General features: G+C 53.5%; 120 protein-coding genes, 7 tRNA genes, 3 rRNA genes and 1 pseudogene (2 of these 131 cut by a window edge). 41 read left to right on the top strand and 90 right to left on the bottom strand.

All coding sequences use genetic code 11. The features are described from left to right. The 4 genes from QWT68_RS14685 to QWT68_RS14670 form a co-directional block, all read left to right on the top strand. On the top strand, positions 1-63 hold the 3' portion of the coding sequence (locus tag QWT68_RS14685; protein ID WP_290148744.1) for an MOSC domain-containing protein. 585 nt of this gene lie to the left of the window's left edge; 63 of the gene's 648 nt are visible here — the last part of the coding sequence; its start codon lies beyond the left edge, outside the window; the stop codon is at positions 61-63. Between the two features lie 264 nt (positions 64-327). Next, positions 328-897, top strand: a complete 570-nt coding sequence (locus QWT68_RS14680; RefSeq protein ID WP_290148743.1) for an ECF transporter S component — start codon at positions 328-330, stop codon at positions 895-897. Further along, positions 894-2,375: an ABC transporter ATP-binding protein gene (locus tag QWT68_RS14675; RefSeq protein WP_290148742.1), complete on the top strand. Its 1,482-nt coding sequence runs from the start codon at positions 894-896 to the stop codon at positions 2,373-2,375. Before QWT68_RS14680 ends, QWT68_RS14675 begins: the two co-directional genes overlap by 4 nt. Then, a complete protein-coding gene (locus QWT68_RS14670; RefSeq protein WP_290148741.1) occupies positions 2,353-3,129 on the top strand; it encodes an energy-coupling factor transporter transmembrane component T family protein in 777 nt (258 codons plus the stop codon). The genes QWT68_RS14675 and QWT68_RS14670 overlap by 23 nt, the downstream gene beginning before the upstream one ends. A gap of 478 nt (positions 3,130-3,607) precedes the next feature. On the opposite strand, the gene QWT68_RS14665 is transcribed toward QWT68_RS14670, so the two are convergent. The 3 genes from QWT68_RS14665 to QWT68_RS14655 are packed head-to-tail and all read right to left on the bottom strand — an operon-like array spanning position 3,608 to position 7,546. Then, the gene (locus QWT68_RS14665; RefSeq protein WP_290148740.1) at positions 3,608-6,220 is read right to left on the bottom strand and encodes a YfhO family protein; all 2,613 of its coding nucleotides are present in this window, start codon (positions 6,218-6,220) and stop codon (positions 3,608-3,610) included. Next, positions 6,217-6,597 (bottom strand): GtrA family protein, encoded by a 381-nt coding sequence (locus QWT68_RS14660; protein WP_290148739.1) that lies wholly within the window; start codon positions 6,595-6,597, stop codon positions 6,217-6,219. The genes QWT68_RS14665 and QWT68_RS14660 overlap by 4 nt, the downstream gene beginning before the upstream one ends. Further along, positions 6,575-7,546 (bottom strand): glycosyltransferase family 2 protein, encoded by a 972-nt coding sequence (locus QWT68_RS14655; RefSeq protein ID WP_290148738.1) that lies wholly within the window; start codon positions 7,544-7,546, stop codon positions 6,575-6,577. Before QWT68_RS14655 ends, QWT68_RS14660 begins: the two co-directional genes overlap by 23 nt. 241 nt (positions 7,547-7,787) lie before the next feature. Here QWT68_RS14655 and yfkAB point away from each other — a divergent pair, with 241 nt between their 5' ends. From yfkAB to QWT68_RS14635, 4 genes are all read left to right on the top strand, one after another. Further along, positions 7,788-8,900, top strand: a complete 1,113-nt coding sequence (gene yfkAB, locus QWT68_RS14650) for a radical SAM/CxCxxxxC motif protein YfkAB (RefSeq protein WP_290148737.1) — start codon at positions 7,788-7,790, stop codon at positions 8,898-8,900. Positions 8,901-8,934: 34 nt separating this feature from the next. Then, positions 8,935-10,305 carry a guanine deaminase gene (guaD, locus tag QWT68_RS14645; protein ID WP_290148736.1) on the top strand — a complete coding sequence of 457 codons (1,371 nt, stop codon included), beginning with the start codon at positions 8,935-8,937 and terminating at the stop codon, positions 10,303-10,305. A 192-nt stretch (positions 10,306-10,497) separates the two neighbouring features. Next, positions 10,498-11,349: a gluconate 2-dehydrogenase subunit 3 family protein gene (locus QWT68_RS14640; RefSeq protein ID WP_040285087.1), complete on the top strand. Its 852-nt coding sequence runs from the start codon at positions 10,498-10,500 to the stop codon at positions 11,347-11,349. A gap of 11 nt (positions 11,350-11,360) precedes the next feature. Next, positions 11,361-13,106, top strand: coding sequence for a GMC family oxidoreductase (locus QWT68_RS14635; RefSeq protein WP_040285088.1), 1,746 nt, complete (start codon positions 11,361-11,363; stop codon positions 13,104-13,106). A gap of 85 nt (positions 13,107-13,191) precedes the next feature. Here the strand turns inward: QWT68_RS14635 and QWT68_RS14630 are convergent, their stop codons facing one another. Beyond that, positions 13,192-15,156, bottom strand: a complete 1,965-nt coding sequence (locus QWT68_RS14630) for a Na+/H+ antiporter (RefSeq protein WP_040285089.1) — start codon at positions 15,154-15,156, stop codon at positions 13,192-13,194. A 212-nt stretch (positions 15,157-15,368) separates the two neighbouring features. On the opposite strand from QWT68_RS14630, the gene QWT68_RS14625 reads away from it, so the two are divergent. The 3 genes from QWT68_RS14625 (at position 15,369) to QWT68_RS14615 (ending at position 18,263) form a co-directional block, all read left to right on the top strand. Beyond that, the gene (locus QWT68_RS14625; RefSeq protein WP_040285090.1) at positions 15,369-15,860 is read left to right on the top strand and encodes a DinB family protein; all 492 of its coding nucleotides are present in this window, start codon (positions 15,369-15,371) and stop codon (positions 15,858-15,860) included. 265 nt (positions 15,861-16,125) lie between these two features. After that, positions 16,126-16,647 carry a cupin domain-containing protein gene (locus tag QWT68_RS14620; RefSeq protein ID WP_052461617.1) on the top strand — a complete coding sequence of 174 codons (522 nt, stop codon included), beginning with the start codon at positions 16,126-16,128 and terminating at the stop codon, positions 16,645-16,647. Between the two features lie 269 nt (positions 16,648-16,916). Beyond that, positions 16,917-18,263, top strand: coding sequence for a glucose-6-phosphate isomerase (locus QWT68_RS14615; protein WP_040285091.1), 1,347 nt, complete (start codon positions 16,917-16,919; stop codon positions 18,261-18,263). Positions 18,264-18,773: 510 nt separating this feature from the next. Here the strand turns inward: QWT68_RS14615 and QWT68_RS14610 are convergent. The 5 genes from QWT68_RS14610 to QWT68_RS14590 form a co-directional block, all read right to left on the bottom strand. Then, on the bottom strand, positions 18,774-20,147 hold the full coding sequence (locus QWT68_RS14610) for a dihydrolipoyl dehydrogenase family protein (protein ID WP_290148735.1): 1,374 nt from the start codon (positions 20,145-20,147) through the stop codon (positions 18,774-18,776). Positions 20,148-20,179: 32 nt separating this feature from the next. Further along, positions 20,180-20,620 (bottom strand): hypothetical protein, encoded by a 441-nt coding sequence (locus tag QWT68_RS14605; protein ID WP_290148734.1) that lies wholly within the window; start codon positions 20,618-20,620, stop codon positions 20,180-20,182. 51 nt (positions 20,621-20,671) lie between these two features. Beyond that, a complete protein-coding gene (locus QWT68_RS14600; protein ID WP_290148733.1) occupies positions 20,672-21,475 on the bottom strand; it encodes a YqhG family protein in 804 nt (267 codons plus the stop codon). Between the two features lie 13 nt (positions 21,476-21,488). Then, complete coding sequence (locus QWT68_RS14595; RefSeq protein WP_290148732.1) at positions 21,489-23,009, bottom strand: DEAD/DEAH box helicase; 1,521 nt, start codon at positions 23,007-23,009, stop codon at positions 21,489-21,491. 145 nt (positions 23,010-23,154) lie between these two features. Next, a complete protein-coding gene (locus QWT68_RS14590) occupies positions 23,155-24,828 on the bottom strand; it encodes a ribonuclease J (protein WP_290148731.1) in 1,674 nt (557 codons plus the stop codon). Positions 24,829-25,245: 417 nt separating this feature from the next. Here QWT68_RS14590 and QWT68_RS14585 point away from each other — a divergent pair, with 417 nt between their 5' ends. The 3 genes from QWT68_RS14585 (at position 25,246) to QWT68_RS14575 (ending at position 27,142) form a co-directional block, all read left to right on the top strand. Further along, complete coding sequence (locus QWT68_RS14585) at positions 25,246-25,887, top strand: metal-dependent hydrolase (protein WP_040285097.1); 642 nt, start codon at positions 25,246-25,248, stop codon at positions 25,885-25,887. A 273-nt stretch (positions 25,888-26,160) separates the two neighbouring features. Then, a complete protein-coding gene (locus QWT68_RS14580; RefSeq protein ID WP_040285098.1) occupies positions 26,161-26,706 on the top strand; it encodes a DinB family protein in 546 nt (181 codons plus the stop codon). Beyond that, a complete protein-coding gene (locus QWT68_RS14575; protein ID WP_290148730.1) occupies positions 26,693-27,142 on the top strand; it encodes an HIT family protein in 450 nt (149 codons plus the stop codon). Before QWT68_RS14580 ends, QWT68_RS14575 begins: the two co-directional genes overlap by 14 nt. 219 nt (positions 27,143-27,361) lie before the next feature. Here QWT68_RS14575 and QWT68_RS14570 read toward each other — a convergent pair whose 3' ends face one another. Further along, on the bottom strand, positions 27,362-27,727 hold the full coding sequence (locus QWT68_RS14570) for a hypothetical protein (RefSeq protein ID WP_290148729.1): 366 nt from the start codon (positions 27,725-27,727) through the stop codon (positions 27,362-27,364). A 373-nt stretch (positions 27,728-28,100) separates the two neighbouring features. Between QWT68_RS14570 and QWT68_RS14565 the strand changes: the two genes are divergently transcribed. Next, positions 28,101-28,352 (top strand): hypothetical protein, encoded by a 252-nt coding sequence (locus QWT68_RS14565; RefSeq protein WP_290148728.1) that lies wholly within the window; start codon positions 28,101-28,103, stop codon positions 28,350-28,352. Then, positions 28,352-28,837, top strand: a complete 486-nt coding sequence (locus QWT68_RS14560; protein WP_290148727.1) for a hypothetical protein — start codon at positions 28,352-28,354, stop codon at positions 28,835-28,837. Before QWT68_RS14565 ends, QWT68_RS14560 begins: the two co-directional genes overlap by 1 nt. Before the next feature lie 75 nt (positions 28,838-28,912). On the opposite strand, the gene QWT68_RS14555 is transcribed toward QWT68_RS14560, so the two are convergent. Continuing rightward, positions 28,913-29,407 carry a hypothetical protein gene (locus tag QWT68_RS14555; protein WP_290148726.1) on the bottom strand — a complete coding sequence of 165 codons (495 nt, stop codon included), beginning with the start codon at positions 29,405-29,407 and terminating at the stop codon, positions 28,913-28,915. Beyond that, on the bottom strand, positions 29,397-29,612 hold the full coding sequence (locus QWT68_RS14550) for a helix-turn-helix transcriptional regulator (protein ID WP_040285102.1): 216 nt from the start codon (positions 29,610-29,612) through the stop codon (positions 29,397-29,399). Before QWT68_RS14550 ends, QWT68_RS14555 begins: the two co-directional genes overlap by 11 nt. A 147-nt stretch (positions 29,613-29,759) precedes the next feature. On the opposite strand from QWT68_RS14550, the gene QWT68_RS14545 reads away from it, so the two are divergent. Next, the gene (locus QWT68_RS14545; protein WP_290148725.1) at positions 29,760-31,169 is read left to right on the top strand and encodes a M1 family metallopeptidase; all 1,410 of its coding nucleotides are present in this window, start codon (positions 29,760-29,762) and stop codon (positions 31,167-31,169) included. A 293-nt stretch (positions 31,170-31,462) separates the two neighbouring features. Here the strand turns inward: QWT68_RS14545 and QWT68_RS14540 are convergent, their stop codons facing one another. The 19 genes from QWT68_RS14540 to QWT68_RS14450 all read right to left on the bottom strand — a co-directional run bounded on the left by QWT68_RS14540 (position 31,463) and on the right by QWT68_RS14450 (position 41,266). Then, positions 31,463-32,071: a hypothetical protein gene (locus QWT68_RS14540; protein WP_040285104.1), complete on the bottom strand. Its 609-nt coding sequence runs from the start codon at positions 32,069-32,071 to the stop codon at positions 31,463-31,465. Positions 32,072-32,085: 14 nt separating this feature from the next. Further along, positions 32,086-32,265: a hypothetical protein gene (locus QWT68_RS14535; RefSeq protein ID WP_040285105.1), complete on the bottom strand. Its 180-nt coding sequence runs from the start codon at positions 32,263-32,265 to the stop codon at positions 32,086-32,088. Between the two features lie 54 nt (positions 32,266-32,319). Further along, entirely contained in the window at positions 32,320-32,775 is a 456-nt protein-coding gene (locus tag QWT68_RS14530; RefSeq protein ID WP_040285106.1) for a hypothetical protein, read from the bottom strand. 140 nt (positions 32,776-32,915) lie between these two features. Then, positions 32,916-33,086, bottom strand: a complete 171-nt coding sequence (locus QWT68_RS14525; protein WP_040285107.1) for a hypothetical protein — start codon at positions 33,084-33,086, stop codon at positions 32,916-32,918. Positions 33,087-33,938: 852 nt separating this feature from the next. Further along, entirely contained in the window at positions 33,939-34,097 is a 159-nt protein-coding gene (locus QWT68_RS14520) for a hypothetical protein (RefSeq protein WP_179860726.1), read from the bottom strand. Between the two features lie 33 nt (positions 34,098-34,130). Then, positions 34,131-34,373, bottom strand: coding sequence for a hypothetical protein (locus QWT68_RS14515; protein ID WP_290148724.1), 243 nt, complete (start codon positions 34,371-34,373; stop codon positions 34,131-34,133). Positions 34,374-34,391: 18 nt separating this feature from the next. Next, the gene (locus tag QWT68_RS14510; RefSeq protein WP_290148723.1) at positions 34,392-34,955 is read right to left on the bottom strand and encodes a GrpB family protein; all 564 of its coding nucleotides are present in this window, start codon (positions 34,953-34,955) and stop codon (positions 34,392-34,394) included. Between the two features lie 29 nt (positions 34,956-34,984). Next, a complete protein-coding gene (locus QWT68_RS14505) occupies positions 34,985-35,386 on the bottom strand; it encodes a DUF4181 domain-containing protein (protein WP_290148722.1) in 402 nt (133 codons plus the stop codon). A 65-nt stretch (positions 35,387-35,451) separates the two neighbouring features. Beyond that, positions 35,452-35,892 carry a hypothetical protein gene (locus QWT68_RS14500; RefSeq protein ID WP_290148721.1) on the bottom strand — a complete coding sequence of 147 codons (441 nt, stop codon included), beginning with the start codon at positions 35,890-35,892 and terminating at the stop codon, positions 35,452-35,454. 90 nt (positions 35,893-35,982) lie between these two features. Continuing rightward, positions 35,983-36,297, bottom strand: coding sequence for a hypothetical protein (locus tag QWT68_RS14495; RefSeq protein WP_040285113.1), 315 nt, complete (start codon positions 36,295-36,297; stop codon positions 35,983-35,985). A 34-nt stretch (positions 36,298-36,331) separates the two neighbouring features. After that, a complete protein-coding gene (locus tag QWT68_RS14490) occupies positions 36,332-36,538 on the bottom strand; it encodes a hypothetical protein (RefSeq protein ID WP_040285114.1) in 207 nt (68 codons plus the stop codon). Between the two features lie 37 nt (positions 36,539-36,575). After that, the gene (locus QWT68_RS14485) at positions 36,576-36,884 is read right to left on the bottom strand and encodes a DUF3784 domain-containing protein (RefSeq protein WP_290148720.1); all 309 of its coding nucleotides are present in this window, start codon (positions 36,882-36,884) and stop codon (positions 36,576-36,578) included. 24 nt (positions 36,885-36,908) lie between these two features. Beyond that, positions 36,909-37,232 carry a hypothetical protein gene (locus QWT68_RS14480; RefSeq protein WP_052461621.1) on the bottom strand — a complete coding sequence of 108 codons (324 nt, stop codon included), beginning with the start codon at positions 37,230-37,232 and terminating at the stop codon, positions 36,909-36,911. 322 nt (positions 37,233-37,554) lie between these two features. Further along, positions 37,555-38,025, bottom strand: a complete 471-nt coding sequence (locus QWT68_RS14475; RefSeq protein WP_290148719.1) for a hypothetical protein — start codon at positions 38,023-38,025, stop codon at positions 37,555-37,557. 12 nt (positions 38,026-38,037) lie between these two features. After that, positions 38,038-38,469, bottom strand: a complete 432-nt coding sequence (locus tag QWT68_RS14470) for a hypothetical protein (protein WP_052461622.1) — start codon at positions 38,467-38,469, stop codon at positions 38,038-38,040. A gap of 40 nt (positions 38,470-38,509) precedes the next feature. Next, positions 38,510-39,196 (bottom strand): hypothetical protein, encoded by a 687-nt coding sequence (locus tag QWT68_RS14465; protein ID WP_290148718.1) that lies wholly within the window; start codon positions 39,194-39,196, stop codon positions 38,510-38,512. Positions 39,197-39,213: 17 nt separating this feature from the next. Next, positions 39,214-39,522, bottom strand: coding sequence for a hypothetical protein (locus QWT68_RS14460; protein WP_290148717.1), 309 nt, complete (start codon positions 39,520-39,522; stop codon positions 39,214-39,216). Between the two features lie 505 nt (positions 39,523-40,027). Then, the gene (locus QWT68_RS14455; RefSeq protein WP_040285120.1) at positions 40,028-40,423 is read right to left on the bottom strand and encodes an SET domain-containing protein; all 396 of its coding nucleotides are present in this window, start codon (positions 40,421-40,423) and stop codon (positions 40,028-40,030) included. A gap of 120 nt (positions 40,424-40,543) precedes the next feature. Next, entirely contained in the window at positions 40,544-41,266 is a 723-nt protein-coding gene (locus QWT68_RS14450) for a DsbA family oxidoreductase (RefSeq protein ID WP_040285121.1), read from the bottom strand. Positions 41,267-41,458: 192 nt separating this feature from the next. Here QWT68_RS14450 and QWT68_RS14445 point away from each other — a divergent pair, with 192 nt between their 5' ends. From QWT68_RS14445 to QWT68_RS14420, 6 genes are all read left to right on the top strand, one after another. Then, positions 41,459-42,547 carry an iron-siderophore ABC transporter substrate-binding protein gene (locus tag QWT68_RS14445; protein ID WP_290148716.1) on the top strand — a complete coding sequence of 363 codons (1,089 nt, stop codon included), beginning with the start codon at positions 41,459-41,461 and terminating at the stop codon, positions 42,545-42,547. After that, complete coding sequence (locus QWT68_RS14440; RefSeq protein WP_052461623.1) at positions 42,540-43,580, top strand: FecCD family ABC transporter permease; 1,041 nt, start codon at positions 42,540-42,542, stop codon at positions 43,578-43,580. The genes QWT68_RS14445 and QWT68_RS14440 overlap by 8 nt, the downstream gene beginning before the upstream one ends. Beyond that, positions 43,577-44,608 carry a FecCD family ABC transporter permease gene (locus QWT68_RS14435; RefSeq protein WP_290148715.1) on the top strand — a complete coding sequence of 344 codons (1,032 nt, stop codon included), beginning with the start codon at positions 43,577-43,579 and terminating at the stop codon, positions 44,606-44,608. The genes QWT68_RS14440 and QWT68_RS14435 overlap by 4 nt, the downstream gene beginning before the upstream one ends. Then, positions 44,608-45,420, top strand: a complete 813-nt coding sequence (locus QWT68_RS14430; RefSeq protein WP_040285124.1) for an ABC transporter ATP-binding protein — start codon at positions 44,608-44,610, stop codon at positions 45,418-45,420. The genes QWT68_RS14435 and QWT68_RS14430 overlap by 1 nt, the downstream gene beginning before the upstream one ends. Positions 45,421-45,562: 142 nt before the next feature. Continuing rightward, positions 45,563-45,862, top strand: a complete 300-nt coding sequence (locus QWT68_RS14425; protein ID WP_040285125.1) for a hypothetical protein — start codon at positions 45,563-45,565, stop codon at positions 45,860-45,862. A 121-nt stretch (positions 45,863-45,983) separates the two neighbouring features. After that, positions 45,984-46,493 (top strand): DUF421 domain-containing protein, encoded by a 510-nt coding sequence (locus QWT68_RS14420; protein WP_040285126.1) that lies wholly within the window; start codon positions 45,984-45,986, stop codon positions 46,491-46,493. A gap of 26 nt (positions 46,494-46,519) precedes the next feature. Here the strand turns inward: QWT68_RS14420 and QWT68_RS14415 are convergent, their stop codons facing one another. The 3 genes from QWT68_RS14415 to QWT68_RS14405 form a co-directional block, all read right to left on the bottom strand. Then, on the bottom strand, positions 46,520-47,512 hold the full coding sequence (locus QWT68_RS14415; protein WP_290148714.1) for a hypothetical protein: 993 nt from the start codon (positions 47,510-47,512) through the stop codon (positions 46,520-46,522). Between the two features lie 171 nt (positions 47,513-47,683). Then, positions 47,684-49,438: a GMC family oxidoreductase gene (locus QWT68_RS14410; protein WP_040285128.1), complete on the bottom strand. Its 1,755-nt coding sequence runs from the start codon at positions 49,436-49,438 to the stop codon at positions 47,684-47,686. Positions 49,439-49,464: 26 nt separating this feature from the next. Beyond that, positions 49,465-50,268: a gluconate 2-dehydrogenase subunit 3 family protein gene (locus QWT68_RS14405; RefSeq protein ID WP_290148713.1), complete on the bottom strand. Its 804-nt coding sequence runs from the start codon at positions 50,266-50,268 to the stop codon at positions 49,465-49,467. 224 nt (positions 50,269-50,492) lie between these two features. Between QWT68_RS14405 and QWT68_RS14400 the strand changes: the two genes are divergently transcribed. Further along, positions 50,493-51,161 (top strand): YoaK family protein, encoded by a 669-nt coding sequence (locus QWT68_RS14400; RefSeq protein WP_052461625.1) that lies wholly within the window; start codon positions 50,493-50,495, stop codon positions 51,159-51,161. Positions 51,162-51,202: 41 nt separating this feature from the next. Here the strand turns inward: QWT68_RS14400 and QWT68_RS14395 are convergent, their stop codons facing one another. Beyond that, complete coding sequence (locus tag QWT68_RS14395; RefSeq protein WP_040285129.1) at positions 51,203-51,712, bottom strand: DUF1097 domain-containing protein; 510 nt, start codon at positions 51,710-51,712, stop codon at positions 51,203-51,205. Between the two features lie 165 nt (positions 51,713-51,877). On the opposite strand from QWT68_RS14395, the gene pdxS reads away from it, so the two are divergent. The 3 genes from pdxS to QWT68_RS14380 all read left to right on the top strand — a co-directional run bounded on the left by pdxS (position 51,878) and on the right by QWT68_RS14380 (position 54,579). After that, positions 51,878-52,729, top strand: coding sequence for a pyridoxal 5'-phosphate synthase lyase subunit PdxS (pdxS, locus tag QWT68_RS14390; protein ID WP_040285130.1), 852 nt, complete (start codon positions 51,878-51,880; stop codon positions 52,727-52,729). A gap of 204 nt (positions 52,730-52,933) precedes the next feature. Then, positions 52,934-53,818: a fructose bisphosphate aldolase gene (locus QWT68_RS14385; RefSeq protein ID WP_040285131.1), complete on the top strand. Its 885-nt coding sequence runs from the start codon at positions 52,934-52,936 to the stop codon at positions 53,816-53,818. A 176-nt stretch (positions 53,819-53,994) separates the two neighbouring features. Next, positions 53,995-54,579, top strand: coding sequence for an MEDS domain-containing protein (locus tag QWT68_RS14380; RefSeq protein ID WP_040285132.1), 585 nt, complete (start codon positions 53,995-53,997; stop codon positions 54,577-54,579). 3 nt (positions 54,580-54,582) lie between these two features. Here QWT68_RS14380 and QWT68_RS14375 read toward each other — a convergent pair whose 3' ends face one another. The 4 genes from QWT68_RS14375 to QWT68_RS14360 form a co-directional block, all read right to left on the bottom strand. Beyond that, on the bottom strand, positions 54,583-55,296 hold the full coding sequence (locus QWT68_RS14375; protein ID WP_290148712.1) for an FAD-dependent monooxygenase: 714 nt from the start codon (positions 55,294-55,296) through the stop codon (positions 54,583-54,585). Positions 55,297-55,302: 6 nt separating this feature from the next. After that, positions 55,303-55,668 carry an FAD-dependent oxidoreductase gene (locus QWT68_RS14370; RefSeq protein ID WP_290148711.1) on the bottom strand — a complete coding sequence of 122 codons (366 nt, stop codon included), beginning with the start codon at positions 55,666-55,668 and terminating at the stop codon, positions 55,303-55,305. Positions 55,669-55,832: 164 nt separating this feature from the next. Further along, complete coding sequence (locus QWT68_RS14365) at positions 55,833-56,246, bottom strand: universal stress protein (protein WP_040285134.1); 414 nt, start codon at positions 56,244-56,246, stop codon at positions 55,833-55,835. Between the two features lie 232 nt (positions 56,247-56,478). Next, a complete protein-coding gene (locus QWT68_RS14360; protein ID WP_040285182.1) occupies positions 56,479-57,423 on the bottom strand; it encodes a methyl-accepting chemotaxis protein in 945 nt (314 codons plus the stop codon). 343 nt (positions 57,424-57,766) lie between these two features. Here QWT68_RS14360 and QWT68_RS14355 point away from each other — a divergent pair, with 343 nt between their 5' ends. The 4 genes and pseudogenes from QWT68_RS14355 (at position 57,767) to QWT68_RS14340 (ending at position 61,612) form a co-directional block, all read left to right on the top strand. After that, positions 57,767-59,188, top strand: coding sequence for an MDR family MFS transporter (locus tag QWT68_RS14355; protein ID WP_040285135.1), 1,422 nt, complete (start codon positions 57,767-57,769; stop codon positions 59,186-59,188). Positions 59,189-59,320: 132 nt separating this feature from the next. Next, positions 59,321-59,587 (top strand): YrhK family protein, encoded by a 267-nt coding sequence (locus QWT68_RS14350; RefSeq protein WP_040285136.1) that lies wholly within the window; start codon positions 59,321-59,323, stop codon positions 59,585-59,587. Positions 59,588-59,753: 166 nt separating this feature from the next. Beyond that, the gene (locus QWT68_RS14345; RefSeq protein ID WP_290148710.1) at positions 59,754-60,719 is read left to right on the top strand and encodes a tRNA dihydrouridine synthase; all 966 of its coding nucleotides are present in this window, start codon (positions 59,754-59,756) and stop codon (positions 60,717-60,719) included. 236 nt (positions 60,720-60,955) lie between these two features. Then, positions 60,956-61,612, top strand: a pseudogene (locus QWT68_RS14340) (nitroreductase family protein). 190 nt (positions 61,613-61,802) lie between these two features. Here QWT68_RS14340 and groL read toward each other — a convergent pair. Then, a complete protein-coding gene (groL, locus tag QWT68_RS14335; RefSeq protein ID WP_290148709.1) occupies positions 61,803-63,437 on the bottom strand; it encodes a chaperonin GroEL in 1,635 nt (544 codons plus the stop codon). A 51-nt stretch (positions 63,438-63,488) separates the two neighbouring features. Then, positions 63,489-63,770, bottom strand: a complete 282-nt coding sequence (gene groES, locus QWT68_RS14330; RefSeq protein ID WP_040285139.1) for a co-chaperone GroES — start codon at positions 63,768-63,770, stop codon at positions 63,489-63,491. Between the two features lie 185 nt (positions 63,771-63,955). Here groES and QWT68_RS14325 point away from each other — a divergent pair, with 185 nt between their 5' ends. Further along, a complete protein-coding gene (locus QWT68_RS14325) occupies positions 63,956-64,711 on the top strand; it encodes a CPBP family intramembrane glutamic endopeptidase (protein WP_052461627.1) in 756 nt (251 codons plus the stop codon). A 58-nt stretch (positions 64,712-64,769) separates the two neighbouring features. Here QWT68_RS14325 and tatC read toward each other — a convergent pair whose 3' ends face one another. From tatC to QWT68_RS14310, 3 genes are all read right to left on the bottom strand, one after another. After that, a complete protein-coding gene (gene tatC / locus QWT68_RS14320) occupies positions 64,770-65,612 on the bottom strand; it encodes a twin-arginine translocase subunit TatC (protein ID WP_040285140.1) in 843 nt (280 codons plus the stop codon). Positions 65,613-65,630: 18 nt separating this feature from the next. Then, positions 65,631-65,825: a twin-arginine translocase TatA/TatE family subunit gene (locus tag QWT68_RS14315; protein ID WP_040285141.1), complete on the bottom strand. Its 195-nt coding sequence runs from the start codon at positions 65,823-65,825 to the stop codon at positions 65,631-65,633. A 67-nt stretch (positions 65,826-65,892) separates the two neighbouring features. Continuing rightward, entirely contained in the window at positions 65,893-66,543 is a 651-nt protein-coding gene (locus QWT68_RS14310) for a redox-sensing transcriptional repressor Rex (protein ID WP_040285142.1), read from the bottom strand. A gap of 128 nt (positions 66,544-66,671) precedes the next feature. On the opposite strand from QWT68_RS14310, the gene QWT68_RS14305 reads away from it, so the two are divergent. Next, on the top strand, positions 66,672-68,600 hold the full coding sequence (locus QWT68_RS14305) for an ABC-F family ATP-binding cassette domain-containing protein (RefSeq protein ID WP_290148708.1): 1,929 nt from the start codon (positions 66,672-66,674) through the stop codon (positions 68,598-68,600). Positions 68,601-68,998: 398 nt separating this feature from the next. Here QWT68_RS14305 and tsaD read toward each other — a convergent pair whose 3' ends face one another. The 29 genes from tsaD to acpS all read right to left on the bottom strand — a co-directional run bounded on the left by tsaD (position 68,999) and on the right by acpS (position 89,200). After that, positions 68,999-70,021: a tRNA (adenosine(37)-N6)-threonylcarbamoyltransferase complex transferase subunit TsaD gene (tsaD, locus tag QWT68_RS14300; RefSeq protein ID WP_290148707.1), complete on the bottom strand. Its 1,023-nt coding sequence runs from the start codon at positions 70,019-70,021 to the stop codon at positions 68,999-69,001. After that, positions 70,021-70,470, bottom strand: a complete 450-nt coding sequence (gene rimI, locus QWT68_RS14295; RefSeq protein WP_040285145.1) for a ribosomal protein S18-alanine N-acetyltransferase — start codon at positions 70,468-70,470, stop codon at positions 70,021-70,023. The genes tsaD and rimI overlap by 1 nt, the downstream gene beginning before the upstream one ends. Further along, a complete protein-coding gene (tsaB, locus tag QWT68_RS14290) occupies positions 70,463-71,167 on the bottom strand; it encodes a tRNA (adenosine(37)-N6)-threonylcarbamoyltransferase complex dimerization subunit type 1 TsaB (RefSeq protein WP_040285146.1) in 705 nt (234 codons plus the stop codon). The genes rimI and tsaB overlap by 8 nt, the downstream gene beginning before the upstream one ends. Continuing rightward, on the bottom strand, positions 71,164-71,616 hold the full coding sequence (gene tsaE / locus QWT68_RS14285; RefSeq protein WP_040285147.1) for a tRNA (adenosine(37)-N6)-threonylcarbamoyltransferase complex ATPase subunit type 1 TsaE: 453 nt from the start codon (positions 71,614-71,616) through the stop codon (positions 71,164-71,166). Before tsaE ends, tsaB begins: the two co-directional genes overlap by 4 nt. 131 nt (positions 71,617-71,747) lie before the next feature. Then, a tRNA-Asp gene (locus QWT68_RS14280) sits at positions 71,748-71,823 on the bottom strand. Between the two features lie 275 nt (positions 71,824-72,098). Beyond that, positions 72,099-72,214 (bottom strand): 5S ribosomal RNA (gene rrf, locus QWT68_RS14275). Positions 72,215-72,293: 79 nt separating this feature from the next. Next, positions 72,294-75,225 (bottom strand): 23S ribosomal RNA (locus tag QWT68_RS14270). Between the two features lie 287 nt (positions 75,226-75,512). Beyond that, positions 75,513-77,064 (bottom strand): 16S ribosomal RNA (locus QWT68_RS14265). Together the 16S, 23S and 5S rRNA genes with 7 tRNA genes alongside form the textbook arrangement of a ribosomal RNA operon. A 156-nt stretch (positions 77,065-77,220) precedes the next feature. Further along, positions 77,221-77,294 (bottom strand) — tRNA-Gly (locus QWT68_RS14260). A gap of 6 nt (positions 77,295-77,300) precedes the next feature. After that, a tRNA-Arg gene (locus QWT68_RS14255) sits at positions 77,301-77,377 on the bottom strand. Positions 77,378-77,396: 19 nt separating this feature from the next. Further along, positions 77,397-77,483: transfer RNA gene (locus tag QWT68_RS14250), tRNA-Leu, on the bottom strand. Positions 77,484-77,562: 79 nt separating this feature from the next. Then, positions 77,563-77,638, bottom strand: a tRNA-Lys gene (locus tag QWT68_RS14245). A gap of 86 nt (positions 77,639-77,724) precedes the next feature. Then, positions 77,725-77,799, bottom strand: a tRNA-Gln gene (locus QWT68_RS14240). A gap of 28 nt (positions 77,800-77,827) precedes the next feature. Beyond that, positions 77,828-77,902, bottom strand: a tRNA-Glu gene (locus QWT68_RS14235). A 156-nt stretch (positions 77,903-78,058) separates the two neighbouring features. Continuing rightward, positions 78,059-78,505: a SprT family protein gene (locus QWT68_RS14230; RefSeq protein WP_290148706.1), complete on the bottom strand. Its 447-nt coding sequence runs from the start codon at positions 78,503-78,505 to the stop codon at positions 78,059-78,061. A 17-nt stretch (positions 78,506-78,522) separates the two neighbouring features. Beyond that, a complete protein-coding gene (locus QWT68_RS14225; RefSeq protein ID WP_431312208.1) occupies positions 78,523-80,682 on the bottom strand; it encodes a Tex family protein in 2,160 nt (719 codons plus the stop codon). Between the two features lie 67 nt (positions 80,683-80,749). Continuing rightward, entirely contained in the window at positions 80,750-81,346 is a 597-nt protein-coding gene (locus tag QWT68_RS14220; RefSeq protein ID WP_040285626.1) for a PP2C family serine/threonine-protein phosphatase, read from the bottom strand. A 1-nt stretch (position 81,347) separates the two neighbouring features. Continuing rightward, positions 81,348-82,133: an RNA polymerase sigma factor SigB gene (gene sigB / locus QWT68_RS14215; RefSeq protein WP_040285625.1), complete on the bottom strand. Its 786-nt coding sequence runs from the start codon at positions 82,131-82,133 to the stop codon at positions 81,348-81,350. After that, a complete protein-coding gene (gene rsbW, locus QWT68_RS14210; RefSeq protein ID WP_040285624.1) occupies positions 82,108-82,584 on the bottom strand; it encodes an anti-sigma B factor RsbW in 477 nt (158 codons plus the stop codon). The genes sigB and rsbW overlap by 26 nt, the downstream gene beginning before the upstream one ends. Continuing rightward, positions 82,571-82,909 carry an STAS domain-containing protein gene (locus QWT68_RS14205; protein WP_040285623.1) on the bottom strand — a complete coding sequence of 113 codons (339 nt, stop codon included), beginning with the start codon at positions 82,907-82,909 and terminating at the stop codon, positions 82,571-82,573. The genes rsbW and QWT68_RS14205 overlap by 14 nt, the downstream gene beginning before the upstream one ends. A gap of 83 nt (positions 82,910-82,992) precedes the next feature. Further along, entirely contained in the window at positions 82,993-83,994 is a 1,002-nt protein-coding gene (locus tag QWT68_RS14200; protein ID WP_040285622.1) for a PP2C family protein-serine/threonine phosphatase, read from the bottom strand. Between the two features lie 12 nt (positions 83,995-84,006). After that, entirely contained in the window at positions 84,007-84,408 is a 402-nt protein-coding gene (locus QWT68_RS14195; RefSeq protein ID WP_040285621.1) for an anti-sigma regulatory factor, read from the bottom strand. Positions 84,409-84,410: 2 nt separating this feature from the next. Next, positions 84,411-84,773: an STAS domain-containing protein gene (locus QWT68_RS14190; protein WP_040285620.1), complete on the bottom strand. Its 363-nt coding sequence runs from the start codon at positions 84,771-84,773 to the stop codon at positions 84,411-84,413. A gap of 2 nt (positions 84,774-84,775) precedes the next feature. Beyond that, the gene (locus QWT68_RS14185; protein WP_040285619.1) at positions 84,776-85,603 is read right to left on the bottom strand and encodes an RsbT co-antagonist protein RsbRA; all 828 of its coding nucleotides are present in this window, start codon (positions 85,601-85,603) and stop codon (positions 84,776-84,778) included. Between the two features lie 142 nt (positions 85,604-85,745). Further along, positions 85,746-86,096: a type II toxin-antitoxin system PemK/MazF family toxin gene (locus QWT68_RS14180; RefSeq protein WP_040285618.1), complete on the bottom strand. Its 351-nt coding sequence runs from the start codon at positions 86,094-86,096 to the stop codon at positions 85,746-85,748. Between the two features lie 4 nt (positions 86,097-86,100). After that, positions 86,101-86,379: a transcriptional regulator gene (locus QWT68_RS14175; RefSeq protein WP_276327484.1), complete on the bottom strand. Its 279-nt coding sequence runs from the start codon at positions 86,377-86,379 to the stop codon at positions 86,101-86,103. A gap of 157 nt (positions 86,380-86,536) precedes the next feature. Then, positions 86,537-87,661, bottom strand: coding sequence for an alanine racemase (gene alr, locus QWT68_RS14170; protein ID WP_290148704.1), 1,125 nt, complete (start codon positions 87,659-87,661; stop codon positions 86,537-86,539). Positions 87,662-87,748: 87 nt separating this feature from the next. Next, positions 87,749-88,720, bottom strand: coding sequence for a LolA family protein (locus QWT68_RS14165; RefSeq protein ID WP_338066424.1), 972 nt, complete (start codon positions 88,718-88,720; stop codon positions 87,749-87,751). A 111-nt stretch (positions 88,721-88,831) separates the two neighbouring features. Next, positions 88,832-89,200 (bottom strand): holo-ACP synthase, encoded by a 369-nt coding sequence (acpS, locus tag QWT68_RS14160; RefSeq protein WP_040285614.1) that lies wholly within the window; start codon positions 89,198-89,200, stop codon positions 88,832-88,834. Between the two features lie 65 nt (positions 89,201-89,265). On the opposite strand from acpS, the gene QWT68_RS14155 reads away from it, so the two are divergent. After that, the gene (locus QWT68_RS14155) at positions 89,266-89,892 is read left to right on the top strand and encodes a rhomboid family intramembrane serine protease (RefSeq protein ID WP_040285613.1); all 627 of its coding nucleotides are present in this window, start codon (positions 89,266-89,268) and stop codon (positions 89,890-89,892) included. Between the two features lie 322 nt (positions 89,893-90,214). After that, a complete protein-coding gene (locus QWT68_RS14150) occupies positions 90,215-91,489 on the top strand; it encodes an IS110 family RNA-guided transposase (RefSeq protein WP_290148032.1) in 1,275 nt (424 codons plus the stop codon). Between the two features lie 411 nt (positions 91,490-91,900). On the opposite strand, the gene QWT68_RS14145 is transcribed toward QWT68_RS14150, so the two are convergent. The 6 genes from QWT68_RS14145 to QWT68_RS14120 form a co-directional block, all read right to left on the bottom strand. After that, entirely contained in the window at positions 91,901-93,418 is a 1,518-nt protein-coding gene (locus tag QWT68_RS14145) for a PH domain-containing protein (protein WP_040285612.1), read from the bottom strand. Further along, positions 93,411-93,890 (bottom strand): PH domain-containing protein, encoded by a 480-nt coding sequence (locus tag QWT68_RS14140; protein ID WP_040285611.1) that lies wholly within the window; start codon positions 93,888-93,890, stop codon positions 93,411-93,413. The genes QWT68_RS14145 and QWT68_RS14140 overlap by 8 nt, the downstream gene beginning before the upstream one ends. Positions 93,891-94,011: 121 nt before the next feature. After that, entirely contained in the window at positions 94,012-95,517 is a 1,506-nt protein-coding gene (gene cshA, locus QWT68_RS14135) for a degradosome RNA helicase CshA (RefSeq protein WP_040285610.1), read from the bottom strand. A gap of 338 nt (positions 95,518-95,855) precedes the next feature. Further along, the gene (locus QWT68_RS14130; RefSeq protein ID WP_040285609.1) at positions 95,856-96,566 is read right to left on the bottom strand and encodes an alpha/beta hydrolase; all 711 of its coding nucleotides are present in this window, start codon (positions 96,564-96,566) and stop codon (positions 95,856-95,858) included. Positions 96,567-96,569: 3 nt separating this feature from the next. Continuing rightward, positions 96,570-97,949 carry a UDP-N-acetylmuramoyl-tripeptide--D-alanyl-D-alanine ligase gene (locus tag QWT68_RS14125; protein WP_290148703.1) on the bottom strand — a complete coding sequence of 460 codons (1,380 nt, stop codon included), beginning with the start codon at positions 97,947-97,949 and terminating at the stop codon, positions 96,570-96,572. An 11-nt stretch (positions 97,950-97,960) separates the two neighbouring features. Beyond that, on the bottom strand, positions 97,961-99,028 hold the full coding sequence (locus QWT68_RS14120; RefSeq protein WP_040285607.1) for a D-alanine--D-alanine ligase: 1,068 nt from the start codon (positions 99,026-99,028) through the stop codon (positions 97,961-97,963). A gap of 215 nt (positions 99,029-99,243) precedes the next feature. On the opposite strand from QWT68_RS14120, the gene QWT68_RS14115 reads away from it, so the two are divergent. Beyond that, positions 99,244-100,425 (top strand): FtsW/RodA/SpoVE family cell cycle protein, encoded by a 1,182-nt coding sequence (locus QWT68_RS14115; protein ID WP_290148702.1) that lies wholly within the window; start codon positions 99,244-99,246, stop codon positions 100,423-100,425. A 133-nt stretch (positions 100,426-100,558) separates the two neighbouring features. Beyond that, the gene (locus tag QWT68_RS14110) at positions 100,559-101,737 is read left to right on the top strand and encodes an FtsW/RodA/SpoVE family cell cycle protein (protein ID WP_040285605.1); all 1,179 of its coding nucleotides are present in this window, start codon (positions 100,559-100,561) and stop codon (positions 101,735-101,737) included. Between the two features lie 54 nt (positions 101,738-101,791). On the opposite strand, the gene QWT68_RS14105 is transcribed toward QWT68_RS14110, so the two are convergent. Further along, positions 101,792-101,932, bottom strand: a complete 141-nt coding sequence (locus QWT68_RS14105) for an Lmo0850 family protein (RefSeq protein WP_179860737.1) — start codon at positions 101,930-101,932, stop codon at positions 101,792-101,794. Positions 101,933-102,196: 264 nt separating this feature from the next. Between QWT68_RS14105 and cls the strand changes: the two genes are divergently transcribed. After that, positions 102,197-103,648: a cardiolipin synthase gene (cls, locus tag QWT68_RS14100; protein WP_040285604.1), complete on the top strand. Its 1,452-nt coding sequence runs from the start codon at positions 102,197-102,199 to the stop codon at positions 103,646-103,648. Between the two features lie 92 nt (positions 103,649-103,740). On the opposite strand, the gene QWT68_RS14095 is transcribed toward cls, so the two are convergent. Then, positions 103,741-104,619, bottom strand: coding sequence for a D-alanyl-D-alanine carboxypeptidase family protein (locus QWT68_RS14095; RefSeq protein ID WP_290148701.1), 879 nt, complete (start codon positions 104,617-104,619; stop codon positions 103,741-103,743). A gap of 182 nt (positions 104,620-104,801) precedes the next feature. Here QWT68_RS14095 and QWT68_RS14090 point away from each other — a divergent pair, with 182 nt between their 5' ends. Next, a complete protein-coding gene (locus tag QWT68_RS14090) occupies positions 104,802-105,956 on the top strand; it encodes a 3-phenylpropionate MFS transporter (RefSeq protein ID WP_040285602.1) in 1,155 nt (384 codons plus the stop codon). A gap of 52 nt (positions 105,957-106,008) precedes the next feature. Here the strand turns inward: QWT68_RS14090 and QWT68_RS14085 are convergent, their stop codons facing one another. The 3 genes from QWT68_RS14085 to QWT68_RS14075 form a co-directional block, all read right to left on the bottom strand. Beyond that, on the bottom strand, positions 106,009-106,254 hold the full coding sequence (locus QWT68_RS14085; protein ID WP_040285601.1) for a hypothetical protein: 246 nt from the start codon (positions 106,252-106,254) through the stop codon (positions 106,009-106,011). A gap of 76 nt (positions 106,255-106,330) precedes the next feature. Then, positions 106,331-107,185: a membrane protein insertase YidC gene (gene yidC / locus QWT68_RS14080; protein ID WP_052461676.1), complete on the bottom strand. Its 855-nt coding sequence runs from the start codon at positions 107,183-107,185 to the stop codon at positions 106,331-106,333. A 262-nt stretch (positions 107,186-107,447) separates the two neighbouring features. After that, positions 107,448-107,822 (bottom strand): hypothetical protein, encoded by a 375-nt coding sequence (locus QWT68_RS14075; RefSeq protein ID WP_040285600.1) that lies wholly within the window; start codon positions 107,820-107,822, stop codon positions 107,448-107,450. 189 nt (positions 107,823-108,011) lie between these two features. Here QWT68_RS14075 and QWT68_RS14070 point away from each other — a divergent pair, with 189 nt between their 5' ends. Further along, a complete protein-coding gene (locus QWT68_RS14070) occupies positions 108,012-108,512 on the top strand; it encodes a GNAT family N-acetyltransferase (RefSeq protein ID WP_040285599.1) in 501 nt (166 codons plus the stop codon). A 38-nt stretch (positions 108,513-108,550) separates the two neighbouring features. Here QWT68_RS14070 and QWT68_RS14065 read toward each other — a convergent pair whose 3' ends face one another. The 5 genes from QWT68_RS14065 to mntR form a co-directional block, all read right to left on the bottom strand. After that, positions 108,551-109,036, bottom strand: coding sequence for a DUF4064 domain-containing protein (locus tag QWT68_RS14065; RefSeq protein ID WP_290148700.1), 486 nt, complete (start codon positions 109,034-109,036; stop codon positions 108,551-108,553). A gap of 140 nt (positions 109,037-109,176) precedes the next feature. Continuing rightward, positions 109,177-109,458: a GNAT family N-acetyltransferase gene (locus QWT68_RS14060; RefSeq protein WP_040285598.1), complete on the bottom strand. Its 282-nt coding sequence runs from the start codon at positions 109,456-109,458 to the stop codon at positions 109,177-109,179. A gap of 66 nt (positions 109,459-109,524) precedes the next feature. Beyond that, entirely contained in the window at positions 109,525-110,409 is an 885-nt protein-coding gene (locus QWT68_RS14055; RefSeq protein ID WP_290148699.1) for a DUF1002 domain-containing protein, read from the bottom strand. A 56-nt stretch (positions 110,410-110,465) separates the two neighbouring features. Next, positions 110,466-111,326 (bottom strand): CvfB family protein, encoded by an 861-nt coding sequence (locus QWT68_RS14050; RefSeq protein WP_040285596.1) that lies wholly within the window; start codon positions 111,324-111,326, stop codon positions 110,466-110,468. Positions 111,327-111,363: 37 nt separating this feature from the next. Then, positions 111,364-111,771, bottom strand: coding sequence for a transcriptional regulator MntR (mntR, locus tag QWT68_RS14045; protein WP_040285595.1), 408 nt, complete (start codon positions 111,769-111,771; stop codon positions 111,364-111,366). A gap of 133 nt (positions 111,772-111,904) precedes the next feature. Here mntR and QWT68_RS14040 point away from each other — a divergent pair, with 133 nt between their 5' ends. Then, entirely contained in the window at positions 111,905-112,060 is a 156-nt protein-coding gene (locus QWT68_RS14040) for a lmo0937 family membrane protein (protein ID WP_144036067.1), read from the top strand. 47 nt (positions 112,061-112,107) lie between these two features. Here the strand turns inward: QWT68_RS14040 and QWT68_RS14035 are convergent, their stop codons facing one another. Further along, a protein-coding gene (locus QWT68_RS14035; protein WP_290148698.1) for a GNAT family N-acetyltransferase crosses the window boundary here: on the bottom strand, positions 112,108-112,713 show its 3' portion. It continues 504 nt past the right edge of the window; 606 of the gene's 1,110 nt are visible here — the last part of the coding sequence; its start codon lies beyond the right edge, outside the window — the gene reads right to left on this strand; it ends in the stop codon at positions 112,108-112,110.

Raw genomic sequence — 112,713 nt, 5'->3', positions numbered from 1 at the left:
TTGGCGGAAGACTGGCGCCGGAAATTCGGGAAGCGGCTCGACGCCGCGCTCGCCAAGCTGTAAGACAATCTGGAATTATCGGGTTGCCAGAAAATTTTACCTGTTGTATACTCGAGTCACTTACATAACTGACCGTACGGGTGCTTGAGTGAATCAGGCTGAGATAGCAGACGAATCCGCTGCTGACCGCATCTGATCTGGGTAATGCCAGCGTAGAGAGCCGTGATCGAGGGATCATGAAGGGGGCCCGGGACCCCACACTCGACCGTCTGCGCTTTCAGACGGTCTTTTTTTGTGAGATTTACAAGAAAAGAGGAGTGGAACGAATTGAAGAAATTGAAATTCACCGACCTGCTGATCACGATCATGGTCGGGGTGGTGTTCGGGATTCTCATGAAATTCTGGGACGACTTGTATACGGTCGTGAAACCGATGATACCGGTTGCGCGCCAGCTGCTGTACGGGATGTGGTTCATGAACGGGGTGTTCGCGGCACTGCTGATCCGCAAGCCGGGTGCAGCCCTGATCGCCAGTATTGCAGGGGCCGGTCTGTCGGCGTTCATCGGGCACGGTCTGGAAGTGCTCATCTATGGATTTGCACAGGGACTTGCAGCTGAACTGCTGTTCGCGGCGTTCCGCTACCGGAAGTTCTCGATCCCGGTTGCAGGACTTGCGGGCATCGCTTCGTGTGCGGCAAGTTTCGGTCTTGATATGTTCTACGGGTACGCGGAACTCGAGCCATGGGCACTGTTTGTGAAATACGGCCTTCGTGTGGTCAGTGCTTTCATCTTCACCGGGGTCTTTGCTGTCCTGATCATCCGGGCATTGGAGGCGACCGGCGTGACGCATTCGATACGTCCTGTATCGCAAGACGAATACTCGCTGCTGGACCGATGACCCATACGGCAGATCCGGCAGTGGCGATCCGCAACTTGCGGCTCAAGTTTCCCGGGGAGGACAGGCTGCTGTTCAGGGACCTGTCGTTCTCCGTACAGGACGGAGAGAAAGTGCTGCTGCTCGGACCGAGCGGGTGCGGCAAGTCGACGCTCCTGCAGGTGGCGAGCGGTATCGTGCCGAACTCGTTCGAACTGCCGATGAAAGCCGAAACGCTTGAGCTGCCTGATTCCTGGGGCTTTGTATTCCAGGACCCGGACACGCAGTTCTGCATGCCGTATGTGGATGAGGAGCTCGCGTTCGTGCTGGAGAATATGTCCGTGCCCCGTTCCGAGATGCCGGAGCGGATCAGGGCCGCCCTGTTGCGGGTCGGCCTGCAGCTGGCCGATATCCACACGCCGATCCTCGAACTGTCGCAAGGCATGAAACAACGTCTCGCCCTTGCGTCCGTTCTGCTGATGGAACCCGATGTCCTGTTCCTGGATGAGCCGTCCGCCCTGCTCGACCCGGAAGGCACCGAACAGATCTGGTCTTCGATCCGCGGGGCGGCTGCGGATAAGACCGTGGTCATCGTCGAGCATAAGATCGATCAGATCGCCAGCTGGATCGACCGCGTCGTGCTGTTCACAGATGACGGGGAGATTCTGGCGGACGGGCGCCCGGCAGCCATCTTCCGTGACTATAAAGCGGAACTCATCCGGTATGGCATCTGGTATCCCGGCGTCTGGGAGGACTACCTGGCGTCCGGGACATACCGCAGACTGCTGGAAGACCGGGCAGAACCCGGAGATCTCCATGCCGTCCGGATGCAGTCCTTCACCGGGTACCGCGGGAAGAAACCGGTCATCCATGTGGAGGAGGCAGCCGTCCGGGCAGGGGCCTGGGTTGCGGTTCTCGGAAAGAACGGCTCCGGCAAAAGTTCACTGCTGCTGTCCATGATGCAGCTGCTGAAGACGGACGGGCGGCTGGAGGTGGATGGCCGGGAGATCATCCCGAAAAAGCGGAGGAAGTCGGTGCCGGCAGGGCTGTCGCTCGTGTTCCAGAATCCCGAATTGCAGTTTGTCGCCAATTCCTTACTCGAGGAACTGACCGTATCGATGCAGACGCTTCCGAAGGACGAGGCAGAGCGGCGGGCTTCGGATTTGCTTGAGCGGTTCAGCCTCCCTTTCGACGGCCAGCGCCATCCGTACCAGCTGTCTGTCGGTCAGAAACGCCGGCTCAGCGTAGCGACTGCACTGACCGGTACAACGGACGTCCTGCTGCTGGATGAACCGACGTTCGGCCAGGATGCCCGCAATACGTTCGTCATGCTGGAAATTCTTGAGGAGTTACGGAATCGCGGTTTGACCATCATCATGGTGACGCATGACCTGACGATTGCCGATCGTTTCGCGACGGATGTCTGGACCGTGCATGATGGCGAGCTTGTATCTGCAGTTCCGGCGGGAGGTGCTGCGGATGCCCGCCTGGTTCACGCCTGAACGGACGACCTGGCTGCACCGCGTCAATCCGGCGCTGAAGTTCGCGGTGTTCGTCCTCCTTCTGCTCGTCATGCTGTTCAACCGGAACCTGCCGCTCGCCGGCTGGCTCGCCGTGCTGTTTGCGGTACTGCTTTATGGGTTCAGCGGCTATTCTCTGAAGAAGCTCGCCCTCCTGTCGATACCGATCGCCCTGTCCTTCGCATCGTCGGCAGTGACGATGGCGCTGTTCGGCAAAGGGGACACCGTTCTCTGGCAATGGGGGATCTTCAAGATTTCCGAAGAGAGCATCCGGCACGGCCTGCTGCTCGGCACGAAATCATTGTCCTTCGGTTTCGCAGGATTCGCTTTCCTGCTCACGGTCGAGCCGGTGCTGTTCTTCTACGCCATGATGCAGCAGTTCCGGCTGTCGTCGAAATACGCCTACAGTTTCATCGCCTCGATCCGGCTGCTGCCGGTTATCGTCGAAGAGATCCAAGTGAGGAACAATGCCTTGAAGGTCCGCGGCATCACCTTCTCCCCTGGCCTGAAAGGGGTCGGGGAACGGATCCAGTCCTATACCGTCCCGCTGTTCGCGCAAAGTATCCGGCGCGCCCAGCGGATTGCGATCGCGATGGAAGCGAAACAGTACCAGATGGGGGCTGCGCGGACGTATTTCTACCCGACGTCCTACAGCCGGATGGATGCGGTCTTCCTCGTGCTGATGGCAGGCAGTGTTGCGGCTGCTGGTTGGCTGGCTTATGGAATTTCGTATTGATCCAGGGGCACCTCTTGACGGGGTGTCCTTTTTTGGTTGTTAGGAGAGCTGGTGGCTTGCGCATTTACGGGGCCGACTTGAGCGTTTCGGTGGCTTGTTTGAGCGTTGCGCCGTCCGCTTGAGCGTTTCGCCGTCTGCTTGAGCGTTACGCCGTCCTCTTGAGCGTTGCGCCGCCCGCTTGAGCGCGGGCAACCCCCCTAACAGAAAAGCGCAGCGCAGCGAGCAGACCAATTAATCCTGGTCTGGATGGGTGAAGTTCTTTTCTGCGCGTCGGAGTCCTTTCTGGGGAAGAAGTTCATGTGCCGCGGGAATGGAGCGGTTGGCCAGGTGAATGGATCGCTTCTCCAGAGGGATTGATCACTTGGCGGAGGGAATTGATCGGTTGATCAGGGGAATTGAGCGGTCAGCCGGCACAATTGATCGGTTCGCGGCAGGGATCGATCACTCCGGATGCCTGAACGGAAAAAAGCCCGCTTCCTCAAGAGGAGAGCGGGCGGTTTCGTCTGCTGCGTATCCACAGCAGCAGGAGACCGGCTGCTGTGGCAAGCGCCACTACGATAGAGATCCGGAAATAGGGCGGATAATACGTCAGTTCAATTTTGTTTTTCCCAGCTTTGATCGGGATACCGGTGAATGCATAATTCGCTTTCAGTATTTCGGTCCGCTTCCCGTTGACGCGGGCGTGCCAGCCTTTTTCATAAGGGACCGGTATGACGGCATATGCATCCCCGGCAGGATTATCAAGGTCTGCGCGGAAATGGCCGCCGTTCCAGTCAACGGCAGGCGCCGGTGTATCAGCACTCCGCTGTTCCGCCTGTTTCAAAGCCGTATAATCTTCCGCATACAGCTCGAGATCGCGGAACGTGTACGTCCCTTTCGGCATGCGGATACGAATGACCTCTTCGGATGGGATCCGGATCGTCAGGTCATAGACACGGGTCCGGTAGATTGAGTCTGTCCGTTTCCGGGTCGTCCGGTAATCATTGACCTTCAGGACGAATCCTTTGTCTGCCGATGACCGTTTCAGATAGAACGAAACGTACGTGTCCTTTTTCAGCAGTGCCCGATCGCTGATATGCAGGTCGAGTCCTCCCGTGTCCCCCGTAACCGTGAGCGTATCCCCGGTATACTTGGCATCCACAGTCTCGATTGCTGCATGGCTGATCAGGTCGGCAGCTTCCGGAATAGATTCAGAGGGGCCGGTTTCATCCAGCACAATTCCCGCCAGCATCGCGTGTTCCCGAGCGATGGCCGGAGCTCCCGCCAGCGCCTGTTCCGTGAAGACCCTGTCGGCCGTCCGGATGAACGGCAGCCGGTGCCCGCTTACGTAAGCGCGATAGCCGTCCTGCTCTGCGGTTTCCTCAAACTCATACGGTATAGGGTTTCCTTTCTCCCCGCGCACTGCATAAACACCGTTCAGCAGGCTGTACAGATTCGCCCGGCCGCCGAGCCCGGCATAGCGGCTGACACTTTCCCGTCCCATGTCGATCGACAGGTCATTCCAATAGAAATTCAGGAGATGCCGGTTCAGCAGACTGGAATACATGCTCATGCCGAGGAAATCCTGCACGATCGGCGTATTGTTGCGCGTCCCGATCATCCAGTCGAACCGGGCGAGTGGATCTTCATCCGCTTCCGCCAGCTCATGGATCATCTCACGTGCGGGTTCCGGGTCATATGCGTCACTTGAGAAGAACGATTTTGGAATGCCTTGCCCTTTCACCTGATCGACAGCGTCATTGTTCTTCGTCAGTTTCTCCTGCTGGAACAGTGTCACGGTGACGAGGGATGCTCCAATCACCACGAGATAAAGGGCGATATCCCAATGTTTGAAATACCGGATTGTCGCAAGCAGCACAATCGCGCAGATGACGACCATCACAGTGATCATGCTGTCAGAATACAGACTCGGTTTACCCGGGATATCCAGCTCACTGAACACATAATACAGACCGACCGTACCGATGACGGCAACCATCGCAGGGGACAGCCGGACCTGTTTCCAGTTCTGCAGAGCCCACGCTGCAGTGCCCCCTGCCGCCAGCATGAGCATATGCTCCCATCTGTACTGCGGCGCAGAGAGCCCATTGAACAGGCTGCCAATTACAGGGCTCATGTGGAGGACCGTCAGAAAAACAGTCAGGACCGCAAAGAGCCGAAATCTCCGGTCCTTATATAAGGGTACCAGCAGCAGAGCAATGACCAGGAATGCCGGCAGCACAATAATCCGGCCGTTCGTCAGGAAGTTCTCCTGGATTTCGAACAGCGGAATCTCCCCTTCATACGGCGGCCGCAGGTTGTTCAGATACCCATAGACAGCCGGCACGAAAAACGGCAGGCTCATCAGCGCGCCCGCCAGTCCGCCTGCGATGAACTGCAGGATCTGCCGGCGTTTTTTCACTTCCTGGTCGGTAATCGGCAGGATCCAGCGGAACACTATGTAGATGAAAGTCACCAAAAAGTTGATATAAGCAAAGTAGAAATTATCCGCCATGGACAGCGTGACTGCGATGATGAACACTGCAGGCTTCCCCGCCCGCATGATGCGTTCCGCACCGATCAGCAGGAGCGGCAGGAACAGCATGGCATCCGCAAAGAACTCCCAGTAGACGACATGCCGGAAGTACAGGATGCTGACACTATATAGGACCGCACCGAGATAGGCGAATGGCGTCCGCAGACCGACCAGCCGGAAAAAGCAGACGGCCAGCAGCTGGATCATTGCCAGGCGGATGATACTGACGAAGACCGTTACATCCGCCCAGTACGTCAGCGACGGCTGCACCGCTCCGGCCCAGTCCAGACACGCGGTGACAGCTGCTGTCAGCAGGAAGGCGATGGATGTCGAAAAATAGTAGCCGAGCTGAGAGAAAATGCCGCCGCCAAAGCCGAACCGCTCCGAATAGAAGTAATGTCCGTCCTTCATCGCTTCATACAGGAAATGCTTGAACGGCACCATCTGGGACAGACCGTCATTCGCTCCAAGGAGGTACCGTCCATGCAGCCATTCCGACAGCATGAAGCTATGTGCCGCAACCGAGACCAGCAGACTGGCCGCAGCCAGCAGGACCCACTTCGTCTTGTTCGTCATGCCGCTTTCAGCACCTTTCCCGTGACGACGAATGTGACCGGCACTGTGATGATCAGCGCAGCGAGCGGCGCCACTGTACTATTCATACCGAGCCCGTCCACAAGCAGGTACAGCAGCCCGGCGGTCACGACGATATTGACGAGCTGGGTGACCGGATAGATCAGGAATTTCTTCAAGGTCGGTTTCACTTTATAGGTCACATAACTGTTCAGGAAGAACGAGATCACCATGCTCAGGAAAACGGCTCCGAAATGTGCAGCCATGTACGCAAGTCCGAGCCCTTTCAGTCCAAACAGATAGAACGCATAGTACGTTGCGGTGTTTATGACGCCGACCACGGCGAATGAGATGAATTCACGAACTTCGAATTTTGGCATGGGACAACGGTTTTCCTTTCACCTCGGCGCTTGTCCGCCGTATGAGATAGTGAGGGCGTTTCTTCGTTTCGTTATAGATCCGTCCGACATACTCCCCGATGATGCCGAGCGACAGCAGCTGGACGCCTCCGAGGAACAGGACGGCGGAGATGATCGTGAAGTATCCCGGCACGTCAACCCCGTGGCGGATGATATCGACCAGCGTCACCGCGATGTAGGCGACGGCAAGGATCAGGCTGACCAGTCCTGCATAGAAACAGAGCCGGAGCGGTTTCGTGTTGAAGGAGACCACACCGTCCACGGCATAGTTGAGGAGCTGCTTGAACGACCATTTCGTCTCGCCGTGCTGGCGGGTCACATTGTCATAACAGATCGTCTTCTGCTCCAGACCGATCCACGAATAGAGACCTTTCGAAAACCGGTTGCCTTCGCTCAGCTGCAGCAGCGAGTCGACAGCCCGGCGGCTGAGGAGGCGGAAATCCCCTTCCCCGTCCCGCAGCTCGACATCGACCGCTTTGTTGACGCCCCAGTAATACAGCCGGGACAGCGCCGAGCGCAGTTTTGCGTCACCTTTCCGATTGCGCTTCGCAATCACCTGGTCATAGCCTTCTTCATAGCCGCGGATCAGCTGCGGAATGAGATCGGGCGGATGCTGGAGATCGCCGTCCATCAGAATGACGGCATCCCCTTTCGCATATTCGAGACCTGCCAGAAGTGCAGCCTCCTTCCCGAAATTCCGGGTGAATGATATATACTCGACTTCCGGATACAGCAGGACGGCCTCCCGCACTTCGTCCATCGTGCCGTCAGTGCTGCCATCATCGACGAAAATGATTTCATAGAGGTTTCGGGAAAAGGTCATCGTGCGGCTGAGCGCTTCGATCATCGGCTGTATGTTTCCTTCTTCGTTGTAGGACGGAATCACGAATGAAATCAACAGATTTTTCACTCCGCGCACCTGCTTTCTTCAAAATAGACATATAGTATCCACTCTCTTACCCTTTTTCATAAAAATCATTCCTGCCGATGAATTAAACATTCATTCTGATAACTCAGACACCGTCTGCCAGTGCTGGACTCAGCACTTTCAAAGAATGGACAATCTATTCCGCCTTTTTCCCGTAAGGTTGTCACACCCAGCAGCAAAGCGCATACTGAATACCGTATATCTAAAGACAGGAGCCTAACACATGACCACATTATCCGAACGCATCACGACAGATCCCTGGGAAGCCTATCTCGATGTGGACCAGCACGGGCACCAAGTGCTCTCTTCCATTGAATTCACAACCACATACCTTTGCAACATGCGCTGCGAGCACTGTGCCGTCGGCTATATGCTGCAGCCGAAAGATCCGGATGCACTGCCCGTGGAGCTGCTGATCCGCAAGCTCGGGGAGATCCCGCATCTGCGGACGATCAGCCTGACAGGCGGCGAGCCGATGTTCTCGAAACGATCCGTTGAACAGGTCGTCCTCCCGCTGTTGAAATATGCCCATGACCGAGGCATCCGCACCCAGCTCAACTCCAACTTGACGATGCCCCTCGACCGCTACGAAGCGATCGCCCCCTACCTCGACGTCCTCCACATCTCCCACAACTGGGGAACCGTCGAAGACTTCGCCGAAGGCGGCTTCGCCAATATGGAGCGCCAGCCGTCATTCGACCGGAAAGCGGCACAGTTCGAGCGGCTCATCGCCAACAGCCGGGCGCTTGCTGATCTTGGCGTCATGGTGTCGGCGGAAACGATGCTCAACCGCCGCACCCTGCCCCACCTTCAGAAGATCCACGAGCAGGTCGTGCAGGAGATGAAGTGCGCCCGGCATGAGATCCATCCGATGTATCCGAGCGACTTCGCCTCCGATCTGGATGTCCTGTCGCTGGATGAGACGCGAAGTGCAATCCGTGATCTCCTCCGCTTCCGGGATCCCGAAACCTGGATGCTGTTCGGAACCCTTCCGTTCTACGCCTGCAGCCCCGATCCAGACGATCAGGAACTGCTGATGCAGCTGCGGCAGAGCCCGAATGTGTCGATGCGGAACGATCCGGACGGACGCTCACGTCTGAACGTCAATATTTTCACAGGTGATGTCATCGTGACAGACTTCGGCGACGTACCGCCACTCGGCAATATCCAGACCGGTTCCCTGCCGGATATGTACAGCGATTGGCAGGCGCACCCCTTATCGAAATCGGTCAGCTGCCATTGCCCTGCAGTGCGCTGCCTGGGCCCGAACTTGCTCGTCAAAAATGCGTATTACGAAGAAGCCGACTTCACAAACCGGAAAGCCGTTCTGCTATAATGGCACCACAAAAAAGAACCGAGGAGGAAGCAGTGTGAACTATGCCAGCGTATTCCAGGCCACCGCATTCACAAGCCGCACGAAACAGGAGGTGGACGTTCTCCAGGACTGCCTGTTCTGCGTGGACGACCAAGGCATCATCGCAGACATCGTGCACCAGGGTGATGATGCGTACGAAAAATTGCGGCAAGACGCCGAATCAGCAGGCCGCCTGACGGTGATCCCGGAAGGCAGTTACCTGCTGCCCGGCTTGGTCGACCTGCACTGTCATGCCCCCCAATGGGCACAGGCGGGCACCGCACTCGATATCCCTCTCCACGACTGGCTGAACACCTATACGTTCCCATGCGAAGCGAAATTCAGCGATCTCAGCTACGCCGATACCGTCTACTCTGACGCAGTCAGCACACTGCTCGCGAACGGGACGACGACGGCCCTCTACTTTGCGACCGTCCATAAGGAAGCGAGCGTACGCCTGGCGGAAATCTGTGCAGACCGCGGTCAGCGCGGGCTGGTCGGCAAAGTCGTCATGGATCTCAAAGAGGAATGTCCGGAGTTCTATCGTGATGAAAATACTGAGACCGCACTGCGGGATACCGAAGAGTTCATCCAACGCGTTCAAGAGATCGGACAGCGGACCAAGCAGGGGGTCTACCCAGTCGTCACGCCACGGTTCGTGCCGACCTGCACGGACAGTGTCCTGGAAGGCCTCGGGAAACTCGCCGCCAAATACGATACACATGTGCAGTCACACTGCAGTGAAAGCGACTGGGCGCATGATCACGTGCGGGAGCGTTTCGGAGAGAACGATGCCTTCGTGCTGAACAGTTTCGGCCTGCTGCGGGACAAGTCCGTCATGGCCCACTGCAACTTCCTCGCCGATGAGGATGCGGCCCTGTTCGCAAAGACCGGCACGGCGATCGGCCACTGCCCGGTGTCCAATGCGTATTTCGCGAACAGCGTCATCCCGATCCGCCGGTTCATGGGCATGGGGGTGGATATCGGACTCGGTTCGGATATTTCCGGAGGCTTTTCGCCGAGCCTGTTCGACAATGCCCGCCAGGCCGTCATGTCGTCGAGGATGCTCGAAGACGGGGTCGATCCGCGGACTCCGTCAGATGAGCGCGGCACCCCGGATTCCCGTATCACCATCTCAGAAGCCTTCTACCTCGCGACAGCGGGCGGCGGTGAAAGTCTCAGTCTGCCGGTAGGACGGCTTGAAACAGGCTATGCTTGGGATGTGCAGCGGATCGACCCTTCCCTGCATTCCGCCCGGCTGCCGCTCTACGACCGGGACGAGCCGCTGATCGATGTGTTCCAGAAGATGATGTACCTCGTGCGTCCGGAGCACATCCGACAGGTCTGGGTCCAGGGAGAGTTGGTCCACTCCAGATTGATGGATTGAAAATAAAATCACTACTATTCCTTTCTTCGAGATTATTTAAACACAGAGAGGGTATGGTGCTTATAGTAGCCAGCCCTTGCTTGCCGGATGCCTGAATTTCATCATGCATAGCGCACTCAGGGCTGGCTTCTTTGTATTTTTCTTATACTTACAGGTAAGACTGACAGCACATCAGGTAAAGGAGGAATCGTGATGGCGGAAACGGAAAGACCGAAGACCCCGCAAGCCAAGGACGAAAGCCGGCGGAAATTCCTGAAGAATTCCGGTCTCGTGGCAGGAGGACTGATCGGCGGCGGACTTCTCGGCAGCCTGGTCACGAGCCAGGTGAAAAAGCCTGCAGATACCGGAAACAAGGACACGGCAGCCAAAGATGACAACCATGATATGGATGCCCGGACGTTCTTCAGCAGGACGGACGATTTCGAAACATTGTCCGCAGCGACGGAACGGCTGTATCCGAAAGACAAGAACGGCCCGGGGGCCATCGAACTGAGCGTCCCGTATTTCATCGACCGGCAGCTCGCGGGCGATTGGGGTTCGAATGCACACGCCTATATGAAAGGCCCCTTCCCGCAAAATCAGGAAGCCGCCTATTATGAAGACCTGGACCGCAACCAGAAGAACCAAGGGCCGAACGCCGATACCCAAACGGCGGCACCGACCCCCCGCTATCAGACCCGCATGAACCGCGGTGAAATCTTCCGGGAGGGTATCAAGACCATGCAGGATCAAGCGTCCTCGAAACACGACAAGAAATTCGCGGAGCTCGAGGGGGAACAGATGGATGCCATCCTCACCGATCTGGAGGAAGGGAAGATCCGCATGAACGGTATCCACTCCACCGCGTTCTTCAACCTGCTGCTGCAGACGACGATCGAAGGCGCCTATGCCGACCCGGTCTATGGGGGCAACCGCAATATGGCAGGATGGAAGATGAAAGAGTATCCGGGACCGCGCATGGGGTATCTCGGACAGATCGAGGATGAAGAATTCGCGGTCATGAAGCAGGAAAGCCTGCGCGATTACCAGGACATGTGGGGATAGGAGGAATATAAATGGCCAAGAAACTGAAGAAAGTGGATGTTGTCGTCGTCGGCAGCGGCTGGGCAGGCGGCATCGTTTCCGCGGAAGCGGCAAAAGCAGGTTACAAAGTCGTGACCCTTGAACGCGGAAAACCCGTCGACCGCCAGGATTACATCGGCGTGAAAGACGAACTCCGATATACGGATCGCTACGAGATGATGCAGAATCTGGCGCCGGAGACGATCACCTCCCGGAATAACCTGGATGAAGAGGCGCTGCCGGTCCGCACACGTAAAGAGATGATGGCCGGTACGGATCTCGGGGGCGGCAGTGTCCACTGGGCAGGGGCTACATACCGGTGGAAACCGATCGATTTCGAGCTCCGGTCGAAGACGATCGAGCGCTACGGGGAGAAGAAGATCCAGGAAGGGATGTTCATCCGCGATTGGGGCATCACCTATGATGAGATGGAACCCTACTATGATAAGTGGGAGAAGACCGCCGGGATATCCGGCGAACCCGATCCGCTCGGGGACAAGCGGTCCAATGACTGGCCGAACCCGCCGATGAAAGAGTCCCCAGCCGTCAAACTGTTCAAGGACACGACGAAGAAGATGGGCTACCATCCGTATCAGGTGGCATCTGCGAACCTGTCCCAGTCGTACAAGAATCCGGACGGCGAAACGCTTGCCCAGTGCATGTTCTGCTCATTCTGCACACAATACGGCTGTGACTTCGGCGCGAAATCGGATCCGCTTGTCACGGTCATCCCGACTGCCCTGAAGACGGGCAACTGCGAGATCCGCACTCATTCCTACGTACGCCGGGTGCTTCACGAAAACGGCAAAGCGACAGGCGTCATGTATGTCGATCTGCGGACCGGCCTCGAATACATCCAGCCGGCGGACGTCGTCGTGCTCGGTGCGTTCGCCTTTACGAACAACCGGCTGCTGCACTTATCCAAAATCGGGGAACCGTACAATCCGGAGACCCGGAAAGGGGTCATCGGGCGCAATTACAACGGCCAGTTCGGCATCACATTCCTCGGCGCGCGCGGCTTCTTCGAAAAGAAGAAGTTCAACCTGTTCATGGGCGCAGGAGCGCTTGGCGGCACTCTCAGCGATTTCGCCGGCGACAACTTCGATCACACCGACCTCGATTTTATCAACGGCGGCGGAATCGAACTGCGGCAGTACGGCCACGGTCCGATCGCGACGAACGCGGTGCCGAAGGGGACCAAGAACTGGGGGCCGGAGTTCAAGGAGAAATCGCTCCATTACACAAACCGCAGCCTCGTCGTCTGGTACACGATGGCGACGATGTCCTGGTGGCATAACTATACGTCCCTCGATCCGACGTATACCGATGATTTCGGGGATCCGCTTCTCCGCATCACTTACAAATACACGGATCACGACCGGGCGATGGCGAAGTTCGGCATCGAGAAGTGTACGGAGATCATGAAGGAAATGGGCGCAGATATCGTCGATCCTGACGAGGTCCCTGAAGAGTTCGATCACGTCTACGACGGCGGCCACTACGCAGGCGGTGTCAGTATGGGCGAAGACCCGGAAACGTCTGCCGTCAACAACTACCTGCAGATGTGGGATATGGAGAACCTGTTCGTCGTCGGCGGCTCGGCATTCCCGCAATTCGGCGGCCACCACCCGACCGCGACGATCGGTGCCTTGTCCTACCGTGCCTCGGAAGGCATTATCAACTACTTGAAAGATCCGAAGCTGCTGACCCAGCCGAAGAAGGCAGCGGCGAACGCATAATCATTTTATCCTCTTCAGAAAAAGAGAGTGCTTCCGGCTGTATCCGGTGCACTCTCTTTCTTTGTGTTCCCTGACGATGCGCGGCCTATTCTTCCGAACCGTCCTGCAGCTGGACGCTGTTTTCGATCGCCAGCAGATTCTCACGATACCGCTTCATATCTCTTCGGGAGATATCCCCCTGCTCGAAGGCGGACTGGATGAAGCTTCGTTCGGCTTGCAGCGCATAATCAATCCATTCATGAAGGTGGTGGGCTTCTTCCTTCGGCATGCCATAGCCGCCCATTCGTTCATAGTTCAGCAGGAAGCCTTCGACGAGTTCGGCGGAAAACTCCCCGTCTTCCAGGCTCTTCAATTTGTCTGTCACGAATTCTGCATTGTTCCGCAATAAAAGCATCCGCTGTTTCCGGCGATCTCCGGGAGGGAGCGGTTTCAGCCGCATCCCCTTCAGCTCCCGATGCAGCAGCCATCCGTAAAACGAGTTAAACCGGTATTTTTTGTCACGGGTCAGCCGGTAGAGCCGCTTATTCAGACCTCTCATAATCGGAAATGCGACCTGGATCCGTACGAGTCCTTCTCCGACGAGTTCCGCTGTATGGTCGAGCTGCCACTGCATGATCAGTTCACGCAGCTTCCGCTCTTTCTTACTTAGGTCATCCATGTTGGTCAGCGAGAAAATCCGATCGTTGTACATCTTGATGACACGTCCGATCGATTGTCGGTTCGCAGCAGTCCGCTGGCTGCGCAGCTCCTTTTTCACATGGCGCAGCATACCGATTTCCCACGTATTGTCATTACTCACTACCGATTCGTCCGCTTTCGGGGCAAACAGCGGCAGTGTGAAGTTCGCAAGCAGCAATGTGACCAGGATGACCCCACCCGCGATGAAGAGCAGCAGGTTCCGTTCAGCGAATGGCGTGCCATCACTCAGGAACAGCGGGAACGACAAGACACCGACAAGTGTGATCGTCCCGCGCACCCCTGAAATCGTATACAGCAGCGTATCCTGCAGCCGCTTGCGGCTCAGCAGCTGTGATGTGCTCTGGAAGTTATTGAACAGGCCGATCCAAAGGAAGCGCAGGAACAGCAGGCCGAATGCGATTGCAAGAATATAGCCTAACAGTGACAGGATCGGTACATCCTGTTCACGCCATACGGTCTGTACGATAAGCGGCAGCTGGGTGCCGAGCAGAACGAATACGATGCCATTGAGACTGAACGTAATGACCGACCAAGTATTGCGTGACAGCATTTTGAGCTGTGCCACTTCCGGGTTCAGACGGCGGAAGCTGATCGAGTGGACAATCCCTCCGCTGACAACGGCGAGGATCCCATTGACGCCCACCCCTTCCGCAATGACGAAGATGAGGAACGGCAGCAGAACCTCCATCAGAATATACGAGATATTATTTTCGATCGCCAGCTGGCGCAGCCTTCTCATCAACGCGATTTTCAGAAGGCTGAGAATGGCGCCGAGCAGGATGCCCCCTATCGAGATGAGAACAAAAGTCAGTCCCGCTTGAAGGATGGAAAAGGTACCTGTCAGCAGCGCTGCGACCGCAAACTGGAACGACACGAGACCGGATGCATCGTTGATAAGCGACTCGCCTTCCAATGTATGCATGATCTTATGGGGGACTTTCACTTTTTCCGCAAGTGCACTGACGGCAACCGCGTCTGTCGGCGCAAGAGCTGCCGCAAGTGCAAAGGCAGCCGCCATCGGCATGGACGGCAGCAGCCAGTGGATGAACCCGCCCAGCAGTCCGACCGTTACGAAGACAAGCGCAATCGACAGGGATACGATCGATTTCCGTTCCCGCCAGATCGCCTGCTTGTCCACATTGACACCATCATTGAAGAGGATCGGTGCGATGAATAGCAGCAGGAACAAGTCGGGGCTTAGTTTGAGTGCGTGATTGGAGAGCGGAATCGCCAGTACGATCCCGAGAGCAATTTGGATCAGCGGCACTGCGATTGATGGCAGGAACCGGTTCAGGACGTTCGAAAGGAACACCGCACTCAGCATGAGGAGGATCGCCTCAAAGATTTCCATACATTCACCTTCTCCCTATTGACAGCTGGATTCCGCTTCACGGGAAGCAGTTTATTGAAATCAGCGGATTATTATTTTTTAAATTATACGGGAAACTGGACGGATTGGACAGCAATCGAGCCGGAGGTCGTTTTCTCATAGTATTTGCACAACGGTACTAACGTTTGAATATCAACCACTATGGTATATTACTATCAACAGGAGGGATGACGATGATCAGCAACGATGAAGCACGCTCTGTCCTATGGGCAGCTGTGAACGGATTATCGGATGATGATCTGAATTGGAAGCCTGCCGACGATCGATGGTCGATCCGGCAGGTGATGGAGCATATCGCCCTGATGGAAGGGGCTGTGGCGAAGACGGTCCAGCAGGAACTGCAGAAAGGCACCGCCCATCAGACAGCTCAGAAGCCCATTGAACGGACTGTGGACCGGTCGGTGAAAGTGGACGCTCCCGGGTTTGCGGTTCCCGGCGATACGTATATGACCTGCAGTGAACTGAAGGAAAAGCTCGGCAGTACACATGAATTGCTGCGCCATGTCAGTGAGTCGGCCAGTCATGAGGAACTTGCAGCCAAATCCTATCCTCATCCTGTGTTCGGTGATATGGATCTTGCGCAATGGATACCGTTTGCAGGGTACCATGAGCTGCGTCACGTGCAGCAGATCGAAGAAGTGAAAGAAGCGCTCAGCCGCGGCTGAACGCATGACGAACGCTGAAAAGTCCGGTTCCCGGGCTTTTTTGGCTCTGCCGCATGAGACGCCGACTTTCCGCAACATCCCGAAACTGCAGTCGACATGACCGATAAGCGTCCCTCCTCCTCCCTTCATCCACTTTTTCCGATAACCGGCTTTCGGCAAACCCGCACTGGACTTTTCCGCCGGATGACGTTCCGCACGTTCCGGGGTACCGGGGCATAAGCTGAATCGAACAGACGCTAAACCTAACCGGAAAGGGTGCCTATGAATGTCAGAGAACGTACCGGTCCAGCCGGCGGAAACGTATGCCGCCGATCTTGCCGACCATCCGTTTTTCGTGAAAGATGAAAAGAATTACATCAACATCCTCAGCAAAGACCAGCTGAGCGCGCTGCAGAACATGTCATTGCTCGATATCTTCCTGAGCCGCCACCAGATGATCGAGCCGCATTATCACCCGAATGCCACGGAGCTGATCTACTGCGTGTCCGGCTCTGTCACCGTATCACTGCTCGGCCTGGAATCCAAGAAGTTCCACCATTACCGGATCACAAAGGGCCAGGCTGTCAGCGTTCCGCAAGGATTCTGGCATTATTTCATCGCCGAGGCAGACGGCACCCACGTGCAGGGGATCTTCGATGCCGGCAAGCCGCAGACCGGGTTCGGTTCTGACCTACTTGCCCTCACGCCGAAAGACGTCATGCCGTATGCATACGGCATGGATGCCGCTGCATGGGAAGCGGCGGTACGTCCGGTGAAGCCAGGTGTTATCATCGGTCCGCCTGCATGAGTGTAAAGAGAACCGGACTGCCCGTTTATTCCAATGGGCAGTCCGTTTTTTTTGCGTAGATAAGTTCCTGCTTAGCAGGACAGGCTGCCTATCTGGTTTTGACGCGTCTTGAAGAGGGAACTTGATAGCAAGCGAGGTTTCAATACCTTTTTCCCCTGCAGTTTATTATACTTATCGCAATGACTCGTTTGGATTGATTTCATACATACTATAGTACACAGCTGGCGGATCCTGTTTTTGTGTGACCGCCGGGAAGAGGAGAATAATCCATGCCTATCACATTTGACGATACGGATCTGTATCCGTTTGAAGGACAGGCTTCACTTGCTTCGTTCGAAGGCAAGGCGAAGAGCGCCCATCACCAGCTCCATGCTTCGCAGGACAAAGAGCAGGTGCTCGGCTGGGTGGACTGGCCTGAGACGTATGACCGAAAGGAATTTATCCACCTGAAGGCGGCAGCGGCCCGCATCCGCGAACAATCGGATGCCCTTGTCGTAATCGGCATCGGCGGGTCCTATCTCGGAGCGAAAGCTGCCATCGAGGCACTCGGTCATACGTTCCGGAATCAGCTCGGCGGCGAAACCGAGGTGTACTTCGCCGGCCACAATACGAGCGCCCGCTATTTGACGGATCTGTTCGATGTCTTGCGCGGCAAAAGAATTTCGGTGAATGTGATTTCCAAGTCGGGGACGACAACAGAACCGGCCCTGGCCTTCCGCGTATTCCGGGACTACATGGAGACGGCATACGGGGAAGACGGCGCCAGGGAGCGAATCTACGTGACGACGGATGAGTCGGAAGGTGCGCTGCGTACATTGGCTGCTGAGAAAGGTTATGAGACATTCATCATCCCGCACAATATCGGCGGCCGGTATTCTGTCCTGACACCGGTCGGGCTGCTGCCGATGGCGGTTGCCGGGCTCGACGTCGACCGTATGATGGCAGGGGCAGCAGCGGCATACCAGCTGTACAGGGATCCCGATCTTGCATCCAATCCGTGCTACCGCTATGCCGCGTGGCGGAATGTCCTGCACGCGGGCGGCAAGTCGGTGGAGCTGCTGGCCGTGTACGATCCGGGGCTCGAATATTTGGCTGAATGGTGGAAGCAGCTGTTTGGTGAGAGCGAAGGAAAGGACGGCAAGGGGCTGTTCCCGTCATCGGTCACGTTCACGACCGATCTCCATGCGATCGGCCAATATGTCCAGGACGGCAGACGGCTGTTCATCGAAACCGTGCTGCAGATCCGAAAACCTTCTGCCGACATGGTGATCGGTGAAGATCCCGGCAATCTCGACGGCCTCAACTTCCTGTCCGGCAAAACGCTGAATGATGTGAACGAACAAGCATCCCGCGGTGCCGCTCTCGCCCACTCGGACGGCGGCGTACCGACGATGCGGATCGAGCTGGAGGAGCTCGATGCGTACAATTTCGGGGAACTGATCTACTTCTTCGAGAAAGCGTGCGCGATGAGCGGCCTGCTGCTCGGTGTGAACCCGTTCGACCAGCCTGGTGTGGAGGCGTACAAACGCAACATGTTTGCGCTGCTTGGCAAGGAAGGTTTCGAGCAGGACCGCGACCGGCTGCTCGGGCGCATGCAGCACATGAGTCTGGAATGATTTTTTTGAAGGGAAGGGCCCACGGGAAATACCCGCGGCCCTCCTTTTTGGTGGGGATGAATTCAATTGGGGACTGGCGGGTCGTTTGAGACCACTTTTTGAGGTGTATCTTCCGCCAAGGAGGCACTGCCAAAAAAGCGGAGCGGAGCGCAGCCGACAAGCCAGATCTTGACTTGTTTCATTACTGCGCGGCTCGGCGACGTTGGGAACCAGTTGCTATCCCGCGGGCTGGCGGCCGATTGTGAAGTTATGAGCGCTATCGGCTGCTTTATGAGCACTGTTTGGGATTTATGATCACTTTCTCGGATTTATGATCACTTCTCAGGATTTATGAGCGGGATTCTGTTTTTATGAGCGCTGCAGGCGGGTTTATGATCACTTTTTGGGTTTTATGAGCAAAACGCAAAGCTTGGTATCGCAGAACACCTTTTCGTCGAAAACATTCTCCTCTGCAGGCATGCAAACAGCCCCTTCTCCCAGTTTAGGAAGGGGCTGTTTGCTGTAGACGGCTCAGTCTTTCTCGTTTCCGATTTCCGCGAGCATGGAGCCGATGTCGGAAGCGGCTGTCGGATAGGCGAACTCCAGATTCTTGATCGTCTCGATTGGTGTTTCCAGATGAATGAACATCGAGAAGTGGTTGATGAGCTCATCGGCATTGCCGCCGAGCAGATGGGCGCCGACAATGGTGCCCTTTTCCGGATCGGTGATGAGCTTGAAGCCAGCCGCCTGCTCGTTCGTGCGTCTGAACGTGAACCAGTCCGTGATTTCCCGGAACGTGACGTCCAGTTTTCGATCGGCTTTCTCCGCGTCTTCCCCGGTCATGCCGACAGACCCGACTTTCGGCACTGTGAATGCGACGGACGGAATTGGTGCATAGTCAGCAGGCCTTGAGTTGCCGTGCAGCAGGTTCTGCACAACCAGTTCCGCGTCATCTGAGGAGACTGGCGTCAGCGGCGGGGCCCCGGTCTCTGCACAATCACCGGCTGCGTAGACGTTCGGATTAGTGACGCTCTGCAAATACTCGTTCACCTTCACGCCGCCTTTGTCGCCGAGCTTGATATTCCCTGCCTTCGTGTCCACATCGAGTGATGGGGCGCGGCCAAGACCGTGCACGACGAGGTCCGCTGTGAATGTCTCAGCGCTGTCATCTTTTTCCGCGCTTACTGTGAAACCGTCCCCGGATCTTTCGACGGACTTGACGGACGTATTCAGATGGAAGCGCACGCCCGTCTCTTCCAGCCGTTTCATCAGGAGGTCGACCAAGTCCCCGTCGAACGGCTCCAATGGCCGCTCGCCGCGGTGAATGACGTGCACCTCGGACCCGGCCCGTGCAGCGAGGCTCGCAAATTCCATGGAAATGTAGCCGCCGCCGGCAAAGATGATTTTTTTCGGAAGTTCGTCAAGATCCAGGAAGTCCTCACTGTGAATCATGAGATCTTCTCCGTCCAGCCCGAGTTTCATAGGCGCCGCACCTGTCGCAAGTACGATTTTCCTCCCAATCAATTCATTGTCGCCGACTTTCAGCTTCGTATCCGAGATGAATTTTGCGTCGCCGTGGTAGCAGTCGATCCCAAGGCTGCTGAACTTTTTCTCCGTGGCTTCAGGAATGGGCTCTGTGAATGTACGCTTGAACGCCATCAGTTCCTGCCAGTCGATTTCTGCATTGCCTGCGAGACCTCTGCCCGCCATCCGCTCTTTCCAATCCATCCACTCCGCCGCCCCGACGAGCACCTTTTTCGGATCACACCCGCGCTGCGGACACGTGCCGCCGAACGTCCGGCGATCAATAACAGCAACTGTCTTCCCTTCGTCCCGGCATGCCTGGGTAATCGATGACCCGGCGGTTCCCGTTCCGACCACGATGACATCATACGTTTTTTTCATATGTACCAACCTCCTCCTCAATTAATCCATCTTCAGTTTCCATATGAGTCATCTACCCGTATGGCAGGGGGAATAATCGGAAGGTGAGGGAGCCGTGCGCGAGGATCGGACATTTGGCGGGAGATATCGGACATATCTGCCGTCATATCGGACAGTTCGCTGGAAGTATCGGACACTTGAGCCGCCGTATCGGACACTTCGCCGAATTTATCGGCATCCAGACACAATTCAAGGGCCTGGCTTGTGTTCGCTTCGCTCATTTCTATCGGATCGCTCCGGCCGCGGCAGCTTGCCTGTTCCGCAGCGCTGCTTTGCCGCGCAGAAAAGGGACAAGCCAGCCGGCTCGCCCCGGGTGTATCGGACATTTGGCGGGAGATATCGGACACATCCCCCGCGGTATCGGACAGTTCGCTGGAAGTATCGGACACATCCCCCGCCGTATCGGACACTTCGCCGAATATATCGGCATCCACACACAATTCCAGCGCCGTTCGCTCTTACTATAAAACCGTTCTCCGCTACAACTAAGACCGCTTCAGCAGGCCGCTGTGCAGGTAGAACAGCCCCCCGCTGATCACTTCCACCGTGACGGCGGTTGCATACTGTTCGTCGATCGCCTGCCGCTCGACCTTGTAACTGTCGGGCAGTTCGTCGGCATCTGCATAGAAGTAATCGAGCACGCGCATGTCGCGGGTGTGCCGCTGTTTCGCTTCGTCCATCCAGGAATGATCGTCCTGCCGGATCACCTGCTCCAGCAATGTGTCCAGCCGCTCCACCGCATTGTTCGGGTGGATGATATACGGCAGATAGTACGTATTCGCCGGGATGGCAGCCGCCAGCTCCAACTCACGGACAGAGGGCTGGAACCCATCGATCACTGCCCCGTTCATCAGGTTCATGCCGAGCGAGTAGAGGGCTTCCTTTGTCCGGTCGCTCGAGTACGTCACTTTGTAATTCACGCCGAGCCATGGCGTGAGTGTCACTTGAGCGGCCTGTCCGGCGGCCGGCGTTTCGTAGAGCTGGACGTACTTCCCCTGCTGCCCCGCCACCTCGAACAGCTGGTGGAGCCGCGGGGATCCGAAGTGGATGCGTTCCCCTTTCATGGATGAACTGAACTGCTTCGGATTCGTAATCATCTTCAGCTGAGCAGGGTTCGGTTCCGCCCCGACACTTTCCACATAACTCCAGTAGTACGGCCGGTTCATGATGCGTTTGTCCATCTCCGTTGTCAGCTGTACGGTCAGATGGTCATCACTCTCTTCTATGATTCCACATCGGTTCTCTTCGAAAAAACGGTGGATATATTGTTTGATGGCTTGTTCATCCATAAGCGCCCTCCCCTCATGAAATCGATTTTTCCGGGTCGGATAAAATATGATCCAGTTCTCCGACAACCGTTTCGAACACGCCGATCTTCTTCTCCAATAGCTCGACCATCTTGTCTTCCACGGAGTCTTCAATCGCCAGATTATAAATATGGACATCCTGTTCCTGTCCGAGCCGGTGGACACGGCCGATCCGCTGTTCGAGTTTCATCGGATTCCACGGCAGGTCATAGTTGACGACGTGGTGGCAGAATTGGAGGTTCAACCCTTCGCTGCCTGATTCGGTCGCGATCAGCACCTGCGCCTTCTGCTGGAACAGCTGCTTCATCCATTCCCGTTTGTTTTTGCTGAACTTGCCGTTGAACAGTACGCTGGACACGCCCTGTTTGTGCAGATAGGCCTGCAAGTAGACTTGTGTCGCGCGGTATTCGGTGAATACGATCACTTTGTCATCCGCCAGGCGGATCAGTTCCGCTGTCTTCTCCGCCTTCGAATGGATGCCGGTCCGCGTCAGCTGGAGAAGCAATTGCTCCATTTCCCGGCGGAGGGCCGTATCAGCGGTTTCCTTTGCGATCTTCTCGAGCGTCAGCACGGCTGCAAGCGGACTGCTGCACAGCTCCCTCTGCAGCGTCAGCAGCGTGAACGAATCAGCAACCGGCAGTTTCGACACCCTGTCATATACGTCCCGCTCTTCCTGCGAAAACCCGATCGGCACAATCCGGACATGACGGTCGGTCCATTCGATTCCTGTGTCCCCCCGTACATTCCGCACCATCACCTGCTGGATGAGCTCCCGCAGGAACTCGTCCTCTTCGACGTGATGCTTGTTGGCCGAAAAGACACTCTGGAACGTTTCCAAGTTCCCGAGATGCCCGGGCTTCAGCAGGGAGATCAGGTTGAACAGCTCGAACACATCATTCTGGATGGGTGTCGCGGTCAGCAGCAGGCAAAACTTCTTCTTCATCTGCTGGACGAACTCGTAGTTTTTCGTCTTCGGATTTTTCAATTTGTGCGCCTCATCGATGATGACGAGGTCAAACTCCTGCCGGCTGATCGCTTCTCTATGCGGACTGCGTTTCGCCATATCGATGCTCGTGACGACGATCGGGCAGTGGTCCATGTTGTATTTCTTGTTATAGGCCATCGCGGGAATGTGGAATTTCGTGTTCAGCTCAGCGAGCCACTGGTTCGTCAGCGAGGCAGGCGCGAGGATCAACGCCTTCTTCACGAGACCCCGGATCAGATATTCTTTCAGGATTAGACCGGCCTCGATTGTCTTTCCGAGACCGACTTCATCCGCCAATATCGCTTTGCCGTTCATGCGCTCGATGACTCGCTCGGCCGCTTCCAGCTGATGCGGGAACGCAGTCAGATTCGGCAGATGGCGTGTGCATTGCAGTCCGTTGAACTCCGAAATCAGCTTTGCCTGCTCCGCTTCGTAGCCCAGCTGATACAGCGCCCAGCTATCCCACGGTTCCCGGTTTTCGAGCCGGTCGGTGAATCCGTCTTTCCATTCCGTTGATCTCTCAATTTGCATATCGATTCCCCTCGTTTTCCCAGACCTTTTCATAAGGTTGCCCATAACTCATCCATTCTATGTATTTTCCTTTCACGAACCGGACGCCGGGTAACAGAACCGCAAAAAGAGAGCCGGGTCGCTGAAGGACCGGCTCTCCCCGCTTTTACATTTCCATGACGAAGATCAGCAGCATCGGACGGCGTTTCGTCCGTTCGTACAGCAGTGTCTCCACAGCCTTCTTCACTTGCTGGCGGATCACCACACGGTCGCTGCCTTCCGCTTTCTGAACTTGCTGGACGGCTGACGCCACGATTTCATTCACCTCGGCGATCAGTTCCTCGGCATCTGGCTTGTAGACAAATCCTCGGGAGATCGTATCCGGTTCCATCAGCAGCTCCCCGTCCGTCTTGTCGACCGTCACCAGAATCACGAGAATCCCTTCTTCGGACAGCAGTTTCCGGTCGCGCAGCACGATCTTTCCGACATCCCCGATGCCGAGCCCGTCCACGAAGACCCGGCCGGCCTTCACGCTGCGCGTCTGCCGGGCCTCCTCTTTGCTGACATCGACGACCTCTCCATTTTTGACAATGAAGATGTTGTCCCGTTCCACCCCGACCGACTCCGCCAGCTGCCGATGCTTGTACAGCATCCGGTATTCCCCGTGGATGGGGATGAAATACTTCGGCTTCATGAGTGTCAGCATCAGCTTCAACTCTTCCTGGCGGGCATGGCCGGAGACGTGCATGCCCGATTCTCCGCCGCTGCCATAGACGACATTCGCGCGGAGCCGGTACAGGCTGTCGATGATGCGGGAGACGTTCTTTTCATTGCCCGGAATCGGCGAAGACGCAAACAGCACGGTGTCTTCCGGCAGCACTTCCACTTTCCTGAACGCAGAACTCGTGAGGCGTGACAGCGCGGCCATCGGCTCCCCCTGGCTGCCTGTGCAGAGGACTGCGACTTGTTCCGGCGGCAGTTTCATGATTTCGTACGGCTCGATCAGCATGCCGTCCGGAATCGACAGGTGGCCGGTCTCCGCCGCGACGTTCACGATATTTGTCATGCTTCTGCCGAGCAGCGCCAGTTTTCGGCCGGTCTTCTCAGCGGCATCGATGACTTGCTGGACCCGATGGACGTTCGAGGCAAATGTGGAAATGAACACTTTCCGCGGCGCTTGCCGGAACGCCTCTTCGATATGACCGCCGATCGCCATCTCGGATGGGTTGAATCCCGGCCGCTCGGCATTCGTGCTTTCCGACAACAGGACGAGTACACCGCGCTGCCCGATTTCCGCCATCCGGTGAATATCGGGCGACTCGTTATTCACGGGGGTCAGATCGAATTTGAAGTCGCCGGTATGCACGACATTCCCGATCGGCGTCTGGAATACTACTCCGACACAATCGGGAATACTGTGGTTGGTCCGGAAGAACGACACTTCCACTTGTCCGAACGGCAACACGGAATCCGCGTCAATCTCGTGCAGCTCGGTTTCACGAAGGAGACCATGCTCTTTTAGTTTGATCTCAATCAACCCCAGCGTCAGCGCAGTAGCATACACCGGCAGCTGCAGCTGCTTCAGGAAATACGGTATGCCGCCGATATGGTCTTCGTGCCCATGGGTGACAATGAGTGCCCTCACGCGGTCCCTGTTTTCCTTCAAATACGTGATATCCTGGATGATCAGGTCGATGCCGAGCAGGCTTTCATCCGGAAATTTGGATCCGCAGTCCACGATGAAAATGTCCTCTTTATACTGAATGCCATACATATTCTTTCCTATTTCGTTGACGCCGCCTAAAGCGAAAATCGAAACGGTCTCTTTTTGGATTTCCATCCCGCAACCACTCCCTGTTTCCACTGATTACGGGAAGTATGGCCTGAAACGGGATTTGTATGTTCCCTAATAAAACATGGTGGGAAGTGCACCGCGGATATCGGCTGCTCAAAGAACCGGCGATGCGCTCAAAAAGGCTGCTGAAGTGCTCAAGATAACGGACAAACGCTCAAGTAACTCCGATGAGCGCTCAAGATAATTAAAAAACGCTCAAGCAACATCGAAGAGCGCTCAAGACAATGAAAAACGCTCAAGCACACCCCAGAAGCGCTCAAGACCGCGGCCCACCAGCCCTCTCCTAAAACAGCGGTTCCCTTTCCCGCTTCCTTCCTCTATACTAAGAAAGCACCTGACACGGAATGTATGTTCTGAAACAAGACGTGCCAGCGATTCTATGACAGCTGAAGAGGGATACATATGAAAGGTACATCACACTTGGCCATCGGCACGGCGGCCGGCGCAATCGCGGGGTACGCCGCACATCCGGATGTCCGGACGGCGCTGATCGGCGCGGCCATCGGGGGCATTTCCGGCGTGGTGCCGGATCTGGATACGAACGGCCTGGCCACCAGCCGGATCACACTCAGCAAGAAGGTGAGCAGGTGGCTCATGGAAACGGCCGGCATCGTCATTTTGCTGACGCTGGTCTACCAGGCACTCACCCAGGGACTGAACCGCGATATCTACATTTACGGTGGGATCGGCCTGCTGCTGCTCATCATTTCCCGGATCATCACGCGCCGGCGCATGCTGACGATCACCGGCGTCCTCGTCCTGCTGCTCGGCTTCGTGCTCGGCGAATCGATCGGCATCCTAATGGCGGGCAGCTATATCGTGCAGGCGTCCTTCGTTATGCACCGGTCGTACACCCACTCCCTGCTCGGCGTAGCGTTCTACGCACTCATCCTGCACTACCTGCACGAGGAATGGCCCATCGACGGCATGGTCGCCGCCGGACTCTGCGGTTACATCAGCCATCTGATCGCCGATATGAAACTGCTGCCGGTCAACCGCAGGGGCGTCAAATGGTTTTTGCCGATCTGGAAGCGGGAGTTTTGATTGCCAGCAGAAACAGGTTGCAACAGAATACGTTAAGTGATAAACTATTCATACTATTACAGAAAGGGGTGAGACCATGATGAAAACCATTTATGCATTTACAATCAGGACTGTCCTGCGTCTCCCCGAAAAACATACTCACTGATCCGTATGCGAGAGAAGTACGCATGATAGTTGAGAAACCGCAGGATGGCACATGCTGTCATTCTGCGGTTTTTTGCGCCGGCAGTTCTGACCTGTGAGTGCTCAGCCCACTTAGAGGAGGAAGAAATGATGACAAACGAAGAGTTATTAGTGATCGGTGAAAAAGAAGGATTCGGCAAAGAATTCAGCAATCTCGTATCCATGATGGCCTATGCCCGCTATACCACAATCTTGGAAGTGTATGAACTGACGACGGAACAGCTCGATTATAAATACGCAGAGGATGCCAATTCGGTCGGCATGCTGCTGGCCCACTTGGTCGCAGTGGAAAAATTCTACCAAATCGACACGTTCGACAAACGGCAGATCACCGACGAGGATACCGAGGAGCTTAACCCAGGGCTGGAACTAGGTGCAGCCGCACAAGAACAAATTCACGGAGAACCGGCACTCCATTATCTCCAGGAGATGAAGAAGACGCGCGCCCGGACACTCGAGATGTTCAAGACGCTTCCCGACACGTGGCTGTATGAACAATCCCCATTTTTCGGCGGGCAGACGACCAACAATTACTTCAGGTGGTTCCATGTCTTCGAAGACGAACTCAATCACCGCGGACAGATCCGGCTGATCAAAAAAATGATGAGGAAGGAGCATGCCGATGGGGAACAATGAAACAACGAACTCCACGAGCAGCTGTCAGCTTTGCCATCCGAAATTGGATGCCGCCCAGTCCGTTCTGTTCAGCAATGAACACTGCCTGTTTTTGCAGTTGAAAGGAGCAGACGAAAAAGGAGTGGCACTCGAGGGGGCTGGCATTATCGTGCCGAAACAGCACCGAGAAACCGTATTCGATCTGACTTCTGAAGAATGGAACGCCACCTATTCCATTCTTCAGGACGTGAAGCGCTATATCGACACCAACCACCAGCCGGATGGCTACAATATCTGGTGGAATTGCGGCACAGCCGGCGGGCAACATCTCCCGCACGCACATCTCCATGTGTTGCCCCGCTATGCGGATGAACCCTATGCCGGCAAAGGGATCCGGCATTTGTTCAAAGGGGAGGGTAATCAGCGGACACACCCTATAAGGGAAGTACCAAAATAAGCTAAGGAAAAAGGAGTGCCATCTGCACTCCTTTTTCCTTAGCTCTGACATGAATACTTGCAGTCCATCTGGCAGCCTACTTGTCTTGCAATCGTTCTAGCAATTCCTCTATTTTCGCGGTGTACGATTTCCAATCGTCCTCGATCGTTTGATTCATGCCCAAACCTGCTTGTTGGAGTTGCGTTTGCAACACTTCAAAGTTTTTCGTATCTTCCTCTGTCACTGTGCTGAACGCATACAGTTCGTCATGAGGGTATCGGTAAAGTGCCGTGCCGCGCCGAGCGATTCCGTCATGCTCCGTTCAGCATCCGACAGCCAGCCTGAGTAGTTGCCGCTGGCCGTTGCCGTCTCGATCCCATTCAGGACATCGCCCAGCTGGGCAGTGACCAAGTTGGGGTCCGGCCACTCTTCTTGTTTCTGCTGTTCGATCAGGCCTTCCAATTCCACTAATTTGTACTGAACCTCCGAGTAAAACAACTCCTCATGTACGAGACTCATCTTCAAGTACCCGACAATCAGGAAAGCCAGTAACAGCACATTTCCAGCCAATGAAACTCCCAGAACAGCCTTTTGCTTTCTGCTCACATTCCGCCTCCCCCCTTTTGTTACATTTTAACATATCAAGAATAAATATTCATAAGACAATTAATTCGCAGAGTATGATTGTTTCATGCTTAAAACAAGCTTTAGGCAGCAGATTCTCCTTTGTAGAGACCCTACTGTAACCCATTGACAATTGAGCCGTCTGATATAGTACATAGAATTTTTCGAAAGCGGGGTTTTCTTTTTGCGCAAAGCTGTTTTTCTGCCATTCCTCCTGCTCCTGCTGGCCAGCTGTGCCGATCCTGTATCCACGGCCCCAATACTACCGTCCGTTTCAAAGAAAACCGTGCCTGCCCCCTCCCTATCGCGGATCGGCAGCGGCAGATCCGCATCCCTTATGGAGGACGCCAAGATTGTGCAGTTTCTTACTGCTGCTGTTCAGGAAGCGCAACCGCTGCCCGGTATCGTCAATATGGCAAAGGCGGATTACCTGCTGGCTTTCGGCGATGCTGGCCTTTACTATGTCTGGCTCTCTGATACATCCGTCGCTGTCCGGAGTGCCGGGGACAGCCATTCCGTCTCTGTTTTAACGGAACCGATCGGAAGTCAGTTCCGGCAGTTGCTGCATGATCTGGATTCACCTGAAATCGCCAAGGAGGCGGACTGATGAAAAAAGTAATTCTGATTTTCACCCTGGTGTCCGCCCTGCTCACCGCAGGATGCCAACAGCCATTCTCGGATTCCCGGACACTGAGCGGCAGCGAACCGCCGCCTGTCCAGGTCGAAACAGACAGCGGGCAGCATGACGCGGAGCTCGGGACGTATTGCTGGTCGCACGGGAAGGGCAGCGGGATGTGTGTCGATGCCGCCGGAGCCATTGATTCGATGGCGGGCCAGCCGCCAATCCAGGCGGCACCTGGGGAAACGGTCCGCCTGCTCATGGACTATGAGCCGAAACCGACAAACCTGACCCTGCGTCAGACTACATCTGATCGCCAAGAGACCGAAGTGACACTCGACGGCTGGGAGTTCAAAACGCCAGACGCGCCAGGACTCTATTATTACGACTTCTCGGCGTGGTGGATGGATGAAGACGAGGAAGATGTGTCGAATGGAGACGCTCATTACTCGTTCCTGATCCAGGTCCAGTAAACAAGATTCAGAAAACCCCTGCCAGCGCTATGATCGCGAACGGGGGTTTTCTGGAGCCTGCTGAAACGGCGGTTTTCACTCTGCGGCTACATACGATCGCATCGTCCGATAGTAGATGAAATACTGGCCCATGGACGCCAGACAGATGATGACGATGATCCACGTCTTCGGAATCGGCACCAGGCAAAAGACCGCTATCAGTGCCGGCAGCAGGATATTGAAATAAGCATAGACCTTTTTCGTCGCCCGCTGCGTGAACACTTCGAACAATTCATCATCCTCCATATACTCCTGCGGTCTAAATTTGACATGTGAGATAGGGTGATCCGGAAACTCCCGGTTGTGTCTTGCCACCCGTCTGAGAAATAACACAACATAGAGCACGAACACCAGCAATGTAGCAATGGCCGCAGCCTCCGTGAGCGTATTGAAACTCAATTCGACTTCAAGGCCACCATCCGCAAACATGTTAAAACTTCCGGCATAGCCGATCAGCAGGACAAAACAGATCGCAATCCCGATTCCCGCCATCTGCCAGAGCGGATACGTCAGCCGCAGATCATCCTTCATCGTCTTCCTCTCCTTCCAGCCAAAAGATTTCGTTAATGTCACATTCGAGCGCCTTCGCAAGTCTCAACGATAAGGTGATCGACGGGGAGAACTCCCCTTTTTCGATGAACCCGATCGTCTGCCTGGTGACACCTGCCTGCTTGGCAAGTTCAATCTGTGTCAGGCTCCGGCGGGCCCGCAGTTCCTTCACCCGGTTTTTCAGCATCGCGTCACCCCTTTCTTCAAATGTATACTATACTTAACATAATGTAAACTATTATTAACATTCCTGGTTTTATTGCATCTATTTCATTTCAAAAACTGCACGTGATACGATAGATGAACAACACCTACACGGAAAGGGGCTTCTTTCATGCCAAAATATCTCGCTACCCTGCTGCTGGTGTTTGCACTTACCGGCTGCACGGACAAGGAACGGCCGGCTCCGGAAGGCGATGCCTATCCTGCCGAGGCGCTCGCCACAGACTCGATCGCCTATGGCCCGGCGGATCCGCACTACACGATCGAAGCCGACTATGATGAAACGGAACATGTGGTGTCCGGCCGGCTTAACGTGACTTTCCAGAACAACCTCGGCGAACCGATGGATGAAGTGCTGTTCAATGTATGGCCGAATGCCGAGGAGTTCGGGGACCGCGGCGCCGACATCCGGAATGTCCGGGTGAACGGCAAGCCGGCCGACGCGGACCTTGACGGCACCGTACTGACAGTGCAGGGCATTTCCATCGAAGACGGGGCAGCGGCGGTTGCCGACCTCGAGTTCACCATCCCCGTGCCCGACCAGCCGGGCCGCTTCGGCTGGTCGGAGCGCCAAGTCTCGCTCGGCAGCTGGTTCCCGATTCTTGCCGTCCATGATGGGCACGGTTGGAACATACCGCCCTATTTCCCATATGGGGAGTCCTATTATTCGGTGACCGGCGACTATGATCTGTCATTCAGCGCGCCTGCCGACCTGGAAATCCTCGCAACAGGCGAAGAGACGGAGCGCTCCGAAACGGACGGACAACAGACGGCCCGGTTTTCCGCGCAAGATGTCCGGGACTTCTTCATCGTGATGAATACGACGTTCCAGACGAAGACGGAGCAGATCGGCAGCACCGACGTGACGGTCGCCTACCGGGAAGGCGAAGACGCGACGGCGGCACTCATGATGGAGACGGCGCGCAATGTCCTGCCACGTTATGAAGGCTGGTTCGGTGAATATCCATGGGACTCGCTCACCATCGCAAGCGCCGACTACTCGGCCGACTTCGACGGCGGGATGGAATATCCTCAGCTCGTGACGGTCAACACGCCCCATGTGCCCGACGAGGAGGAGCTCGGCGTCACGGTGGCGCACGAAATCGCCCATCAATGGTTCTACAGCCTCGTCGGCAGCAATACGTATCGCGAACCGTGGCTCGACGAATCGCTGACGACGTTCGCCTCCTATGCTGCATACTATGATACCGTGGATTTTGATTGGATCGATGAAGAGGCGGACGACTACTCGATCACCTCCTCCGTCGATGATTTCGCGGAAGACGACTACGACCGGTACGGGGACATCATGTACGATGGCGGCGCCGGCATGCTGCGCGACCTGCACGACGAAATCGGCGAAGCCCCGTTCTGGACGACCCTCCGTACATACGTCAAAGACCACCGTTTCGGGATCGCCACGACCGCCGACTTCATCCGCACCGCAGAAGAAGTGTCCGGCGAGAACCTAAGGCCGTTCTTCGAGGAGCATCAGGTCTTCGTGGAAGAAACACGGGAATGACAGCAGCGGCGCCTCGGCGTGCCGCTGTCTTTTGTACGTGCACAAAGGATCCAATGCCGGCCGCCACAGAAACGAGCCGCAGGCGAGCACAAGCCAACCCTTGAATTGTGCCTGGATGCCGATAAATTCGGCGAAGTGTCCGATACTTCACACGTTATGTCCGATATTACCGGTCATATGTCCGATACTTCACATCATCTGTCCGATATCCCGGCCGATCTGTCCGATACTAGGAAAAACCCATGAAAAAACACGGCCCATGGACTGGGCCGTGCCTCCTTCATCTGCCTATTTCATTCCTCCGCGTCCGTCCACAGAAGCTTATAGAGGAACACCAGCTCCGAATCCTCCAGACCTTCCGGCAGCTCGCCGGTTTCGTTGGTATGGGAGGACAGGCTATCCTTCGTCGTCCCCTGCCAGGACGCCAGATAGACCGGCTTGTCTTTCACCAAGTCGATTTTACCCTTCACCAGTTTGTTGAATGTGAAAGACGTCATCATATTCGGGTAGCTGGATGTCCCAGTTCCGCCGGGGACACCATTGATGAGCTCGAACGGACCCTCCTCATCGTTGAAGCCATCCACACCGAAGGAAATGATGGCATCTTTATAGTTCCGCTCCGGGTCCCCATAGGTTTTCGTGCGTTCTTCCGACAATTTGCCATTTCGATAGACCTCCACGGAATACTGAAGGTCCTCCCCCTCTGCAAGCGTCGCGTTCAGCGTGAAATACTCCACCTGATTGATCCCCGTCTTGCTGATCAATTCACTCTCCCGGTCCGTCGGCGAATAGTCCTTCACCGAGACCGCCGATTGGGAGGCTCCCTCTTTCTCTGTGTTCGAGCAGCCAGCTACTGTCAATACCGCCAGCAGCACGGCCACATACAATGCGATCCGTTTCATACGATTCCTCGTTTCTATTCAGGTTGGTTCACTTCATGCCGGTGATCGGCCCATTCAAAAAGCAGGAAAACAAAAAATCCGATCGCTGCCATGCCGATGTCTTCCTTCCAGCGGATATGAGTGCTGAACAGCCATTGGTACAGCAGCTTACACAGAAAGAATACGGCAACAAACAGCAAGCTCTTTCTGATCACGTCATCCCTCCTAAAAACTCTGCTTATCCGGCAAATTTTGAAACAGCAGATCAATCACTCGGGATCAGGTGTGAGCCGATCCATAAAAGACCTGACCCACGCAAGATCGATCGGCCCATTGACCACTTCATAATGCCCGGTGCCCGACGAATACACGGAATCCTCCAGGATGATGAAGTGCTCAGAAGCCGAACGGTCCGCCGATCTCACGAACAACTCGAAGCCTCCCGCCAAATCAGTGCCGTCCGGCTCCTTCACTTTCTTCACCTCATACGCGGCCAGGAAATCCATCAGTTCCCCGAACGGGCCGGCATCCTCACTTTCCAGCCGGCTGCCCTCATCCCCGCGCATCTCCACAGCGAACGCTTCGAACGTCGAACGGTCATGAAGGATCTCATCCGCCAGATTCTTCCCTGCCCGATCCGCCGCCACCTTCCACACCACCAGCAGCACAACGAGCAGCAGCACCAGCCCACCTGTCCAGACGGCGAATTTCGGGATTCGTTTCATGGCATGGCCTCCTTCATATGCAGTCTCTTGCAGCACAAAATATTTATAAATACGTTCAGCACAACAGATTGAAAGACATTGATCAAACGAACGAAAAGACCATGTCATTAATGCCATTCGTGTTCCATAGGTGCGCCAATTTATTTACTATCATCTTTGTCGCAGTCTTCACAAATAAATGTTCCTTCGTTCTTCATATAAGCTTTGATTTCGGTAAAACCTTTTTTCTTCGGATAATGTAATTTAACAAACGCCGTCCCATCATCTTTTATTTCTTTACCACACACATCACATTTCGGTCTATCCAGCATATTAAAACCTCCCCTTTATCCGTGATACAAATATAAAGTAGTAAGCTATTGCTCCTTTACCCATATATTCATCCCTCCTTATGTCGACAAATGGCCAGATTCTTCAGTATGGGGCGCAGATATATAGTTAAGACTTGCACTCGATGATGGAAGCTGACAATCAACTCACTTTCACCTGTGTTTTCTAAACACTGCAAGGACTAATAGGGTAATAATGAATATAACTATGTAAGAAGTTAAGATAACCCCCAATCCAGCCCAGATCCCCTCTTCAAAAAGACTAACAAACCTTTTTGAGGGCGGGAGTAGTCTGAATACTAACTTGATAATAACGATAACCAAAGCAATTGCCGCAGCGTCTCTTATATTTCTCATTGGTAAACCACCTCTTAATACAGTAAAGCCTATATATTTCCGGTCAGCATTCTGGTCAGTTTGCGTCATTGGACGCAATCATGTCATTAATTCAATTGAAGCCCATGGATGCTGTAGTCCACATAATAATCGTAAATGATAAAATAAGCCACATTGTATTGAATGACGTTTTTTCATCATGTTTTATCTTCTTCAAAATCGAAACTAAATTCAGGCAAAAGACCAGACACCAGATGGGCATGAGCATCCAGCCTATGTAGAAGAATAACAAGGGTATGATTTCCATGTTTCCTCTCCTCGTTGTTTACTTCAGGCTTCTTTCCAGCTTCATTGGACTGGCATGAATGCTACCTGCCGAGTCCCGTCTTCGTTTTGGATCATTTGAAACCCGCTCATCCCTTCACCCTCACGTTTTCCTGCTGCCGCTTATTATGGTTTCGTACCGTCCAAGTTCAACCGAAGCCATGCCTCTCTCGATCAGCTCTCAGTTGCTGCTTCTTTTCTGACGACATAGCCTGCTAAAAACCCGAACAGAATTCCAATGAGATAGGACGTATCAAAGCCCTTTGTGAGAGAGCTGACGATCAGCCATCCGACGATCACTCCGGCAATTGCCATGAGTACGCGTTGTGACATCCTGATTTCCCCCTTGTGAAGTGCATGCATTTCCTACTCTTCGAGCTGTCTTCGCGAGTCAGATTGCTCAGCCTTACCTGAAACCAAATAAGACGCGAGAAGCACCAGGATCCCCGCACTGAAGCCGATCCACGTCATGGCGTCGAGTGTACTGTAGGCGAACTTCTGGGCAGCGCCCGTACTGAATAACACCAGCTTTACGATCAATGTAAGCTGGACGATGCCGAGCGCGATCCACTGGAGAATGCGCCGTTTTCCTATGGCTTTACTGTGCATGGAATCCTCCTCCACTGTTTAGTTTCGTGACTCGATTTCTTCGGAATGAGCGTATTCCATTCGCTTTGCAATGATCTCTTTGACAAAGCTCTCCTTGAAATCAGTGTACGCCTTGATTCCGGATGAGCTGGTTGTAAGGTATTCTTGTTTGATGGCCAAGTATTGCTGCCTCGCATCTGCATTGTCATTCAAATAGTTCCTGAAAAAAAGGAGGTTGTGCCAGAGATCCTGCTGGTACTCCACCAGGTGGATGAAGTGCGTCTTTACTTCGCAGATGTCATCGGCAAATTTCGCCAATACGATTTCTCCCGGCCGCTCCACCTTCAGCCGAAGGAATCCAGCGCCCGTAAATTTGGTCAGTAACGGTTTATCCACATCTTGCAGAGCATCTATTCCGATCATGATATCCACAATGGGTTTTGCCGTCATTCCCTTGATGGCTGTGCTCCCGATGTGCTCGATGTGATGCGCGTCAAGCCCAGTGCAAGCTTGTATTTCACGTTTCACGCTGTTGAATTCCGCTTCCCATTCTGATGTGTAACTCTCCAATCTGACCTCATCACGTTTTAGTCCTAAGCGCACTTTTTATCCTCCCCTTTGCATGATGGTTATTAGGAAACAATCCCTGTCTGCAACAGCGTGATCACCAGGCCCAGCAGGACGATCGTGTCCGTGACGGTATAGATGGCCCGTTTCGGATGACTCGACCGTTTCCATTCCAGATACGCTTTGACGAGCATCCGGATTGCGAGCAGTACGTAAGCTGTGATCAGGATCATCGGAAAGGATTCGTTGAAATACGCGACAGCGATCACAACGGCAACGACGAGTACGACGAGGGAGTAGTCTCTCAATAGGCTGTCAGTTCTCTGTCGGGAACGTTCCTCATAATACTCTGCGGCCGTGTCCGCCGTCTCTTCGATGCGAAAGACTTTCGCTGCCAGTTTCCGGACGAGCCACATTACACCAAATGCGGCGAGAATGATGATACTTGTTTGAATCAATGTAACCACGTTCATGCACCTCTTTTAACATTTCCTTGCCAGCGGCATCTTGCCGGATCCATAGGCGGTTGCATTTATTTCACTGTGTGTACCTCCGGGGGCTCATTGTAGGAGAATGCGCTGAAACTATTCAGCAGCAGGACATACAGCGGATACAGGAAGAGCATGCCCAGAATGACGAGACCGTCTCCAGGCCCTCCTTTGTCGGCCGGGCTGGTGATCGGAAAGAGCTCGGCGAACAGGAATGTGAACAGGATGACGTACGGCAGCCAGAACAAAACGGACCAATAGGAGGCTCTGCGGTGGTTCAGCCAGCGTTTCGTCATGCGGGCGATCACCACTGAGAGTATCAGGACGGACAGTACAGCAACGATAGCGGATACCATCATTGTCAAGTTCAGGCTCCATCCCGTCAGCCGGCTAAGACGCGTGAGATTCGTCACCATCTCTATCGGGAGAAACACCATCACGGCATACAGCGGACTGAGCAGCTGGATTCTTAAAAATGTTTTCATGGCTCGCTCCTCCGCGGTTTCTCAATTTTTGAGGACTAAACATCGAGTTGCTTATCTATTCCTACTTACTATCTCAGGACAGTAACTCTGTCATAGATTGGCCGTGCGCTTACCTGCCGTCTTCCACAGGGAAATGGCCCAAAGGTCGATGATTGTCAGAATCGGAATGAAAGTGATAAATACCGTCATACCTAAACTGGCGAACAGCCCTTCCGCTTGTTTAGGGGTTGTCTGGAGATCCAACCGATAAAATATGTACGTTGCCAAGGCTAATATGACTGTGTTGGTCATAACAGCAGCCAGCAGACTGAGCCGTAAGTTCTGTCTTTTTTGCCATACAAATAACGATAGTAGAAATGACATGATCATTGAAGCGAGAAGAATCAATACAATAGATGTTTTCACCCCTTCCCCTCCCCGTCTGATCTTTCCATTTCCCTCATTCAGACCTCTGGATTTTCATCACTTCTTCTTCAATCTCTTCATCCGAAACCGTCTCATGATTGGCTGGTTTCTTCATATCTGACAGCACGAGCAGCAGGCCGCCGATCAGGAAGACCGCTATGATGGGCCAGAACGAATCGAGCATGATGGCTGTCGTCAGCAGTCCTAAACAGATGATCAACACACCGAACAGCTGGTTCATAGCAGTCCTCCTCTTTCATTCAGTAGTGCCGACCGCTTCACTTCTTGAACCGGTTCCCGGTATTCAAGTACACGAGCATGCCGGCAATGATGGCACAGAACAGGCCGATGCCTGTATATAGGAGCCAGTCAGCATCATAGAGATCACTGAGCAGCCACAGCACCATGCTGAGCGCCAGGAGGAACATCATGTTGCCCATGAATCGGCTGAGGGCCGGTTTGTCGTACGTTTCCTGTTCCTCTGCTGGGAGCGTATTGAACCCGGCGATCAGAAAGGAAGCCTTCCCTGTCCGGAAGAGGATCCCCAACCCGACGAACAGCCCCATGATGAGCACAGTCACCGCCATGTCACCCTCTCCCTTCATTTATTATTATTGCGGCTCCTGTACGTCATCCGCTGCCAGGTCTGCCGGTTCCACCGTCTGTTCCAATCCGAAGTACAACACGGCAAAGTACGTGACAGCGCCTGCCATAGCTCCCACTGCCAGGAGGATGCTGCCGGTGATGAAGAAACCGTTGATGTAAGTCTTGGTCACCGTCAGGAACTCGCTGCTGTCCGCATATTCCCCTTGGCTGGAACGCCAGACGGCTCCCAGTTTTGTGCCGAATAAGGGGCTCGCAAACATCAGGATCAGCCCGACGAACGCCGCTAACGAAGCAGTAATCGCTGCCGGTCGTACTTGTTCGATTTTCATGGAATTCCTCCTCTTACCTTCTCAATCTCCCTAAGAACAATAGGTCCAGAAAGACGATGCCCGCCGCCGCGCCGAGTGCTGTGGACAGAGCCTGGGGAAGCCACAGCTCCTGTCGAAAAATCAGGTTGTCCGCAATAGTTACTGCGGAGACTAGCAGAAAGCAGAGCACGAATCGGCTGATCTGAATATTACTGGATGGACGGTCTGCTTGGGTGGACTCCCGTAGTTGTCTTACTTGTACGTCTGAAACTGGAAATGGTTTCTCTCCGTCCGCCTTCTTTCCTGTTTGTTCAGTCTCCATCACGCATGTTTTATCTCCAGCTCACTTCCGAGATCGTCCGGTATTTCGTCCGTGAACAGGACAGTCACCAACCCCCCTGCCTCCGCTTTCACCACGATGACTCCACCGGACACTTTCAGGCCAACGGCAGTTAAACAGCCATCCCCCCTGATGATGAAACCCATAGCCTGTCACAGTTTCGATGTCGGCCTGATCCGGCTGAATGGAGGAACCAGTGACCGGAAGGGAATTGAAGTCACTGCTCCATTCAAAGTATGGAACCTCCTCGATGTCGGCAGTCGCCGTCAGTTGCAGAATATCGTCGCCTTCTTCCGTTTCCTGACTGTCCAGCTTCCAGAACGTCATGGTTTCATCTTGATTTGTCCGCTCGAACTGCAGGACTGGGCCCGCCATCCGATAGAGCCAGCCTCCGTCGAGCTGTACTGCTGTCAGGTTCCCGCAAACGATCGTTTTGAGCAGACAGCCCTCGACTGTCGTCAACATATCCTTCATCCGCTGTCCTCCTCAATTTTCCCAGAATAGGTTTTTCAAAATCTGGCCATTCTCCGGATTCAGCTTGCCGTAGCGCTCTTCCTCGTCGTTGCTGAAGAGCGTGGCGGAATCATCTTCTTCGAACCAGATCCGGTACTCGGTCAGTGACTCCGGCATGTTTTCATCTTTTCTATAGAAGAAGGTGGCCACTGTGTCTTCCGCTCTTTTCATTTCCAGTTCCTTATTCGGCCGCCATTCCGTATTCCCGATCGCTTTTCGGGCAGCGTCCAGGTCGTCTGGATCCGTGACAATCTGTTCCTCGCTTTTTGTCCCGTTTTCCTCGACCTGCTGGACATCGATCCGGACCAGCTCGCCTTTCTTCCGCTCTTCGGATTGCAGAGAACACGCAGCCAGCAGGATCCCAAGCGTCAATAGTACGATCGTTTTCCCTACTGATTTCATCATGGATCACCTCTACCTCAGCCTCTTCCCGTTTTGACCGCTGTCACTCGCCAACAGCCCGTTCCACGATCGCTTTCACGGCGGGCGTCCCATATGCGTCATTTCCAAGGATGTTCTCATCCATCCAGTAGATCGTCCGGTAAGTGGTGCCATCTTGCAGATGAAATTCCACGAACAATGCATGATCCCATGTTGTTTCGTCCGCGATATCCTTGTCGTGCTCGTAGGACAGCTGCAAGTATTCCTCGGTAAAGGCAGCGGCTTCCTTCTCCATCAATTCTCCCCGCAGTCTTTCATCCTGGTCCAGGAAAAGGATGCGGGTCACTTTTCCATCGATGTCGATGAAGTCACCGAGGGTTTCAGCATCGGGACTGTCTGTCGCTTCGAACAGGCGGCCGTCCGCCATCACCCGGAACTCCGGCTTGTAACCTTGTGCTTCGAATACTTCCGTGCCGACCGGGAGAAATGCGCCATCCCCGTTCCGCAGCTTGTGATTCGAGCAGGCATGGTCGGCGAGCATGTAGCGGACTGTTCCGAGTTCCTTTCCCGGTGCCACCGTCATTGCATCATCCGGCCCATGCCAGGCAGAGGCATACCGGATATCCTCGAGTTTCAGCACGTCCGCCCACTCGATTTCCCCATCCGGACAGCCGCGGATGCCATCCCAGAAGGCACAGCCGGAAAGCAGCAGAACAGCGGATAGAAGGACTGCAGAAAATCGAGCATTCATCCTGTCACCCCTCCAAGTCATTCGAACAGGTACGAAAGCGCGGCGATACCGCAGCTCAGGAACAAGACACCGAGGAACACTTCGCCATAGTACGTTTTCGGTCCGTCATCCGCAGCTTTGTTTTTCCGCCACGCGACGAACATCCCGATCAGCACACCGATCGCCCCGTATCGGAGCACCGCAACGGCGTAGTCATATACCGACAAGTAGGTGATGATTGTAAATTCATCTTTATAACTGGTCATCGTGTACTTCGACAGCAGCAGTCCGAGCGCCAGCCCGATGATGCCGCCATACAGGATGCCATTCTTCATCCATCTATTCATGGAGATCCCGCCCCTCGATTTGATGAAATTCTCTGTCTCTTCATCATACACGATTTGGTAATTCTGTGATAGACAGTTTGCAAAATATTTCCGTTTCTGCAGCTGACGACATCTCTCAAGCCAGCTGAGTGATCTATTCCAACGGCTGAGTGATCATTTCCCTCCGGTAACCGCTCATATCATCCGGATAACCGCTCCATTCCGCGGTGACAGCTCCCCTTCCCGCACGGCAGACGGCCGCGAAGAAAAGGTTTTTACCAATAAATTCTTTTGACTGTGCGCAGCGTGTGGGACTTGAGCGCAAGGCGATCCAGCTTGAGCGCTTCTCCACCTCACTTGAGCACGAATGATCGCGCTTGAGCGTTCCGCCGCCCGCTTGAGCATTCCGCCGCCTGCTTGATCACCAAACAGTCTCGCTTGAGCGCCGGCCGCTCACGCGTGAACACGCAAAAAACCGCTCACCCGGTCAGCGCCAGGCAAGCGGTATTCATTCCACAACTAATTGTCAATCTGCAGACTCGGCTTCCCCGTCTGCAAACCAGAGTTCGTCCTGGTCATCGACGTCGCCGTTGTAGTTGATGAAGATCTCTTCGCCCTCTGCGATATCCCGGTAGGCAAAGAAATCGAATGTTTCGTTCCGGAAATTGATGTCGTACGTCGCATTCGGCGTGTAGGAATGGTTGAACAGCATTCCATAGCCGAGCAGGATGGCAGAACGGCCCACTCCATACTCGAACGCATAATCTGCGAGCAGTGTCTGTTCGATGTATTTGTGCTGCTCGTTCGGATAGGCGATCACCGGTGCCTCGTGCAGCAGCTGGCCTTTCGGGATTGCACAGGTTGCGAACACACCTCTGTTGAACACGCCATCACTGATTTTGGACGTTCGGATTTCTATCATTTAGTCGCCTTCTTTTAAAAGGATTTGGTACCTCACTATAGCACAGTGGCAACCTTCATGCTGATGCAGCTGTTCGGGAAACGGACAAAAACCGTGCAGTGTCCTCTGCACGGTCTCCTATCATTTCTCCTGTTCCGGTACCTCGCAGCTGCCGTCTGTGCACGTGCCAGCACCGCTTTCCGTCGCCAAGTCCTCGAATGGCATGACCGGTTCCTCCTCGAGCACTTTCTCAAGCGCCTGCAGGAACGCTTCCTTTGGCTGAGCACCCGAAATGGCATATTTCCGGTTGAACACGAAGAACGGAACACCCGTGACGCTGAACTGTCTCGCCAGTTCGATATCCGCCCGCACGTCCCCGGCGAATGCATCCGGATCATTGGCAACTTTCTCTGCCTCGTCTTTCGGCAGGCCGACGTCCATCGCCAGCTCTGTGAGCACCGCTGTATTGCCGACATCCCTGGATTCTGTGAAATTCGCATATAGGATTTTCTCAGCCAGCACATCATCTTTGCCATGCAGCTGTGCAAACTTCGTCATGCGGTGCGCATTGAACGTATTCGTAGGTTTCATCGTATCAAACCGGAAATCGAGACCGACCTCCGCTGCCTGCACGGCGATCGACTGCATCATCTGCTTCGACTGTTCAGCACTGCCGAACTTCTTGCCCATGCTCTCATAGAAGTCCTGACCATGATACTCTTCTGCATCCGGATCCAGCTGGTAGCTCCTGAACTCGATTTCCACACGGTCCTTCCCGCGGAATTCTTCCAGAGCACTTTCCAGCTTCCGTTTTCCGATGTAACAGAATGGACACACAAAATCAGACCAGATTTCAATCTTCATATTCTTTCTCCTCCCTTATAGTAAAGCGCTTTCTCTCACTATAGCATCCCGGGCAGGTGAAAACGACTGAAGGAACCTGCATGGCGGGTGATTGACAATTCCTGAAACTTGTTGACATGTCAGCCGTATGCCTATACAGTAGAAAAAGAAATTGAGAATGATTATCAATGAAAATCCAGGAGGGAACAATTCATGAATGCAAAAAAGAAACTATCCATCTCCGCACTTCTGACAGCTTTCCTGATGATGCTTCTGCTGGCCGGCTGTTCCGGTCAGAAAGCATCTGAAAGCAAACCGGCTCAAGAGCCATCCGGCAGCGGCGATCCATCAGAAACGGATACATCAGAAGATGCAGCAGATGATACACAGTACCCGATCACTATCAAGCATGCCTTCGGCGAAACGGTGATCGAGAGCAAACCGGAACGGGTCGCGACCGTACAATGGGCGAACCACGATGTTGCTCTTGCGCTCGGTGTGGTTCCGGTCGGCTTCTCCGCTGCAAACTATGGTGTCCAGGATGACAGCGGTATGCTTCCATGGACTGCCGAAAGGCTGAAAGAGCTGGACGCCTCGGACCCGAACATCTACCAGGATACGGACGGACTGGATTTCGAGGCGATCTCAGACTCGAAGCCGGATGTCATCCTCGCTGCCTACTCGGGAATCACACAGGAAGATTACGATACGTTAAGTGAAATCGCTCCTGTCATCGCATATCCGGACAAGCCTTGGGCTACGACATGGCGTGAACAGGTGCTCCTGAACTCTGAAGGTATGGGCATGAAACAAGAGGGCGAACAGCTCATCAAGGATACGGAAGAGAAAATCCAGCAGGCAGCAGACAAGTACCCGCAGCTCAAAGGGAAAACGGTTGCATGGGTTAACTTCTCTGCACAGGACATGTCGAAACTGCATCTGTACACACCTGCAGACCCACGCGGAGAATTCCTGAACGAGCTCGGCATGGACTATCCGAAGACAGTCACTGATGCCATCACGGATCCTGACAGCTATTCGTTCGAATTCAGCGCTGAAAACGCGGATCTTCTGAATGATGCGGACATCATCGTCGGGTATGGTGGAAACGATCTGTACGAAGCGGTCAAAGCTGATCCTTTGTTCGGCAAAATCCCCGCGATCGAGCGCGGTTCCATTGTCTTCATCGGAGACAACACGCCGCTTGCAGCGTCCGGCAACCCGAATCCGCTCTCCATCGCCTATACTCTCGACGACTATGTGAAACTGCTGGCTGACGCAGCAGATAAGGTCAATGACTAACCCGGTCATCGCCAAGCGCAAACCGCTCAGTTTCCACTTTCCCAAGCATTTCTGGATTGTGCTGGCCGGCAGCTTCATCCTGATTGCAGCATGTGCTGCCGCTTCTCTCGCTTTCGGGTCGCGCACCGTCGGCCTGCAGGAGCTCATCGACGGACTGTTCCACCCGGATGTCCATACATACGGTGCGGATGTTGTGCGGAAACGGATCTCCCGTACGGTGTTCAGCCTGTTCTGCGGAGCAGCACTCGGTGTGTCGGGGGCACTCATGCAGTCGGTCACCCGCAATCCGATTGCGGACCCGAGCATTCTCGGCGTCAATACGGGGGCGTCCCTGTTCGTCGTCGGCGGAATCGCATTCCTGCATATCAGTACGGCCAGCCAGTATATCTGGCTCGCACTTGCAGGAGCTGCCATCACTGCCGTCTTCGTATTCGGCATCGGCTCTCTCGGCAGAAGCGGCGCAACCCCTATAAAACTAGTCTTGGCAGGAGCCGCCACCAGCGCGGCCCTGTCTTCGCTTGTTTTAGCCATCCTGATCCCCCGCTCGCACGTCATGGATCAGTTCCGCTTCTGGCAGGTCGGCAGTGTCGGTGCAGGCAATTGGAGCTCGGTCTCCACATTCGCGCCGTTCCTGATCATCGGATTGTTCCTTGCCATCGTCTCGGGTCCTGCGCTGAATGCGCTGGCGCTCGGTGATGACGTGGCGAAGGGGCTTGGTGTGCGGACAGGGGTGATCCGCGTGATTTCAGCACTCGGTGCAGTTCTCCTCTGCGGCGCTGCGACAGCGCTGGCCGGTCCGATCGGCTTCATCGGACTGCTTGCAACGCATGTCATGCGGCTCATTCTCGGGCCTGATCTGCGGTTTGTCATCCCCATGTCCGCGTTTGCCGGGGCGATCATCTTAACAGCCTCGGACGTCGCGGGCAGGCTCCTCGGCAGTCCGGGAGAATTGGAAGTGGGCGTCGTCACGGCGTTCATCGGGGCTCCGCTCCTCATACTATTAGCGATGAAATCGAAAGTGCGGTCACTATGATAAAAGATACGATACGATACATTCAAACAGGAAGAAAACAGCGTGCACGGCGGTTCCGTCTCGTCACCATCAGTCTTGCCGCACTCGCAGCGGTCCTGTGCGGCACCATGCTGATGCTCGGCAATACGATCTACCCTCTCGGCACCGTTCTCCGGGCATTATCGGGCGAGCAGATTCCGGGCGCGTCGTTCGCTGTCTCGACGATCCGGCTTCCGCGCATGCTGGCCGGCCTATTTGCAGGGTTCGCATTCGGTCTGGCCGGAACCGTGTTCCAGACAATGCTGCGCAATCCCCTGGCAAATCCGAACGTCATCGGCATCACGACCGGTTCGAGTGCAGCAGCAGTCTTCTGCATCGTCATCCTGCATACGAGCGGCGCGGTCGTATCAGCGGTCTCCGTTGCGGCAGGCCTTGCGACCGTAGTGCTCATCTACTTGCTGTCACGCGGCAGGACATTCTCCATCGGCCGCCTGATCCTGGTCGGAATCGGTATCCAGGCGATGCTCGATGCGCTCATCTCTTACCTGCTTCTGATCGGCGCCGAGCAGGATCTGCCGGCTGCTTTCCGCTGGCTCAGCGGCAGTCTGAACGGCTCGAAGATGGATCAGCTGCCGCCGCTCCTCATCGCTGTCCTGATCGGCACACCGGTCGTCCTGGTGCTCAGTAAACAGCTCAGCATCCTCGAACTCGGCGAGCAGGCGGCGGCGTCACTCGGAGTCCGGACAGATTTCACACGCATCGTCCTCATTGTCGCATCTGTCATCATGATCTCGATCGCAACAGCGACCACGGGACCGATCGCATTCGTCGCGTTCCTCTCGGGTCCGATCGCCAAACGCCTTGTCGGCGCCGGCTTTTCAGCAGTCATCCCCGCCGGTCTCGTAGGTGTCAACCTTGTCCTTGCGGCGGATCTGATCGGGCAGTTCGCATTCACGGCACGGTATCCCGCCGGCGTCATCACCGGGATCATCGGGGCGCCGTACCTGATCTACCTGCTCATCCGCATGAACCGAAAGGGGGAATTATGATGAAACCGACACACCGCTTCCAGGCAGACCGGCTGCAGGCCGGCTACGACCAGAAAACGATCTTGAAGGGGATCGATCTGGAAATTCCGAGCGGCAAGATCAGCGTCATCATCGGGGCCAACGCCTGCGGCAAGTCGACGCTGCTGAAAACGATGGCCCGCCTCATCAAGCCGTCGGCAGGCAGCGTCCTGCTCGACGGACAACCGATCGGCAGCATGCCGTCCAAAAAGCTCGCCCGCGTGCTCGGCATGCTGCCGCAGTCGCCGATCGTCCCGGAAGGCATCACTGTCGCCGATCTCGTCGGACGCGGCCGCTTTCCGCATCAGTCCCTGCTGAGCGGATGGAGTGCCAAAGATTACGAGGCAGTCGCCGAAGCGATGGAAATCATGGATATCACCGAACTCGCAAACCGCAATATCGATGAACTGTCTGGCGGTCAGCGCCAGCGTGTCTGGATCGCCATGGCACTGGCCCAGCAGACCGATATCCTGTTCCTCGACGAGCCGACGACATTCCTTGATATTACGTACCAGGTTGAAATCCTCGACCTGCTGACGGACCTGAATCACAAATATGGCACGACGATCGTCATGGTGCTCCATGACATCAACCTGTCGGCCCGCTATGCGGACTACATGTTCGCGCTCCGCACCGGTGAACTCATTTACGAAGGAACCCCCAAGCAGGTCGTAACTGCTGAATCGATGCTGGACATATTCGGCATGGACTGCATGGTCATCGAGGATCCGATTTCCGGTTCGCCGTTCACTATACCGATCGGCCGCCATCATACGGCTAAAGCCGAAGCATAAAACTGATGCACACGCGGAGGAGCTGTCTTTTGCAAAGACAGCTCCTCTGTTTTCATATTGAAGTATGAATATTCTTCAAATTAATGATATACTAAGCATAGAATGTTGGTAGATTGTCACCAGAAACGGAGGAACGGATGTGATGAATGCATTGATTGTCATCGCCATTCTTGCAGCAGCCCTTCTTCTCTTCAATGTACTGATGGGCTACCGGAAAGGCAATATCACCCTCGACTTGGATCATCGCCATTCAAGTCTCAGCAAACAGGCGGAGGAAGTGACAGCCGAACTGGAGAAACAGGGCCGCCGCGCGGAATACAAAGGGAACGGCTTCTACGTTGTGGACGGCAAGGAGTATGCGGTCCGCCCGCAGAATGTCTCGATGGGCGGCGCGGCCCTGCAGCGGACCGTGCTCATTCCGGCCGAACGGTACAAAGCGTGAAGACAGCAGTCTCACGCTTTTTTGTATGCGTTCCGTTCCACCGGCCAGCTCCGAACCCGTTTCAAAAGCTCCACAGCAGGGTAACACAACCCGTAACTACGTCTTACCTTAGAGGTGAACTGTGTTTTTCAATGGATGGGAACCGATACTCCGGACTGTTGCTGTCGGCATACTCAGTTACATAGGATTGATCATCATATTGCGCGTTTCCGGCAAACGCACCTTGGCGAAGATGAACGCCTTCGACTTTGTCGTGACCGTTGCCCTCGGCTCCACTCTGGCCACAATCCTTCTCACCAAAAAGGTTGCGCTGGCAGAAGGAATGACTGCATTCATCGTCCTGATCGGCATGCAGTATGCAGTTGCCTGGCTATCCGTGCGTTCCGGAACTGTCAGTCAGCTCATTAAATCGGAACCTCAATTATTATATTACCGCGGGCAGTTCATAGAAAAGACGATGAAAAAAGAACGCGTTTTGGAAGTGGAAATCCTGCAGGCGGCCAGGTCGAGCGGCCTTGCTTCCCTGGAAGAAGCGGTAGCGGTCATTTTAGAGACCGACGGCAGCATCTCGGTCGTCAACAAGTCACACGACACGGCATACTCAACACTCCGGAATATTGAAAAACCGTAAGGCGGATGTCCCGCCTCACGGTTTTTTCATTGTTCGTCCTGCTGCCGATCCATCATCCGCTTATTTTCTGCCAGGACTTTTTCGAAATAAGACAGTTCCCCGGCCTGCCTGTCCTTAGCGGTTCCCCTGTCAGTATCCAAACTGGCAGTTGCCTCCTCAGGAGATGAAGGGGTTGTCAGGACTTCCTCCAAGAAGCTCGAAGCATCCGGGACGTCTTCCTCAAAGCCGTCCTCGGCATACTCCGGTTCTTCCTCCAGTGACGGGATACCGGCTGGATCCTGCAACCGTTCGACGCTGTCCGGATGCGTCATTTCCAGCAATTCATTCATATAATTCATCCACTTCTGCAGACTGCCCCTCGCATCCTCATAGTCCACCGAGTCTTTGGCGATATTCGCAGACTCCTCGTAGTAGAAGTTCAGCCGGTGGAACGGCGCAATGATATCATCGGTCTGCACAATGAGCGCCAGCAACTGGATCCGGCCATTCTCATCCTGACTGATGCCCAGTTTCTTGCTTTTGGTGATGGTGTCGGCGATATACTCCCTGATCGATACCGTGCTGCAGGCAGCCGCAACCGCTTCTGTCCTCCGGTTCTCGACAAGGGCGGCGGCTACTACTTCACCAAAGCCGTATTCGGTCACCCGGTAGTCCATGCCGTAGAAAGGTTTCTTCACGATCTGCCCTGTCTTATCGAAAGCGGTCCATATGTACAAGCGCTGTTCCCGGAAATCCACAGCAATCCTTGACAGCAGATCCCACGATGCCGCAGAAGGGAGGTTAGTGAAATCGACACCCGGCTGCGAATAGGTAAAGAGTTTCTCCCGCTGCTTCTTTTTGCGCCGCGTCTCTGTTTTCAGCGAGATGGTGAAAATGAGAATTCCGAAAGCCGCCATCACGCCCGCCGCCATGTACAGCCCGGTTCCCGAAACGAAGATACCGATGATCGCGAGGATCACACCAATGATCGGCAGCAGGCATCCTGCGCAGCCCGTCATGCTCGTGTAGGTATTGGACAATTAGGGTCCCCTCCTTTTGACACCAGTATACCGTACAGTACGGCTATCGGCCGCCTATGGTTTCATGTTTGCAGTTGCAGAAAGCACCCGGTCCGAGAAAGCGGCCGGATTTCCCTTTCCCCGCAGAAACGGCCCTGTTCCGCTTGGGGACAGGGCCGTTCGTCTGTATGATCAGGCGTTCGTCTCCAATGCTGCCTGCGCAACATTGCCGCCTTCTTTCAGGAATTTGATCATCCCTTCGGCTGCGCGGTACGCGAACGCACCGATCGTGACGGTCGGATTGTAGTTGCTGTTGTGCGGGAATGTCGAGCCGCCGACAACAAACAGATTGTCCATGTCCCACATTTGGGAATACGTATTCACTGCGGAGTTCGATGGGTCGGAACCCATGATTGTCCCGCCGAAGAAGTGATCGGTGTAGAATTTGTGATCGAACTCGATATCGTCCTTGACGACATCGACATGCATATCATCCGCACCCATCTGCTTCATGATTTCCTCACAGCGCGCCACACCGGCTTTCGCCCGGTTGCGGTCCTGCTGATCGTATGTCACGGTCACACGCAAAAGCGGATTGCCGAGTGCATCCTTATACGTCGGATCGAGATCCATGTATGTCGTCTTGTTCGGCAGGAAACCGCTCTGTGCTGTGATGAACAGGTTCCGGTTGAAGTATTTCAGCGACTGCTTCTTGAATTCCTTGCCCCATCTCGGTGTTCCGTCGGGTACTTCGTTATGGGCGATCGGCCGTGTGCCGAGCTGGCTGTAGTGCACTTCATAGCCATGGAGGTAATCGAGATCGGTATGATCCTCGTTGTCCCCGCTGAAATCATCGATCGATGCGCCGAGACCGCCTGTTCCCATGAAGTTGTTGAACTTCTTGTCTTCGAAGAAACCGCGTGCCCCGATGTAGGTCGACAGGTTGTTGAAGTGGCCTGTGAAGTTCTTTCCGATGATCCCCTGGCCCGTCGCCGGGTTGTATGGCGTGCCGATCTTGGACGTCAGCAGCAGCTGGGTGTTCGTGAAGACGAATCCTGCCAGCACGACGAGATCAGCCGGCTGTTCGAATTCCTGGCCGGTCGTAATATCCGTATAGACCAGTCCGTTCGCCTTGCTGCCGTCATGACTCACCCGGTTGACATTCGCCCCGTTGCGGATTTCAAGCTTGCCAGTCTTCGAGGCAGTGGCGAGCACCGTGCCGATCGGGTCGGCTTTCGCGCCGAAATCGCAGCCGTATTCCTCACAGAAGGCGCAGTACACACAGCCATTGATCTTCTCTCCATCCGGATTCGTGTATGTCTGGGAGTTGTTCGCAGACGGAATCCTGTACGGATGGTACCCAAGTTCCTTTGTCGCTTCGCTGAACAGGCGGATGGTCGGTGTCATTTTCATAGGCGGGTTCGGATACTTGTCGGAACGCGGGGGCCCGATTGGATTTTCCTCACCTGAAATCCCTGCTGTTTTCTCGTATTTATCATAATAAGGCTCGAGCTCGTCGTATGAAATGCCCCAGTCCTGCATCGTGGAATTTTTAGGGATTTTCCCTTTGCCGTAGCGTTCCACCGTTTTGCTGTATATTTCAAAATCATATGGGAGCCAGCGGAATGCCATGCCGTTCCAATGATTCCCTGCTCCGCCTGTATGGTTCCCGAGTCGTGCATTCGAATTGTTCCGGACAGGAATGGCTTCCTTGTCCATCGAATTCCGTGATGTGATGGTGGTTTTGTTCAGATCCTGCATCAGGTCATATCGTTTCGAGTAGCGCAGTTCGTCCTTCGTACCGACGAAGTCCTCGTGTTTCTTGTCTCCGCCCCGTTCCAGGATGACGACATTGTAGCCGGCTTTTGTCAGTTCTGCAGCCGCGATGCCGCCTGTCCAGCCGGAACCGACGATGACTGCGTCCACTTTCTGAAGTTTCTTCACCATTGTCTTTCCTCCTCATTTTTGGCCGCTTAGTGTCCTTGATAGTCGCGCAGACTGACCGGTTCCAGTTTCTTGAATTCTTCCTGTTCGATATAGCCGGCATAGGAAGCCTGTGCTCCCGGAAATTCTTTCATCTTCCAGCCTTCCATATCCTTGTTGCCGCCATATAAGGGATCGGAATAAGCTCCTTCCAGTGTTGCCTGCAGCAGCAGATTGAAGAATTCCGCGGATGTTACGCCATTCATTGCGACTTTGCCGTCATCGAAGTCCTGCAGAATTTCGATCTGCTGCTCTTCTTCCGCTTCATCAAAACCGATTTTGAACCGTTTCTGGCTCTCGTCGTCCAGCTTGCGCAGTCCGAGCATGAAGATATCGCCCCGGTCGAGGATCGACTGTTCTCCGGCCGGTCCTGCACTCTTATCCGTATCATCCAGCTTGACGGCATAGGGACTGTGTCGGTAATCGCGCCCGTTAATGCCCCAACGGCCTGCCAGCTGCTTATCGATATAATAGGGAACCCCGAGCTTGATGGCTCCCGGTCCGTGCTCATCTTCCGGGAAAATCTGCTCAGTTGCCGCTGTCAGCACATCAAAGTCATGCTGTCTTGAGAAGAATTGACGGGCTTCCATCACCATCGATTCTTTTTTTACCGTTGCAATTTTCTTCTTTTCCTCTTTCTTCTCGAGACTGCCTGTCAGCAGTCCTCCGAATAAGCCGCCGCCTACCAGTCCGCCGGCAAGCAGACCGGAATTCTTCAGGAATTTCCGGCGGCTCAGGTCCTGCTGATGCTGCGCATTCCCTTGTGCCGTGTCATCTCGTCTATCACTGGCCATTTAGAATTCCTCCTTATTTTGTGTGCTTTTTTGATAAGATTTCTGTATGATTTAATGAGTGAACTCAATTGGTACATCATATCACATTTTGCATATCGCACGTCGGAATTTGTCGTAAAATGTCGAGAACTTGTTATAGGTTGTCGCAAGCAGGGTCGATTGGTGTATTGTCTGGCGCTAGTCCAACGATTGCTTCCGGCACAACCGGCAGAAAGGAGCCGACTATGGAACGCGAACTATTCCACACGATGCGCATCACTACATTTCTGACAGTAGTGGCCGCTTTTTTAATGGGCTTCATCGATGCCTACACCTTCACGGGACTGAATCATGTCTTTGTCAGTGCGCAAACCGGTAATATGGTGACATTCGGCGTGAAGCTGTTCACCGGCAGTCCTTATGAAGCCATCGACAACGTCCTGTCCTTTGCCGGTTTCCTCGGCGGTGCATTTTTGGGTGAAATACTGCTGGCACGCTTCACAGCAGGCGGCCTTCAGAAATACAGACTGTTCTTATATGTACAGGCCCTTCTTCTTCTGCTGCTTGCTATTTTTCAGCATTCAATCAGCATGGCCCTGGAAGTGACTGTACTCGGTATGCTCGCAGGCTATGCACTGACCACATTCCGGAAAATCGGCTCGACAGCTGTCAATAACGGCATTATGACCGGTAATGCGCGCAATATGATGGGCCATCTTTATAAAATCGTTTTTGAGAAAGATCTGAAAGCCCGCCGTGATTTTCTTCATCTGGCTATCGGGATTCTGACGTTTACAGTGGGTGTCGGAGCCGGTGCGTCGGCTGTTGTCTATACGCCATCCCTTGTTCTTTGGATTGCTTTTGGGATTGTCGCCGTTTCCATCGTTGTCTTGTTCTTTTATCGATGGACCTGACAAAGACAGCCTCTGCCGTCACGGCCGGCAGAGGCTGTCTGTCAATGTCTTGAAACTGTCCCTGCTGATAAGTTCTCAGTAAGCCAGGCGTAGATCGGTCCCATGGCATTCATGAAAACTACTGCAATGAACGCAGACCAGACACTGTGATCGACCGGTCCCCAGCCGCCATAGTACGTTGCGAAGAAGCTGGCAAATCCGAAAAACATACCCGGCACGAATGGAAACCATCTTGTCCGGCCGAGGAGCATCATCAGGCAGTTGAAGAAAAAGATCGTCCCCATTTCAGCGGCAATGTAGGCGCCCCCGCTCAGAAACGAGCCGAAGTAGTAATCTTTCACAAGTACGATGATCGCCGCTGTGAGTGAGCCGATCGGCATAGTTATCCAAATCTTCTTCATCACGATGCTGTTCGGTCCTCCTGCAGCAAATGTGCCCGCCCAGCCAATGAACAGCGCCCATGGCGGCAGATTAAATGGCGGCAGTGCCAGCAGGACGGTTGTCGCAGCCAGCAAAGACGCGACGACCTCTTTAGGAATGCGGCTTTTCACAATACCCTCTCCTTTCCTCACTCACTTCAATTATCCTCCATAATCCGATTCAGGTACAACAGATATCTGCGTATAACCCATCTGACCTTATCAATAAATCCACTTTTGAATATTTTCACATGATCACATATACGCCATACTGGATTCAGAAAAGGAGGAATCATCATGAATATTGAACTGTCTTACGGCGGCGTCATCATGGATGTCATTAATGGTGAACAGGCAAAAATTGCAGAGGCTGCCGGTGCAGTCGCTGTCATGGCCCTCGAACGCGTGCCTTCGGACATCCGTGCGGCTGGCGGCGTGGCCCGCATGGCAGATCCGCGAATTGTTAAAGAGGTGCAAAAAGCGGTATCGATTCCAGTTATGGCAAAAGCACGGATCGGTCACATTTCGGAAGCGCGTGTCCTGGAATCCCTCGGCGTAGACTGCATTGACGAAAGCGAGGTGCTGACGCCGGCTGATGAAGAATTCCATCTGCTGAAAAGTGATTTCCGCGTGCCGTTCGTCTGCGGTGCCCGCAATCTCGGAGAAGCGGCACGCCGGCTAGGGGAAGGTGCTAAAATGCTGCGCACTAAAGGCGAACCGGGCACAGGCAATATCGTCGAAGCTGTCCGTCATCTCCGGATGATCAATGCCGAAGTGAAAAAGATAGTGGAGATGGATCCGGCGGAACTGATGACGGAAGCCCGAAATCTCGGTGCGCCTTACGATGTTCTAATGTCGATCCGTGAAGCCGGACGACTGCCGGTGCTGAACTTCTCCGCAGGCGGCGTTGCAACGCCGGCCGATGCTGCACTCATGATGGAACTCGGAGCGGATGGTGTATTCGTCGGCTCCGGTATTTTCAAATCCGATAATCCCGAAGCATTTGCGCGGGCCATCGTGCAGGCCTCTGCGGATTACAGGAACTACGAACTGATTTCGCAGCTGTCGAAAGGCATCGGAACACCGATGAAAGGTCTGGAAATATCCTCTCTTGCCGGTCACGAACTGATGGCAGGCCGCAGCCTTTGAATCTTCAGGACCATCCGGACGCCAGTTCCGGATGGCTTTTTTGATTTCTCTTGATAGAAAGGCTGCCCGCTTTCAGACAGAGGCCGTCCTGTATTGTTGGTTTGAAAGGGCCGCTTCATGGTAACATGAAGAGAGATCAGTCAATTCCATACGTATTCAGCACATTACCAGAAGCACCCATTATTCAATGAGGAGTGAATCGGAATGAATGAACAGCAATTCGACAAAGTGAAAAACGGCAAAGGGTTCATCGCGGCACTGGATCAGAGCGGAGGCAGCACCCCGAAAGCGCTGGCCGCCTATGGCGTAGCGGAAGACAGCTACTCGGGTGACGAAGAAATGTTCGATCTCGTCCATGATATGCGGACACGGATCATCACTTCCCCTGCCTTCAGTTCCGACTATATCCTCGGTGCCATCCTGTTCGAGCAGACGATGGACCGCGAGATCGACGGCATGTATACAGGGGACTACCTGGCAGAAAAGAAAGGGATCGTCCCCTTCCTGAAAATCGACAAAGGGCTGGCCGAGGAGAAGAACGGTGTCCAGCTGATGAAACCGATCGATGATCTGGACGATACGCTGCGCCGCGCGAACGAGCGGCATATATTCGGGACGAAGATGCGCTCCGTCATCAAAGAACCGAACGAAGAAGGCATCAGAGCGGTCGTCGATCAGCAGTTCGAGGTCGGCCGGCAGATCATCGCCGCCGGACTGGTGCCGATCATCGAGCCGGAAGTGGATATCCATAGTTCGAGCAAGCCTGCGTGCGAAACGATGTTGAAAGCGGAGATCCTCAACCATCTCAATCAGCTGGACGACGATCAGAACGTCATGCTGAAGGTGACGATCCCGACCGAAGTGAATGCGTACCGGGAACTGATCGAGCATCCTCGTGTCGTCCGTGTCGTCGCCCTGTCCGGCGGCTACTCGACGGATGTCGCCAACGAAAAACTGAAGGAGAACGACGGCCTGATCGCGAGCTTCTCCCGGGCCCTCAGCCAGGATCTGAATGCCAGTCAGACCGATGAGGAATTCAATAAGACACTTGAAGAAGCCGTTAAATCGATTTACGAAGCATCCGTATAGGGGTCACTCCGTGATACGTACAATCAGCAGATGAAATAAGCAGGAAGCCGGCCGGATCCAGTCGACTTCCTGCTTTTTTGCGATAAAAACTTTTCCCCTGTATCCATCACTGTCTTTTAATGGTACACTTGCCAGACATCCGCTTCGCCAATTCCCTAGTAGAAAGGTTGGTTTCCATGGATTCGACTCTACGTGCGTTGTTACGTTCAGAACGGAATGTCCACATCCTGTATTCCTATACAAACATGGACTTGTACATCCAGCAGGCCGTCAACTACATCCGATTAGGCATCGAGCAGAATGAACACATCTTATTCATCGATAACGAACGCCTATACCCGCAGATTTACAAAGAACTGCAAAAGGTCCTCACTTCATCCGATCTTGAATTGCTGCACTTCATCAAGAACTTCGATTTCTACTACTCAAGCGGGGGCTATCATCCGCCTTCCATTGTCGAATACTTCAACACCACAGTCCAGCCCTTCCTGGAAAACGATGTGTCCTTCCGCTGCTGGGCGCACGTGGAATGGGCAACGATGCACGAACCGCTCGACCTGATACGCGAATTGGAAGAGCATATCGATTGGGCTGTCGACGCTCTTTCCTTCCCTCTCATTTGTGCCTATCAGCTGGACCGGATGCCCGTTCATCTGGCGCAGATACTTGAAGAGACACATCCCTATCTGCTGACTGATGAATCATTCAAAGACTCAAACGGCTACAATAAGTCCCACCCTTTCAGTACCTCCATAACATGACGGTCATCTGCCGAGCCCGAAGGACCGGTTATAGGATTGGCCGGACTGGACGATTTTGCGGACTTTGACGAGCCGGGCCGCTTCGTATTGTTCAAGGACTTTACAGGCTTTCTTGCCAGCGATGCCTTTGGAGGCGAACTTGCCCAAGGTCACCGCGTCCTGCAAGGAGGCGTTGAACCCGCTGGCTGTGATCGGAGCGGGCACATGGACAGCATCCCCGATCAGTGCAATGCGTCCGCGCACCAGCCGTTCGGGCACATACTCCTTGATCGGTGTACCGGTGATATTCCGGTGTTCCAGCGCATGCAGCATGGCGGTTTTCCACGGATCCTGCCACCCTGAACGGACCTGTCTCGCCAGTCCATCGATCGTTTCCTCAGGGATGTCCGATCCGGCGAGCGAGTGCACGACGACATTCCCATCGAGACAGCCTGTGCGGCGCAGCAAGTCATTTCTCGAATTGTCGTACCACGTGCAGCCGACCCTCCTTCCTTCGGATGCTTCGTGCGGCTGGATGACCGACCCGAACAGGAAGCCGCCGGCGCTGTCGAGCATCGTCACTTCGGGCGCATCTGCAGGCGGCCGGACATGCACCGGCAGCGCCGATTCATCTGTCGAGGCGATCCAGACAAGATATCCGGCGAATTCCGTTTCGGGTTTTTCGGGGTTCACATACTGACGGACCAGACTGCGGTGTCCGTCCGCTCCGACCAGCATGTCCGCTTACAGCCGTCCATTCCCAGTCTCCGCCCAAGCGGCCGCCCCGTCCTCACCTACCGCTGTAACCCGCTGCCCATATTGCACGGTGACATTCGGATAGGAAAGTGCTTCCGTACGAAGGCGTGTTTCGATCGATGACCAAAGCTGGATGGACCGCTTCCCGCCGGACGCCAGATTCCTCAGCAGCCGTTCCGTTCCGGATGCTCTGAACCCTGGTCCGTCCACTTGCAGCCCTGCTCCTGAACGCCTGTCCGCGCTGACTTTCTCCAACACAGTGACGTGCACATTCTCCCGGGCGAGGGCGATCGCCGCCATCAGTCCTGAAAGCGAGCCTCCGACCACCATCGCCCGCTGATCTGTCTCTTCCATATGACTTCCTCCTGTTCTGCTTACATCCCTGCCGGTGAGTTCACAAAAACTGCTTCAATCATTGAACAGTATACCCACTAAAATTGGAAATGACGACCCAAATGATTTGGCAATAAAAAAAAAACAGTTCCCCCTCCGCTGCAGCAGATAGGAAACTGTATATTTCACTTGACAACTGTGACAGGACAGCGCATGCGCTTAACGACTTTTTCGCTGATGCTCCCCATCAAGAGACCTTTGAACGCGTTCAGCCCCCGGCTCCCCAGAATGAGCTGGTCGACTTCCTGGCTGTTCACGTACTTGATGATGGTTGGGCCGGTCTGCCCTTTCAGCATCGTGACTTTCGGTTCCACTCCCGCCTCCTCGGCGAGCTCAAGAATCGGACGGATGCTCTTTTTCTGGTAAGCGGCCAGCGCTTTCGGGCTCTCCTTCAAGAGCCGCTCATCCTCCACCCGGTTGAAATCCGTGACGAAAATCACTTCCATCTCGGTTTCCGGTAAATACTTCACCAGCATCAATGCATGCTGTGCTGCACGCACGGCGCTTTCCGAACCGTCCACTGCCACGGCAATATTCATATCGAATCCTCCTTACCCCTCTGATTTTGCATGCGCTGTCTATTCCATTGGCCCGTGCGACGGTTCCTATTCTATTTTCAAAGCCTACTTTACCACGTGTGCGGTGGTTTTCAATCTTTTTGCTGTGAAATTTTTCAATACATCTTGAAAGCCGGTATTCTTTCGTATGCCCGCATGCCAAAAAGGCCGGCAAGGATGGGATATCCTGTGCCGGACTTTCGTAAATGGAGGATCAGGAAGTGGTCGCGGCCAGCTGGCGGATGCCGTTCTCCAGACGCTGATCGACTTCTTTTGCATCCTCGATATGCTCCATGATGAGATCATGGACATCCGAGAATAAGCCTCGCGCCTCGGCCAGTTCCTGTTTCACTTCCGATGACAATTGTTTCTGTTCTTCGATCATCGACTGGATGGAGCCGATTTCTCCTTGGCTGGCTTCGACAGCTTCCAGGATGCGTCCGATCTTTTCGGCGGTCTTCAAGCTGATCTGCACACCGCGCTCTGCGAGTTCTGCACTGATCCTTGCGGCGGACAGTGCCTGATTGACTTCCTCCTGAAGGGAGGAGGTCAGCTGCTGGATGCTCGCCGTACTTTTCCCAGTGCTTTCCGCCAGGTTGCGCACTTCCTGTGCCACCACAGCAAACCCTTTCCCCGAATCCCCTGCGCGTGCCGCCTCGATCGATGCATTCAAAGCCAGCAGATTCGTCTGCGCTGCAATCCCATCGATCACACCGACAATGGACTGGATTTCATCGGACCGCTCACTGAGGCTCGCCATGTTCTGCTCGGATACTTGGATCTGCACACCGAGCTCCTTCATGACATCCGCCGCCTCGTTGACCTGGCTTGTGCCTTCCTTCGCTTCGGTCACCATATTGCCTGCCCGCTCACCGAGTGAACTGCCTTTCCCATTCAGGTCATCGGATTTGACGGCTGTCTGCTCACTCAGCATACCGATATTTTCAAACTTCACTTCTATCTTTCCGACAGCGTCTCCCAGATAGGTGTGCTGTCCATTCACTTTGTCATGCTGCATGACCGCCGCAGCGAGCTCCTCTTTCAATGCCAGCAGCTGTGTGCGGCCTTCTTCCTCTTTCTGTGCTTGCGACTGTTTCAGCAGTTCCATTTGCTGCTGCTCACCGCCGGCTTCCTGCACCCGTGTTTTCCGTCCGAACATGTCCATTCCCCCACCTGTTGTAATAGCCTGATTGTACCATAGGCAGCAAAGGAATATTATCTCTTTTTTTCGAACTTTTCAACGGGAAGACACCTGATTCGTTTCCTTTGATCCGGCCATACTGACAGCGTTGGCCCCCTGTTCTGTTTGCGAATGATGACGGTATGGGGCCGGCAGTTTCAAATGGTGCTGTACGGGTACATTTTTCAATAGCTGCTGTCCGCAAACATCCTTGTTGATACATACACCGCAAGGCTTTATCATAGGAAGAATGCTGCATGGCGACTGCCGGAAATGCATGTAGAAATTCTAACCCCCCTAAGAAAGAGGTGGCGGCATCCGAATGGCCAATCCACAAACGATGAATGCTTCAGAAACATTCGATTTCAAGAAAAATATTCCGCTGCTTGCGGTCCTGCTGTCGGGCGCCTTCATAACGATACTGAATCAGACACTGCTGGCGACGGCGCTGCCGCCGATCATGCATGACCTGAATGTGAAGGAAAGTACAGTCCAATGGCTGCAGTCCGCCTTCATGCTCGTCAACGGAATCATGATCCCGATCACGGCGTTCCTGATCGGTAAATTCACGACTAGACGGCTGTTCCTGTTCGCCCTCGGCGTCTTCGCAGCAGGGACGGCCGTTGCTGCCGTGTCCCCGAACTTCACCATCCTGCTGCTGGGCCGGGTCCTGCAGGGAACCGGTGCAGGTATCATGATGCCGCTCCTGCAGACAGTCATGTTTCTGCTGTTTCCGCGGGAGCAGCGGGGCAAGGCGATGGGGATGTTCGGCCTGGTCATTGCGTTCGCCCCGGCGATCGGTCCGACACTCTCCGGGTATCTGGTCGACCATTACCCGTGGCGCAGTGTGTTCTATGTCGTCCTGCCGATCGTCCTGATCATCATTACAGCAGCCTATTTCCTGCTGAAGAATGTGACGGAACTGACGAATCCAAGAGTCGACTATCTGTCCATCGTCCTGTCGACGTTTGGCTTCGGCGGGATCCTGTATGGATTCAGTGTCGCCGGTAACGTCGGCTGGCTCACACCGAACACGATCATTTCACTCGCAGTCGGGGCAGCTGCACTCGCTTGGTTCATCAACCGCCAGCTCAAACTCGAGGAACCGATCTTGGAGTTCCGGGTTTTCCGGTACGGCGTATTCGCCCTTGCGACTTCCCTCGGAATGATCGTCTTCGCTTCGATGATTGCTACGACTGTCATCCTCCCGCTGTTCATGCAGAACCTCCTTGGGTTTAATGCTCTGCATTCCGGCTTGATGCTGCTGCCGGGTGCGATCGTCACCGGTATCATGAACCCGGTCACCGGTTCCCTGTTCGATAAGTACGGAGCGAAGTGGCTCTTGCGTATCGGATTCGCGATTTTGACGGTCACCACCTTCATGTTTTCCACCCTGTCAGAGGACACGACCTTCCTCTATTTGGCGGTACTGAACGCTGTGCGGATGGTCGGGATCGCCACGGTCATGATGCCGTCCACAACACTCGGACTGAACCAGCTGCCGAACCACCTGATCCCGCATGGCACGGCCATGAATAACACGTTCCGCCAGATTGCCGGCGCAATCGGCACCGCCGTATTGGTCACTGTGACAATCACAGCGGCAAACGGCAATTCAGTCGCGGGCCATATACATGGTGTCAATGTCGCATTCCTGATTGCCGGATGTGTCGCAGCGGCCGGTCTCCTGCTGTCCTTCCTGATCAGGGACTCAAGAGCGAAAGACAGATCTGTAAATGCATAACTGCACACGAACACCTCCTGTATCTCAAATGGATGCAGGAGGTTTTTGCATGGCTGTGCGCTCTGCTTTCGAATCGGCCTGCTGTTTCACCGAAAACTTTCCAGGGAACTGGAGACTAAGGAGGGAACTATCATGCCTAAAGTGATCGATAACCGGAAAGACGTGGAAGTGAAAGCGGGCAAGCATATCATCTTTTTCAACAAGAACTACAAATATATTTTCATTATCAATGAATTGATACTCGGACTGGAATTCATCGTCGGAAGCGTCTTCTTCCTATTCGATTCGCTGAAGACGGCCGGCACCATTCTTTTCATCATCGGCAGTGTCCAGTTCTTCCTGCGTCCTGTCATGAAGATTCTCCATGCCATTTCCCTGCGGAAGGAATCAGGGGAATGATCCAGTCAGCGGACACCCGCCTTCTGTACACGGCATTTGGCCAGTCCGGTCCGTTGATAAACACGGGGGTTACGTGATATAACTAGTAAGGCGGAAGAACGGTTCTGCGTTCACTACAAGGGACAGCAGCCACCTGCATGTCCTGCACGATGAGAGGATAGAAACTATGACAACAAACTTCTGGCGTGAATTACCGCGTCCGTTTTTTATATTAGCACCGATGGAAGACGTCACGGATGTCGTGTTCCGGCACGTCGTCAGCGAAGCGGCACGCCCCGATGTCTTCTTCACAGAGTTTACGAATACTGAGAGCTACGGCCATCCGGAAGGTATCTACAGTGTACGGGGACGACTGACCTTCACGGAGGACGAGCAGCCGATGGTCGCCCATATCTGGGGGGACAAACCCGAGTTCTTCCGGCTGATGAGTATCGGTATGGCGGAGCTCGGATTCAAAGGGGTGGATATCAACATGGGCTGTCCGGTTCCGAATGTCGCCGCGAAAGGCAAAGGCAGCGGGCTCATCAACCACCCTGAAACCGCCGCCGCCATCATTGAAGCAGCAAAAGCCGGCGGGCTCCCGGTCAGTGTGAAGACGCGTCTTGGCTATACCGATGTGGATGAGTGGCGCGGCTGGCTCACCCATGTGCTGAAACAGGATATCGCAAATCTGTCGATCCACCTCCGCACCCGGAAAGAGATGAGTGCGGTCGATGCCCACTGGGAACTCATCCCGGAAATCAAGAAATTGCGTGACGAGATTGCACCCGATACGCTGCTGACGATCAACGGTGACATCCCCGACCGGCAGACTGGCATGGAACTCGCCGAGAAGTACGGCATCGACGGTGTCATGATCGGGCGTGGCATCTTCAAGAATCCGTTCGCGTTCGAGACGGAACCGAAAGAGCATACGAGCGAGGAACTGCTCGGCCTCATGCGTCTCCACCTGGACTTGTTCGATAAGTACTCGACGGAACTGGAACCGCGTCCATTCAAACCGCTCCGCCGGTTCTTCAAAATCTACGTCAAAGGCTTCCGAGGCGCCGGTGAACTCCGGAATCAGCTCATGAGCACCGAAACGACCGATGAAGTGCGGGAGCTGCTGGACGGGTTCCGGATCGATGAGTAAGTCTATCTGCATGAAAAGCCGTATCCCGGTTACTGGGATACGGCTTTTTGCATGGCTGGATTTCTTTTGACAGATCAGCCTTTCAGCACTTTCACTTCCGGCACGGCAAACTCGATATCAGGATGCGCAAGCAGTTGCGGCAGGATGCTAACCTCCCCTGAAGGATCGATCATTTTTGTATCTTGTGGAAATGGAAAACTTGACGCGTCTACTTACCAAAAGTACGCTTGAAAGTGATGAACAATCCAAATAATAGAGTTCTAGGAGGAAGTTACATGACCGCATCCATTTCAGAAGTGATCCGTGAACGCCGTTCGGTCCGGAAGTACGATCCCGGGTTCACGATCGACAAAGAAGAAATTGTGGAGATGCTGAAGGAAGCAGTACAGGCACCCTCGACCAGCAATCTGCAGCCGTGGGAATTCATTGTGTTCATGGACCCTGAAGAACGGAAATAATTACGCAAGATCGCCTATAATCAGGTACAGATCGAGACCGCTTCTGCTGTCATCGCCGTATTAGGAGATAAGGAGTTCTATAAGAATATCGATAAGGTCTACGACAGCATGTCGGAAGCCGGATTCGTCGATGACGCCAGCAAAGCGGTGCTCGTCGGGAATGCCAACAAGACGTACCCCCATGCATCCGAAGAAGCCCGCAAGAACCTGGCCATCTTCGATTCCGGTCTGGCTGCCATGCAATTCATGCTCGTCGCGAAAGAGCGCGGGTACGCAACCGGTCCGATGGGCGGCTTTGATAAAGTGAAATTCGCGGAACGGTACAAGCTGGAAGACCGGTACTTCCCGATCGTCCTGATTACAATCGGAAAAGAAAATGCCGAGCCTTATCAGACGACACGCCTCGCGATTGAAGAGAAAGTACGGATCATCTGATGACATGGCGGGGCGCATGAGCACGTGCGGTTTCCACATGATAAGGAGACTGCACATCACCGATGGCCGGCACTCCACTCCAGTGCTCGGCGGGCATGCCCGATTACTGTGTACAAGTTATACTTAAAACGAAAAAACGCCAGTCCCCATCAGATGAGGACTGGCGTTTTCAATTCAGCTCAGGGACGGCTTACATCATGCCGCCCATTCCGCCCATTCCGCCCATGTCAGGCATACCTGCGCCTGCTGGCTCCGGGAGGTTTGCAACGACTGCTTCCGTCGACAGGAACATAGCTGCAACGGATGCCGCGTTCTGGAGAGCGGAACGTGTTACCTTCGTCGGATCGACGATGCCGGCCTGGATCATGTTGACCCACTCACCGTTCGCTGCGTTGAAGCCGATGCCGACGTCTTCGCGCTTCAGGCGATCGACGACAATCGAGCCTTCGAGACCTGCGTTCGTTGCGATCTGGCGTACAGGCTCCTCGAGTGCACGGAGAACGATCTTGATGCCCGTAGCGACGTCGCCTTCCGCATTCTCAAGAAGGGCTTCCACTTTCTTATAAACGTTGACGAGCGCAGTACCGCCGCCTGAGACAATGCCTTCTTCCACAGCTGCACGCGTGGAGTTGAGGGCGTCTTCGATGCGGAGCTTGCGTTCTTTCAACTCAGTCTCCGTTGCTGCGCCGACTTTGATGACTGCGACGCCGCCTGCAAGTTTCGCGAGACGTTCCTGCAGCTTCTCTTTGTCGAAGTCGGAAGTCGTTTCTTCCAGCTGTGAACGGATCTGGCCGACGCGGCCTGCAATGTTGTCCGCTTCACCAGCGCCTTCAACGATTGTCGTATTGTCTTTTGTGACGACGACTTTCGCTGCACGGCCGAGCTGGGAGATGTCCGCAGACTTCAGGTCGAGACCGAGGTCTTCCGTGATCACTTCGCCGCCTGTCAGGATGGCGATATCCTCAAGCATCGCTTTCCGGCGGTCGCCGAAGCCAGGTGCTTTGACAGCGACTGCGTTGAACGTGCCGCGGATCTTGTTGACGACGAGGGTTGCAAGTGCTTCGCCTTCCACGTCTTCCGCGATCATGAGCAATGGCTTGCCCTGCTGGACGACCTGCTCAAGTACAGGAAGGATCTCCTGGATGTTGGTGATCTTCTTGTCCGTGATCAGGATGTACGGATTGTCGAGGACCGCTTCCATCTTGTCCGTATCCGTCGCCATGTAGGCTGATGCATAGCCGCGGTCGAACTGCATACCTTCCACGACATCAAGCTCTGTCGTGAAGCCTTTGGACTCTTCCAGAGTGATGACGCCGTCGTTGCCGACACGCTCCATCGCTTCAGCGATCAGATTGCCGACTTCTTCGTCGCCAGAGGAAATAGCCGCAACTTGTGCGATCTCCTGCTTGCTCTCGATTTCATCGGAAATGTCTTTCAGTTCAGTGACAGCTGTCGCGACTGCACTTTCAATCCCTTTGCGGATACCGACAGGGTTCGCGCCCGCCGTGACGTTTTTCAATCCTTCGCGGATCATCGCCTGTGCCAGGACTGTCGCTGTTGTCGTGCCGTCCCCTGCAATTTCGTTCGTTTTCGAAGCGACTTCGGAGACGAGCTGCGCACCCATGTTTTCGAAAGCGTCTTCCAGTTCGATCTCTTTTGCAATCGTAACACCATCATTTGTAATGAGCGGTGACCCGAAACTCTTCTGGAGGACGACGTTGCGTCCTTTTGGTCCGAGTGTCACTTTTACAGCGTCCGCCAATGTATCGACACCGCGGAGCATTGCGCTGCGTGCATCTTCATTGAATTTGATTTCTTTAGCCATGATGAATGGATCCCTCCTGGTCAGTTTTCAATAGTATCGGATGAATCAATTTCAGATTGTTGCCAGTATATCGCTTTCGCGCAAGATCAAGTATTCATTGCCTTCATATTTCACTTCAGTGCCTGCATATTTTGAGAAGATGATGCGGTCGCCTTCTTTGACTTCCGGCTCAACACGCTGGCCATTGTCGAGAATGCGTCCTGTACCGACAGCAATGACTTTCCCTTCCTGCGGCTTCTCTTTTGCGGAATCCGGCAGCACGATGCCGCTTGACGTTTTCTCTTCCACTTCGATCAGTTCAATTACAATACGATCACCTAATGGTTTCAACAACTGAAACACCCTCCTCTGACGGCTATTTTCTTTTTAGCACTCACTCAACAGGAGTGCTAACACATTTCCTATAGTAAGACCTTTTGGACAGAATTGCAAGTAAAACACTTCACTCTCTTCGTCTTTGCGAAACACCCTGAAACCCGATACACTTATCAAGACACAGCAGGAAAGGACCGATTCGTTTGACTGGTAAAAAACCGCAGCCATGGATACTCTATCTGACTATCCTCTTCCTCTATATCGCCATGCAATTTGCGTCCCTGCCCGTTTCAAAAGGGCTGATCCAGCTGTTCGGCAAGCAGGGGTTCAGCACGGAGCACGCCGCATTCCAAGGTGTCGCCTGGGGACTGTTCACAGTCAACATCCTGGCCATCCTGGCGTTCTTCTTAGTCATCCGGACAGACAAAAACTTCTGGACCGTTTTCAAAGCGAAGAAAGCGTCGGTCTGGATGTCAATGGTCTGGGGCGTGTTCGGCTTTTTCCTGGCACTCGGCGGGCAGATGCTCGCAGGTGCGATTGAAAAAGTGATCGGCATCGAGAATGGGTCCGACAATACGATGCGTCTGACAGAAGTGTCGGCGGTTGCGCCGATTATGATCGTCTGCATCGTCCTGTTCGCACCGATACTGGAGGAGATCGTTTTCCGCCGTGTCGTATTCGGCGGAATCTACACGAAGACGAACTTTTGGATCGCCGCCATCGCAAGCGCACTCATTTTCGCGGCTGTCCATAACGAATTCCAGCATATCCTTGTCTATCTCATGCCCGGGCTCGTCTTCTCCTATGTCTATTATCGGACGGGGCGCATCTGGTCATCGATGATATCCCATCTGCTGATGAACAGCTTCGTGATGGTCGTCACCCTGAACATGGATAAGATCCTGGAACTGCAGAAACTGAAAGAGGCTGTCATCACACTGATTGGACATCTCGGATAGCCTGTCTCCAATCCAAAAAAGACTTGCAGGACCGTCTGTTGCGGTTCTGCAAGTCTTTTTACTCGTTGTTATTCATACGTGACTGAACTTCTTCGATCTGCCGCTGCTGTTCGGCTTTCGCCTCTGCGAACAAGCGCGCCCGCTCTGCTTCTTCCTCTTCCTGCTGCCGGAGTTTCTCAGCTTTCAGGAACTTCCTGTAGCCGACACGGGCGATCAGGATACTGACCTCATAGAGCAGGAACAGCGGAACTGTCACGAACAAATGGGAGACGATATCCGGCGGTGTGATGAATGCCGCGATGACGAACAGGACGAAATAGGCGATCTTCCGGAATTTCGTCAGTACGTTCGGATTCAGGAACCCAAGCCGGGAGAGGAACAGCAGCACGACCGGCAGCTGGAATACGAAGCCGAACGGCAGCAGGATCTGGAACAGGAACGAGAAGTACTGGTTGATGCCGATCGTCTGGGTGATGCCGAGATCCTGCGACAGCGTGAACATGAACTTCACGACATACGGCAGGAGGACAAAATACGAAAACGAAATTCCTGCCAGGAACAGGACGAAAGCGAACGGAATGTAACTGAGTGTCACCTTGCGTTCCGTTTCCAGCAGGCCGGGCGAAACGAACGCCCAGAACTGGTACATGATGATCGGCAGGATAATGATGATGCCGATGAACACGACGACTTTCAAGTAGATCGCAATCGGGTCGATGACGTTGAACGCATTCAGCGACAGGTCAGCTGCCGGCCCGTTCGTCTTGAGGAACTTGATGAGCGGTTTCGCCAGCAGGAATCCTCCGATGACCGCAACTGCAAAGAAAACGACGATCGTAATCAGTCGTTTTCGGATTTCTTCTATATGTTCAACAATGGTAAGGTTGTGTTGTTCTCCCATTTGGACAGACACCCTAACTTAGTGCACTTCTTTTTTGTCTTCAACTTTTTTGACGTCCGCTTTGTCGTCATCTTCCACGAGGCCTTTTGTTGCATTCTTGAACTCGCGCAGTGAAGAACCGAAGGCTTTGCCGATTTCAGGCAGCTTTTTCGGACCGAAAATAAGAAGGGCAATGACCGCAATAATTAGCAAACTTCCGATACCTGGTGACATTTCGGATACCTCCTTCTGAATATGTCCATTCTACACCAAATGACAGCCCATGACTATCCATGCACCTTTATAATTGTGAATCTTTTACGTCATTTTTTATGAAGTAAATAAGGGATTGCAGTTCCACCGACAGATCAATCGTATGGACACGGATCGATTCAGGCACGGTCAGACGGATTGTTGTGAAATTGAGGATCCCTTTCACTCCCGCCCGCGCGAGCCGGTCTGTCAGTTCTTGTGCCGCACGTGAAGGCACAGTCAGAATGACGAGATCGATCCCCAGTTCCGCCAATTTTTCCTCGATAAGGTCAGGATGGAACACCGGGATATCCGCCATCATTTTCCCCTCCGGCGGCGCCTTTGGATCGAATGCCACCGCAATCCGTGTATTATGGTTCTTATGGAAATTATATTTCAGGAATGCATGACCGAGACTCCCCACCCCGATAAGCGCTACGTCCGTCTCTTCGTCCTGATCGAGCGTCTTCCTGAAAAAACTGACAAGGTAGTCGACGTCATAGCCATAGCCTTTCCGGCCGAGCGCACCGAAATGCGAAAAATCACGGCGTATCGTCGCCGCGTCGATCTTCATTGCTTCGCTCAGTTCGCTTGAAGAAACACGCTTCTTCCCGCTATTCGCGAAATTTTGAAGAAACCTATAGTACAGAGGCAAGCGTTTGGACGTTGCCTGTGGAATTTTGTTCGTTTCTTCAGTCATCGTAAACCTCCTGGAGCTCTTTCGAATCGCTTCTATCGTACAGGAGAAGCAGACCGTTGTAAAGCCGATCATTGCGCACACTGCGCCATTCCAGTAAACTGAGGAAGAAGGAAAATTGAGGTGACACGATGATAATCTTGCAAGTGAACGGTGTAACGAAATCGTTTTCAGGCACTGATATAATGAAGAACGTTAAATTGGAAGTCCAGCACCGGGACCGCGTTGCCCTCGTCGGTCGGAACGGTGCCGGCAAGTCGACGCTGCTCAAGATCATCGCAGGCGAGATAGCTGCGGATTCCGGGGATGTCATCATCCCGAAAGGCGTGCGGGTCGGCTACCTGGAACAGCACAGCGGTCTCGAGACGGAGCTGTCCATCTGGGATGAAATGATGACCGTCTTCGAGCCGCTGCATGTGATGGAGCGCCGTTTGAGGGAGTTGGAGATGCAGATGTCCGATCCCGCTGTCTACGGAGACCCGGCTGCAAACGAACGGGTCATGGCCGAATATGACTCCCTGCAGATCGAGTTCAAAGACCAGGGCGGCTACCAGTACGAATCCGATGCACGGTCCGTTCTGCATGGCATGCGGTTCTTCCCGGACGACTACGGCAAACCGGTCCATCTCCTGTCAGGCGGCCAGAAAACCCGCCTGGCCCTCGCAAAGATGCTGCTGAGCAAGCCCGATCTGCTCATCTTGGACGAACCGACGAACCACCTGGATATCGAGACGCTCAGCTGGCTCGAGACATACTTGAAGTCCTATGAGGGGGCTTTGCTCATCGTCTCGCATGACAGGTACTTCCTCGATCAGGTCGTCACGATCGTCTACGAAGTATCCCACCGCAAAGTGGCGCGCTTCACGGGCAACTATAGCGCTTATCTGGATGAAAAAGCGAAAAACTATGAGAAGGACCGCAAGCAGTACGAAAAGGAATCCAGCGAGAAAGCGAAACTGGAGGAGTTCATCCAGAAAAACATAGCGCGCGCTTCGACGAGCAAGATGGCGAAGAGCCGCAGGAAACAGCTGGAGCGGACGGAATGGATGGAGGCGCCGGACAGCGATGAGAAGTCAGCCAGCTTTTCGTTCACCATCGACAGACCGAGCGGAAATGATGTCTTGGCTGTGAAAGATGCATCCATCGGCTATAATGGCGTGCCGGTATCTTCTGGGATCGATATGCGTGTTTACAAGCAGGACCGGATTGCCATTCTCGGCCCGAATGGTGTCGGCAAATCGACACTGCTCAAAACGATTGTACGGCTGCAGGACCTGCTTGGCGGCTCGATCGAGTATGGAACGAATGTGCAGTTCGGGTATTACGATCAGAACCAGGCGACACTCGTTGGCTCAGGAACTGTGCTGCAGGAAATCTGGGACGACTGGCCGCTCATGAACGAGAAGGACATCCGGACATTGCTCGGGCGTTTCCTCTTTTCCGGGGATGACGTCAGCAAGCCGGTCCAGTCCCTGTCCGGCGGTGAAAAGGCCCGGCTATCCCTCGCAAAACTTATGCTGGAGAAATCGAACACACTTGTCCTCGATGAGCCAACGAACCACTTGGATCTCGACAGCAAGGAGGTCCTGGAGAATGCGCTTGATGATTTCCCCGGAACAATCCTGTTCGTCTCCCATGACCGGTACTTCATCAACCGGATTGCGACAAAGGTGTTCGACTTGAGTGCAGTGGGTGCTGTGGAGTATCTCGGTGATTACGACTATTTCATTGAAAAGAAAACCGAACAAGAAGAACTGCTGGCCGAGTCGCTCGCATCCCTCCAGCCCGAGAAGACACTGGAAACCAAGCCTCAGGAAATCGACAAAGAGCGACAGAAGCAAGAGCGGCGGCTGAAAAGGGCCAGTGAACAGGCAGAAGCCAAAATGGCGGAACTCGATGGCCAGATCGCTGAGCTGCAGAAAGAACTCGAAAATCCTGCATATGCAGACGATCACGTCAAACTGATGGATATCCAGGCATCCATTGACAACCTGCAGACGGAGCATGATGAACAGGCGGAGACGTGGCTGGAGCTGCAGGAACAGCTGGAAACCGTATAATTGGAACGCAGCGGCTTTGTCCGCTGCTTTTTCCTATGTACCAAGTTTACAGGACACAAGCATCGGCTATACAGGTGACAAGCCAGATAATCCGCGCAGGTTTGACAGTTGTCCGTGCACATTCGACAGATACACAGAAACACTTTCCACAATCTTTTCCACAGTAAGCGTGTTGATTTCATCGCTATTCATAAACTTATCCACGTTATCCACAATTTCATCCACGGTTACCCACACAGTTATCCAAGCCAGCGACTAGTTTTATCAACCATTTCAACACTTACGCACATATTATCCACAAATTGTGCATAAGTACGAATGTTCCCTATTGACAAATCTGTTTTTGTGTTTATAAAAAAACATGAAATCCGTCGGAATTTGACGAATTTCATGTACGGTCAATCTATCCATGATGTAAGAAGCATTCCCGGCCGGCCATTCATGGCCAGCCCACTCCGCTTACCGCTTTTGTACATTTCTGTCCCCGCTGCCGAAATCATTGCTGCATTGTCTGTGCATAACTGGATAGGCGGTACCGAGAAGACGATCTGCTCATTTGCAAATGCTGTCTCGAAAGATTTCCGCAGTCCTTTGTTTGCCGCCACGCCGCCTGCTGCAATCACTTGCCGCACGCCATATTCCTTTGCCGCCCGCACTGCTTTCACGGTCAGGACGTCGATAACGCTTTGCTGGAAACCGGCAGCGACTGCAGCCTCGTCGATTTCTTCGCCGCGCTGTTCCATATTATGCTTGTAATTGATAACCGATGATTTCAAGCCGCTAAAACTGAAATCGTAGGAATCCGTCTCCAGCCAGGCCCGCGGAAATTCCACGGCCGTCTCGCTTTCACCCGCAAGTCTGTCGATTTGAGGACCTCCCGGATACGGAAGGCCGAGGACCCGTGCCACCTTATCGTAGGCTTCCCCGGCAGCGTCGTCCCGTGTTTCCCCGATCAGTTCAAAGGAACCATGCTCACGCATGAGCACCATCTCGGTATGCCCTCCTGAGACGATCACGGCCAATAGCGGGAATTCCATCGGCTGGACGAGCTGGTTCGCATAGATATGACCGGCAATGTGATGGACGCCGATCAGCGGCAGGTCATTCGCGAACGCAAATGCCTTCGCCGCACTGATACCAATCAGCAGTGCACCGACGAGACCGGGTCCTTCCGTAACAGCCACAGCATCGAGATCGCCAGGCGCCAATCGCGCCTCTTCCAGTGCCTGTTCAATGACCAGCGTGATTTCTTCCACGTGATGGCGTGATGCGATTTCAGGCACAACACCGCCAAACCGTTTCTGACTTTCGATCTGTGAGGCAACGACATTCGATAGGATGTCAGATCCGTTCTTCACGACGGAAGCGGCTGTTTCATCACAGCTCGTTTCAATACCAAGAACATAGATATCTGGTTTCATCATAATTCCACCCACATGACGAGCGCATCTTCATGGTCGTCTGAATAATAGTTTTTCCGAATACCGCCCGGTTGGAACCCGAGCTTCGTGTAGAGGTGCTTTGCAGCTTCATTGCTGACCCGGACCTCGAGTGACATGGCCTTCACGCCGTGATTGCGGCACAGATCCATCGCCTGGCGCATAAGTGCCTCCCCGATGCCGTGGCCTTGGAATCTCTTGCGGACAGCTACATTGGTAATGTGGCATTCGTCCAGGACCACCCACATGCCGACATGCCCGATCACTTTGCGATCTGCCTCCGCGACAATATAGGTCGCATAGTCATTGCCCGCCAGCTCATGTTCGAATACTTCCGCAGACCAGGGAGTCGTAAATACCTCCGCTTCCGTCGCCACCACCGACTCGATATCTTGAGTGACCATCTGTCGGTAAAGGACATGCTCAATCATTCTGTGCCTCCTGCTGCCGCAGCCAGTTCGCTTCCGCTTCCGCGATACGGCGGTATGTCGGTACGAAATCATGGACATCGGTCACCGGCAGGCGCTGTTCAGCCAGCTGGATCAGCTGCGAGGCGCGGGGAAGCTGCTGTGGGAACGGTGCAAACACAGCCTGATCACCAAGTGATTCACGGATGGCCGTCCTATATAACGCCACATCGGTACCGATGAACAGAACGGGCTGATGGATGAAGGAAAGATCGGACAACAGTTCGTCCAGCGAGCCGTGGCGATCCTCCCAAATCCGATGCAGCCGTTCGTTTTTCCATTTGTACAACCCACAGTACACATTCTTTCGACGGGCATCAAACAACGGGCAGACAACCCCCTCAAACGGAACAGCGTTGGCTGCGATGACCTCCAGGCTGGACACACCGACCAGTGGAATTCCAAGTGTCCACGACAGCGTTTTGGCCAGTGTCACGCCGATCCGTACTCCCGTGTAGGAGCCAGGGCCTTCCGATACCGCAATGGCAGCCAAATCAGCTGGCCGCAAATTTGCAGCAGCCAGGATCTGTTCGACGGCAGGCATCGCCTGGATGGAGTGCGTTTTTTTCAAGGAAGATGTCTGTTCCACGAGGATACGTCCGTCTTCCACCAAGGCCACGCTCAAAGGAGCATTGGATGTGTCGATTCCTAACCAAATCATTTGCTGATCGCCTCACAAATCTTTGTAAAGTGCATGCCCGCCGGTTCCAGTTCAATCAGCCTGGAGGTATTCCCAGTACGGCGGATACGGATGTTCAAACGCTCGTCCGGCAGTTCTTCTGCAATGAAGCCGGCCCATTCCACAATTGAAATGGCGTCTCCATAAAAGAGTTCCTCCCATCCGAGATCTTCCTCGCTGTCTTCCAGACGGTACACGTCCAGATGGTTCACCGGATAGGTGCCGTCATATTGTTTGATGATTGTGAACGTCGGGCTGCTGACTGTCCGAGACACACCGAGCGCCCGGACCAGCGCCTGTGTAAATGTCGTTTTCCCCGCCCCGAGGTCTCCTTCCAATGTCAGGACATCCGGCGGGACCAGATGGGCAGCCAACTGTTCGGCCAGTGCCTGTGTTTCCGCCACAGAGGCTGTGTGAAATTCTTTCTTCATAATACGCTCGTCCCTCTTTCAGTTAGTACTCCCAGTGTACCGGATTCCCAGCAGAACCGCATCCATCAATGCTTGCAACTATAAAAAGCCGACCCGGGGTTACCCCGAATCGGCTTGGACGTTTAGATAAATGGCGGTCCCGACCGGGATCGAACCGGCGATCTCCTGCGTGACAGGCAGGCATGTTAACCGCTACACCACGGGACCAATTGTAATATGTATGAATAACTAGGGCAATCCAGCTCCGACTCCCTGATGCTCGAGGTCATAAGTCAACTCGTCTGCGTGGCAGAAAACGCCACTCCGTCGATTCGCCTTATGCTTGTCGCATCAAAACGGTCGTCTTTGCTTTTTTATAATCCAGCTCCGACTCCCTGATGCTCGAGGTCATAAGTCAACTCGTCTGCGTGGCAGAAAACGCCACTCCGTCGATTCGCCTTATGCTTGTCGCATCAATACGGTCGTCTCCGCTTTTTAGGCCTGCCTGGCAACGTCCTACTCTCACAGGGGGAAGCCCCCTACTACCATCGGCGCTGAAGAACTTAACTTCCGTGTTCGGTATGGGAACGGGTGTGACCTCTTCGCCATCATTACCAGACAGATGAGCTTGTTCGCTCAAAACTGGATAAAACAGACATTGTACAGTCAAGACCGCCTTGCGGCGCTTCGACTTATTATAGGAAAAGTCCTCGATCGATTAGTATCTGTCAGCTCCACATGTCGCCATGCTTCCACACCAGACCTATCCACCTCATCATCTTTGAGGGATCTTACTTACTTGCGTAATGGGAAATCTCATCTCGAGGGGGGCTTCATGCTTAGATGCTTTCAGCATTTATCCCGTCCACACATAGCTACCCAGCGATGCCTTTGGCAAGACAACTGGTACACCAGCGGTGTGTCCATCCCGGTCCTCTCGTACTAAGGACAGCTCCTCTCAAATTTCCTGCGCCCGCGACGGATAGGGACCGAACTGTCTCACGACGTTCTGAACCCAGCTCGCGTACCGCTTTAATGGGCGAACAGCCCAACCCTTGGGACCGACTACAGCCCCAGGATGCGATGAGCCGACATCGAGGTGCCAAACCTCCCCGTCGATGTGGACTCTTGGGGGAGATAAGCCTGTTATCCCCGGGGTAGCTTTTATCCGTTGAGCGATGGCCCTTCCATGCGGAACCACCGGATCACTAAGCCCGTCTTTCGACCCTGCTCGACTTGTCGGTCTCGCAGTCAAGCTCCCTTATGCCTTTGCACTCTTCGAATGATGTCCAACCATTCTGAGGGAACCTTTGGGCGCCTCCGTTACCTTTTAGGAGGCGACCGCCCCAGTCAAACTGTCCGCCTGACACTGTCTCCTGCCCGGATCACGGGCAAGGGTTAGAAGTCCAATACAGCCAGGGTAGTATCCCACCATTGCCTCCGCGTAAGCTGGCGCTCACGCATCCAAGGCTCCTACCTATCCTGTACAGGCTGCACCGGAATTCAATATCAGGCTACAGTAAAGCTCCACGGGGTCTTTCCGTCCTGTCGCGGGTAATGCGCATCTTCACGCATATTATAATTTCACCGAGTCTCTCGTTGAGACAGTGCCCAGATCGTTACGCCTTTCGTGCGGGTCGGAACTTACCCGACAAGGAATTTCGCTACCTTAGGACCGTTATAGTTACGGCCGCCGTTTACTGGGGCTTCAATTCGAAGCTTCGCTTGCGCTAACCTCTCCTCTTAACCTTCCAGCACCGGGCAGGCGTCAGCCCCTATACGTCACCTTACGGTTTTGCAGAGACCTGTGTTTTTGCTAAACAGTCGCCTGGGCCTATTCACTGCGGCTCTCTCGGGCTGTTCACCCTACCAGAGCACCCCTTCTCCCGAAGTTACGGGGTCATTTTGCCGAGTTCCTTAACGAGAGTTCTCTCGATCACCTTAGGATTCTCTCCTCGCCTACCTGTGTCGGTTTGCGGTACAGGCACCTCCCGCCTCGCTAGAGGCTTTTCTTGGCAGTGTGAAATCAGGGACTCCAGGGAAACTTCCCCTTGCCGTCACAGCTCAATGTTACAGGAACGGGATTTGCCTCGTTCCACACCTCACTGCTTGGACGCGCATGACCAACAGCGCGCTCACCCTATCCTTCTGCGTCCCCCCATTACTCAAACGGCGGGGAGGTGGTACAGGAATATCAACCTGTTATCCATCGTCTACGCCTATCGGCCTCGACTTAGGTCCTGACTAACCCTGAGCGGACGAGCCTTCCTCAGGAAACCTTAGGCATTCGGTGGAAGGGATTCTCACCCTTCTTTCGCTACTCATACCGGCATTCTCACTTCCAAGCGCTCCACCAGTCCTTCCAGTCCAGCTTCAACGCCCTTGGAACGCTCTCCTACCACTGACACCCAAGGTGTCAATCCGCAGTTTCGGTGATTCGTTTAGCCCCGATACATTTTCGGCGCAGCGCCACTCGACCAGTGAGCTATTACGCACTCTTTAAATGATGGCTGCTTCTAAGCCAACATCCTGGTTGTCTGGGCAGCGCCACATCCTTTTCCACTTAACGAATACTTGGGGACCTTAACTGGCGGTCTGGGCTGTTTCCCTCTCGACTACGGACCTTATCACCCATAGTCTGACTCCCAAACATAAATCATCGGCATTCGGAGTTTGTCTGAATTCGGTAACCCGGGATGGGCCCCTCGTCCAAACAGTGCTCTACCTCCGAGATTCTGACGTTTGAGGCTAGCCCTAAAGCTATTTCGGAGAGAACCAGCTATCTCCAGGTTCGATTGGAATTTCACCGCTACCCACACCTCATCCCCGCACTTTTCAACGTACGTGGGTTCGGGCCTCCAGTAAGTGTTACCTTACCTTCACCCTGGACATGGGTAGATCACCTGGTTTCGGGTCTACGACCCCATACTCATGCGCCCTGTTCAGACTCGCTTTCGCTGCGGCTCCGCGTTCTCGGCTTAACCTTGCATGGAATCGTAACTCGCCGGTTCATTCTACAAAAGGCACGCCATCACCCATTAACGGGCTCTGACAACTTGTAGGCACACGGTTTCAGGATCTATTTCACTCCCCTTCCGGGGTGCTTTTCACCTTTCCCTCACGGTACTGGTTCACTATCGGTCACTAGGGAGTATTTAGCCTTGGGAGATGGTCCTCCCGGATTCCGACGGAATTTCACGTGTTCCGCCGTACTCAGGATCCACTCTGGAGGGGATGGAATTTCGGTTACGGGGCTTTTACCCACTCTGGCGGGCCTTTCCAGGCCGCTTCGCCTACCCCATCCCTTTGTAACTCCGTATAGAGTGTCCTACAACCCCAGGAAGCAAGCTTCCTGGTTTGGGCTCTTCCCGTTTCGCTCGCCGCTACTCAGGGAATCGATGTTTCTTTCTCTTCCTCCGGATACTTAGATGTTTCAGTTCTCCGGGTCTGCCTCGTATCTGCTATGTATTCACAGATACGTACCATCCTATTAAAGATGGTGGGTTTCCCCATTCGGAAATCTTCGGATCACAGCTTACTTACAGCTCCCCGAAGCATATCGGTGTTAGTGCCGTCCTTCATAGGCTCCTAGTGCCAAGGCATCCGCCGTGCGCCCTTCCTAACTTAACCATAAAGTCATTGTTCTTCCGCCATCCAGCGATGAATGGACGTCAGAACGAAAAAGAATCGCAGTCCGGCTCACAAATGTGTCCGGCTCGGTTGATTGTCTTGATTTGTTGCTTCAATGTCGTTTTATCCAGTTTTCAAAGAACAAGTTTGAAAGTTCAATTGCGGACAAAAAGTCCGGCCATGAGCCTTCAAAACTGAACGCAAAATGTCAACGTAAGAACCGAAGGTTCTTTTCCGAATGTGCAGCTTCTTCCTCGCAAGGAGGTTCCGCTGACATATATCCTTAGAAAGGAGGTGATCCAGCCGCACCTTCCGATACGGCTACCTTGTTACGACTTCACCCCAATCATCTGTCCCACCTTCGGCGGCTGGCTCCCGTAAGGGTTACCCCACCGACTTCGGGTGTTACAAACTCTCGTGGTGTGACGGGCGGTGTGTACAAGACCCGGGAACGTATTCACCGTGGCATGCTGATCCACGATTACTAGCGATTCCGGCTTCATGCAGGCGAGTTGCAGCCTGCAATCCGAACTGGGAACGGTTTTCTGGGATTGGCTCCCCCTCGCGGGTTTGCAGCCCTCTGTACCGTCCATTGTAGCACGTGTGTAGCCCAGGTCATAAGGGGCATGATGATTTGACGTCATCCCCACCTTCCTCCGGTTTGTCACCGGCAGTCACCTTAGAGTGCCCAACTGAATGATGGCAACTAAGATTAAGGGTTGCGCTCGTTGCGGGACTTAACCCAACATCTCACGACACGAGCTGACGACAACCATGCACCACCTGTCACCGCTGCCCCCGAAGGGGAAGGCATGTCTCCATGCCGGTCAGCGGGATGTCAAGACCTGGTAAGGTTCTTCGCGTTGCTTCGAATTAAACCACATGCTCCACCGCTTGTGCGGGTCCCCGTCAATTCCTTTGAGTTTCAGCCTTGCGGCCGTACTCCCCAGGCGGAGTGCTTAATGCGTTAGCTGCAGCACTAAGGGGCGGAAACCCCCTAACACTTAGCACTCATCGTTTACGGCGTGGACTACCAGGGTATCTAATCCTGTTTGCTCCCCACGCTTTCGCGCCTCAGCGTCAGTTACAGACCAGAAAGCCGCCTTCGCCACTGGTGTTCCTCCACATCTCTACGCATTTCACCGCTACACGTGGAATTCCGCTTTCCTCTTCTGCACTCAAGTCCCCCAGTTTCCAATGACCCTCCACGGTTGAGCCGTGGGCTTTCACATCAGACTTAAAGGACCGCCTGCGCGCGCTTTACGCCCAATAATTCCGGACAACGCTTGCCACCTACGTATTACCGCGGCTGCTGGCACGTAGTTAGCCGTGGCTTTCTGACGAGGTACCGTCAAGGTACGGGCAGTGACTCCCGTACGTGTTCTTCCCTCGCAACAGAGCTTTACGATCCGAAAACCTTCTTCACTCACGCGGCATTGCTCCATCAGACTTTCGTCCATTGTGGAAGATTCCCTACTGCTGCCTCCCGTAGGAGTCTGGGCCGTGTCTCAGTCCCAGTGTGGCCGATCACCCTCTCAGGTCGGCTACGCATCGTCGCCTTGGTAGGCCATTACCCCACCAACTAGCTAATGCGCCGCGGGCCCATCCTGCAGTGACAGCCGAAACCGTCTTTCAGAGTTCCTCCATGCGGAGGAACTGATTATTCGGTATTAGCCCCGGTTTCCCGGAGTTATCCCCATCTGCAGGGCAGGTTGCCCACGTGTTACTCACCCGTCCGCCGCTGATCGCCGGGAGCAAGCTCCCATTGATCCGCTCGACTTGCATGTATTAGGCATGCCGCCAGCGTTCGTCCTGAGCCAGGATCAAACTCTCCATAAAAGAGAATCGATTGCTCAATTCTTGCTGGCATCATTTAAGATGTCTATCAGATCTGTTGATCTGGTTTTGTCTGTTCCGCCGACGGGGTCGGCTTCCCAAACGTTAATTCGTTGACATTTTGCTGTTCAGTTTTCAAGGTTCATGTTGTAATGATAATGGAGCGGGTGAAGGGAATCGAACCCTCATCATCAGCTTGGAAGGCTGAGGTTTTACCACTAAACTACACCCGCATTATATGGCGCGCCCGGCAGAAGTCGAATCCACAACCTTCTGATCCGTAGTCAGACGCTCTATCCAATTGAGCTACGGGCGCTCTTTGAGATTAAAAAATTTGGTGCGGTAGAGAGGACTTGAACCTCCACGGGTTATTCACCCACTAGGCCCTCAACCTAGCGCGTCTGCCATTCCGCCACTACCGCGTATTTATTATTTTTGCGACATCCCTTATTATACAGGACTCGCAGTCGTTGTCAATACTTTTTTTAAAAAAGTATTGAATGGTGAGCCATGCAGGATTCGAACCTGCGACCCTCTGATTAAAAGTCAGATGCTCTACCAACTGAGCTAATGGCTCGTTCATTTAAAATCCAAAACGAAAATGTTCGCTTAAAATACCTGACAGTATTTTGCGCAAAGTTTTTTAAACGAAGTTTAAAAACTTGGCTGGGGTAGCTGGATTCGAACCAACGAGTGACGGAGTCAAAGTCCGTTGCCTTACCGCTTGGCTATACCCCAGTATTCACATATTCATTGAAGAATAACATGGTGACCCCTACGGGATTCGAACCCGTGTTACCGCCGTGAAAGGGCGGTGTCTTAACCGCTTGACCAAGGGGCCGTCATTATGGTTGCTGTGTTGCGTTGTCGTTGTTCCCAATCGACTTTTTCTATTATAGACAGTCTTTCAGCAATCGTCAACAGTTTTTCTGAAAAAGTTTTAAAAAGCGGCCGAACCCTTTTGCTATCAAGGATCCAGCCGCCTTTGAACAGATCTTCATGTTGTTTCTTCCAGCTTCCCATGGCACTTTCCGCATCGATACCGAGCTGTATCCACCCGTTTCTTCCTTTCATATTTCATCCGGCAGACACTGCACGTATACTCGCGTACTCTGCGTGCCTGTCTAGCGGCCAGCGGTTTGCAGTATCGGGGGGAACCTGTCCTCTGCAGCAGTTCCCTGAAATCCCGGTCACCGTGTTTGTATCCTCTGCCTTCTATATGAAGATGATAATGACACAATTCATGTTTCAGGACGCCGATCATTTCTTCCCTTCCATGGACGCGCTCCACTTCTGGATTCACTTGGATGGAGTGATCTCCAAGCATATACCTGCCCCCAGTTGTGCGGAGGCGGGGATTATAGACAGCCTCATGCACAAACGGCTTATGAAAATAGCGCAGGGAGAGCTGCTCGGCCAATGACTGGAGTTCGCTTTCAGGCATCTGCCGTTCTTGGGGGCTCATTTACCTGCAGGCGGCAGCATCGTTAAGGATATTCTTCCTTTTGCTTTGTCGACCGCCTCTACCCACACCGTTATGATATCCCCCGAAGCCACTACGTCCAGCGGGTGTTTCACATATCCCTTTTTCAGTTTAGATATGTGGACAAGGCCGTCCTCGTGAACGCCGATATCGACGAAAGCTCCAAAATCGACGACATTCCGTACGGTCCCCTGCATTTCCATCCCTTCATGCAAGTCTTTCAAATCCAGAATGTCCGCTTTGAGCAGCGGCTGGGGGTATGCATCACGCGGATCCCGGTTCGGACGTTTCAGCATCTCAATGACGTCTTTCACTGTTGCATGGCCGCTGCCGAGCTTTTCTGCCGTCTCCCTGCAGTCGAGGGCTGACAAAGCTTCCACTGCTTCGCTGGATCCGATCTGTTTCTTCGTTAGACCGGCTTCTTTCAGGATGTCTTCCGCAAGTTTGTAACTTTCCGGGTGTATGCCTGTTGCATCGAATGGTTCTTTCGCATTCGGAATGCGGAGGAAGCCGATCGCCTGCTCGTATGTCTTGGCACCGAGTCTCGGAATCTTTTTCAGCTCAGTCCGTTTTTCAAACCGGCCTTCCTCTTCCCGCTTCCTGACGATATTTTCCGCAACAGTCTTGGACAGCCCGGCAACATACTGGAGCAGTGAAGCAGACGCTGTGTTGACGTTGACACCGACCCTGTTCACGGCGGTTTCCACGACAAAGGACAGTGAGTCTGTCAACTGCTTTTTCGGCACATCATGCTGGTATTGTCCCACCCCGATGGATTCAGGATCGATTTTCACCAATTCAGAGAGCGGGTCCTGCAGACGCCGCGCTATGGAAACTGCACTGCGCTGCTCTACCTGCAGGTCCGGAAATTCCGCCCGTGCCAGCGGTGAAGCCGAATAGACGCTTGCCCCTGCTTCATTGACAATGACGTAGGATACCTCTGAATCGATGTCCCGGATGATGTCAGCAATGAACTTCTCCGTCTCCCTGGAGGCCGTGCCGTTTCCTATTGCGATGAGCTGGATCCCATACTTGTCCAGCAGCTGCAGGACAGTCTGTTTTGCAGCCGCCTTCTGGGGTTTGGGCGGATGCGGATAAATCACGGAAATATCCAGCATCTTGCCCGTCTCATCGATGACAGCAAGTTTACAGCCTGTCCGGAATGCAGGGTCCACGCCGAGCACCATCCGTCCTTTCAATGGTGGCTGCAGTAATAGGCTTTTCAGGTTTTCCGAGAACACGTGGATTGCCTGGGTTTCCGCTTTTTCGGAAAGAGCAGCCCGTATTTCCCGTTCCACAGACGGGGCGATCAGCCGCTTGAACGAGTCTTCCAGTGCTTCCTCGACGTGCTTTGCTGCAGGCGAGGAAGCGCGTTTGATAACAAACCGCTGCAGGTCGCCTATGATCCGTTCAGCAGGAAAGCCGATGGCAACCCGCAGGACGTTCTCTTTCTCTCCGCGATTGAGTGCCAGCACCCGGTGAGGGACGACTTTGGCTAGCGGTTCTTCATAGTCGTAGTACATCTCGAAGACGCCTTTTTCATCGTCAGCAGCCTTTTTCATCGAGGATAGGATTGTTCCCCCAGCCCAGGACAGCTTCCGCACTTTGTCGCGTACAGCAGCATCATCTGCCATCCGCTCGGCCAGAATGTCGCGTGCACCGGCAAGTGCTTCGTCGGCAGTACCGACTTCCTTTTCAGGATTCACATAGGCTGATGCGATTGATTCGGGCTGTTCGTTCGTGAACAGAGACAGTTTATCCGCAAGTCCTTCCAGCCCTTTTTCGATGGCAATCATCGCCCGTGTCCGGCGCTTCTGTTTATAGGGGCGGTACAAGTCCTCAAGCCGCTGCAGGACATCCGCAGTTTGGATCTGCGTTTCAAGCTCCGGTGTCAGCTTTCCCTGCTCTCCGATGAGCCGTAGCACTTCTTCTTTTCGCTGCTCCAATCCCTTGCTGTATTGGTATGCGTCTTCAATATCCTTGATCTGGACTTCATCGAGTGACCCCGTCGCTTCCTTTCGATACCGCGCAATGAAAGGGACCGTGTTGCCTTCTTCCAGTAGATCCACCACTTGCTTTGTCTGTTTTACCGAAAGGCCAGCCCGCTTGGCGGTCAACTCCATGATGCGTTCTTCCATATCCATTCCCCCTGTCTGTACTAGTCAGTTTACCATGAAAACAACTACAAAAAAGCCCGCTTCTCACTTACAGAAGCAGGGTTCCTGTGATGAATGTCGCATCGTCGCCCGGTTTAACGGTTTCCCGCACCATTTCAGAAAGCGCAAGCGGATCGTCGCTGCGGCTCAGCAATGCTTTCGGACTTCGCAATTCAACGCCATCGGAATGCATGAAGAAGATATCTCCATGCTCATATGAATACTCTTGTGTTTTCATTTTTTGGGGACGTCCTGACAGATATCCCATGACTGGCAGCGGGTACAGCATCTTGCCATCCTGCTGGCGGATGTACAGACGCACATTGCCGACACAGCTGTGCTGGATGGTTTTTTTAGCATAATCCACTTTGATGATTGCGACGGCTGCGCCTCTTTTCTGCACCATGTGTTCGTTGATGCGGCTGAGCAGTTCTTCGATCGTCTCTTCATGATGTTCTTCCAGAATCTGCGGCATCACTTCAGCCGACTGCCGGGCCAGTACGCCGCTGCCCAGTCCGTCTGCAATCGCACACACGAAGTAGTCCTCTTCAGAGTGCAGGAAGTAGACGTCGCCCGAGTCACGATTTCCACCTTTGGCTTGTTGGAATATATAGGCCTCGATATGATCGTTTCTGAACGCTTCCATATTACGAAGCTCCGCCAGCCGCAAGTATCGCTTCCTGAAGCTTTTTAATCGCTTTTCGCTGAAGTCTCGATACGTGCATCTGTGATATCCCAAGCAGTTCCCCAGTCTCTTTTTGGCTCAGCTGTTCAATATATGTATATTGGATAATCTGTCTTTCCCTATCCGATAATACATCCAGGGCATTTGCGACAAGGAGCCGCTGGTCCGTTTTCTCATAGCCCTCATCAGTCGAGCCGATAATATCAAACAGCGTAACGGTGCCACCCTCGGAATCAGCCTCCAGCGTGTGATCCATGGAAAGTGCCTGGTAGCTGCGTCCCATTTCCATCGCTTCCAGTACGGATTCTTCATCCACTTCGAGGTAATCGGCAATTTCGCTCACCAATGGAGAGCGCTGCAGTTCAGTTGTCAGCGTTTCGACAGTAGCCTTTATGCGCGGGCCGAGTTCTTTGATGCGGCGCGGCACGTGAACCGCCCACGTCTTGTCCCGGAGGAATCGTTTAATTTCCCCGATGATGGTAGGGACAGCAAACGCTTCGAAACTGCGTCCAAAGTCAGGGTCATATCTGCGGATGGCACCCAGCAGTCCAAGCATCCCCACTTGCGCGATGTCTTCGTGATACGATTTCCCTTTGGAATATTTGCGTGCAATCGACTGGACAAGCCGTTCGTAGTGCAGAACCAGCTGTGTCTGCGCTTCTTCGTCTTCCGTTTCCTGGTAACGGCGTATCCACTCAAGCACTTGCTCCTGCACAAGCGGATCACGAGTAGGCTGTTTGTTTGACATCCAATTCGCCCCGCTCTCTGCCAAGATATTTGGTCATGAAAACAGTGACTCCTTTTTCATGATGGACTTTCACCTCATCCATCAGCGTTTCCATCAGATAGAGCCCAAGTCCTCCTTCGCGCAGCAGTTGGACATCGGACTCGGTTTCCGTATAAGGTCCTACCTGTTTTTTCGTTTCTTCGAAGTCGAAACTCTGTCCATGATCAGCCACCATGATCTCCAGCTTGTCCTCATATAATGCACAGCCGACTACAATTTCACCTTCTTCGTCCTCAACATACGCATGCCGGACAGCGTTCGTGATCGCTTCACTGGAGGCAATCTTCAGATCCTCGATATCGTCATATGTAAACCCCAATCGGCTTGCCAATCCTGAAATTGTCAGTCGTGCTACGCCCACATACTCGGCTTTCGCAGGAACCTTAATTTCGATGTAGTCAAACGGTGCCATTTACGTCCCCACTTTCCATTTCAATCTCTACGATGTCATCGAGTCCCGTGATTTCGAATAGGCGTTTCAAACGTTTGTTCAAGCCGGTGATTTTGACAGAGCCATCCAGCGCCTTCACTTTTTTATAAAATGCAACGAATACGCCAAGTCCTGTGCTGTCCATATAGTCGACTTCCGAAAAATCGAGCACCGCCTGGCATTCCGGCTGGTCAGCCACCTGGTCTAGCCGTTCTTTCAGAATAGGCGCTGTAAAGGCATCTATTTCTCCGACAATCTTAAAAACATGCACACAGTCTTTTTCCTGTACATCGACTTGTAAATTCATTTATCTGCACCCCATACTTTCTGTTCTAAATTGAATTAGACCTCTAAAGTGGTTTATACCCGCTGGGCACGCCGTTAAACATCCTATTCCTTTTTAAACAGAACTAAAGTGAAATCGTCATGAAGCATATAATTCTGCATCTTGAAGAGCTCTGTATACATGTAATCGACGATCTGCTGCGCCGGCTGCTCTCTGACGCTTCTCAGCATATCGAAAATGACATCCTCGCTGATGAACCCTTCGGCATTCCGCCCTTCTGTCACCCCATCGGTCAGCATGACGATGAAATCGCCAGGCTGCAGCTCGACAGACTTCTGTTCGAATTCGACCTCTTTCCGGATACCGAGAAGCAGTCCTTTCGAGTCGAGTTCCATGAAGCGGTCTTCCGATGCACGGTACAGCAGTGCAGGCTCATGCCCCGCAGAGCCATAGGTGAATCTGTTATGAGCGCCGTCGTATTTGGCATAGAACATGGAGATGAACATCGAATCGTCCATACTCTTTTCAACGATCTGATTGATGACCTGCAGAACATGGTGCGGTTCTGTCGCTTTCTCACGCAGACTGTCCATGCCGAACTTGATCATCGACATGCATAAGGCAGCAGGCAATCCTTTCCCCATCACATCCGCAACCGCCACACACGCTTCGCCGTTCTCCTGCTCGATGAAATAGACATAGTCGCCGCTCATCTTTTTCGCCGGCTTGCTCACGACACCAATATCCAATCCGCAGACTTTCGGGACCGATGTCTCAAGGAGCATATCCTGTACTTTGACTGCCACATCCATCTCGATCTGCATCGCTTCCTGTTTACGAACGAGGCTCTGGTGTTCCATGAGCGCAAGGCCGTAATGGATCATTACCTCGATCAGGAAATCATAGGACGGTCCGATACGTGCAGCGAGATCCGGGAAAATCTCCTCTACGGAAGTCTTATGGAGACTGATGACCTCTTCGGGCGAAATTTTGTATTCGATGAATTTCCGGCTCACTTGCTGCGCTGCATACAGATCGGTTTCATCCTCATTGGCGATGTATTTCTTCAACAGTTCATCATACTGTTTTCCAACGTCTCGAACCATTTGTCAATCTCCTTATCGCAGCCACTTCGTAGCGGTGATCGTTGTTCCCTTCCCGACTTCTGATTCCACTTTAAAGTCGTCCATCAAACGTTTGACGCCCGGCATTCCCGCACCGAGGCCTCCGGATGTGGAGAATCCGTCTTCCATCACTTTGCGCATGTCCGGGATCCCCGGTCCCTCGTCCGAGGCGATGATCGTGATGCCTTTCATGCCGTCTGTCGAAAGCCGCTCGATTTCAATCTTGCCTTTTCCGGCATACAAATAGATGTTACGCGCCAACTCACTGATTGCAGTCGTGATACGCGCTTGGTCCACTGTTCCGAATCCGGAGTTTTTCGCTTCATTTCGGCCGAGCTGTCGTGCAGCAACAATATCCCATTCCGTGAAAATCTCTACAGAAGACCGGTTGTCCATAGTCAGGCCTCCAATTCTTTACGCAGCTTCGTAAGTCCGTTTTCAAGATCGAGGGCTGTCATCACGTTTTCAAGACGGATGCCGAGCTCAATGAGCGTAATGGCTACAGCCGGCTGGATTCCGGTGATGACGACTTTCGCACCCATGAGGCTTGACATACTGATTACGTCGCCGAGTACTTTTGCTATGAATGAATCGATGAAATCGATCGACGTCAGGTCGATGACCACACCTCTTGCGGTTGTTTCGTGCATCTTGTTCAGCAGGTCCTCCTGGAACTGGATTGCTGTCTGATCATCCAGTTCCCATTGAATCGATACGATCAACACTTCATCTAGTTTCAAAATTGGTATCCGGACATTCATAATTACTCAACCTCCACAATTTCTCGGTTTGTCAGACTCAGCGCTTCCGCCATCCCTCTGCGCAGTGTGCTGGTTGTTGTAAAATCACTCAAATTGATGCCCAGTGCGACGATAGTCTGGGCAATCTCCGGGCGTATACCGACGAGCATGCATTTGGCGCCGACAAGACGCACCGCATCAGCGGCCTGGATGATGTGATGGGCGACCATCGTATCGACGACCGGAACACCTGTAATATCCAGCAGCACGACTTCCGCCCGCTGTTCGACAACCCCTTCCAGCAGGTTTTCCATGATCAGCTTCGCCCGTTCCGTATCGATCGTGCCGACGAGGGGCATGATCGATACTTTTTCCACAACAGGAATCAGAGAAGCAGACAGCTCCTGAAGAGCGACTTTCTGTAATGTGTCGGTCTGTTCCCACTTAATGGCATATGCTTCGATGATGCTCTCCCGCAGCGGGTTGATCCAGCTGGTGAAGACGCCCATGAAGATACGGAGGTTCTGCTCAGTGATCACTTCTTCGTCTTCAAGCAGATTGAATACGACTGAAGCAAAATTATCGATTGCTTTGTTCACGAATTTGATGGACCATCCGAACCGGACGACCTTCTCCGTGAAATCGTCCAGCCGTTCGTTGTTCTGCACGGACTGGTCCTCATTTATGTTGGAAGTCATAAGTGTCGTGAACTCACGGCTTGTCTTTTCGACAAGATGCTGGGGCATGAAATGGAAGAAACGCTCCCCCTTCTCTTCCTTCATCATCTCTATCCATTTATCTATGATCGTGTCCATGTGCTCGTTCACGACGGACCTCATTTTGCTGTTCATAATCTGCCTTGTCCTCCCTCTCATACTGCTGCGTTCACTGTTTACTCTTTAGTATAACGGATAAACGGTCCAGAGGCATCTTTTCTGTACAAAAAAATCCATCCCGTTAAAGAGACGGAATGAATTTCTTTGTTATGTATGCCTAGATATTGGTCAAGCCGAAGCTCACCTCGAGTGCCGCATCCACCTTTTGCATGACATGCTGGTCCAGGTGTGTGATCTTATCGGTCAGTCTCGACTTGTCGAGTGTGCGGACTTGCTCGAGCAGGATAACGGAATCCCGCTCGAATCCATGACGCTCCGCATCAATCTCCACATGAGTCGGCAGTTTGGCTTTTTGTATTTGGGCTGTGATCGCCGCAACGATCACAGTCGGGCTGAACCGGTTCCCGATATCGTTCTGGATGACGAGGACCGGCCGTGTGCCGCCCTGTTCAGAACCGACAACAGGCGACAAATCCGCAAAAAAGACATCTCCGCGTTTAATTGCCAACTTTTCATCCTCCGCTTACGATTCGTTCCACCGTATGCTGAGCTTCGAATTCCGCATGCAGACATTCAGCTGCGATGCCGAGATTGATTTGCGACATTTCCACGTATCCGCGCATCATCTCTTCCCTGATTGTCGTCAGCTCACAATCAGTCCTCACACGCTTCGCCGAGTAATATCCGAAATCTCCCTGCTGCTCCTGATGGACGATCGTCTGTTCATTTTGTTTCAGCATATTGTTGGGGATTTCAATAAGCAGTTCTCTATTGTTCTGGTTACCATTCAACTCAAGCACCTCCGACAAAGACCCGTTCCTCATTTCTATACAAGTTCATCTTACCATTGGAGTTCGACAATGAAAAGACAAAACAGGAAATATAGCGACAAGGTATGAGATTCGGTACGGAAATTTGTCGAAAGTGCGAGAGTGTTAGAGTGCCGGCTTATCCCCTGATATACTGTCTTTGTACACGTCCGCCGATCGTCACAGCGATTTCATAGGGTATTGTCCCAAGACGATCGGCCCATTCTTCCATCTTTATTTCTTCGCCTTGCTGGGTGCCGATCAGGACGACTGGTTCCCCTTCCGGAATTTCCATCGGCAGGGTGATCATACATTGGTCCATGCAGATTGCTCCTGCTATAGGAATCCGGATTCCGCGGACAAGCACTTGCTGCTCCCGGAGATTCCGCTTCAGGCCGTCTGCATATCCGATCGGAAGCGTGGCAATCCATTCTCCTTCATGTGCGGCGTACGTGCTGCCGTAGCTGATCGTTTCGCCTTCTTCAGCCCGTTTGACGTAAGCAGCTTCCGTTTCGAGACGCAGCGCACGTTTCAGCGGAAACGGGAGCCGCCTTGCGATGACGTCACTCGGTGGAATTCCATACATCCCGATGCCGAACCGCACAGCGTCCAGGGCGTATTCCGGAAAACGGAATGCTGCGGCACTGTTTGCCGCGTGCACGCATGCTGGTCTCTCGGGGAATACCGAGAGAACATCCAGGAAACGGCTGAACTGCTGTTTCGTTTTGGAGGGGTCCTCTTCATCTGCGCGCGCAAAGTGTGTGAATGCACCGTCCACTTGGATTGAAGGAGCGGACGCCAGGAGTTCAGCAAGTTCCTCTGCCTCCCGTTCGTCCCTGATCCCTATTCTGCCCATTCCTGTGTCAAATTTTACATGGACATGCAATGTTTCTCTGGAACCTTTCAGAAATGCCGCCGTTTCTTTCGCCCAGGAAATTCCAGGGACAGTCAGGACGATGCGGCGGCGGATCGCTTCAGGGACAAATGAAACAGGAGCCGGTCCCATGACCAGGATCGGTTCTTCTATGCCGTCTTCCCGCAGTACAAGCGCCTCGTCCGGTGTGGCGACGGATACCATGGATGCCCCTGCCCGAAGCGCCGCTCTGGCACATTCGGAGGCGCCGTGTCCGTAGCCATCCGCCTTGACGACGGCTATTATGGCGGTGCGGCAGGGAAGTGCGGTCTTGAGATTCTTTACGTTGGACTCTATTGCCGCCAGGTCTATGATTGCCCGTGTCGGCCGGTACTCTGCACGCTGCCTCATAACGATCACCCTTTCAGAATCGGTATGATTATTATCATCCTGAAAGGGCGATGCGTCAATTCAGAGGATATGTGCGGTCACGCTGTCTTATTTGACGACGTTCGGCTGCATCGAAGACGCCACTTGGATGAGCTCCCCTTCGCTGAGGGATTCCGATGCTGCGTAGAATGAGATGCCGTCCTGTTCCCAGCGGATTGTCTGACCGGACAGCGCCGCGACCGTGAATCCGAGATCGACCGGATCACCTTCAACCGAGACAGGCAGTTGATTATCCATCGCCACTGCCGGTTCCTGGACGATGACGAACTCTTTACCGCCGCCGCCATAAGATAGGAATAGGCGTGATCCCGAATCAGCCTCGACCGTTTCTTCGCTCAACAGTGTGACACCTTCGAACTGGGCAGTCGGGTAGTACGTTTCCAGCTCAGCTTTCTTATCGTCGCCTTTCGGTTTCTCGTCTTTTTTCTCGTGATCCATGTTTTCCATTTCCACTGCATAATCCTTCGCATCGCGTTTTACACCAAGTGTAATCTTCTTGAATGTCACCCGGATTTTCTCCTCTTTGTTTTCATCGAGAAGCGTAACATGCGTCGGCAGCAGTGTCTTCTTATCAATATGGATCTGCTGTGTCGGCAATACCGCTTTCTGGTTGTTGCGGGTCGCCGTTTCAAAGACATACGTTTTGTCTTTTTCGGTCATCGTCGACTTCTTGTCGGCTTTGATGTCATCCGAGAGTGTGCTGATCAGGTAAGCCTGACTGTTCTGTGCCGGCCAGTCACTTTGGAATTTGTACGTTTTTCCGAGGGAAGGCGTCACGACGAAGACCCCTTCTTCGTTCCGGACGATCAGCTGCGATTCATCTTTCCCCTGTTGTGAAACATCCACCTTGTAGAAGTCCGGTTTCGTGTGCCAAACATTCACATCGTACGTCCGCGGCTCTTCCCCGGTCTTGATTTCCATGGTGGCCTGCAGGTCATACCCACTGGAATCATTCCACTTTCCGCTCAATTTTTTGACGACGTCTTCCTTGGACGGCGCCCCGCACGCTGTAAGCAACAAAAGAACTGCACCCAACAACACCGCAACTAGTCTGCTCCGCATTCAGTTCATCCTCTCCTATTTCAATCGGGTAGGTCATCTTATGAGGAGGGACAGTCGTTTATGCGGAGCTTATCCGATGTGTGCGGTATTTTGCAAAATAACTTGCGCGGCGGCGACCGTACGTGTGTGTGTGATGGAGACGAGGATTCCAGCCGAGTCCCCTTTGAACTTGAGAACAGGCGCACCCGTTCGTGCAGGCAGCACGGAAATATCCTGGAAGCTGCATTCCGGACCGATCCCGGTGCCCAGCGCTTTCGCAAATGCTTCCTTTGCGGAAAACCGCCCGGCGAGGAACTCGATTTTTCTTTTCTCGGAGAGCGTTTCATAGAGTGCCAGTTCCGCAGACGTCAAGATCCTTTCCCGGAATTTTGCTGATTTCCGGTCGAGCGTTTCAATTCTATCGAGTTCCGCAATATCCAATCCGATTCCTGTGATCATTGAATCACCTTCTTTCCATATAGCGCTGAATAATTGTATACTGATACAAAGATCGGGGGAGAGCAATGTTTATCCGTACTGAGAGTTTTTCACAATATATCCGGCAGTATCCAGTTGTGACAGCACTGCTTGCCAGTAATATTCTCATCTATCTTCTGACCATGATTCCCGGGATCGGGGACAGGATCTTCCTGTTCGGCGTCGGGGCCAATTACCTTGTTGAACAAGGGGAATATTGGCGTCTGGTCACACCGATGTTTTTGCACGGCGGCTTCATGCACCTGCTGTTCAACATGTTTTCATTGTTCATCTTCGGGCCGGAACTGGAGAAGGTGTCCGGGAAGGCCCGGTTTCTCACCGTCTATTTCCTGTCCGGGATTTTCGGCTGCATCGCGACGTTCTTCGTGTATGGCCCCGAGTTTACGCATGTAGGGGCGAGCGGTGCAATCTTCGGTATCTTCGGCGCGTTCGGCGCACTTGTCTATCATACGAAACATCTGCTGCCGCAGCTCCGCCAGATCATCCTGCCGATTATCGGCCTTGGTGTCGTGATGACGTTCGTCGGCCCGAATATCAATGCCGCCGCTCACATCGCCGGTCTCATCGTAGGATTTCTGATCGGGCTCAGCATTTTCCATCCGAAGCGAATCGTCAGCTGGCGCAAGCCGAAAGTGAAAATTGTCCGCAAGTAAAGGAAGACTGTCAATCTGCCGGCTGTCCCGGCAGATTGGCAGTCTTTTTGTATGCCGGCGGATGCGGCGTGACGGGTTAATGAGCGGATTGCGCCGGTTTATGAGCGGTTTCCAGGTTTTATGATCACTTTTCGAAGTTTATGATCATTTTCAGCGTTTTATGAGCGGAATCCTGGATTTATGATCACTTTTCGTAGTTTATGAGCATTCCTGTTTTGAACTTTTAAAGGGCTTGCACGCAAAAAAGCCCTCCTGGTATGATTCGGGGGTGTCATGTTCCTAGACGAAATGACCCCTAACTAAATACCAAGGAGGACTCGAAATGAATGATACCCAAAATCACAAAATCATGCAAGTGACAGAACAAACCTTGATAGTTGGTATCGATGTCGCCAAGGAGAAGCACTACGCCTGTATGGTCAACGATCGAGGCATTGTGCTGAAAAAGCCTTTTCCGGTCTTTCAGTCCAGGCAAGGATTCGATTTTCTTCAGGCAGAGATCCAGAACGCGATGAAGGAATTCGGCAAGACCGATGTGCTGGTAGGTGCCGAGCCGACAGGCCACTATGGCCTGAATTTGCGGCAATTCCTGCACGAACAGCACATCCCCTTCGTGGCTGTTCAGACACTTCATGTAAAGCGTTCTAAGGAGCTGGACGATAACATCCAGACCAAGAATGACAAGAAAGATGCCATCGTCATCGCTAAGCTTGTGAAGGATGGTCGGTATAGCTACCCGCGCCACCTGAAGGATCATGAAGCAGATATTAGGGTGGGCTCCACGCTGCGCAATAGCTTGGTCAAAGAACGGACTGCCCTGCAAAATAAGCTGATTCGCTGGACGGATGTCTACTTTCCAGAGTTCCGCAAGGTTTTCGGCTCGTTTGGCAAGATGGCATTGGCCGTCCTGACCTACACGCCTTTCCCTGCAGATTTCGAGGGGAAGTCCTTGGATGACTTGCGTAGTCTCTATCGCCAATCCGACGGATTGCGTTCTGTCCAGATGGCCAAGGTGAAGAAACTGATCCCTCTGTTGTCGCACACCATCGGCGCGTCTGAAGGCCAGCGGATTGCCCGCTTGGAGATTCAGTCGCTTGTCAGTCGGTTCCGTCAGGTAGAGCGGGAGCTGGCAGAGTTGGAAGACGCTTTGATGGCGATTATCCGGCCAACCGATGAGTATGAAATTTTAAACTCTGTGCCTGGAATTTCCGACTCGACTATTATCGATCTATTGTCTGAAGTCGGCAGCTTTACCCACTATAAGCATCCACGCCAATTGGAGAAATTAGCGGGATTAATGCTTCGGGAAAGCTCTTCGGGGAAACATACGGGCCAGAAGCGTCTCTCCAAGCGCGGCAGACGGCGTCTTCGTTCTGTTTTGTATCGAGTTACCTTGCCATTGGTTCAGCACAACCCAGCATTTCGTCAGCTTCATCTGTATTACACGACACGCCTTGAAAATCCTTTAAAGAAGAAAGAGTCAATGGTGGTTCTCTGCCGGAAATTACTCCATGTTCTCTTCGGTATGTGTAAACACCGCAGGGCATTTGATCCGCAACGTATGATACAGGATATCCCTGCCCTGGCCCAAGGCTGACCGACGTACCTTCTAATGTAAGACCTACAACAGGATGACACGGAGAAGCAGGCAAGAAATTCCGATTGGACCTCAGAGTCCCCTTATGAGCATAGCCAGCCTCCGCCTTATTACTAGATCCGACGAAGGAATGTTAGCGCCTAGACGCCAAGAGCCATGGGAGGGTACATCAGTATAAGGAACGCGGAGATCCAGAGTGCATCGCATACCAGTCCCGCCAGGGATGGAAATTACCTCCACCCTTGGCAGCGTAGCGTATGCTTGGCCTTCAATATTTTCACTTTTATTATAGGAACTGGTCATGAATCGAAGAGAAAAATTTTTTTGTCTCTCATTTACCACCGTGAACCCCTGGTATATCAATGTTTCAAGAGGGAGCGGAAATCCGTTTTTATGATCACTTCCCGCGGTTCAAGATCGCCATGCCGGATCCAGCGGCCGGCCGGCGGGATCTCCGGATTCCCCGGTGCCCGGTTCCGGGTCGTACCACTCCAGCATCCGCTCCGCTTCAATATGCTCCATCTGCCTGATGCCGACACGGTGGACGCCCATTCCTGATTTTACGTTTAAATGGATGGTAGCGACGTCTTTCCGTTTTTGAAAGATGGTCTGCCGCACTTCGGCCGATTGGATTCTCCTGCGCATCGTATAGGAAGTATCCAGTCCGAAACTGCGTGACCGGATAGTCGCCTGATTGCCTGTGATCCGCCAGGCGGCCGACCGGTGCTGCCACAGACCGAATGCCATGACAATCGGAAAAATAAGGAGCGACCAGAGTCCATATGGGTAGAAAAACCAGCTGATCAGCGCAGCGATCGGCACCATCCAGAAAAAGTCGATCCGATAGTAGAACTTGCGGCCCCGCTTCGGCAGCTTCTGCACGGGGTCTCTCAGATCGAGTTCCGGGAAGATCTCCTGAAGCGGCCCATACACTTCTTTCTTCTTCACCAGAGGGAACAGCTGGATCCGTGAGCCGTCTCCGGCCGCCCCGGCGCTGTGCACGACAACCCGGGCGTAGCCGAACAACTGACGGAGCGGGTTCTCCTGCAGACTGACACTCTGGATGCGGCTCAGCGGAATGGTCGTGCGTTTCTTCTCGATCAACCCCCGTGTGATGATGAGTTCATCCTCGACTACTCTAGCCTTGAAGCCGTAGTAGGAGAAGAACGTCATCGCGATCGACAGGACCCACGCACCGAGCAGAGCTGCCAAGACAAGCAGTCCGATCAGCAGGACGCCGAACTTCAACAGGCCGGCCAGCTCTGCACTTACTTTGTCGATCGGCAGGAATTCACCGAACTGCGAGAGGAAGAGGGCAGCGCCCGAAAAGATGACGCCGATTCCGCTGGAGGTTGTCGCCAGGATGATAAGCTGTTTCGGCGTCATCGCGAATATCTGTTCCCCTTCTTCTTCGGCGGTCTCCCGGTCCTCTGACAATTCCGTCTCTCCATCTTCCACCTGTTTTCGTTTGCCAGCCGCAATCCTCTGTTTGATACGGTCGGCGTCTTCCCGGGTGACAGCTGTCAATTCGGCTTCCGACTCGCCGCTGCCTGACGCGGCTGTTTCGACTTCCACTTTCACCAGACCGAAAGGCCGGTGAAAGATGCCTTCCGTGTAATTCAGGCTCTGGATCCGTTCGAATGGGATATACCGCTTCTTCTTGACGAACAGTCCCGACTCGATGCGCAGTTCCCCGTCTTCGAACCAATAGGAGAACCGGAGCCATTTGATAAGGCCGCTCAGAATGAGGAATAGTGCAAGCCCTCCCCCGAACAGCAGGGACCAGTTGTCGAGGAACCAATTTCCCGTGTCGTTATTCCGGCTGCCGGTGAACAGGACGACCAGCAGCGGGAGAATCGCATCCTTCACAGCTTTCAGTGTCTCCACGAGCACTGTCACCCAGTGCAGTTTGTAATGCCGTTCAGACATCGTCTTCCGCCACCTTTGCAAGCGCTGAAATGCGGTTCCGCAATTCATCCGCTTCCCCGGCCTCCAGCATCGGGATCGAGTGCACGGTCGCCGCAGTGGAGATCGAAATCGCTGATAAAACGTAGCGCTTTAAAATCGGACCTTGTGCAGTGTCGACATGCTGGACACGCACCATCGGGATCAGCGTCCGCTTGACGATGAATATGCCGTGCTGCAGTTCGATCTCCGTCTCACGGACTTCATATCGCCATCTGGACCATCGGAGACGCGGAAACAGATTGATGAACAGGATGCCGAAAATGATCACGGCTGCCGAAGCGGCAACGTACACCCACCAGTGCCAATCGAATATGTATGCCAGGACTCCTGCACCGGCAGCCGGCAGCAGCGCGAGAAGCGTCTGCAGGATACCGTACAGGCGCCAGACCGTCAGTCCTTTTCTGGATAATTTGTTTGCTGGCTGCTTTCTCAAATTACTCCCTCCTTCTATAGTCTTACATACGCACAAGCCGTCGGAATGTTTCAAAATGGCAAAAGAAAAACCCGGGAGATATCCGTTAAGATGTCTCCCGGGTCCGTTGCGTCATTGAATTTTATCGATCCGAACGGCCGCGATCCCGGCTGCCGCTTTCACGGCGTCCGCCATCACGACGTCCGCCATCACGGCCGCCGCTGCTGCGTCGGTTGCCGCCATATCCGCGGCCTCCGCCGAATGAACGGTTGCCGCCGCTGCGGTTGCCCTTGTAACCGCCGCGTCCGCCGCCAGAAGATCGGCGTGAAGGCAATGGACGTTCTTCCGTAATCGTAACCGGTGTTGCATCCGGCTCTTTTGTCAGGTTTTTCAATGCAGCCGCTACAAGGTCGGTTGCATCATATTTGCTCAGCAGGTCCGTCGCGAATTGAGTGTAATCGTTCAATTCGTTCTTCTGGACTGCTTCTTCGAGTGTGTCGACAGCCAGTTTCTGCTGACCCATCAGTGCTTCATCCGATGTCGGCGGCTGAAGCGGCTTCATGCGTTTCTTCGTTGTTTCCTCGACGATGCGCAAGTAGCCCATTTCACGCGGTGTCACGAACGTGATCGCCATCCCGCTCTTCCCTGCACGGCCTGTACGGCCGATACGGTGTACGTAGCTTTCAGGATCTTGCGGGATATCGAAGTTGTAAACGTGCGTTACGCCGGAAATATCAAGTCCGCGGGCTGCAACGTCTGTTGCAACCAGCACGTCGATCTTGTTCTCCTTGAACTGGCGCAATACGGACATCCGTTTCGCCTGTGTCAAGTCACCGTGGATGCCTTCCGCAAGGTATCCGCGGATGTTGAGCGCGTGAGCCAGTTCGTCTACCCGGCGCTTCGTGCGGCCGAATACGATGGCAAGTTCCGGCTGGTGGACGTTCAGCAGACGGGACAGGATGTCGAACTTCTCCCGCTCGTGTGCTTTGACGAAGAACTGCTCGATGTTCTCGACAGTCATTTCCTTCGACTTGATCTTTACGATTTCAGGATCTTTCATGAACGTTTCCGCGATTTTGCGGATCGGTCCCGGCATGGTTGCCGAGAACAGGAGTGTCTGGCGCTCATCCGGAACGTTCGAAAGGATTGCGTTGATATCTTCGATGAAGCCCATGTTGAGCATTTCATCCGCCTCGTCCAATACGAGCGTCTGCACGCCGTCAAGCTTCAGCGTCTTCCGGTTGATGTGGTCGAGTATACGGCCCGGTGTTCCGACAACGATCTGCGGATTGTTGCGGAGCGCGCGGATCTGGCGTGAAATCTCCTGACCTCCGAAAACGGAAAGGATGCGTGCGCGTTTCCCATAGCCGATTTTGTAGATCTCTTCGGATACCTGGATGGCAAGTTCACGGGTCGGTGCAATGACAAGCGCCTGTACAGCCGGATTGCTCGTATCGATCTTTTCGATGATCGGAATACCGAATGCGGCTGTCTTACCTGTACCTGTTTGGGCCTGGCCGATGACGTCCTTGCCTTCCATACCGAATGTGACTGTGCCTTCCTGGATCGGAGTGGCCTCTTCGAAGCCCATCCTCTTTAGTGAGTCTTGTGTTGATTTACTGATATTCAGTTCTGAAAAATTCGTCAAACTTCTCAATCTCCTTTTGTTTTCCATTTGACAATTGGTTACATTTGCAAATGAAAGCGCGGCAAATCGGAGCCTTATGCTTTGGGTATGTTTCCGAACGTATACAAATCCAACGCGGAAGACTGGTTGCATCTTCTCATGGTTCAGATGGAATGGATGAAAGGAAAGCCCGGTCTTTGCCGAGCGGTTCGCTTAATGATGCCGTGACGGCATATCGTCAAACCGTTTTATTCAAAAAAAAGCACTCTTCACAAGAGGAAGAGTTCTGCGTAAATGTATCCAATGCTTCAGTTAGTATACCACAGGAACCTTACTGCCGCAACCGAAACACTTCAGGATCATCCGTCAGGCGCAAACGGATCGGACTTCAGGAAGTTCAGCACTTTTCCGGACCACGCTTCATAATCTTCACTGTAGCAAATATGGTGTTTCCCTGTTTCCGAATAGATCAGATGTTTTTCTTCGGAGCCGATTGCCTCATAGAGCAATTCCGCGCTCGACGAAGGGACAATTCCGTCTTCCTTCCCCTGCACGATGCAGACGGGCGCCGTGACGGAGCTGTAATAAGGGGCAACTTGACGGACGATACGGGTGAATTGGAAAGCGGCCCGCACAGGTGTATGGCGCAGCTTATACTGGTACAGGTGATAAAACGTATTCGGCGGAAACCGGCGCAGCACCGGCTGGGCCAGTATGACAGCAGCGTCCTCCATCAGCAGCCGGGGGGCGATATACTTGGCAGCCGCGCTCAGCAGTACAAGCCGGGCGATCGGATAGCGGAGCGCCAGATAGAGCGCAATAAGCCCGCCCATCGAAAAGCCGATGACGGCAATGCGGTCGGTCTGTTTGGCGAGTTTCCTATATTCGATTTCAGCTTCCATGAGCCAGGCCTCGGCTGTGACGTCCGCCAGACGGCCGCCGATCTCGTGGCCGGGCAGCACCGGCACACTGACGATCCAGTCCGTCTTTTCCCGGAGAAGGCGGAGCAGCGGGCGGACCTCAAAAGATCCGCCGGTGAAACCATGCAGTACGATAACCCCCGTCTTCACAGGTCACGCCTCCATTTCAAGCACGCCTTCCAGCACGTGTTCCAGCGCCATCCCCCTTGAGCCTTTCAGCAGGATGACGGTGTCCTCGTCAGCTGACTCGGCCAGCGTCCGGATGATCGGCTCATAGTCATCCTCCGACCAGACCAGCTGCGCGTCCGTTCCGTTTTCGAGCAGCTTTTCATACAGCCATCGCATTCTGGGTCCATACAGGGCAATTCCTTTCAAGGACAGTGTGCCCAGCTGATCCGCGACTGATTCATGGAATTGCCGTTCGTTCTCCCCGAGTTCCAGCATATCGCCGAGAACGGCCCATTTGTCTTTCCGGAGAGAGGTGCTGCCGATGAATGACAAGGCGGCACGAAGCGAAGTCGGCGCTGCATTATAGGCGTCATTGATGAACAATGCACCGCTCTTTGCATGGACCGGCTGCATGCGCATCGGCGTCAGTTCAGCATGCAGCAGTGCCTCCCGGCTCTCCTCAGCCGTCATGCCGAGCCGGTCTGCCGCGAGGAGCGCCGCGAGTGAATTTTTCACTTGGTGCTCGCCGTATACCGGGATTACGAAATTCCCTTCCAGCATGCCCGCCGCGGTGAATCCGCTCCCGTCAGGGGTCACGCGGATATCGGATGCACGAAGATCACATGATGCGCCGTATCCGAACGAGCAGGCATTGAGTTCAGGGTGATGGCCGACAAGCTCCTCAAGAAGCGGTTCGTCGCCATCATAGTAGAACGCGCCCTCTTCCGCGAGACCGTCGATGATCTCGAATTTCGCATCCGCAATACCTTCCCGGCTGCCGAGGTCCTGCAAGTGCGCTTCGCCGATATTCGTGATGATCGCAATGTCCGGTTCCGCCAGTTTCGACAGGAATGAAATCTCGCCGAATCCGCTCATGCCCATTTCCAGGACTGCGATGTCCGTCTCTTCTTCAAGTGACAAAATCGTCAGCGGCAGACCGAGTTCATTGTTGAAATTGCCCTCGGTCTTCTGCACGCTGAACTTTGCGCCCAGGACACTCGCGAGCAGATCTTTCGTGGAGGTTTTGCCGTTCGATCCGGTGACGCCAATCACTTTGCACGTCAGTTCGGCGCGGTAGGCGCGGGCGAGCTGCTGCAGCGCCAGTTCTGCATCGTCGACAAAGATGAGCGGCACGTCTTCCGGCGGGTTCGGTTCGTCCGTCAGCCAGAGTGAGGCTGCTGCCCCTTTACCAAATGCACCGCGGACGTATGTATGGCCGTTTGCATGCTCTCCGCGGAACGGGATGAACAGATTTCCTGGTTTCACTGCCCGTGAATCGATAGCCGCTCCTGTTACAAGGGTTTCATCAAGCAGCTGACCGGATGCACCAAGCCAGTCTGCCAGTTCTGTAAGTTTCCGTTTCATGTTTTCCCCACTCAATCCATTGTGTATTGTATTTGCTGCTTTTCCGCATGCCGTGCAATGGCCAGTTCGATCAGTCTGTCGATCAGTTCAGGATAGCTGACACCTGTATGCTGCCAAAGCAGCGGGAACATGCTCGTTGGCGTGAAGCCCGGCATCGTGTTCACTTCGTTGATGAGCACCTCGTCCGTTTCCGTGACAAAGAAATCGGCGCGCACCAATCCTGAGCAGTCGAGCACTTTGAACGCACGGATTGCCATCTGTTTCATCAGGTCTGCGGTCTCTTCCGTCACCTCTGCAGGAATGGCAAGCTCCGTACTGCTGTCCTGGTATTTCGCTTCGTAATCATAGAACGCCGCAAGAGGTTTGATCTCCCCCGGGACGCTGCAGGCCGGCTCATCATTGCCGAGAACACCCATTTCGACTTCGCGGGCCGTCACGCCCTGCTCGATGATGATTTTGCGGTCGAACTTGAAAGCGAATGTGATGGCTTTCGCGAGGCCCTCGCGTGAGTCCGCTTTGCTGATGCCGACACTCGATCCGAGGTTTGCAGGTTTTACGAATACCGGGTATTCCAGTGTCTGTTCCGCCGCGTCGAGCAGACGGGCTTCGTTGTTCTCCCACGCAGAGCGGATGAAATGCACGTACGGCACCTGGGCGAGCCCCGCCTGGGCGAACAGCTGCTTCATGATGACTTTGTCCATGCCTGCCGAGGATGCAAGAACGCCATTTCCCGCATACGGTATGTTCATCACTTCGAACAGCCCCTGTACGGTGCCGTCTTCTCCATTTGTACCGTGAAGCAGCGGAAGGATGACGTCGGGTTTGCGCTTCAGCTGCAGGAACCTGGCGATGCTGTCCGGTTCACTGCCCCCGCTGCCCGGAAGCCGCAGCTCATCGACCGTCTGTGCAGGTGCTGCCAGGGGCTCCCCTGTCCGCCATTCGCCTTCGGGCGTTATGTAGATGGGGGTCACTTCATACGTATCGAAATCCACTGCGTTCGTTACGGCGCGGGCGGTCGACAGTGACACCTCATGCTCCGCTGACTTTCCCCCGTACACCAATCCAAGCTTTTTTTTCATACTGATCCCTCTCGATCCGTTAGTTTTCGTCTCACTAGTTTACCATGAACGGGGGCCGATGCTAGAGAAAACCTTTCATCCGGCTGTCAGATTCATTCTATGCATGCGGCCGGAAAGAAACCTCTGTTTCCGGTTATGCGTCTATTGAATCACATGAAAAAACAGCTGATGTGCGCTATACTGGAGCAATCATTTCATAAGGAAGGAGTTTCGCTTTGAAACTTTCAAACAAGTGGACGGATCGCTTCGACTGGACACTTGCCTTTTATCTGGTCTTATTTTTCATTGTGAGTTTAACAGCCATCGCTTCCGCACAAATATCAGGCCCCCACAACACCAACTTCGCATTGCTGCAGGTCCGGTGGTATGTGCTCGGTGCGTTCATCGTCTTCATGATGATCCAGCTGGAACCCCAGGCATACAAAAAGCTCGCTTGGCCGCTGTACGGCTTCGGGATCTTCCTGCTGCTGTTCCTGATGTTCGCGCCAGGCGGTGAAGGGCAGATTGCCGAAACCCGTCTTGGGGCCAAGCGCTGGCTGCATCTGCCGGTGATCGGCACCATCCAGCCATCCGAGTTCATCAAGACGTTCTTCATCCTCGGACTGGCCCGGATGGTCAGCCTGCATAATGAGAACAATTTGGAGAGGACCTTGAAAACCGATACGCTGCTGTTGGCGAAAGCCGGCGTGATGCTCATTGTCCCGCTCGCTTTCATCATGAAGCAGCCGGATCTCGGGACGTCGCTGGTCTTCATCGCCATCACTGCTGCCGTTATCATCACATCAGGGATTTCCTGGAAGCTATTGGCGCCGATCATGGCGGTCGGTGCATCTGCTGGTGCGACGCTGCTGTGGATGGCTGTCTATGCCCAGGACTCCCTCGTCAGACTCGGCTTCGATCCGTATCAGTTCAAGCGGGTGTATTCGTGGCTCGATCCGTACTCGTATCCCGGAGAGGAAGGTTATAACCTGATCCAGGCGATGACCGCTATCGGATCCGGGGAGTTCACAGGGAAAGGATTCCGGGAGAGCGTCGTGTACATACCCGAAAATCATACGGATTTCATCATCAGTGTGATCGGTGAGGAATGGGGCTTCGTTGGGACAAGCCTGCTCATCACCTTATTTTTCGTGTTCATCTACCATTTGACGAAGATCGCGCTAACATTGAAGGACCCATTCAGCGTATATATCACTGCAGGCGTCATCGCCATGATCGGCTTCCATGTACTTGAAAATATCGGCATGAATATCCAGCTGCTGCCGATCACAGGGATCCCGCTGCCGTTCGTGAGTTACGGAGGCAGTTCGCTGTTCAGCAACATGTTCGCCATCGGGCTTGTATTCAGCATGCGGTTCCATCAGCAGGATTTCCATTTCGAAGCCGAGGAAGCGTAAAAACAGGACAAATTTCATCTACATCGGAGGTCCTTCTATGCTCTATAATGATTATAGTCCTGAACATCTGTCTGCCCCACCCGATCGGGGTTTTTGCTGGCATCCTTAAGAAACGACATAGGTGGAAACTATTATGAAAATCGAACAAAAAGCGGCGGACCGGTTTGACTGGCCGCTCGCTTTCCTCCTGCTCCTGTTCGGGGCGATCAGCCTGGTGGCGATCTCCTCCGCACAGACAACAGGGCAATATGGCACGAACTTCATCCCCTCACAGATCCAGTGGTACGTGATCGGCTCCATCATCATTGCGGTGACGATGTACTTTGAGCCGGAACAGTATAAGAAAGCTGCCTGGCTCATATACGGCGGCGGCCTGTTCCTTCTTTTCGTCCTGTTCATCCTGCCGGAGAGCCTGGACCTGGTCGCCCGGAAAAATGGTGCAAAGAGCTGGTTCCATCTGCCGGGTATCGGCAGTCTGCAGCCCGCCGAATTCATGAAAACGTTCTTCATCATCGGACTGGCGCGCGTCATTACAAAGCACCATGAGAAGTTCACGGAAAAGACACTGCAGACGGACTTCATGCTGCTGATGAAAATCGGTATTGTCCTGTTCGTACCGCTCGTCCTCATCCTGCTGCAGCCGGACCTTGGGACGGCGCTCGTTTTTCTGGCCATCACGGCAGCGCTTGCCGTCGTTTCCGGTATTACCTGGAAGATCCTGCTTCCAATATTCATCGGGAGTGCATCGATCGGCGGTACGATGCTGCTCATGGCGATGTATGCACAGGATTTCCTGACGTCGCTCGGCTTCAAGCCGTATCAGTTCCAGCGGATCTATTCCTGGCTCGACCCTTATTCGTATTCGTCGAACGAAGGGCTGCACCTGATCACCTCGCTGAATGCCATCGGTTCCGGTGAATTGTTCGGGAAAGGGTTCAAGGCACGAGAAGTGTATGTGCCGGAAAGCCATACGGACTTCATCTTCAGTGTGATCGGTGAGGAGTGGGGATTCTTTGGCGCAAGCGTTGTCATCTGCCTGTATTTCTTCCTGATTTACCATTTGACGAAAATCGCACTCGAGCTGAAAGATCCGTTCAGCACGTATATCGCTTCCGGCATCATTGCGATGATCACCTTCCACGTCTTCGAAAACATCGGCATGACAATCCAGCTGCTGCCGATCACAGGCATCCCGCTGCCGTTCATCAGCTATGGCGGGAGCTCGCTGATGGGCAATATGCTCGCGATCGGTCTGATATTCAGTATGAAATTCCATCATCGGACGTATTTGTTCAGCTCCGATGAGGACTGACCAGGACAACGAAAAATGCGCTCCGGAGAATGATTCCCCGGAGCGCATTTTCGTTCATGGTTGGATTTGCGGGTCTTGCTGGGCAGGCGGTGTCAATGCCTTCAGCATGTCGAGACGAGATTTTGTCATTGTAGCGGAAACACCTAACTTCGCCAAGTTTGTGATGATCTTCTTCAAGTCCATTTCTTTCGCCATCTGGGTCCACCTCAACCTTTCTATAGTGCAGGACGCACAAATTGAATGTAAGGTTCTAATTTGTTCGGTATTGGATCGCTTATATTCGATATCTATATCATACCACGATTGTCAAGTTTTTAACCTTTCATTTTCATTACAGTAGGTTTTAGTTCTTGTTGGGTCCGCACACGGCCGAACAGCTGTCTCGCCTGTAATCGGAGACAATCCGCTCCATTCATGTATACTATAGGAATAACGCAAAGTTGAGAAAGGGGGCATAACATGACTGAAATTATCGGCATTCTCACAGTGGCCATCCTGACGCTGAACGTGGTGCTGGCCGGGATCCTCATATTTCTGGAACGGCGGGATGCGGCCGCGACCTGGGCCTGGCTGCTTGTCCTGTTCTTCATTCCTCTGTTCGGATTCATCATCTATTTGCTTCTCGGCAGGCAGCTGCGGAAAAAGCATTTGTTCAGATGGTCGGGGCGCGACCGGATCGGTATTGAAACACTCATCGATTACCAGATGGAAGCCATCGAAGACGAAACGTTCGAATTCCAGCTTGATGATACCGCACATTATCACGATATGATCTATCTCCATCTGAAAAACAACCATGCAGTATTGACACAGGACAATGACGTAGAAGTCTTCAATGACGGCAAAGCCAAATTCGAGTCCCTCCTGAAGGATCTGGAGAATGCAAAAGATCATATCCATTTCCAGTACTATATTCTGCGCCTCGACAAAATCGGTTCTCACATAATGGAAGTTCTTGTGAAAAAAGCGAAACAGGGCGTGAAGGTCCGTGTGCTGTTCGACGATATCGGTTCCCGTGGGCTGCATGTCAGGCATCTGAAGGAGCTGACGGATAATGGCGGGGAGGCAGCCGCCTTCTTCCCTGCACTCATGCCGCTGATCAATCCCCGGCTGAACTACCGGAATCACCGGAAGATTGTCGTGATCGACGGCCGGATTGCGTACGTCGGCGGCTTCAATGTCGGAGACGAGTATCTCGGCATGAGCAAGAAATTCGGCTATTGGCGGGATACGCATCTGCGCATCGAAGGGAGCGCCGTCCATCCGCTGCAGACCCGCTTCCTGCTCGACTGGAACCAGGCGCTGTCATCGAGTGAGGTCCAATACAATGATCGTTACTTCCCGGTGATCCCCCGCAAGGGATCCGTCGGTATGCAGATTGTTTCCAGCGGTCCCGACAACGAATGGGAGCAGATCAAGGACGGCTATTTGAAGATGATCTTCATCGCGAAGGAATATATCTATATCCAGACACCGTACTTCATACCGGATGTCAGCTTCCTCGATGCGCTGCGGATCGCCTGCCTGTCCGGCGTGGATGTGCGGATCATGATTCCGAACAAACCGGATCACATGTTCGTCTACTGGGCGACCTACTCCAATATCGGCACATTGCTGAAAGCGGGAGCCCGTGTCTATATCTATGAGAATGGCTTCATCCATTCCAAGCAGATCGTCGTGGACGATGAACTGTCGACGGTCGGTACAGCCAATATCGACGAGCGCAGTTTCCGCCTCAACTTTGAAATCAACGCCTTCTTGTATGACCGTGAGATATCAAGGGAACTCGCAGAGCTGTTCGAGCAGGATATCCAGTTATCGACGGAGCTGACGTACGATATGTATTTGAACCGCTCCCGCACCATCAAGGTCAAAGAATCCGTCTCCCGCTTGCTTTCACCAATTCTTTAGCACTGCAGGCATCCAAGTTCAGTGCGTTCCATTGTTTGACCAGCATACAAAAAACTGCACGGAAAGGCATTTACGCCTCGCCGTGCAGTTTTTCATTCCAGCCCTAAATATTCTTCCAGCGTGATGTTTTTCTTGAAGATCTCTTCCGCCATCTCTTTTCCTACATAGCGGAAATGCCAGGCTTCGTGCATATAGCCCGTGATGTCTTCCTTGTTTTTCGGATAGCGGAGAATGAAGCCGTACCGGTGCGCATTTGCAAGAAGCCATTTACCGGCTTCGGTTTCGCCGAACGACTCCGATGCCCAATGTTTTTCATGGTTCACTTCCCCGATATCGAACGCAAGGCCTGTCTGGTGCTCCGAATAGCCCGGCCGCGCGCTGTACCGGTCCGCAGCCTCCTGTCCGTCCCGGTCCGCATACCGGTTGTATAAGGTCACTTGGTAGTCATACGACCGGAATGTGCTGAATGCCGTCAAGTTGAAGCTGGACAGCTTGGCCTCAGCTGCCATCTCCTCGAAAGCCGCGCGTGCTGCTTTGTCCTCTCCAGGAGCAAAGTCTTCCGGCAGCGGATGCTTCTTATTGGCGACCAGAATCCCGTTTACATAGGTCGGCTCTTTCGGCAAGGTCTGTCCCTCCACATACCCGCCATCGAACGGCTCTTCAGGCTCCTCTGCATCATCGGCGTCTGCCGGTTCTGCCGGTGCCGTCTCCGTTACAGGCGGTTCTTGTTTTTCCGTTTGTGCCGGTTGTTCCGGCTGCTTTAGCGGCTTTTGCTGCTGCTCGGGGGCTTCCGTCAGTTCCGCCGATGACTCGGCAAGCCCCGCCTGTTCCATCGTTTTTGTGACATTCCAATCATTGACGCCAATCCATATGACGATACCTGCCAGGGCAGCTGCAATGACCGAGAGGATGGCAATCCGCCCTTTCGGCTGTTTTCTTCCCGGCCGCCGCTCATGCGTACTTCGCTTCATCGTTGCCTTGCCTTCTTTCTCTTCTGTGAAAACTTGTATTGGTCGTTCCGTATTGTTACAGGTTGATGACAAACAGTCCATTTCATAGTCTACCATCATTTTCGTCCAGCGACTACTGTCCTTTCCGGAAAGTATGCTATCATGGGATTTCAAATCTATTTCTCAGTGAAGGATGAACCCTCATGAACAATCAGCGCTGGCTGTCTGCAAGCTTTTTCGCATTTTTCTTTACATGGGGAATTTTCCTGCCTTACTGGACAGGCTGGCTGACGCTCGAAAAAGGTCTCTCGGTGTCAGGTGCCAGCGTGATCATGGGTGTCGGTATGGCGGCCCGCGCACTCACCACATTCCTCGTCTTTCCTGCGCTGACACGCCGTGCATCCCTCCGTACGATCACCCAGTGGCTCGCGGCCGTTTCACTCGTTTTCGCGGTGCTCTATATTCCGGAGTCACCAGTCTGGGTGCTTGCAGCTGTCACGATCCTGTTCAGCGCCATCTATCCGATGAGCCTGCCCGCCGCAGAAAGCGGGGCTACGCTGCTGATGCAGACCGAGCGTATCCATTACGGACGCAGCCGCTCGTTCGGCTCGATCGGCTATACAGCTGCATTGCTCCTTGTCGGCGCAGCGACGAGCGTCTGGGGCGAACAATCGATTCTCTACCTGATGATTGCCGGTCTTGCAGCCGCTCTCCTGTTTTACACGCGTCCGGCACCGGCTGCTTTGCGTACGGTACCGAAACGGACAGAGAATGATGGCGGGCACGCAAAGTTACGGACGCTTTTCAGGACAAAAGGATTCTTCACGATCACTGTCCTGGCCGTTCTTCTGCAGGGCGCCCATGCCGCCTATTACAGTTTCGGATTCATCTACCTGGATGATCTTGGGGTGTCCGGCATTTGGATCGGGGTCATCTTGAATGTGGCCGTCCTGTTCGAGATCGTTTTCTTTCGGGTATCTGACAGGCTTCTTGCAAATGTGAAGACGTCGACGATGTTCCTCATCGCGGGCATCGGTTCAACAGTCCGCTGGTTCCTGGTCTTCCTGTTTCCGATCACACCGGTTTTCGTCCTGTCCCAGACTCTCCATGCCATTTCGTTCGGTGTGGCCCATTATGCATTCGTCCATTACATATCGTCCCGGCTGCCGAAACAGCAGATCGCTCCCGCTCAAGGGATGTATGCCGCGTTCGCGATGAGTCTCAGTACAGCTGTCCTGACCGTACCAGCCGGCTATCTGTATGATTTTTCACCGGGGCTTGCCTTCTTAGGGATGGCTGTCTGTACGATACCCGCTGTCCTGATCGTCCTGGCGACACGGAACCGATTGCACTACTGAAAAACGGAACGGCCATGCTGCCTTCAGCATGGCCGTTCCGTTTGTTTGCCTGTCAAATCATCCTTAAAATAAGGACGACCGCTAACGCGACAGTAAAGAGGATGGACAGGCCCTGCATCCAGCGTGCTTCCCGCACGGCCCCCTGTCCCCGGAACTGTCTGGCCCGTGCACTGTTCGTAAGAGCGAACAAGGCGATCATCCCGATCAGCGCATTCGGGAAATCCAGCCTGATGATGAAAACAAGCGAAAACAGTCCTGCCGCTACAATGCCGATTCCATATAACCAACTGATGTTCATCGGATCACCCTTTCCTCCTGTGCTATGTATAAAAAGAAGCCGGAGCGAAAGGCCCCGGCTTGTGCACATCAGCAGATCATTTGCTCTTCTTCTTGCCCGTGTGCTTTTTCTCATCAGCCGGATCGACAATTTCAACATCCACCTGACCATCCGGTTCGACTTCCAGCTCAGCTGCCGTATGTTTGTAGTAGAACTTGCGGCCCAAATATGTCTGGAAAATCATGAACAGACCGCCGACTGCCCAGTACAGCGGAAGTGCTGCGGCGACACGGTAGGAGATGAACATGATCATGATCGGAGAAATGTAGACGAACAGTTTCATCTGCTGTTTCTGCTGCTCCGGCATTGTCCAGAGTGAGACACGTGCCTGGACGAAATAGACGGCTCCGGCAACCAGCATCATGATGATATCCGGCTTCCCAAGCTCAAACCAGAGGAACTGATGGCTTTTGATCGTCTCATCGGCATACAGGATGGCGAAGTAGAGGCCCATGATGATCGGCATCTGGATGATCAGCGGCAGACAGCCCATATTGAGCGGGTTGACATTATGCTTCGAATAAAGGCCCATCATTTCCTGCTGCAGCTTCATCTGCTGTTCTTTGTTGCCCGCTTTCTGCGCTTCCTTCATCTGTTTCTGGATGACTTCCATTTCAGGTTTCAGTGCATCCATCTTCACTTTCATTTCCTGCTGAGATTTATAGTTCTTCAACATGAGAGGCATCAGCAGCAGACGGATCGCCATAGTGATGACGATGATTGCGAGACCGTAGCTGCCATTGAAGGCTTCCCCTAAATTATGGAGCAGCCATTCCATCGGTTTGACGAATATCCCATAGAATGTCCCCCGCTGTTCCTGAACACTTGTACAGCCGCTCAGCAAAACAGCAGCTGTCGCCAACATTGTCACAAAGCCAATTCTTTTTTTCACAAAATCCACCTTCGCTATTTTCAAACTATCAGCATATCCGGCATATCCGTCGACCGACTGGACACTGACGGAAATTTCAGAACGTCTGACAAACTTTTGTCCCTTCAGAAAGTATACCTCAACCCGATTCACAATTACAATGAAACCCATCAGAAATAAACAGACACGACAAGAAGCCTGCACGCATCACTGTAATCAGCGTATGCTGCAGGCTCGTGCGTTATGAAATTGCGGCAGTCCGCAGGATTAGCACCCTGCCTTCTTAGGCTTTATCCGAATCCTTCTGAGCTTCGCCGGATTCAAGGTTGTCCGTTATGCTCTTATCGACCTTCTTATGATACAGTCCATCTTCTTTCGATTCCTTGCTCTTATCTTCCACTTCCTGATTATAATAATGTACGCTCGTCTGTGCGCCTTCTTCCACCATCTTATTATCCTGGAAGTCATAAGGATCCGACAGACCAGCTTTTGTATCATCGGAATACTCGGCTTTTTTCGACTGGACAAAAGAGTCCACTTTCGTCATCAGGTTGTTGACGGCCACTTGTGCCTTGTCCCGATTCTCTTTTTTACTGAAATACGCATAAGCGCCCGCTGCAAGTGTTGCAAGCAATATCCCATTACGTTTTTTAGCCATATGGATCAATCCTCCAAGTTTTTAATGACGTTATCGATATCATATATTCGGGTCGTATAGAAAGTATACCCTGTATCTTCACAACAAAACTCACGGGACATTTCATTTTCATGACAAGTCTGACTATCCCTAGTCTTCGGTCCATCATTTTGTTATGATAAAAGAAAGGAATGTTGAGGTGAGAGCACATTGATTCGCCAAATGATCGAAGAAGATATTGCCGCTGTCCAGCACATTGCCTATGATACGTGGAAAGATGCATTTACTGAATTGCTGCCGGAATCTGTGCAGCAGAACTACTTGGCTGGCGCCTATTCCGCGCCGATGATGGCCAAGCGGATGGAAAAGACGGAAATCCTGATTGCCGAGTCCGATGGCCGGCCGGTCGGATTCCTGAATATGACGTTCGTCGACCAGGATGGTGATTCAGAACTGACGGCCTTGTATATCCTGCCCGAGTATCAGCGCCGCGGAATCGGCCGGGAACTGTTCAAGGGAGCGCTGTCGCTGCTGGAAGGGGCATCCCGTCTGTATATCTATGTCGACGACCTCAATGACCCGGCAAAAGCATTCTGCGAAAGCCTCGGCTTCGAACTTCTCGATGTGTTCGATGAAGAGTTCGAAGGGGTGCCTGTCGAAACAGCCCAATATGTATACGCACTGCGGCAGCCATCCGCTGTCTGCGTATAAAAAACTGGAGCGGCCGATTCGGCTGCTCCAGTCCTGTTTTACAAGGGCCGCATTCCGTCGTCTCCCGGTGGTGTGTCCGTCACAAGCGGATCCTGGTAGTCGCGCGGCGGCAATGTCTCTTTCCGCGTCAGGCACATGATGCCTGCAACGTAGAGCAGGATCGATGTCAGTGACACAATCCCTGCGGTCAGTCCCGCTATGATGAACAGGATGCCTGCCAGTTTCGGATTTTTGTTGTTCCAGATCTTCACGAGTCCGAAAATGTTGAGCACGAGACTGATGAGGAAGAACACGACAACGAACCAGAGGAACCCGCCAAATGCGTCGAACATATTGAAGAACATATCAATGTCCGCCGGCGTCATCGCCGGGTCGGAGTAGAGTTCCATCTCGATCTCCTGCCTGAAGTCCGCATTGGTGGTGAACATGCGGAAGATGACCGCGCCGAAAACTGCGCCGAAAATACTGATCACCGTAAATACGATGCCGATGATTCCAAGTACGCGTTCTGCTGTCCTGCTCAAATAAATCGCCTCTCTTTTTCTATTGATAGTTACCTATACGCATGATAGCACAAAACGTTTCACATTTCGTTCACTAAAAAAAGCGGACTGCTCGTTGCTCAAGCAGCCCGCTTTTTTCATACGGCAGGATATTCATCTGTTCATGCTTTTACATCATTATACTCATCATACCGGTTGAATGCTGTTACAACATAGGAGCAGACAGCCTCCATCTTGTAGTTGTGCTCTCTCGCATAGCCGGCTGCACGGTCCAGCAGTTTCTTTGCAACACCGCCGCCTCTCAGATCTTCGGACACATACGTATGGTCCATCACCATGACATCGCCAAGAAGTGTCCACGTGATTTCCGCTTTCTTCGCTTCATCCTGTACATATTGGAACGCATATGCATCGCCGCCAAGCTCCTTCAAGTCAAATTCCATGAGAACAGCCTCCTTTTTTTCCTATGCTACCAGATTTGTCCGTCAGCTCAAACATTCCTGCCCGGGTCATTGGAAAATCGACTTCACTGAATCGACCAGACCATTGAAGAAGTCCTTCACTTTTTCCCAGAAGCTCGGGTCGATATCGCCAAGTTTCTCTTTCACCTTGGAAGCCATATCATTCAGTTGATCGGACAGCTTCGAGAAATCGATATCCAGATTCCGGATCCGGTCCATCAGGTCGATCAGCAGCTGACGGTCGGCATCGCTCAGTTCGATTTTGTGTTTCTCGAGCTGTTCTTTAACGATGCGCTCGACATCTTCTTTCGTTGCAGGATTTTTGTCCGCGATCTGCTGTTTGATGTCCGTCAGAAGTTCGGCGACTTTTTCTTTGTCGACCCCTTCCCCGGACAGCTTTGTTGCAACTTCCAGTTCGTCGTTTGCGACGTCGGTGCGCTCTTTGTCGAGCGTCTCGCCGCTCACTTCATATGCTTTGTAGATACCGACGAGTGCCGAGTGCCCCGATACTTTCTTCGGAGCCGCCACATCGACCTTCGCATCCTCGATGCCGGCGGTCAGCATAGCCGTTGCATACATATCCGGCGTTACTTGCGTAATGTTATCTTGTGTAACAATCGTGATGACTAATCCTTTTCCTGCATCCTGTCTCATTATTTTCGCCGAGGAATACATGCGTGCATTCGGATCGCCGTCTTTGATATACGTGACCAGGTCCTTGCCTGTCACGTCGATTTCTTCGACTTCCGCCTCTTCGTCCACTTTCAGACTTTTCTTGACGCTCGCCCGTTCATCTTCGGAAAGGTTGGCGCCATAGACGACAATCGGCACGCCCAGTTTCTCATTGATGGATGAATCGGCCGAAACAGCGCCCGGCACAAGCAGTCCCACTGACAATACGGCAGCAAGGCCTGTCATGAATAGTCGTTTCATTCGTCTACCTCCTCGTTTCCAATAGATACGATTCCCGTCAGGAAAAGGTTCCCGGTTCACTCGGACAGACGGGTCCAGCCGTCCTGCTGAGCAGCCTTGCCGTCTTTCATCAGACGGCCGAGCGCCCGCTTGAACGCACCCTTGCTGATGCCGAACATTTCGGCGATCTCTTCAGGTTCCGACTTATCGGTGAACGGCATTTTGCCGCCAGCTTCGTTTAAATAACCGAGAATCATCTCAGCATCATCATCGAGCCGCTCCTGTTTGCGCGGCATGAGTGAGCCGTTCAATGTGCCGTCTTTTTGGACGTCGATCACACGGACGGACAGCTCCTCACCGAGACGGGGTTCCGCCAGCATTTCCGACTCATGGACGAAAATCCGGAACTTATCCGGAATGCTGAGGAGGAATGAGCCGACCGGCAGCAGCCGGTATGGGCGTGCTGTCAGGTTTTCATTCATGCGCCAAGGTTCCGCAAACCCGATTTCCTCCAGGACACGCTCTTCTGTCACAAGCCGTCCGAAAAGATTGCCGCCCTGGTCGGTCCGGAGCGTCATGTAGAGGGCATCATCCGTTTTCGGCCACAGCTTGCGGACACGCGGCAGATCCGCCTTATTCACCAGGACTTCGAAGGAAGCCCCGATATCGACGTATGCCCCTTCCCGGTCATCGACACGGAGGACACGCGCCCACCCATATGAACCGACTGTCATGGAAGGCAGCTGCATCGTCGCTGCCAGCTCCCCCCGTCTGTTATTGAACAGGAAGACATCGGCATGGTCCCCCGCCTGCAGTGTTTCGGGTGCTTCTGAAGCATTCATATAGACTTCCTCATCGCCCACCGTCAGGCGCCATCTGGAGCCTTCTTGCTCCTGCAGACAGGCGGACTGGATTGTACCCGCATATAATTTCGTCATAATAATCTCCCATTTCCTTAAGTTTGTGTCCGTAAACTCACACGCTGCGATCTTTCAGCTGCGTCACAAAGTCCTGATCTTCCCTCATCGCCTGCACCAGGTCGGTGATCCTGTCCATCGCATCCCAGCTCAGGTGATGCTCGATCCCTTCGACATCGCCATAGATATTCTCCTCTTTCACACCGATGATGCGTAAAAACTGTTCCAGCAGCTCATGGCGCTGCACAAGACGCTCGCCGAAGTTCTGGCCCCGGCCGGTGAGAGCGATGTCCTTATACCGCTCATATACGACATACCCCTCCTTATGGAGACGCTGGGCCATCTTTGTAACCGAAGACGGAAGGACGGAAAGCGATTCCGCCACATCCGACACGCGCGCCTGTCCTTTCGCTTCGATAAGCAGATAAATCTGTTCGATATAATCTTCCATACTCGGTGTTGCCAATCCAAACACCTCCAAGTGCATTTGTAGCTGTGCGAACCCGATCGCAAAACCTGATGGGTTTACATCATTTTATCACGGGGTAACTATACACCATAACCAATTCAACCGATTGCTGAAAGGAGTGAACGGCATCATGGGCGGATTACTTTGGATTATCATTGTAGCACTACTTGTATTCTGGGTGCTCGGTCTGGTAGCACATATCGGCGGAGGCCTGATTCATATCCTTCTTGTTATTGCACTGATCATTTTCATCATCAACTTGATCACCGGAAGGAAAAGGGTTTGAATAAAGGGATGCCAGGCAGTTTGTCCGGCATCCCTTTTTTCTTGTGCCTATTGGCTCAGTTTAGCATAGATCACGGTGTTGCGGAGATCCGTGCCGTCTGCAGCACGTGCATCGTTCTTCAAGATCGCTTCCAATTCGAAGCCGAGCCGTTCAGCGATGGCGCGGCTTTTTTTGTTCTGCTCATCACACCGGATCTCCACCCGCTTCGCGCCGAGCTCCTCGAACGCGAACTGCGTGATCCGGCCGGCCGCTTCGGTCATCAGACCTTTCCCTGTGAACCCTTCTGCCAGCCAGTAGCCGACTTCGAATTTCGGGACGGACCAGTCAATCCTGTGAAGGCCTGAGGAGCCGGCGAATTCCCCGGTCTCTTTGTCGAACAAGTGGAACCGGAGATCTTTTTTTGTGATGAAATCCGCTACCGCCTGCCGTGTCACTTTTTCGGTTTCCGCAAGCGACGGAGTATGCTGTGCCCAGTCCATCCATTCTTTAAGGCTGCTGAACGACTGCAGCACGGCGTTGTTCACATCAGAGACATCCTCGACATGTGGCATACGGATCAGCAGCCGGTCGGATTCGAACCGATCCGGAAAGTCGGGGATTTCCGGAACTTGCTGTTCTTCCCCGCCGCTGTCTTCCCAGACGACCGGCGTCTT

It is taken from the genome of Sporosarcina trichiuri, from assembly GCF_030406775.1.
Taxonomy (GTDB): Bacteria; Bacillota; Bacilli; order Bacillales_A; family Planococcaceae; genus Sporosarcina; species Sporosarcina trichiuri.
This window is presented reverse-complemented; position numbering and strand designations above follow the sequence as displayed.

Excerpts from the sequence above, each read along its gene's own strand:
- QWT68_RS14555 (WP_290148726.1), bottom strand. The coding sequence starts at position 29,407 with ATGAAGGATGATCTGCGGCTGACGTATCCGCTCTGGCAGATGGCGGGA.
- alr (WP_290148704.1), bottom strand. The coding sequence starts at position 87,661 with ATGAGGCAGCGTGCAGAGTACCGGCCGACACGGGCAATCATAGACCTG.
- QWT68_RS14665 (WP_290148740.1), bottom strand. The coding sequence starts at position 6,220 with ATGACGAACAAGACGAAGTGGGTCCTGCTGGCTGCGGCCAGTCTGCTG.
- QWT68_RS14200 (WP_040285622.1), bottom strand. The coding sequence starts at position 83,994 with ATGGTTCGAGACGTTGGAAAACAGTATGATGAACTGTTGAAGAAATAC.
- QWT68_RS14155 (WP_040285613.1), top strand. The coding sequence starts at position 89,266 with ATGTTTATCCGTACTGAGAGTTTTTCACAATATATCCGGCAGTATCCA.
- QWT68_RS14445 (WP_290148716.1), top strand. The coding sequence starts at position 41,459 with ATGAATGCAAAAAAGAAACTATCCATCTCCGCACTTCTGACAGCTTTC.
- QWT68_RS14360 (WP_040285182.1), bottom strand. The coding sequence starts at position 57,423 with ATGTTCGGACGGAAAACACGGGTGCAGGAAGCCGGCGGTGAGCAGCAG.
- QWT68_RS14615 (WP_040285091.1), top strand. The coding sequence starts at position 16,917 with ATGCCTATCACATTTGACGATACGGATCTGTATCCGTTTGAAGGACAG.
- QWT68_RS14585 (WP_040285097.1), top strand. The coding sequence starts at position 25,246 with ATGAAAGGTACATCACACTTGGCCATCGGCACGGCGGCCGGCGCAATC.
- QWT68_RS14355 (WP_040285135.1), top strand. The coding sequence starts at position 57,767 with ATGGCCAATCCACAAACGATGAATGCTTCAGAAACATTCGATTTCAAG.
- QWT68_RS14370 (WP_290148711.1), bottom strand. The coding sequence starts at position 55,668 with ATGGAAGAGACAGATCAGCGGGCGATGGTGGTCGGAGGCTCGCTTTCA.
- tsaE (WP_040285147.1), bottom strand. The coding sequence starts at position 71,616 with ATGAAGAAAGAATTTCACACAGCCTCTGTGGCGGAAACACAGGCACTG.
- cls (WP_040285604.1), top strand. The coding sequence starts at position 102,197 with ATGACTGAAATTATCGGCATTCTCACAGTGGCCATCCTGACGCTGAAC.
- QWT68_RS14525 (WP_040285107.1), bottom strand. The coding sequence starts at position 33,086 with ATGCTGGATAGACCGAAATGTGATGTGTGTGGTAAAGAAATAAAAGAT.
- QWT68_RS14090 (WP_040285602.1), top strand. The coding sequence starts at position 104,802 with ATGAACAATCAGCGCTGGCTGTCTGCAAGCTTTTTCGCATTTTTCTTT.
- QWT68_RS14055 (WP_290148699.1), bottom strand. The coding sequence starts at position 110,409 with ATGAAACGACTATTCATGACAGGCCTTGCTGCCGTATTGTCAGTGGGA.
- tsaD (WP_290148707.1), bottom strand. The coding sequence starts at position 70,021 with ATGAAACCAGATATCTATGTTCTTGGTATTGAAACGAGCTGTGATGAA.
- QWT68_RS14670 (WP_290148741.1), top strand. The coding sequence starts at position 2,353 with ATGCCCGCCTGGTTCACGCCTGAACGGACGACCTGGCTGCACCGCGTC.
- QWT68_RS14595 (WP_290148732.1), bottom strand. The coding sequence starts at position 23,009 with ATGCAAATTGAGAGATCAACGGAATGGAAAGACGGATTCACCGACCGG.
- QWT68_RS14225 (WP_431312208.1), bottom strand. The coding sequence starts at position 80,682 with ATGGAAGAACGCATCATGGAGTTGACCGCCAAGCGGGCTGGCCTTTCG.
- sigB (WP_040285625.1), bottom strand. The coding sequence starts at position 82,133 with ATGTCAAACAAACAGCCTACTCGTGATCCGCTTGTGCAGGAGCAAGTG.
- QWT68_RS14075 (WP_040285600.1), bottom strand. The coding sequence starts at position 107,822 with ATGGCTAAAAAACGTAATGGGATATTGCTTGCAACACTTGCAGCGGGC.
- QWT68_RS14635 (WP_040285088.1), top strand. The coding sequence starts at position 11,361 with ATGGCCAAGAAACTGAAGAAAGTGGATGTTGTCGTCGTCGGCAGCGGC.
- QWT68_RS14375 (WP_290148712.1), bottom strand. The coding sequence starts at position 55,296 with ATGCTGGTCGGAGCGGACGGACACCGCAGTCTGGTCCGTCAGTATGTG.
- QWT68_RS14550 (WP_040285102.1), bottom strand. The coding sequence starts at position 29,612 with ATGCTGAAAAACCGGGTGAAGGAACTGCGGGCCCGCCGGAGCCTGACA.
- rimI (WP_040285145.1), bottom strand. The coding sequence starts at position 70,470 with ATGATTGAGCATGTCCTTTACCGACAGATGGTCACTCAAGATATCGAG.
- QWT68_RS14230 (WP_290148706.1), bottom strand. The coding sequence starts at position 78,505 with ATGCCTGAAAGCGAACTCCAGTCATTGGCCGAGCAGCTCTCCCTGCGC.
- QWT68_RS14095 (WP_290148701.1), bottom strand. The coding sequence starts at position 104,619 with ATGAAGCGAAGTACGCATGAGCGGCGGCCGGGAAGAAAACAGCCGAAA.
- yfkAB (WP_290148737.1), top strand. The coding sequence starts at position 7,788 with ATGACCACATTATCCGAACGCATCACGACAGATCCCTGGGAAGCCTAT.
- QWT68_RS14125 (WP_290148703.1), bottom strand. The coding sequence starts at position 97,949 with ATGAAACGGAAACTTACAGAACTGGCAGACTGGCTTGGTGCATCCGGT.
- acpS (WP_040285614.1), bottom strand. The coding sequence starts at position 89,200 with ATGATCACAGGAATCGGATTGGATATTGCGGAACTCGATAGAATTGAA.
- QWT68_RS14440 (WP_052461623.1), top strand. The coding sequence starts at position 42,540 with ATGACTAACCCGGTCATCGCCAAGCGCAAACCGCTCAGTTTCCACTTT.
- tsaB (WP_040285146.1), bottom strand. The coding sequence starts at position 71,167 with ATGATTTGGTTAGGAATCGACACATCCAATGCTCCTTTGAGCGTGGCC.
- QWT68_RS14040 (WP_144036067.1), top strand. The coding sequence starts at position 111,905 with ATGGGCGGATTACTTTGGATTATCATTGTAGCACTACTTGTATTCTGG.
- QWT68_RS14430 (WP_040285124.1), top strand. The coding sequence starts at position 44,608 with ATGAAACCGACACACCGCTTCCAGGCAGACCGGCTGCAGGCCGGCTAC.
- QWT68_RS14350 (WP_040285136.1), top strand. The coding sequence starts at position 59,321 with ATGCCTAAAGTGATCGATAACCGGAAAGACGTGGAAGTGAAAGCGGGC.
- QWT68_RS14560 (WP_290148727.1), top strand. The coding sequence starts at position 28,352 with ATGAAAAAAGTAATTCTGATTTTCACCCTGGTGTCCGCCCTGCTCACC.
- QWT68_RS14500 (WP_290148721.1), bottom strand. The coding sequence starts at position 35,892 with ATGAAAACATTTTTAAGAATCCAGCTGCTCAGTCCGCTGTATGCCGTG.
- QWT68_RS14145 (WP_040285612.1), bottom strand. The coding sequence starts at position 93,418 with ATGTCTGAACGGCATTACAAACTGCACTGGGTGACAGTGCTCGTGGAG.
- rsbW (WP_040285624.1), bottom strand. The coding sequence starts at position 82,584 with ATGGCACCGTTTGACTACATCGAAATTAAGGTTCCTGCGAAAGCCGAG.
- QWT68_RS14315 (WP_040285141.1), bottom strand. The coding sequence starts at position 65,825 with ATGTCACCAGGTATCGGAAGTTTGCTAATTATTGCGGTCATTGCCCTT.
- QWT68_RS14110 (WP_040285605.1), top strand. The coding sequence starts at position 100,559 with ATGAAAATCGAACAAAAAGCGGCGGACCGGTTTGACTGGCCGCTCGCT.
- QWT68_RS14490 (WP_040285114.1), bottom strand. The coding sequence starts at position 36,538 with ATGAACCAGCTGTTCGGTGTGTTGATCATCTGTTTAGGACTGCTGACG.
- QWT68_RS14435 (WP_290148715.1), top strand. The coding sequence starts at position 43,577 with ATGATAAAAGATACGATACGATACATTCAAACAGGAAGAAAACAGCGT.
- QWT68_RS14185 (WP_040285619.1), bottom strand. The coding sequence starts at position 85,603 with ATGAACAGCAAAATGAGGTCCGTCGTGAACGAGCACATGGACACGATC.
- QWT68_RS14105 (WP_179860737.1), bottom strand. The coding sequence starts at position 101,932 with ATGGCGAAAGAAATGGACTTGAAGAAGATCATCACAAACTTGGCGAAG.
- QWT68_RS14120 (WP_040285607.1), bottom strand. The coding sequence starts at position 99,028 with ATGAAAAAAAAGCTTGGATTGGTGTACGGGGGAAAGTCAGCGGAGCAT.
- QWT68_RS14380 (WP_040285132.1), top strand. The coding sequence starts at position 53,995 with ATGGATTCGACTCTACGTGCGTTGTTACGTTCAGAACGGAATGTCCAC.
- QWT68_RS14625 (WP_040285090.1), top strand. The coding sequence starts at position 15,369 with ATGATCAGCAACGATGAAGCACGCTCTGTCCTATGGGCAGCTGTGAAC.
- QWT68_RS14540 (WP_040285104.1), bottom strand. The coding sequence starts at position 32,071 with ATGAAACGGATCGCATTGTATGTGGCCGTGCTGCTGGCGGTATTGACA.
- QWT68_RS14590 (WP_290148731.1), bottom strand. The coding sequence starts at position 24,828 with ATGGAAATCCAAAAAGAGACCGTTTCGATTTTCGCTTTAGGCGGCGTC.
- QWT68_RS14190 (WP_040285620.1), bottom strand. The coding sequence starts at position 84,773 with ATGAATGTCCGGATACCAATTTTGAAACTAGATGAAGTGTTGATCGTA.
- QWT68_RS14475 (WP_290148719.1), bottom strand. The coding sequence starts at position 38,025 with ATGAAGGATATGTTGACGACAGTCGAGGGCTGTCTGCTCAAAACGATC.
- QWT68_RS14405 (WP_290148713.1), bottom strand. The coding sequence starts at position 50,268 with ATGGCCAGTGATAGACGAGATGACACGGCACAAGGGAATGCGCAGCAT.
- QWT68_RS14515 (WP_290148724.1), bottom strand. The coding sequence starts at position 34,373 with ATGCACAGTAAAGCCATAGGAAAACGGCGCATTCTCCAGTGGATCGCG.
- QWT68_RS14460 (WP_290148717.1), bottom strand. The coding sequence starts at position 39,522 with ATGAATAGATGGATGAAGAATGGCATCCTGTATGGCGGCATCATCGGG.
- QWT68_RS14060 (WP_040285598.1), bottom strand. The coding sequence starts at position 109,458 with ATGGAATTTGACTTGAAGGAGCTTGGCGGCGATGCATATGCGTTCCAA.
- QWT68_RS14450 (WP_040285121.1), bottom strand. The coding sequence starts at position 41,266 with ATGAAGATTGAAATCTGGTCTGATTTTGTGTGTCCATTCTGTTACATC.
- QWT68_RS14455 (WP_040285120.1), bottom strand. The coding sequence starts at position 40,423 with ATGATAGAAATCCGAACGTCCAAAATCAGTGATGGCGTGTTCAACAGA.
- QWT68_RS14365 (WP_040285134.1), bottom strand. The coding sequence starts at position 56,246 with ATGAATATTGCCGTGGCAGTGGACGGTTCGGAAAGCGCCGTGCGTGCA.
- QWT68_RS14660 (WP_290148739.1), bottom strand. The coding sequence starts at position 6,597 with ATGCCAAAATTCGAAGTTCGTGAATTCATCTCATTCGCCGTGGTCGGC.
- QWT68_RS14580 (WP_040285098.1), top strand. The coding sequence starts at position 26,161 with ATGACAAACGAAGAGTTATTAGTGATCGGTGAAAAAGAAGGATTCGGC.
- QWT68_RS14410 (WP_040285128.1), bottom strand. The coding sequence starts at position 49,438 with ATGGTGAAGAAACTTCAGAAAGTGGACGCAGTCATCGTCGGTTCCGGC.
- QWT68_RS14575 (WP_290148730.1), top strand. The coding sequence starts at position 26,693 with ATGGGGAACAATGAAACAACGAACTCCACGAGCAGCTGTCAGCTTTGC.
- QWT68_RS14480 (WP_052461621.1), bottom strand. The coding sequence starts at position 37,232 with ATGAAAATCGAACAAGTACGACCGGCAGCGATTACTGCTTCGTTAGCG.
- QWT68_RS14400 (WP_052461625.1), top strand. The coding sequence starts at position 50,493 with ATGGAACGCGAACTATTCCACACGATGCGCATCACTACATTTCTGACA.
- QWT68_RS14675 (WP_290148742.1), top strand. The coding sequence starts at position 894 with ATGACCCATACGGCAGATCCGGCAGTGGCGATCCGCAACTTGCGGCTC.
- QWT68_RS14630 (WP_040285089.1), bottom strand. The coding sequence starts at position 15,156 with ATGGAAATCTTTGAGGCGATCCTCCTCATGCTGAGTGCGGTGTTCCTT.
- QWT68_RS14465 (WP_290148718.1), bottom strand. The coding sequence starts at position 39,196 with ATGAATGCTCGATTTTCTGCAGTCCTTCTATCCGCTGTTCTGCTGCTT.
- QWT68_RS14470 (WP_052461622.1), bottom strand. The coding sequence starts at position 38,469 with ATGATGAAATCAGTAGGGAAAACGATCGTACTATTGACGCTTGGGATC.
- QWT68_RS14305 (WP_290148708.1), top strand. The coding sequence starts at position 66,672 with ATGATAATCTTGCAAGTGAACGGTGTAACGAAATCGTTTTCAGGCACT.
- tatC (WP_040285140.1), bottom strand. The coding sequence starts at position 65,612 with ATGGGAGAACAACACAACCTTACCATTGTTGAACATATAGAAGAAATC.
- QWT68_RS14150 (WP_290148032.1), top strand. The coding sequence starts at position 90,215 with ATGAATGATACCCAAAATCACAAAATCATGCAAGTGACAGAACAAACC.
- QWT68_RS14520 (WP_179860726.1), bottom strand. The coding sequence starts at position 34,097 with ATGTCACAACGCGTACTCATGGCAATTGCCGGAGTGATCGTCGGATGG.
- QWT68_RS14310 (WP_040285142.1), bottom strand. The coding sequence starts at position 66,543 with ATGACTGAAGAAACGAACAAAATTCCACAGGCAACGTCCAAACGCTTG.
- groL (WP_290148709.1), bottom strand. The coding sequence starts at position 63,437 with ATGGCTAAAGAAATCAAATTCAATGAAGATGCACGCAGCGCAATGCTC.
- QWT68_RS14385 (WP_040285131.1), top strand. The coding sequence starts at position 52,934 with ATGAATGAACAGCAATTCGACAAAGTGAAAAACGGCAAAGGGTTCATC.
- QWT68_RS14600 (WP_290148733.1), bottom strand. The coding sequence starts at position 21,475 with ATGGATGAACAAGCCATCAAACAATATATCCACCGTTTTTTCGAAGAG.
- QWT68_RS14610 (WP_290148735.1), bottom strand. The coding sequence starts at position 20,147 with ATGAAAAAAACGTATGATGTCATCGTGGTCGGAACGGGAACCGCCGGG.
- QWT68_RS14620 (WP_052461617.1), top strand. The coding sequence starts at position 16,126 with ATGTCAGAGAACGTACCGGTCCAGCCGGCGGAAACGTATGCCGCCGAT.
- QWT68_RS14050 (WP_040285596.1), bottom strand. The coding sequence starts at position 111,326 with ATGACGAAATTATATGCGGGTACAATCCAGTCCGCCTGTCTGCAGGAG.
- QWT68_RS14640 (WP_040285087.1), top strand. The coding sequence starts at position 10,498 with ATGGCGGAAACGGAAAGACCGAAGACCCCGCAAGCCAAGGACGAAAGC.
- pdxS (WP_040285130.1), top strand. The coding sequence starts at position 51,878 with ATGAATATTGAACTGTCTTACGGCGGCGTCATCATGGATGTCATTAAT.
- QWT68_RS14545 (WP_290148725.1), top strand. The coding sequence starts at position 29,760 with ATGCCAAAATATCTCGCTACCCTGCTGCTGGTGTTTGCACTTACCGGC.
- QWT68_RS14425 (WP_040285125.1), top strand. The coding sequence starts at position 45,563 with ATGAATGCATTGATTGTCATCGCCATTCTTGCAGCAGCCCTTCTTCTC.
- QWT68_RS14530 (WP_040285106.1), bottom strand. The coding sequence starts at position 32,775 with ATGAAACGAATCCCGAAATTCGCCGTCTGGACAGGTGGGCTGGTGCTG.
- QWT68_RS14485 (WP_290148720.1), bottom strand. The coding sequence starts at position 36,884 with ATGGCGGTGACTGTGCTCATCATGGGGCTGTTCGTCGGGTTGGGGATC.
- QWT68_RS14195 (WP_040285621.1), bottom strand. The coding sequence starts at position 84,408 with ATGGACAACCGGTCTTCTGTAGAGATTTTCACGGAATGGGATATTGTT.
- QWT68_RS14205 (WP_040285623.1), bottom strand. The coding sequence starts at position 82,909 with ATGAATTTACAAGTCGATGTACAGGAAAAAGACTGTGTGCATGTTTTT.
- QWT68_RS14345 (WP_290148710.1), top strand. The coding sequence starts at position 59,754 with ATGACAACAAACTTCTGGCGTGAATTACCGCGTCCGTTTTTTATATTA.
- QWT68_RS14085 (WP_040285601.1), bottom strand. The coding sequence starts at position 106,254 with ATGAACATCAGTTGGTTATATGGAATCGGCATTGTAGCGGCAGGACTG.
- QWT68_RS14220 (WP_040285626.1), bottom strand. The coding sequence starts at position 81,346 with ATGGAAGCGTTCAGAAACGATCATATCGAGGCCTATATATTCCAACAA.